The organism is Pedobacter sp. UC225_61 (genome assembly GCF_044452285.1).
Lineage (GTDB): Bacteria > Bacteroidota > Bacteroidia > Sphingobacteriales > Sphingobacteriaceae > Pedobacter.
In genome coordinates, this window is sequence record NZ_JBIOAL010000001.1 from 1,326,446 (window position 1) to 1,441,788 (window position 115,343).

The 115,343-nt window shown below is 33.0% G+C and carries 110 protein-coding genes (2 of these 110 running past the window's edge); 88 read left to right on the top strand and 22 right to left on the bottom strand.

Annotated elements, in window-relative coordinates:
* Window positions 1-17, top strand: the end of a protein-coding gene (locus tag ACHMWN_RS06410) for a thioredoxin family protein (RefSeq protein WP_397298682.1). The gene continues 556 nt to the left of window position 1, outside the view; only the last 17 of its 573 coding nucleotides appear in the window; its start codon lies beyond the left edge, outside the window; the stop codon is at window positions 15-17.
* A gap of 58 nt (window positions 18-75) precedes the next feature.
* Here ACHMWN_RS06410 and ACHMWN_RS06415 read toward each other — a convergent pair whose 3' ends face one another.
* The 3 genes from ACHMWN_RS06415 to ACHMWN_RS06425 all read right to left on the bottom strand — a co-directional run bounded on the left by ACHMWN_RS06415 (window position 76) and on the right by ACHMWN_RS06425 (window position 2,817).
* On the bottom strand, window positions 76-636 hold the full coding sequence (locus ACHMWN_RS06415; RefSeq protein ID WP_397298684.1) for a type 1 glutamine amidotransferase domain-containing protein: 561 nt from the start codon (window positions 634-636) through the stop codon (window positions 76-78).
* A 148-nt stretch (window positions 637-784) separates the two neighbouring features.
* The gene (locus ACHMWN_RS06420) at window positions 785-1,540 is read right to left on the bottom strand and encodes a glycosyltransferase family 2 protein (protein WP_397298687.1); all 756 of its coding nucleotides are present in this window, start codon (window positions 1,538-1,540) and stop codon (window positions 785-787) included.
* Window positions 1,537-2,817 (bottom strand): glycosyltransferase, encoded by a 1,281-nt coding sequence (locus ACHMWN_RS06425; protein WP_397298691.1) that lies wholly within the window; start codon window positions 2,815-2,817, stop codon window positions 1,537-1,539. Before ACHMWN_RS06425 ends, ACHMWN_RS06420 begins: the two co-directional genes overlap by 4 nt.
* A gap of 136 nt (window positions 2,818-2,953) precedes the next feature.
* Here ACHMWN_RS06425 and ACHMWN_RS06430 point away from each other — a divergent pair, with 136 nt between their 5' ends.
* Complete coding sequence (locus ACHMWN_RS06430; RefSeq protein WP_397298694.1) at window positions 2,954-3,703, top strand: class I SAM-dependent methyltransferase; 750 nt, start codon at window positions 2,954-2,956, stop codon at window positions 3,701-3,703.
* On the opposite strand, the gene ACHMWN_RS06435 is transcribed toward ACHMWN_RS06430, so the two are convergent.
* From ACHMWN_RS06435 to ACHMWN_RS06470, 8 genes are all read right to left on the bottom strand, one after another.
* Entirely contained in the window at window positions 3,700-4,599 is a 900-nt protein-coding gene (locus tag ACHMWN_RS06435; RefSeq protein WP_397298697.1) for a glycosyltransferase, read from the bottom strand. The two genes, ACHMWN_RS06430 and ACHMWN_RS06435, sit on opposite strands and share 4 nt — an antisense overlap.
* Window positions 4,600-4,616: 17 nt before the next feature.
* Window positions 4,617-5,264 carry an FkbM family methyltransferase gene (locus ACHMWN_RS06440; RefSeq protein ID WP_397298699.1) on the bottom strand — a complete coding sequence of 216 codons (648 nt, stop codon included), beginning with the start codon at window positions 5,262-5,264 and terminating at the stop codon, window positions 4,617-4,619.
* Entirely contained in the window at window positions 5,261-6,580 is a 1,320-nt protein-coding gene (locus ACHMWN_RS06445) for a flippase (protein WP_397298701.1), read from the bottom strand. Before ACHMWN_RS06445 ends, ACHMWN_RS06440 begins: the two co-directional genes overlap by 4 nt.
* Window positions 6,581-6,600: 20 nt before the next feature.
* Window positions 6,601-7,125, bottom strand: a complete 525-nt coding sequence (locus ACHMWN_RS06450; protein WP_397298703.1) for a DinB family protein — start codon at window positions 7,123-7,125, stop codon at window positions 6,601-6,603.
* A gap of 14 nt (window positions 7,126-7,139) precedes the next feature.
* The gene (locus tag ACHMWN_RS06455; protein ID WP_397298706.1) at window positions 7,140-8,126 is read right to left on the bottom strand and encodes a DUF4476 domain-containing protein; all 987 of its coding nucleotides are present in this window, start codon (window positions 8,124-8,126) and stop codon (window positions 7,140-7,142) included.
* A 63-nt stretch (window positions 8,127-8,189) separates the two neighbouring features.
* Complete coding sequence (locus ACHMWN_RS06460; protein WP_397298708.1) at window positions 8,190-8,879, bottom strand: YjjG family noncanonical pyrimidine nucleotidase; 690 nt, start codon at window positions 8,877-8,879, stop codon at window positions 8,190-8,192.
* A 146-nt stretch (window positions 8,880-9,025) separates the two neighbouring features.
* Entirely contained in the window at window positions 9,026-9,670 is a 645-nt protein-coding gene (gene upp, locus ACHMWN_RS06465) for a uracil phosphoribosyltransferase (protein ID WP_397298711.1), read from the bottom strand.
* Between the two features lie 92 nt (window positions 9,671-9,762).
* Window positions 9,763-11,070 carry a polysaccharide deacetylase family protein gene (locus ACHMWN_RS06470; RefSeq protein WP_397298714.1) on the bottom strand — a complete coding sequence of 436 codons (1,308 nt, stop codon included), beginning with the start codon at window positions 11,068-11,070 and terminating at the stop codon, window positions 9,763-9,765.
* Between the two features lie 302 nt (window positions 11,071-11,372).
* On the opposite strand from ACHMWN_RS06470, the gene uvrB reads away from it, so the two are divergent.
* From uvrB to ACHMWN_RS06715, 49 genes are all read left to right on the top strand, one after another.
* The gene (gene uvrB / locus ACHMWN_RS06475) at window positions 11,373-13,409 is read left to right on the top strand and encodes an excinuclease ABC subunit UvrB (protein ID WP_397298717.1); all 2,037 of its coding nucleotides are present in this window, start codon (window positions 11,373-11,375) and stop codon (window positions 13,407-13,409) included.
* Between the two features lie 59 nt (window positions 13,410-13,468).
* A complete protein-coding gene (locus tag ACHMWN_RS06480; RefSeq protein WP_397298720.1) occupies window positions 13,469-13,669 on the top strand; it encodes a YwbE family protein in 201 nt (66 codons plus the stop codon).
* Window positions 13,670-13,779: 110 nt separating this feature from the next.
* Complete coding sequence (locus ACHMWN_RS06485; RefSeq protein WP_397298723.1) at window positions 13,780-14,031, top strand: DUF4834 family protein; 252 nt, start codon at window positions 13,780-13,782, stop codon at window positions 14,029-14,031.
* Between the two features lie 151 nt (window positions 14,032-14,182).
* Window positions 14,183-15,190, top strand: a complete 1,008-nt coding sequence (locus ACHMWN_RS06490) for a hypothetical protein (protein ID WP_397298726.1) — start codon at window positions 14,183-14,185, stop codon at window positions 15,188-15,190.
* Window positions 15,191-15,193: 3 nt separating this feature from the next.
* Window positions 15,194-16,672 (top strand): YfhO family protein, encoded by a 1,479-nt coding sequence (locus ACHMWN_RS06495; RefSeq protein ID WP_397298729.1) that lies wholly within the window; start codon window positions 15,194-15,196, stop codon window positions 16,670-16,672.
* Window positions 16,673-17,252: 580 nt separating this feature from the next.
* The gene (locus tag ACHMWN_RS06500; protein WP_397298732.1) at window positions 17,253-18,104 is read left to right on the top strand and encodes a UDP-2,3-diacylglucosamine diphosphatase; all 852 of its coding nucleotides are present in this window, start codon (window positions 17,253-17,255) and stop codon (window positions 18,102-18,104) included.
* Between the two features lie 72 nt (window positions 18,105-18,176).
* Complete coding sequence (locus ACHMWN_RS06505) at window positions 18,177-19,163, top strand: glycosyltransferase family protein (RefSeq protein WP_397298735.1); 987 nt, start codon at window positions 18,177-18,179, stop codon at window positions 19,161-19,163.
* 30 nt (window positions 19,164-19,193) lie between these two features.
* Window positions 19,194-20,183 carry a DUF6427 family protein gene (locus ACHMWN_RS06510; RefSeq protein ID WP_397298736.1) on the top strand — a complete coding sequence of 330 codons (990 nt, stop codon included), beginning with the start codon at window positions 19,194-19,196 and terminating at the stop codon, window positions 20,181-20,183.
* A 70-nt stretch (window positions 20,184-20,253) separates the two neighbouring features.
* Window positions 20,254-20,991 carry a type III pantothenate kinase gene (locus ACHMWN_RS06515; protein ID WP_397298739.1) on the top strand — a complete coding sequence of 246 codons (738 nt, stop codon included), beginning with the start codon at window positions 20,254-20,256 and terminating at the stop codon, window positions 20,989-20,991.
* Window positions 20,972-22,303 (top strand): hypothetical protein, encoded by a 1,332-nt coding sequence (locus ACHMWN_RS06520; RefSeq protein WP_397298741.1) that lies wholly within the window; start codon window positions 20,972-20,974, stop codon window positions 22,301-22,303. Before ACHMWN_RS06515 ends, ACHMWN_RS06520 begins: the two co-directional genes overlap by 20 nt.
* The gene (locus ACHMWN_RS06525) at window positions 22,303-22,881 is read left to right on the top strand and encodes a hypothetical protein (RefSeq protein ID WP_397298743.1); all 579 of its coding nucleotides are present in this window, start codon (window positions 22,303-22,305) and stop codon (window positions 22,879-22,881) included. Before ACHMWN_RS06520 ends, ACHMWN_RS06525 begins: the two co-directional genes overlap by 1 nt.
* 140 nt (window positions 22,882-23,021) lie before the next feature.
* Window positions 23,022-25,115: a SurA N-terminal domain-containing protein gene (locus tag ACHMWN_RS06530; RefSeq protein WP_397298745.1), complete on the top strand. Its 2,094-nt coding sequence runs from the start codon at window positions 23,022-23,024 to the stop codon at window positions 25,113-25,115.
* A 66-nt stretch (window positions 25,116-25,181) separates the two neighbouring features.
* Window positions 25,182-25,697 carry a DUF2480 family protein gene (locus ACHMWN_RS06535; RefSeq protein ID WP_397298748.1) on the top strand — a complete coding sequence of 172 codons (516 nt, stop codon included), beginning with the start codon at window positions 25,182-25,184 and terminating at the stop codon, window positions 25,695-25,697.
* A 33-nt stretch (window positions 25,698-25,730) separates the two neighbouring features.
* Complete coding sequence (locus tag ACHMWN_RS06540; protein ID WP_397298751.1) at window positions 25,731-26,504, top strand: DUF3108 domain-containing protein; 774 nt, start codon at window positions 25,731-25,733, stop codon at window positions 26,502-26,504.
* Between the two features lie 7 nt (window positions 26,505-26,511).
* Window positions 26,512-27,078, top strand: a complete 567-nt coding sequence (locus ACHMWN_RS06545) for a DUF3109 family protein (protein ID WP_397298753.1) — start codon at window positions 26,512-26,514, stop codon at window positions 27,076-27,078.
* A 70-nt stretch (window positions 27,079-27,148) separates the two neighbouring features.
* Window positions 27,149-28,201, top strand: coding sequence for a dTDP-glucose 4,6-dehydratase (rfbB, locus tag ACHMWN_RS06550; RefSeq protein ID WP_397298755.1), 1,053 nt, complete (start codon window positions 27,149-27,151; stop codon window positions 28,199-28,201).
* The gene (gene rfbC, locus ACHMWN_RS06555) at window positions 28,201-28,749 is read left to right on the top strand and encodes a dTDP-4-dehydrorhamnose 3,5-epimerase (protein ID WP_397298757.1); all 549 of its coding nucleotides are present in this window, start codon (window positions 28,201-28,203) and stop codon (window positions 28,747-28,749) included. The genes rfbB and rfbC overlap by 1 nt, the downstream gene beginning before the upstream one ends.
* A complete protein-coding gene (rfbD, locus tag ACHMWN_RS06560; protein WP_397298758.1) occupies window positions 28,742-29,611 on the top strand; it encodes a dTDP-4-dehydrorhamnose reductase in 870 nt (289 codons plus the stop codon). Before rfbC ends, rfbD begins: the two co-directional genes overlap by 8 nt.
* Window positions 29,612-29,615: 4 nt before the next feature.
* A complete protein-coding gene (gene rfbA / locus ACHMWN_RS06565; protein WP_397298761.1) occupies window positions 29,616-30,476 on the top strand; it encodes a glucose-1-phosphate thymidylyltransferase RfbA in 861 nt (286 codons plus the stop codon).
* A gap of 63 nt (window positions 30,477-30,539) precedes the next feature.
* On the top strand, window positions 30,540-31,676 hold the full coding sequence (gene gmd / locus ACHMWN_RS06570; RefSeq protein ID WP_397298763.1) for a GDP-mannose 4,6-dehydratase: 1,137 nt from the start codon (window positions 30,540-30,542) through the stop codon (window positions 31,674-31,676).
* A gap of 19 nt (window positions 31,677-31,695) precedes the next feature.
* Window positions 31,696-34,152: an SLBB domain-containing protein gene (locus ACHMWN_RS06575; protein ID WP_397298766.1), complete on the top strand. Its 2,457-nt coding sequence runs from the start codon at window positions 31,696-31,698 to the stop codon at window positions 34,150-34,152.
* A 79-nt stretch (window positions 34,153-34,231) separates the two neighbouring features.
* Window positions 34,232-35,305, top strand: a complete 1,074-nt coding sequence (locus tag ACHMWN_RS06580) for a lipopolysaccharide biosynthesis protein (protein ID WP_397298769.1) — start codon at window positions 34,232-34,234, stop codon at window positions 35,303-35,305.
* Window positions 35,306-35,308: 3 nt separating this feature from the next.
* Complete coding sequence (locus tag ACHMWN_RS06585; RefSeq protein WP_397298771.1) at window positions 35,309-36,307, top strand: NAD-dependent 4,6-dehydratase LegB; 999 nt, start codon at window positions 35,309-35,311, stop codon at window positions 36,305-36,307.
* A gap of 23 nt (window positions 36,308-36,330) precedes the next feature.
* The gene (locus tag ACHMWN_RS06590) at window positions 36,331-37,044 is read left to right on the top strand and encodes a cytidylyltransferase domain-containing protein (protein ID WP_397298773.1); all 714 of its coding nucleotides are present in this window, start codon (window positions 36,331-36,333) and stop codon (window positions 37,042-37,044) included.
* On the top strand, window positions 37,041-38,090 hold the full coding sequence (locus tag ACHMWN_RS06595) for an N-acetylneuraminate synthase family protein (protein ID WP_397298776.1): 1,050 nt from the start codon (window positions 37,041-37,043) through the stop codon (window positions 38,088-38,090). Before ACHMWN_RS06590 ends, ACHMWN_RS06595 begins: the two co-directional genes overlap by 4 nt.
* Before the next feature lie 40 nt (window positions 38,091-38,130).
* The gene (locus tag ACHMWN_RS06600; RefSeq protein WP_397298778.1) at window positions 38,131-39,168 is read left to right on the top strand and encodes a nucleotidyltransferase family protein; all 1,038 of its coding nucleotides are present in this window, start codon (window positions 38,131-38,133) and stop codon (window positions 39,166-39,168) included.
* A 12-nt stretch (window positions 39,169-39,180) separates the two neighbouring features.
* The gene (gene neuC / locus ACHMWN_RS06605; protein WP_397298780.1) at window positions 39,181-40,317 is read left to right on the top strand and encodes a UDP-N-acetylglucosamine 2-epimerase; all 1,137 of its coding nucleotides are present in this window, start codon (window positions 39,181-39,183) and stop codon (window positions 40,315-40,317) included.
* Window positions 40,310-41,161 carry an NAD-dependent epimerase/dehydratase family protein gene (locus ACHMWN_RS06610; protein ID WP_397298783.1) on the top strand — a complete coding sequence of 284 codons (852 nt, stop codon included), beginning with the start codon at window positions 40,310-40,312 and terminating at the stop codon, window positions 41,159-41,161. Before neuC ends, ACHMWN_RS06610 begins: the two co-directional genes overlap by 8 nt.
* A gap of 27 nt (window positions 41,162-41,188) precedes the next feature.
* Window positions 41,189-41,944 carry an imidazole glycerol phosphate synthase subunit HisF gene (hisF, locus tag ACHMWN_RS06615; RefSeq protein ID WP_397298785.1) on the top strand — a complete coding sequence of 252 codons (756 nt, stop codon included), beginning with the start codon at window positions 41,189-41,191 and terminating at the stop codon, window positions 41,942-41,944.
* Window positions 41,941-42,579, top strand: coding sequence for an imidazole glycerol phosphate synthase subunit HisH (hisH, locus tag ACHMWN_RS06620; RefSeq protein ID WP_397298788.1), 639 nt, complete (start codon window positions 41,941-41,943; stop codon window positions 42,577-42,579). Before hisF ends, hisH begins: the two co-directional genes overlap by 4 nt.
* A gap of 5 nt (window positions 42,580-42,584) precedes the next feature.
* Window positions 42,585-43,820, top strand: a complete 1,236-nt coding sequence (locus ACHMWN_RS06625; RefSeq protein WP_397298791.1) for an N-acetyl sugar amidotransferase — start codon at window positions 42,585-42,587, stop codon at window positions 43,818-43,820.
* Between the two features lie 6 nt (window positions 43,821-43,826).
* Entirely contained in the window at window positions 43,827-45,077 is a 1,251-nt protein-coding gene (locus ACHMWN_RS06630) for an oligosaccharide flippase family protein (protein ID WP_397298794.1), read from the top strand.
* 9 nt (window positions 45,078-45,086) lie between these two features.
* Complete coding sequence (locus tag ACHMWN_RS06635; protein ID WP_397298797.1) at window positions 45,087-45,596, top strand: acyltransferase; 510 nt, start codon at window positions 45,087-45,089, stop codon at window positions 45,594-45,596.
* A 12-nt stretch (window positions 45,597-45,608) separates the two neighbouring features.
* A complete protein-coding gene (locus ACHMWN_RS06640; RefSeq protein ID WP_397298800.1) occupies window positions 45,609-46,958 on the top strand; it encodes a hypothetical protein in 1,350 nt (449 codons plus the stop codon).
* A gap of 7 nt (window positions 46,959-46,965) precedes the next feature.
* Complete coding sequence (locus ACHMWN_RS06645; protein ID WP_397298803.1) at window positions 46,966-47,562, top strand: acyltransferase; 597 nt, start codon at window positions 46,966-46,968, stop codon at window positions 47,560-47,562.
* 10 nt (window positions 47,563-47,572) lie between these two features.
* Window positions 47,573-48,625: a hypothetical protein gene (locus tag ACHMWN_RS06650; RefSeq protein WP_397298806.1), complete on the top strand. Its 1,053-nt coding sequence runs from the start codon at window positions 47,573-47,575 to the stop codon at window positions 48,623-48,625.
* Between the two features lie 11 nt (window positions 48,626-48,636).
* Window positions 48,637-49,491, top strand: coding sequence for a glycosyltransferase (locus tag ACHMWN_RS06655; protein ID WP_397298808.1), 855 nt, complete (start codon window positions 48,637-48,639; stop codon window positions 49,489-49,491).
* A gap of 52 nt (window positions 49,492-49,543) precedes the next feature.
* Window positions 49,544-50,701: a hypothetical protein gene (locus ACHMWN_RS06660; RefSeq protein WP_397298810.1), complete on the top strand. Its 1,158-nt coding sequence runs from the start codon at window positions 49,544-49,546 to the stop codon at window positions 50,699-50,701.
* Window positions 50,673-51,383, top strand: coding sequence for a glycosyltransferase family 2 protein (locus ACHMWN_RS06665; RefSeq protein ID WP_397298811.1), 711 nt, complete (start codon window positions 50,673-50,675; stop codon window positions 51,381-51,383). Before ACHMWN_RS06660 ends, ACHMWN_RS06665 begins: the two co-directional genes overlap by 29 nt.
* 3 nt (window positions 51,384-51,386) lie before the next feature.
* Window positions 51,387-51,962 carry an acyltransferase gene (locus tag ACHMWN_RS06670; protein ID WP_397298812.1) on the top strand — a complete coding sequence of 192 codons (576 nt, stop codon included), beginning with the start codon at window positions 51,387-51,389 and terminating at the stop codon, window positions 51,960-51,962.
* 10 nt (window positions 51,963-51,972) lie between these two features.
* The gene (locus ACHMWN_RS06675) at window positions 51,973-53,109 is read left to right on the top strand and encodes an SDR family NAD(P)-dependent oxidoreductase (RefSeq protein WP_397298814.1); all 1,137 of its coding nucleotides are present in this window, start codon (window positions 51,973-51,975) and stop codon (window positions 53,107-53,109) included.
* A gap of 2 nt (window positions 53,110-53,111) precedes the next feature.
* Complete coding sequence (locus tag ACHMWN_RS06680) at window positions 53,112-54,101, top strand: hypothetical protein (protein ID WP_397298816.1); 990 nt, start codon at window positions 53,112-53,114, stop codon at window positions 54,099-54,101.
* A 160-nt stretch (window positions 54,102-54,261) separates the two neighbouring features.
* Window positions 54,262-55,161: a glycosyltransferase family 2 protein gene (locus tag ACHMWN_RS06685; protein WP_397298819.1), complete on the top strand. Its 900-nt coding sequence runs from the start codon at window positions 54,262-54,264 to the stop codon at window positions 55,159-55,161.
* A 138-nt stretch (window positions 55,162-55,299) separates the two neighbouring features.
* Window positions 55,300-56,352, top strand: coding sequence for a glycosyltransferase (locus tag ACHMWN_RS06690; RefSeq protein WP_397298821.1), 1,053 nt, complete (start codon window positions 55,300-55,302; stop codon window positions 56,350-56,352).
* Between the two features lie 206 nt (window positions 56,353-56,558).
* Window positions 56,559-57,545, top strand: a complete 987-nt coding sequence (locus ACHMWN_RS06695) for a glycosyltransferase family 4 protein (protein ID WP_397298823.1) — start codon at window positions 56,559-56,561, stop codon at window positions 57,543-57,545.
* A 134-nt stretch (window positions 57,546-57,679) separates the two neighbouring features.
* Entirely contained in the window at window positions 57,680-59,191 is a 1,512-nt protein-coding gene (locus tag ACHMWN_RS06700; protein WP_397298825.1) for a lipid II flippase MurJ, read from the top strand.
* The gene (locus ACHMWN_RS06705) at window positions 59,188-60,285 is read left to right on the top strand and encodes a glycosyltransferase (RefSeq protein WP_397298827.1); all 1,098 of its coding nucleotides are present in this window, start codon (window positions 59,188-59,190) and stop codon (window positions 60,283-60,285) included. Before ACHMWN_RS06700 ends, ACHMWN_RS06705 begins: the two co-directional genes overlap by 4 nt.
* Window positions 60,286-60,510: 225 nt before the next feature.
* Window positions 60,511-61,632 (top strand): non-hydrolyzing UDP-N-acetylglucosamine 2-epimerase, encoded by a 1,122-nt coding sequence (wecB, locus tag ACHMWN_RS06710; protein WP_397298830.1) that lies wholly within the window; start codon window positions 60,511-60,513, stop codon window positions 61,630-61,632.
* A 219-nt stretch (window positions 61,633-61,851) separates the two neighbouring features.
* Window positions 61,852-63,534 carry a capsule assembly Wzi family protein gene (locus ACHMWN_RS06715; protein WP_397298832.1) on the top strand — a complete coding sequence of 561 codons (1,683 nt, stop codon included), beginning with the start codon at window positions 61,852-61,854 and terminating at the stop codon, window positions 63,532-63,534.
* Window positions 63,535-63,679: 145 nt separating this feature from the next.
* On the opposite strand, the gene ACHMWN_RS06720 is transcribed toward ACHMWN_RS06715, so the two are convergent.
* Together ACHMWN_RS06720 and ACHMWN_RS06725 are read right to left on the bottom strand one after the other, a co-directional pair.
* The gene (locus ACHMWN_RS06720; protein WP_397298834.1) at window positions 63,680-64,411 is read right to left on the bottom strand and encodes a tyrosine-protein phosphatase; all 732 of its coding nucleotides are present in this window, start codon (window positions 64,409-64,411) and stop codon (window positions 63,680-63,682) included.
* Between the two features lie 155 nt (window positions 64,412-64,566).
* Window positions 64,567-65,205: a DUF6266 family protein gene (locus tag ACHMWN_RS06725; protein ID WP_397298837.1), complete on the bottom strand. Its 639-nt coding sequence runs from the start codon at window positions 65,203-65,205 to the stop codon at window positions 64,567-64,569.
* Window positions 65,206-65,589: 384 nt separating this feature from the next.
* Between ACHMWN_RS06725 and ACHMWN_RS06730 the strand changes: the two genes are divergently transcribed.
* The 25 genes from ACHMWN_RS06730 to ACHMWN_RS06850 all read left to right on the top strand — a co-directional run bounded on the left by ACHMWN_RS06730 (window position 65,590) and on the right by ACHMWN_RS06850 (window position 94,594).
* Window positions 65,590-66,357: a polysaccharide biosynthesis/export family protein gene (locus ACHMWN_RS06730; protein WP_397298839.1), complete on the top strand. Its 768-nt coding sequence runs from the start codon at window positions 65,590-65,592 to the stop codon at window positions 66,355-66,357.
* 18 nt (window positions 66,358-66,375) lie between these two features.
* Entirely contained in the window at window positions 66,376-68,787 is a 2,412-nt protein-coding gene (locus ACHMWN_RS06735) for a GumC family protein (protein WP_397298842.1), read from the top strand.
* Between the two features lie 6 nt (window positions 68,788-68,793).
* Window positions 68,794-70,095, top strand: coding sequence for a nucleotide sugar dehydrogenase (locus ACHMWN_RS06740; RefSeq protein WP_397298845.1), 1,302 nt, complete (start codon window positions 68,794-68,796; stop codon window positions 70,093-70,095).
* A gap of 2 nt (window positions 70,096-70,097) precedes the next feature.
* Window positions 70,098-71,087 (top strand): SDR family oxidoreductase, encoded by a 990-nt coding sequence (locus ACHMWN_RS06745; protein WP_397298846.1) that lies wholly within the window; start codon window positions 70,098-70,100, stop codon window positions 71,085-71,087.
* Window positions 71,088-71,141: 54 nt separating this feature from the next.
* Window positions 71,142-71,534 carry a sugar 3,4-ketoisomerase gene (locus ACHMWN_RS06750; RefSeq protein WP_397298848.1) on the top strand — a complete coding sequence of 131 codons (393 nt, stop codon included), beginning with the start codon at window positions 71,142-71,144 and terminating at the stop codon, window positions 71,532-71,534.
* A gap of 3 nt (window positions 71,535-71,537) precedes the next feature.
* Window positions 71,538-71,951, top strand: coding sequence for a sugar 3,4-ketoisomerase (locus ACHMWN_RS06755; RefSeq protein WP_397298850.1), 414 nt, complete (start codon window positions 71,538-71,540; stop codon window positions 71,949-71,951).
* 61 nt (window positions 71,952-72,012) lie between these two features.
* Window positions 72,013-72,945 (top strand): DegT/DnrJ/EryC1/StrS family aminotransferase, encoded by a 933-nt coding sequence (locus ACHMWN_RS06760; RefSeq protein WP_397298853.1) that lies wholly within the window; start codon window positions 72,013-72,015, stop codon window positions 72,943-72,945.
* Entirely contained in the window at window positions 72,932-73,408 is a 477-nt protein-coding gene (locus ACHMWN_RS06765; RefSeq protein WP_397298856.1) for an acyltransferase, read from the top strand. The genes ACHMWN_RS06760 and ACHMWN_RS06765 overlap by 14 nt, the downstream gene beginning before the upstream one ends.
* A gap of 1 nt (window position 73,409) precedes the next feature.
* Entirely contained in the window at window positions 73,410-74,342 is a 933-nt protein-coding gene (locus ACHMWN_RS06770; RefSeq protein WP_397298858.1) for a hypothetical protein, read from the top strand.
* Between the two features lie 32 nt (window positions 74,343-74,374).
* Window positions 74,375-75,478, top strand: a complete 1,104-nt coding sequence (locus ACHMWN_RS06775) for a DegT/DnrJ/EryC1/StrS family aminotransferase (RefSeq protein ID WP_397298860.1) — start codon at window positions 74,375-74,377, stop codon at window positions 75,476-75,478.
* Window positions 75,478-76,971: an O-antigen translocase gene (locus ACHMWN_RS06780; protein ID WP_397298863.1), complete on the top strand. Its 1,494-nt coding sequence runs from the start codon at window positions 75,478-75,480 to the stop codon at window positions 76,969-76,971. Before ACHMWN_RS06775 ends, ACHMWN_RS06780 begins: the two co-directional genes overlap by 1 nt.
* On the top strand, window positions 76,968-77,864 hold the full coding sequence (locus ACHMWN_RS06785) for a glycosyltransferase (RefSeq protein WP_397298866.1): 897 nt from the start codon (window positions 76,968-76,970) through the stop codon (window positions 77,862-77,864). Before ACHMWN_RS06780 ends, ACHMWN_RS06785 begins: the two co-directional genes overlap by 4 nt.
* Before the next feature lie 25 nt (window positions 77,865-77,889).
* The gene (locus tag ACHMWN_RS06790) at window positions 77,890-78,963 is read left to right on the top strand and encodes a polysaccharide pyruvyl transferase family protein (RefSeq protein ID WP_397298869.1); all 1,074 of its coding nucleotides are present in this window, start codon (window positions 77,890-77,892) and stop codon (window positions 78,961-78,963) included.
* Window positions 78,960-80,057 carry a glycosyltransferase gene (locus ACHMWN_RS06795; RefSeq protein WP_397298871.1) on the top strand — a complete coding sequence of 366 codons (1,098 nt, stop codon included), beginning with the start codon at window positions 78,960-78,962 and terminating at the stop codon, window positions 80,055-80,057. The genes ACHMWN_RS06790 and ACHMWN_RS06795 overlap by 4 nt, the downstream gene beginning before the upstream one ends.
* 2 nt (window positions 80,058-80,059) lie before the next feature.
* A complete protein-coding gene (locus ACHMWN_RS06800; protein ID WP_397298873.1) occupies window positions 80,060-81,271 on the top strand; it encodes a hypothetical protein in 1,212 nt (403 codons plus the stop codon).
* Window positions 81,272-81,290: 19 nt separating this feature from the next.
* Window positions 81,291-82,430: a glycosyltransferase gene (locus ACHMWN_RS06805; RefSeq protein WP_397298875.1), complete on the top strand. Its 1,140-nt coding sequence runs from the start codon at window positions 81,291-81,293 to the stop codon at window positions 82,428-82,430.
* Between the two features lie 13 nt (window positions 82,431-82,443).
* Entirely contained in the window at window positions 82,444-83,826 is a 1,383-nt protein-coding gene (locus ACHMWN_RS06810; RefSeq protein ID WP_397298878.1) for a phenylacetate--CoA ligase family protein, read from the top strand.
* 18 nt (window positions 83,827-83,844) lie between these two features.
* The gene (locus tag ACHMWN_RS06815) at window positions 83,845-85,176 is read left to right on the top strand and encodes a glycosyl hydrolase family 28-related protein (RefSeq protein ID WP_397298880.1); all 1,332 of its coding nucleotides are present in this window, start codon (window positions 83,845-83,847) and stop codon (window positions 85,174-85,176) included.
* 1 nt (window position 85,177) lies between these two features.
* Window positions 85,178-86,359, top strand: a complete 1,182-nt coding sequence (locus tag ACHMWN_RS06820; RefSeq protein ID WP_397298882.1) for a glycosyltransferase family 4 protein — start codon at window positions 85,178-85,180, stop codon at window positions 86,357-86,359.
* 4 nt (window positions 86,360-86,363) lie between these two features.
* Entirely contained in the window at window positions 86,364-86,951 is a 588-nt protein-coding gene (locus ACHMWN_RS06825) for a sugar transferase (RefSeq protein WP_397298885.1), read from the top strand.
* Between the two features lie 2 nt (window positions 86,952-86,953).
* A complete protein-coding gene (locus ACHMWN_RS06830; protein WP_397298887.1) occupies window positions 86,954-87,559 on the top strand; it encodes an acetyltransferase in 606 nt (201 codons plus the stop codon).
* 190 nt (window positions 87,560-87,749) lie between these two features.
* The gene (locus ACHMWN_RS06835) at window positions 87,750-88,925 is read left to right on the top strand and encodes a DegT/DnrJ/EryC1/StrS family aminotransferase (RefSeq protein ID WP_397298890.1); all 1,176 of its coding nucleotides are present in this window, start codon (window positions 87,750-87,752) and stop codon (window positions 88,923-88,925) included.
* Window positions 88,926-88,990: 65 nt separating this feature from the next.
* Entirely contained in the window at window positions 88,991-90,925 is a 1,935-nt protein-coding gene (locus ACHMWN_RS06840; RefSeq protein WP_397298893.1) for a polysaccharide biosynthesis protein, read from the top strand.
* A 103-nt stretch (window positions 90,926-91,028) separates the two neighbouring features.
* Window positions 91,029-92,963, top strand: a complete 1,935-nt coding sequence (locus ACHMWN_RS06845) for a polysaccharide biosynthesis protein (RefSeq protein ID WP_397298895.1) — start codon at window positions 91,029-91,031, stop codon at window positions 92,961-92,963.
* A gap of 29 nt (window positions 92,964-92,992) precedes the next feature.
* Window positions 92,993-94,594 carry a gliding motility protein RemB gene (locus tag ACHMWN_RS06850; RefSeq protein ID WP_397298897.1) on the top strand — a complete coding sequence of 534 codons (1,602 nt, stop codon included), beginning with the start codon at window positions 92,993-92,995 and terminating at the stop codon, window positions 94,592-94,594.
* 318 nt (window positions 94,595-94,912) lie between these two features.
* On the opposite strand, the gene ACHMWN_RS06855 is transcribed toward ACHMWN_RS06850, so the two are convergent.
* Together ACHMWN_RS06855 and dxs are read right to left on the bottom strand one after the other, a co-directional pair.
* Window positions 94,913-95,842 (bottom strand): GDP-L-fucose synthase family protein, encoded by a 930-nt coding sequence (locus tag ACHMWN_RS06855; RefSeq protein WP_397298898.1) that lies wholly within the window; start codon window positions 95,840-95,842, stop codon window positions 94,913-94,915.
* 50 nt (window positions 95,843-95,892) lie between these two features.
* Entirely contained in the window at window positions 95,893-97,821 is a 1,929-nt protein-coding gene (gene dxs / locus ACHMWN_RS06860) for a 1-deoxy-D-xylulose-5-phosphate synthase (protein WP_397298900.1), read from the bottom strand.
* Window positions 97,822-97,981: 160 nt separating this feature from the next.
* On the opposite strand from dxs, the gene glyA reads away from it, so the two are divergent.
* Both glyA and ACHMWN_RS06870 read left to right on the top strand, forming a co-directional pair.
* Window positions 97,982-99,253 carry a serine hydroxymethyltransferase gene (gene glyA, locus ACHMWN_RS06865; RefSeq protein WP_397298903.1) on the top strand — a complete coding sequence of 424 codons (1,272 nt, stop codon included), beginning with the start codon at window positions 97,982-97,984 and terminating at the stop codon, window positions 99,251-99,253.
* 16 nt (window positions 99,254-99,269) lie between these two features.
* Window positions 99,270-102,038 carry a PAS domain S-box protein gene (locus ACHMWN_RS06870; RefSeq protein WP_397298906.1) on the top strand — a complete coding sequence of 923 codons (2,769 nt, stop codon included), beginning with the start codon at window positions 99,270-99,272 and terminating at the stop codon, window positions 102,036-102,038.
* 108 nt (window positions 102,039-102,146) lie between these two features.
* Here ACHMWN_RS06870 and ACHMWN_RS06875 read toward each other — a convergent pair whose 3' ends face one another.
* From ACHMWN_RS06875 to ACHMWN_RS06885, 3 genes are all read right to left on the bottom strand, one after another.
* The gene (locus ACHMWN_RS06875) at window positions 102,147-103,532 is read right to left on the bottom strand and encodes a hypothetical protein (protein ID WP_397298908.1); all 1,386 of its coding nucleotides are present in this window, start codon (window positions 103,530-103,532) and stop codon (window positions 102,147-102,149) included.
* A 2-nt stretch (window positions 103,533-103,534) separates the two neighbouring features.
* The gene (locus tag ACHMWN_RS06880; RefSeq protein ID WP_397298910.1) at window positions 103,535-104,233 is read right to left on the bottom strand and encodes a ComF family protein; all 699 of its coding nucleotides are present in this window, start codon (window positions 104,231-104,233) and stop codon (window positions 103,535-103,537) included.
* A gap of 131 nt (window positions 104,234-104,364) precedes the next feature.
* Window positions 104,365-104,721, bottom strand: a complete 357-nt coding sequence (locus ACHMWN_RS06885) for a helix-turn-helix domain-containing protein (RefSeq protein WP_397298912.1) — start codon at window positions 104,719-104,721, stop codon at window positions 104,365-104,367.
* Between the two features lie 112 nt (window positions 104,722-104,833).
* On the opposite strand from ACHMWN_RS06885, the gene ACHMWN_RS06890 reads away from it, so the two are divergent.
* Entirely contained in the window at window positions 104,834-105,049 is a 216-nt protein-coding gene (locus ACHMWN_RS06890) for a hypothetical protein (RefSeq protein WP_397298913.1), read from the top strand.
* Window positions 105,050-105,166: 117 nt separating this feature from the next.
* Window positions 105,167-105,784 (top strand): hypothetical protein, encoded by a 618-nt coding sequence (locus ACHMWN_RS06895; RefSeq protein WP_397298916.1) that lies wholly within the window; start codon window positions 105,167-105,169, stop codon window positions 105,782-105,784.
* A gap of 9 nt (window positions 105,785-105,793) precedes the next feature.
* Here the strand turns inward: ACHMWN_RS06895 and rlmN are convergent, their stop codons facing one another.
* The 4 genes from rlmN to ACHMWN_RS06915 form a co-directional block, all read right to left on the bottom strand.
* Window positions 105,794-106,849: a 23S rRNA (adenine(2503)-C(2))-methyltransferase RlmN gene (rlmN, locus tag ACHMWN_RS06900; RefSeq protein WP_397298918.1), complete on the bottom strand. Its 1,056-nt coding sequence runs from the start codon at window positions 106,847-106,849 to the stop codon at window positions 105,794-105,796.
* A 119-nt stretch (window positions 106,850-106,968) separates the two neighbouring features.
* Window positions 106,969-107,949 carry a 23S rRNA pseudouridine(2604) synthase RluF gene (gene rluF, locus ACHMWN_RS06905; protein ID WP_397298921.1) on the bottom strand — a complete coding sequence of 327 codons (981 nt, stop codon included), beginning with the start codon at window positions 107,947-107,949 and terminating at the stop codon, window positions 106,969-106,971.
* A 115-nt stretch (window positions 107,950-108,064) separates the two neighbouring features.
* Window positions 108,065-108,562: a DinB family protein gene (locus tag ACHMWN_RS06910; RefSeq protein ID WP_397298923.1), complete on the bottom strand. Its 498-nt coding sequence runs from the start codon at window positions 108,560-108,562 to the stop codon at window positions 108,065-108,067.
* Window positions 108,563-108,904: 342 nt separating this feature from the next.
* Window positions 108,905-109,594, bottom strand: coding sequence for a helix-turn-helix transcriptional regulator (locus ACHMWN_RS06915; protein WP_397298925.1), 690 nt, complete (start codon window positions 109,592-109,594; stop codon window positions 108,905-108,907).
* Between the two features lie 6 nt (window positions 109,595-109,600).
* On the opposite strand from ACHMWN_RS06915, the gene ACHMWN_RS06920 reads away from it, so the two are divergent.
* The 8 genes in view from ACHMWN_RS06920 to ACHMWN_RS06955 are tightly spaced (at most 44 nt apart) and all read left to right on the top strand, a layout consistent with a single transcriptional unit that may run on beyond the window.
* Window positions 109,601-110,809: an amidohydrolase family protein gene (locus ACHMWN_RS06920; protein WP_397298928.1), complete on the top strand. Its 1,209-nt coding sequence runs from the start codon at window positions 109,601-109,603 to the stop codon at window positions 110,807-110,809.
* Between the two features lie 4 nt (window positions 110,810-110,813).
* Window positions 110,814-111,767 carry an NAD(P)H-dependent flavin oxidoreductase gene (locus ACHMWN_RS06925; RefSeq protein ID WP_397298931.1) on the top strand — a complete coding sequence of 318 codons (954 nt, stop codon included), beginning with the start codon at window positions 110,814-110,816 and terminating at the stop codon, window positions 111,765-111,767.
* A 4-nt stretch (window positions 111,768-111,771) separates the two neighbouring features.
* On the top strand, window positions 111,772-112,149 hold the full coding sequence (locus ACHMWN_RS06930; protein ID WP_397298934.1) for a hypothetical protein: 378 nt from the start codon (window positions 111,772-111,774) through the stop codon (window positions 112,147-112,149).
* 23 nt (window positions 112,150-112,172) lie between these two features.
* Window positions 112,173-112,301 (top strand): hypothetical protein, encoded by a 129-nt coding sequence (locus tag ACHMWN_RS06935; protein WP_397298936.1) that lies wholly within the window; start codon window positions 112,173-112,175, stop codon window positions 112,299-112,301.
* Between the two features lie 5 nt (window positions 112,302-112,306).
* A complete protein-coding gene (locus ACHMWN_RS06940) occupies window positions 112,307-112,591 on the top strand; it encodes an acylphosphatase (protein WP_397298939.1) in 285 nt (94 codons plus the stop codon).
* Window positions 112,592-112,635: 44 nt separating this feature from the next.
* On the top strand, window positions 112,636-114,123 hold the full coding sequence (locus ACHMWN_RS06945; protein WP_397298942.1) for a lipopolysaccharide biosynthesis protein: 1,488 nt from the start codon (window positions 112,636-112,638) through the stop codon (window positions 114,121-114,123).
* Window positions 114,123-114,554 (top strand): dUTP diphosphatase, encoded by a 432-nt coding sequence (gene dut, locus ACHMWN_RS06950; protein WP_397298944.1) that lies wholly within the window; start codon window positions 114,123-114,125, stop codon window positions 114,552-114,554. The genes ACHMWN_RS06945 and dut overlap by 1 nt, the downstream gene beginning before the upstream one ends.
* A gap of 13 nt (window positions 114,555-114,567) precedes the next feature.
* Window positions 114,568-115,343: the 5' portion of a tetratricopeptide repeat protein gene (locus tag ACHMWN_RS06955; RefSeq protein WP_397298946.1), read on the top strand. Its footprint extends 922 nt past the window's final position; only the first 776 of its 1,698 coding nucleotides appear in the window; its start codon is at window positions 114,568-114,570; its stop codon lies off the right edge, out of view.

Below are 115,343 nucleotides of genomic sequence, written 5' to 3' on the forward strand. Positions count from 1 at the left end.
CTTATAAAACAGAATAACAATAAAAAATTGAGCCACAGATTCGCAGTGAAGCCGTGGCTTTTAATGTATTAGTTTCTAAGCGTGTTGTCCTTCATGAACACCTTCCGCAAATTCTTCAACAATTTTATCGTTAAAAGCTGGTAAATCCTTTGGCGTTCTACTTGTTACTAAACCTTGATCAACAACAACTTCTTCATCAACCCAATTTGCACCTGCATTAATTAAATCTAGAGAGATATTTTTTACAGATGTTAATTTTCTGCCTTCTACAACACCAGCATTAATTAATGTTTGAGGTCCGTGGCAAATTGCTGCAACAGGTTTTCCTGCTTCAAAAAATGCTTTCACAAAAGCAATGGCATCATCATTTACACGTAGTTGATCTGGATTAATTACCCCACCTGGTAAGACCAATCCATCATATTCATTAGCATTTACTTCGCTTAGTGTTTTATCAATATCTACTTCTATAGACCAATGATCGTGATTCCAAGCTTTTAATTTACCACTTTTTGAAGAGATGATATGAACAGTAGCGCCTTCTTCTTTTAATCTTTTTACTGGCTCAGTTAATTCAACTTCCTCAAAACCGCTTTCCGAAAGCACTGCAATTGTGCGATTATTTAATTGTCCCATAATTTATGTTTTTAATAGAATGATATATTAAATACAGTTAGGGAAATAATTTGTTTAGAATAGATAAAAATACACGCTTGAGTTATGGCTGTGGTTACAAGATTTTATTCTGAAGGATAATTCGAAATGAAGAAACAATTGCACTTTATTAATCGTTCGTTCTTCTATGCCTTAAGAAATATTGCGCTAAGTTTAACGCGATAAAAATGTGATTTAACACATTAGGAATAAATCCATAATAATGACTTAGTATTTTAAAACGCTCTTTTAAACTGGCTAAATGTTTTTGCTTACTCATGCCGCCAACTAAATATTTAGCAACGTATAGGTGTGTATTTACAATATTAGATGATTTTTTAGCGGCTTTGATAATCCAGTCAATATCTGAGCTGTATTTGTACTGTAAATCATAAGGCTCGGTTAAGCTACGCTTGATATAAATTGCTTGGTGACTAACATTCATGCCGAACTTAAAACTATGCCAATCAAAATGCTCTGGCGCACGGTGACGTCGTTGTCCTAAACTTTTCCAATTCGCATCATACATTTCAGTTTCTCCATAATAAATATCACCCGATGGTGCCGAAGCAAAAACATCTGTAACCGTTTCTGGTGCATAAATTTCATCCCCAGAGTTCATAAAAAGTACGTAATCGCCTGTGGCCAATGCCAAACCTTTATTCATGGCATCGTAAATACCTCTATCTTGCTCTGAAACAAAAATAGCTAGTCTATTTTTGTATTTAGTAATAATATCTATTGTCCCATCGTTCGAAGCACCATCAATTACAATATATTCAATATTGGAGTAGGTTTGGTTTAACACAGAAAGCATGGTTCGCTCAATAGCCACCACGTTGTTATATACTATCGTAATTACGCTAAGTTTCGGATTTATGGTCATTTAGGCAAAGCGTTTAATAAACTTTGATATAATTCTTCGTGTTCATCTGCAATTAGTGATGGTGCAAAATGGTTTAAAATAGTTCTTCTAGCTTCCTTTTGAACCGCTTCTTTATCTTGATGTAAAAAAAGCCATTCAATTCCATCAGCTAAATCTATAGCTGATTCGTAATTTGCCAAATATCCATTCTTTAAATGCATGACCATATCTGGAATTCCGCCAGTTTTAAAAGCAATTACAGGCGTTGCACAAGCCAAGCTTTCCATTACGGTATTGGGTAGGTTATCTTCTAATGATGGCGTGATAAAAGCATCTGCTGCTGCGTAACATTTTGCTAAATGCTCATCTTTAGAAATGGTGCCTAAAAACGTTGTTTTAAAAGGAAACTCTGGAACAGCTTTCTCATCCTTATTGCCAAAAATAACTAGTTCTATTTGCTCATTAGGTATTTCAGGACGGGCTGCTAATTCATTTAATGCATCTATCAAATATTGAGTTCCTTTATGTTTATCATTTTTTGAAGGCATAAATCCGCTCATCAACACAAAATGATGTGCAGGTATCTTAAGAATTTGTTTGGCCTCCGCTTTTACGTAAGGTTTAAAAACATCAATTTCTAACGTATTCGGAATTACTGAAATTTTCCTAACGCCCAATAAACTACTTTGTTTGACTGAATTTGCCATCCAATTGCTTGGTGCTACAATATGAAAATTTAATTCTGAATATGCTTTTTGTTTGCGGAGCCAATTTTTATGAGAGATATCATTTGGCCCATCAAATTTTAGTAAAGGACAATTACCACATTGTTTATGAAAATGTTCACAGCTGTAACGCACATGACAACCCCCTGTAAATGCATTGCTATCATGGAAAGTCCAAACAATTGGCTTTTCCAATTCATCGAGCTCTGCTAAAAATTTAGGAGATAAAAACCCGTGATTAATCCAATGTAAATGAATAATATCTGCAGATTTTAATTCTGGATGATTGACAATTGATTTGCCAAACCATTGCAAAGAAAAAGGTGTTTTAACTGCTTTTACAAATAGTTTAGCTAAATAACGCTCTGCCATAATATTGAAAACGGCTTTAGCTTTAGCGAAAACATTTTTACTGAAAGTATCGATTTTAGGGTTCTGACCAAATTTGTAATAGACCAACACCTTCGAATCAATGCCATTTGATTTCAGGGCGTCACTTAAACGAAGGCAAGCTCTGCCAGCGCCTCCATTTCCATCGTAAGTATTTAAGTGTACAACTTTCAAATCAATCAAAAATACATTTATTCGAGTAAACCAAATTGTTAATAGTGTTAAATTGTTAAACAAAACAATAAAACAATTGAACAGTTCAGCAATATAATATAGACATTTTAATATTCATTATACTTTGTGTTTCTTTGTCAAACATATGACGAACCTTTTAACCGACAGAGATTTTTGGGTAAACTATTGGGAAAGTAAAACGGATTTATCGGTTGCTATACCTTCCACTTATTTATTTCATCGCCAACTGGCGGATATTGTGGCAACAAACAACATAAAAACTGCAATTGAATTAGGTGGTTTCCCAGGGTATTATGCTGTTTTTTTAAAGAAATATTTAAACCTCGATGTTACGCTACTGGATTATTTTGTTCATCCTCCAATTACCGAACAATTGCTAAAAACGAATGGTTTAGCCACCAACGATATTCATATTATTGAAACAGATTTATTTAAGTATACACCAGAAAATCAATATGATTTAGTGCTTAGCTGCGGGTTAATTGAACATTTTAACGATACTGCAGATATTATAAATCGTCATATTGCTTTTGTAAAATCTGGAGGAACTTTATTTATAACGCTACCAAATTTTAAAGCGTTAAATGGTTGGTTTCAAAAGAATTTCGATAAAGAAAATTACGATAAGCACAATATTAATTGCATGGATCCCGCGTTACTAGCTAAAATTTGCAAGGATGCAGGATTAGAAGTAATTCAATCTCGTTATTTCGGTAAATTTAGTGTGTGGTTAGAAAATGAAAAACAAAAATCTTTACCCGCTAGATTACTTAAAAAAACAATGTGGTTAGGTGGTAAGTTATTTACAAAAGTTTTCGCTTTTGATTCGAAACAATTATCGCCATATATAATTTTGGAAGCTAGAAAGCCTTAAGCTAATTTTTCTTTTAAATATCTTTTTATTCTTGCCCACAAACTTCCTTTTCTATTAGCTAAAAAGTGTTTAATAGCTTGGTACGCTTTTTTATTTTCCTCAACAACAGTTGGAAATTCTTTAATAGGCTGCGGATTGATAATTACATTATAAATATCACTCATTCCAGAGTGTATACCCGTACCATCGTGACCAATATTATTGACTAAAGATTGTGAAGGATTTAGCGTTAAGCCTCCTTTTAGAAAGATAGATGCATACCAACGTATAGCCCACGAATTATTTTTTCCATTCTTAAAATCTTGCATCTGTTTCCAAAAGTTCATGGTGTTTTCTATAGAAAAATCATGTTTCTTTTTGCTGTCGAACTGTTGGAGTAACGTATCAATGTTGGGTTCGAAGTTTTGCCAAGCTCTTGCCCATGTTGCCCATCCCCAACTGGTTGCAGCTCTATAAAAGAAACTTTGTGGTAAAGTCTCATCTTTTAGCGTATACATGTAAGCGCCAATATGCATCACCTTTTCTTCATTGCGGTATCGATTTAAGGCTTCATTAAAATAAGTTAAAGTATAAGGTGAAGAAATCAAATCATCTTCAAAAACAATAACTTGTCCATAAGTTGTTGTTAAACGATTCACGCCTGCAATTACCGAATTTGCTAAACCCAGATTGGTTTTACTCTCAATAATTTCTACTGATTTAAAACCATCAATTTTTTTAATAAAGTCTCTAACTTCTTTTACTTTATCTTCATCTGCGGTTGTTTTTGCTCCATCAGAAAAAATAAATAAACGACTTTCTGATGCCAATTCGTTTTGTTGCAAGAATTTAATGGTACGTTCGGTATGTTTCGGACGGTTGTAAACAAATAGAGCTATTGGTGCAAAATTCTGCATGATAAAGGGTTATAAATTTAAATACCCAAACAGTTATCGGCTTTATAAAAAACAGAGGTAGCTTTGTTATAGAACAATCCAGGTGAAATTCCAGTAAACGGCAACTCTTTAAACCCATTTGAGGTTAAAAAAGTTCTAGCTTCTTCATAAATTTCTCTTTCAGAATCATCCAAAACTAAAACGCCATTTGGAGTTAATGCAGCAACACTGTTTTTACAACAATTTACACGGTCTCTGCCATCAACAATAATTACATCGAATTTTTCACCCAATAAAGCAGCTTTCTTACTGTATTCACCGCCTTTTTCTAAATGCGTAAAAATCATTTCAGCGTTTTCTGCTTTCTCTTTTACAATTTTATTGAACCAAGCTTCATCGTGTTCTACAGAAACTACTCGGCGAACTCTTTTCGCATAAAATAAAGTAGAATTACCAGAGCCATATTCAAAAATAGAAAGTTCTTTAGTTAAACGAGTTTTAATAAAATCGATGAAAGAATAGGTTACCCAGGGAAGTGGCAAGCCATTATTATCTACAGCTTGGTGGGTATCAAATGCGGTAAACCAACCAATTGTGGCTAAATAGCCCTTATGTCCATAAGATAATAATGCATTTAGCCTTTTGGGCTTGCTGATTAGGGTTGCTAGTGCTTTAAATTTGCTCAACGTTTAACTATTTTTTGGAATACAGAAACCAAAAATAATGATTTTAACATCATTATTCCTTGCTGACGAGTTTTAGGAATGAATAAAAGATAAAAGGTGGATGCCATGCAAGCAATTAAAGTAGCAATTGATGCCCCTACACCTGCATATTTTGGGATTAGCCAAAGGTTTAAAAGAATATTTAGTATTGCACCAGCCGCAGTTCTGTAAAACGATATTCTAGTATATCCCTCTGCTAATAAATATTGAGAACTTGCTACACCGAGAAAAACAAATAGACCTGACCAAATATGGATGGAAAGCATTGTTCCAGCGCCTTCAAATTTATTATCGAAAATAATATGTATAATTTGATTGGCAAAAAAGCTGATAAAAATAGCCACAGGTAGGCTTATGTAAATTAACAAGTCATATAAATTTTTTAACCGTTTTTGGTAACGTGCTAAATCCGTTTTATGAGCATTAATAATTGCTGGAAATACAGAGGTAATAATTGCAGTTGGAATAAAATACCATGCTTCGCTTAAACTTGCCGCTGCACTATATATACCAACAGCGGCACTTCCCACTTGTTTTAGCATTACCTGATCTATTTTCATGTAAATAGAAACCATTATTGCCGATAATATTAAAGGAAATGATTGTTTTAAAAGGGAAATGCCTCTGGCTTTGCTAAAACTCCAACTTAAAATACTTAAGCCTCTGTTTTGGTATACAATAACTAATCCGACAGCTAAAATAAAAGCATCTACTACTAAAACGAGAACTAAATAAAGTAAAGGTAAACCTAGCCATACCACTACAATTTTTAATATTGCAGTTACGATTAAGCAAATATTTTGAACATAAACTACATATTTTGACTTTACCTGAGATTGAAAGTAGGCATCAATTACATTGAATGATTTAAACACTGAAGTTAGTGCCAGTAACGCGACAAATAAAGTTAAACTATCACCAGGAGTTGCAGATAAACGATGAAATATGAGATAAACAAATAAGGTGATAGGGATTAATAGAATATTTGTTCCTAAACGTAGCCACAAAGCTGTACCTAAAATTTCATCTCTTTTTGTTGGCTCATTTATAATTTCCCTAATAATAAAAGTATCCAAACCTAAAGCACCAACTGCTGCGGTAATGGCGACAAGAGCGAGTGCGAAACTTAAATCGCCAAATAATGCTGGACCTAAATAACGAGTAACTAAAAACCCCACCATTAAGCTTAATAGTTTGCCAGACATTAGCCAACCCGTATTTTTTAAATACTTGTTAAATGCTTCTTCATCAAAACCTTTTATGGCGGGTAATTTCATTAACGCAAAGATGTAAAAATTTATGCGCTCTGCTGAAAACTCTTTTCTATTCTGCCCAATTGCTTTAAATGATGGTTCAAGTGAATTTCAATAAACCTTAACCATTGTTTTGCATTTAAGTAACCTAACCTTGGATGTTTGGTCTTTATTTTTGAACTGGCTTTTTCTATTAAGGGATAATTTTTTGCCAATTGCAATTCGAAATCTAATATAAATTGCTCTGCTGCCATTAGATTAATTTTTTTAACCCTTTCAGCTAATCTTTTGGGAACATTATACCTCTTTCCCGGCGGGAAGGAGCCAAAAAATAAAACCATTTTTACTGCCCAATGCGTTGGCTTAATTTCTCCTTCGCCTTTTACACAATTATTTAATGCTAATAAGGAAAGTAAACTCGAATCGAAAATATGAGAATAGACTTCACTATAACTCCAACCGCCAATTGGTGGAATATGTATAAAATTTTCTTCATTCATATTAGCCAATTTAGCTTTATAAGCAGCAACTTTTTTTATGACGGATTGATATACTTTGCCTGTATTCATTTTATAAAGTTAGGTTATTTCTGTCCTAAAAATTCTAACAATGAATCTTGATTGCTTCTAAATTTGAAAACATCTTTTAAGGTAAAATAGCGTTGTTGATCAGATACAAAATTATACGCCATTTTTGCGCAAACCAACGCTTTATCTTCAAAACTATACAGTCTTAATAATTCGCCTATTTGTACGGTTGATGGTGCCGAATTTTGAATACTTGCTTGAATGACTTTTGTTTTATCATCATCAAAAGCTTCTCGTTTTACACTCAATCTTAATTGTTCAAAGGTTGTTGCACTCATGCCTCTTTTTCTGCCTGATGATTTACTGTCATTTAAGAAATTCAGAAACTCATCCTTGCTACTTAAAAAGGTAAATTCCTCTTTTAATGTATAGTAATTTTGCAAATCTGAAATTACAGGAGCAAGACTTTTAGCGAGAAATAATTTCTTATCATCTTGACTAAAGTTTTTCAATAAAATGGCAGCTTGAGCAGTTGATAAATAAGAATTTACAGTATAAGCTTGGATAACTTTAATTTTTCCATCATCAAATGGCTCTCTTTTTACCATCGCCAATAAATTGTTAAATTGATTCGTTGGATTACGATTTGGAACTGTTGGAGGAACTACTCCAGTGTTATATGAACCCGTATAATTATCAAAATCATCTAAGGCATATTGTCCATTCCTGTAGATTTTTAATTCATTTATTGTCTTTAATCCACTACGTAGCGTAAAGGTTAAAACCAATCTTTGTTCCGGACGAACACTAATTCTACTATTAAAAATGCGTCTATTCCCTTGTAGAATAGTTAATGATGGAGATGTATGATCAACATCGTAAAATCTAAATCTACCTTTTGAAGAACCAACTAATTCATTATCAAGATAAACCGTAAAGTTACCTCGATCTTCAATTTGTAAAAATACTTCTGCGTTGTTGTTTTGAGCGAAGCTTAGGTGCGCACTTAACAGTGCCATACCTAAAAGGATGTAAGTTTTCATACTAGTTCATTTGTGTGTGTTTGAGCATAATTCAAACATCAAACCTAAATGTGTTAAGAAATGTTAAAAGTGATGAAGCAGCTCTTCTAGACTAGAAATCTGCCATTCAACATCTGCTGGTTTTTCAATATTTAGCGGATTAAAAAAGATAGCCTTTAGCCCAAAACCTTGTGCACCTCGAATATCCGCTTCCAAACTATCGCCAATCATAATGCTTTCTTCTTTTTGTGCGGATGCTTTTGCTAAAGCATGTTCAAATATAATCCGGTTAGGTTTATTTACGCCAACATCTTCAGAAATAATTACATGCGTGAAATAAGGATTTAAACCCGAAAGCTCCATTTTTGTTAATGTAGTTTCTTTAAATCCATTAGAAATAATGTGTAATTGATATTTCTTTTGGAGATAAGTTAAAACTTTCTCTGCGCCAGCAAATAAATTGGTTTTTGTTGGACTGATTTTTACATAATCATCTTCAAATTGATGCGGAACATGCTCAGGTTTTACACCTAATTCTAAAAAAGTACTTCTAAACCGTTCTTCTCGAAGTGTTTCTTTGGTAATTTCTCCTAAATGATATTTTGCCCAAAGGCGATGATTATTTTCGGTATATCGATCAATAAATTCTTGTGCAGAATGTAAACCTAATGATTTAAGCGCATACACTTCATAAAGCTCTATTAAAGTTTCTTGTGCATTACGGTCAAAATCCCAAATGGTGTGGTCAAGGTCGAAGAAGATATGTTTGATCATTAAGAAAATTGTAATGTTGAAGGCTGTAAAGTTAAGACATTGATGGTCTATTCAATCGTCATGCTGAATTTATTTCAGCATCTGCCTGTAGACCAACTTATAGAAGACCCTGAAATAAATTCAGGGTGACGACAGCTTTAAATAAATTAAGCCTTGGTTCCATAAGCCAAATCTCCGGCGTCACCCAAACCTGGGACGATATAAGATTTGCTGGTCATTTCATCATCAATTGCGCCTAGCCATAAATCTGCCTTTGGCAAATTTGCACGCACATGTTTTACACCTTCAGTACTCGCAATGGCGGCAACTATATGTAATTTTTTTATTTTGTATCGATTAATTAACTCTTTTGCACACAAAACCATACTTAATCCTGTCGCTAACATCGGATCGGCAAGAATAACAACTTTCCCTTCTAAATCTGGTGAAGAAATATGTTCCATTTGAATTACAAAATCACCGTTCTTTTTTGTTTTGCGATATGCGGTAATAAAAGCACAATCAGCACGATCAAAAATACTTAACATGCCTTCTTGCATCGGTAAACCAGCTCTCAAAATAGTAGTTAAAACAGGTTGATTTGCTAATACTTTACTCTTAGCAATACCTAGTGGTGTTTGTGTATCAATCTCAACAAAAGTTAATGATTTACTAATTTCTAAAGCGAAAAATGCACCCAAACGTTCCATGTTTTTACGAAATCTCATGGAATCTTTCTGTATGGTTTCATCTCGAAGTTCTGCGATGAACGTATTGGCAATAGAATTAGTTTTGCTTAGGTCGAAGATCATAACCTAAAGATAACAAAAAAGATGTCATCTTAGTCTTTTAAAAGGATAGTGTTTGTTATTAAATGCTCAATAACTTAGATTGATAACGTAAGCTAATTTAATGAATTCTTCAACATTTCATCGTAAACAGTTTTCCATCCTTTCCATTTACCAGTTTCAGAAAGTGATTCATTGTGCCACAAACTGCAAAAAGTTCCGTCGACTAATTTCACACTCAATATCAATTCTTCTATTTTGGAAATAGCTTCTAGCGGATTTAATTTTAAATATTGTTGTAAGGTTACATCCATTACGGCAAAAGGATGAATTTTTAAGTGCGTTTGCTTTTCCAATTGTAAATCGTACCAAAAAAATGAAGTACAAGTCCCTGCTCTAAAACCAATTTGAGAAGCATAGCCCATAGAATAATCGTGGTTAATGCCTGCTTTAATAAGTTGTAAATAAGTTTGTGGGAAACTCAATTTTAAAAAATGCTGCCGTGAAGTATCAATCCTTTTTTGAGCAATTTCTTGTAACCTTACCAATTCTTCACTTATCTTTTTTGTTTCAGTAGTGGAAGCATAAGAGGGATGAAGTCCAATTTGTGCTATTTGAGATACATTGCTAATTAAATTTTTAAAAACTTCATCTTCTGGATCAATATTTTGATCAAATTCTTCATGCCCTTGTTTCGCTAATAAAAAAAAGAAAATAGCTCGTAAGTTATATTGAGCATGAATATCCGCTAGGTATTCGTAGGTGTCAAAAGGATCATCTTGACCTAACCCAGTGCTAATTAGATTTGCAATTTTTTCGGTATTCAGTTTCAAGGCAGCTTTAAAAAAGCGAACGGTGTTTTTTAAAATCCCGCTAGAGCGGAAATGATAAGCTCGATCTACATCAATCGTTGGAATAAATTCGAATTTCCTTTTCCTAAAAGTTAGTGTCGGGAATTTTTTAAGCAAAATATTTTTTAAAAGTAGCGCCCAACTATCAATTACAGGAATTTTCAATACATCTAATTTATATTGAAGGCTTTGCGTAGCAGGATAACGCTGATGTTCATCAGCCTCAAATGGCAAATATTCTTCATATCTACTTAAAAAGTAAAAAGAAGCTGCAAAAATATCAAACGGTAATGCACCATTCTCTACGGGGAAAGGCACTTTTTGATCGCCAAAGAGAGTTTCCTTTATCGTAATTGGTTCAATGTTATGTTTTGTTAAAAAAGATGAACAGGTAAAAAATAGCTCATCCCTCAATGGGATATCAGTGTAACTGATTTTAGGCAAATGACTAGTGCTAAAATCAGCCGCGACACTGGTAAATTCGAAATCGCAATGTAAAATCTCTCTAAAAATAAAGTTAAACGTATACTTTATTCGAGGTGTAACTTTAGGAGTGTAAATTAACAACTGCATAATTGCTTAAAGATATTTCTTATTAGTTAAATAATTTCATAAGAATTTGTAATAATTTAAAGAGGTTAATTATTTGTTCAACTTTAATTCGGATTTTATTCGAACATTGGTCGGATTCAATTGTCACAAGTCCGACCAAACCCCGAACCAACCCCGACCAAACCCCGTTTTAAGGACTGTGTTTTTATTCTCAAAACGAAGTAAAAATGGCAGATTAAATTCTTTTACACTTTTCACTAAACAACCAAACCAAACCCTTAATAACTTGTTCTTCCCGAGCCAACTTATTATCTTTACCTAACATGAAGTTCAAAATCATTTCGGATTATAAACCGACTGGCGATCAGCCAAATGCGATAAAACAGTTAGTAGAAGGGGTTAAAAATGAGGAGCACTACCAAACTTTGCTCGGCGTTACAGGCTCAGGGAAAACATTTACAGTAGCAAACGTAATTGAGCAAACGCAAAAGCCGACCTTAATTTTAAGTCATAATAAAACGTTGGCTGCTCAGTTGTATGGAGAATTTAAACAGTTTTTCCCTGAAAATGCGGTAAACTACTTTGTTTCGTATTACGATTATTATCAGCCTGAGGCTTACATGCCTACTACCAATACTTACATTGAAAAGGATTTACAAATAAACGAAGAGATTGAAAAACTACGTTTGCGTACTACATCCGCATTAATGTCGGGCAGACGCGATGTAATCGTAGTTTCGTCTATTTCCTGCATTTACGGTATGGGAAATCCCGAAGATTTTTCAAGATCAGTTTTCCGCTTTGCAGTAGGAACTAGAATAAGCAGAAACTCTTTTTTACATAGCTTGGTAGAGATTTTATATGCTCGTACCATTAACGATTTTAAACGTGGAACTTTTCGTGTGAAAGGTGATACTGTTGATATTTATCCAGCTTATTTGGATAATGCGTATCGCGTTTCTTTTTTTGGAGATGATATTGAAGAATTATCAGTTATTGATCCAGTTACTGGAAAAACGATTGAAAAATTAGAGGATATGGCAATTTATCCAGCCAATCTGTTTGTTACGCCAAAAGATAGGTTTAATTCTTCCATTTGGGGAATACAAGAAGAATTGGAATTGCGGAAAAACCAATTGTTAGGAGATAGGCAATTGCTCGAAGCTAAGCGTTTGGAAGAAAGAGTGAATTTTGATATCGAAATGATGAAAGAGTTGGGTTATTGCTCTGGAATTGAAAATTATTCACGTTTTTTTGATGGACGTTCGCCAGGGATGCGCCCATTCTGCTTGCTAGACTATTTTCCAGATGATTACTTAATGATTATTGATGAAAGTCATGTTACCGTTCCACAAATTAGAGCAATGTACGGCGGTGACCGTTCGCGTAAAATGTCGTTGGTAGAATATGGGTTCCGCTTGCCGTCGGCTTTAGATAATCGTCCATTGAACTTTGACGAATTTGAACGTTTGGCCCCACAAACCATTTATGTAAGTGCAACTCCTGCCGATTACGAATTAGAAAAATCTGAAGGGATTGTAATTGAGCAAGTAATTAGGCCGACAGGTTTACTAGATCCAGTTATTGAGGTCAGACCGGCAATTAATCAAGTAGATGATTTGTTGGATGAAATTGATAAAACCATTAAAATGGGCGATCGCGTTTTAGTAACCACATTAACAAAGCGCATGGCGGAAGAACTGACTAAATATATGGATCGATTAAATATTAAATGTCGTTATATCCACTCAGAGGTAAAAACCTTAGAACGAGTAGAAATTTTGCGAGGTTTACGTTTGGGCGAATTTGATGTATTGGTAGGAATTAACTTGTTGCGTGAAGGATTGGATTTGCCAGAAGTAAGCTTAGTAGCCATTTTAGATGCAGATAAAGAAGGTTTTTTACGCTCAGATAGAGCTTTAATACAAACGATTGGTCGTGCGGCGAGAAATGATAGGGGTAGAGTAATTATGTATGCCGATAATATAACTCAATCAATGGAAAGAACGATTGATGAAACGAATAGGCGTAGAGAAAAACAAATTGCGTATAATTTAGAGCATGGCATCACACCAAAAACAGTTGGAAAAACAAGAGAAGAGATTATTGAGCAAGGGTCAATCTTAGATTTTTCTGAAGGTAAAGCTCGTGCAAAAGCATATGTAGAGGTTGATGAAGTTAGCATTGCTGCAGATCCGGTTATCCAGTACATGACCAAACCAGAAATGCAAAAAGCAATTGATAAAACACGAAAAGACATGCAGAAAGCGGCTAAAGATATGGACTTTTTAATGGCTGCTCGCTTACGAGATGAAATGTTTGCCCTAGAAAAAGTATTCGAAGAAAGGTTTGGGAAGTAAATTATCCTAACCATCGCGTCATTGCGAGGTACGAAGCAATGACGATAACTTAAAAAATTATGCAAGGACAAAATAGAAAAGACGTTTACCCAGGTTTAGAAGTTGGAATTATCTTGAAAAAAGACCAACGCAATGGAAATGTAACTTATGGTGTGGTTAAAGATTTATTAACTTCATCTACTTTTCATTCTAGAGGGATAAAAGTGCGGTTAGAAGATGGACAAGTAGGAAGAGTTTGCGAAATCATTGAAGAAGATTGATGTATTGAGGAAACAATTCAAACTAGAAATTGTAATTATAGTGCAATTATCTTTTAAAAAAGTAACAATAAATTAACCACCACGTCTATATTTGCGTTAATACTTATATTATGGTGCTTATTAAATTTCTTCTTATAACAATAATAGTGCTTTGGATTATTCGAGTTTTAATTCGAATGATATTTCCTGTGATGCTAAAAAATGTTTTTAGCAATATGCAAAACCAGACAACTAATCAACAACAACAAAACTATTCTAGAAAACCAGAAGGTTCTATTTCAATAGATTACATGCCTAAAAAAGAAAAAAAGGGCAATGCCGATAAACTTGGTGATTTTGTAGATTACGAAGAAGTTAAATAGTTTTCACTTGGCATTTGACAGCTTTTAGTTGTCATTTTTGGGAGACTAAAATCTCGATACTTGATTCTCGCTTCTTGATCCTAAAAAAAATACTTCCTAATCTGTATCAATTTTCTATTTTTGGGATTACGTTAATCTTAAAATAACCTTAATGAACAATTGGTTTAAACAGAATGGCACACATGTAGCCATCATTGCATTATTTGTAGTTCTCTGTTTTGTGTATTTCAGTCCTGTTTTACAGGGAAAAGCTCCCGCTCAAAGTGATGTATTGCAAAGTAAAGCAATGCAAAAAGAAATTATGGAGTATAAGGACAAAGATGGTAAAGGCCCACTTTGGACTAATCAGATGTTTGGCGGTATGCCAGCCTATCAAATCTGGGTACAATATGCATATAATGGTGCTACCTATGGTATTGCGTTAATTACTAAAGCATTACCAAATCCAGTAGGAACTGTTTTATTGTTGCTAATAGGCGCTTACTTTTTATTTATTACGCTAAAGGTAAACCCTTGGTTAGCTGCTGCGGGTGCCATAGCATTCGCATTTACCACGTATAATTTTGTTTTAATTGCAACTGGGCATAGTAATAAAGCATTAGCAATTGGTTTTTTTGCGCCAATTATAGCAGGGCTGATATTAACGTTACGAGGTAAGTATTGGGTTGGCGCTAGCTTAACAGCTTTATTTTTAGCACTAGAAATTAGGGCGAATCACGTTCAAATGACATATTACCTATTTCTATCCATTCTTATTTTTGTTGGGATTGAAATTTATCAGGCGTATAAAAACAAAACATTACCGGCTTTAGGTAAGGCATTAGGTTTTTTAGGTGCTGCGGTAGTTTTAGCGGTGATGATTAATGCTAGTTTATTGTGGACAACATCAGAATATGCTAAAGAAACCAATCGTGGAAAATCTAATCTAACCACTGCTTCTGCAGAAAAAAATGCTGGCATGAGTAAAGAATATGCCTATGGTTGGAGCCAAGGTGTGGGCGAAAGTTTTACTTTCCTTATTCCTAATTTATATGGCGGTGCAACAAGTATTGATGAATTGATTAAGCCAGAAAGCCACATGTACAAAGCAGTTGCAGAAGTTACTGGAGGCGATCCTAATCAAACCCCACAAGCTATTCAGCAACTAGCTTCTCAATAGAATATGCAACAATATTGGGGAGAAAAGCCTAGTACTTCTGGTGGTTATTATTTCGGATCTATTGTTTGTTTCTTATTTGTATTTGGTTTATTTATTGTTCGTAGCCGTTTAAAATGGTGGATATTAGCAACAACGGTATTATTTATTCTTTTATCCTTTGGTAGAAACTTCCCATTGGTTTCAGATTTATTCTTTGATTATTTCCCTTTATACAATAAGTTTAGAGCAGTCGAATCGATCTTAGCAGTAGTAGGATTAATGGTTCCAATACTTGCATTTTTAGCGATTAAAGAAACACAAGAAGGTCAAATCGATCAAAAGATTTTAGTTAAAAAATTAACATGGTCTGCAGGTATAACTGGTGGATTTGCTTTAATCGTTGCTCTGATACCAACATTATTTTTCAGCTTTAAAACAGAAAATCATGCGCAAATTGTACAGGCTTTAACCCAAGCAGTACAAAATAATGCCGGTGTGGCACAAAAAATTGCTAATGCATTAATTGAAGATCGTATTTCAATCGCTAGAGCAGATGCACTTCGTTCATTCTTATTTATCGTTGTTGGTTTTGGTATTGTATGGGCATTTATCACTAAAAAAATGAACATGCAATTGGCATTTGGTCTACTGGCACTAGCAGTGTTAATTGATATGTGGCAAGTAGATCGCCGGTATTTAAACAACAAAAATTTCGAGAGTAAATCTGCATTGGCAAACTATTTCCAACCTCGTGATGTAGATAATTTCATCATGGCAGATAAAGATCCAAACTTTAGAGTGTACGATCAATCGATAAATACGTTTCAAGACGCAAGCACTTCATCATTTCATAAAACAATTGGTGGTTACCATGCCGCAAAGCTGAAAAGATATGATGAATTGATCCAAAATCAATTTTCTAAAAGCGTAAATCAAGATGTTTTAGATATGCTAAATGCAAAGTATTTCATTACACAAGATCCTCAAAATGGTTCTTACAAAATGTCGAGAAATACAACAGCATTAGGTAACGCTTGGATAGTAAAAGGCGTTCAGTTTGTAAAAAATTCTGATGAGGAGATGAAAGCAATTAATAGTTTCGATCCGAAAAATGAGGCTATTGTTGATGAGCAATATAAAAAACTGATAGATACTACACGTTTGGGTGCTGATCCAACGGCGTTTATCAAAATGGAAAATTATCATCCAGACCATATTGAATATTCGTATAGCGCACCAAGAGATGCAATTGCTGTATTCTCTGAGATTTATTACGATAAAGGATGGAATATGTATGTTGACGGGAAGGAAAAACCATATTTTAGAGCAGATTACGTATTACGTGCAGCACAATTAGAAGCTGGTAATCATAAAGTGGAATTTAAATTCGAACCTAAATCCTATTACTTAGGAGAGAAAATTTCATTAACTGGATCGATATTATTGTTAGGCTTTTTAGGTTTCGCCTTTTACACAGAGAATAAGAAAAAGAAAGCAGCTTAATAATTTTTCTGATAAGATATAGCCGCAGATTCGCAGATTAAACAAATCTGTAAATCTGCGGCTTTTTTACACTCGTCATTCCCGTGAAAACGGGGATCGTAATGCGTAAAAAAACTTACTATCGTATTAGGATTTAATGTAATCTGCGCATCTGCGGCCTTTTATCGCATTACGATGCCCAGTCAAGCTGGGCATGACAGCTAATAAATAGGAGATTTCCACGTCGCTTCGCTCCTCGCAAAAACGACTAGGGAGCAAACTAGCCAACTTCATGATTTCAATTTGCATGAACATGACGAGCTTATATTCTAATTAATCTGCGAATCTGCGGCTTTAATCTTTAATCCAATTAATAATCTTCCCTTAACATCTTATTAACCTGTGCTTTGCATTTTTGTAAAATAAAATGAATCAAATGCCGGAGTTATTTTTAATCATTTGCTTAGTTGTACTAGTTGCATTCTTCTTTAGTCCTTATGATCTGACTATTGATGAAGAAGAAGACTAGAGCAAATTGTTTTATCCCACCGAATGAAGCTAGTTTAATAGGCAAGGCATTTTATCCCCAAAAAATTAGGTTATGGAAAAGAGAGAAGTAGAAATTGCTGTAATTTCTGATGTTCACTTAGGTACCTATGGTTGCCATGCAAAAGAGCTGCTGAAATATCTTAAAAGTATCAAGCCAAAAATGATTATTCTAAATGGTGATATCATTGATATTTGGCAGTTTAGTAAAAGATACTGGCCTGAAACACATATGAAAATTATTAGAAAACTCATGAAATTTGTGGTTGAAGGAGTTCCTGTATATTATTTAACAGGTAATCACGATGAGCTTTTACGCAAGTTTGCAGATATGCACATGGGCGCATTTCATTTGCAAAATAAATTAGTTTTAGAGCTAGATGGTAAAAAAGCATGGTTTTTTCATGGCGATATTTTTGATGTAACCATGCAACATTCTAAATGGTTAGCGAAATTGGGTGCAGTTGGCTACGATAGCTTAATCTTACTTAACAGTATGGTAAATTGGTGTTTGGCTGTATTTGGAAGAGAGAAAATGAGTTTTTCACAAAAAGTAAAAGCAAAGTTTAAGGATGCAGTAAAATTCATCAATAGTTTTGAGCAAACTGCTGCGGATTTAGCCATAGAAAAAGGATATGAATATGTAGTTTGTGGTCATATTCATCAACCAGAAATGCGTGAAATTATTACTGAAAATGGAAAAGTAATGTACTTGAACAGTGGCGATTGGGTAGAGAGTTTAACTGCTTTAGAATACACTAATAAGGAGTGGAAGGTGTTTAATTATGAAGCTAAGGATTTTGAAAAAGATGAAGTTGAACAAGGGGTATTATCTGATAGCGAAGATCTACATAGCAAGCTAGATATTAATACGTTATTGCAAAAGATTAAATTGGAAATTGTCTAAAGCATAAAATCTTGATAGCTTCATTCCCATTAAACTATAAATATTGCTGAAAAATACAGATATTAGGAGCTGATGAAGATACTTTATGCAATTCAAGGTACTGGTAACGGACATATTAGTAGGGCAAGGGAAATTATTCCATTGTTGCAACAATATGGCGACTTAGATATTCTAATTTCTGGCACTCAAGCTGATGTTAAATTAACACAAGAAGTAAAATATCAATTGCATGGTTTTAGCTTTATTTTTGGAAAAAAAGGGGGCGTACATCATTATAAGACATGGCGTAACATGAATTTGCCGCGTTTTATAAAAGACATGAAAGCTGTTCCTTTAAAAGAGTATAACCTAATTATTAATGATTTTGAACCAGTTACAGCGTGGGCCTGCAAAAAACAAGGATTGGAAAGTGTTTCTTTAAGTCACCAAGCCGCTTTCAAATCTAAAAAAGTACCCAGACCTAAAACTGTCGATTGGGGTAAAATCATTTTAAGTCATTATGCTCCAACCACTCATCACATTGGTTTTCACTTCGAAAAATACGATAATTTCATTTATACACCAGTTATTAGAAGTGAAATTAGAAACTTACAATCAACTAATTTAGGCCACTATACAGTTTATCTTCCTGCAATTGATGATAAACATTTAGTTAAAATATTGAAGCAAATTCCAGCAACTAGATGGGAAGTTTTTTCTAAACATACAAAAACAGCTTACACCGATGGAAATGTGTTTGTGGAGCCTGTAAATAATGAAAAGTTTAATAAAAGTATGGCAAGCTGTGAAGGCTTATTTACTGGCGGAGGATTTGAAGGCCCAGCTGAAGCATTATTTTTAGGAAAAAAATTATTAGTTGCGCCAATGAGATTTCAGTACGAACAGCAATGTAATGCTTATGCCTTAAAGCAATTAGGATTGCCTGTAATTTGGGGAAGCAACAAAAATTGGTTGCCTATTTTGAAAGAGTTTGTACGTAATCCACAAGAACATCAGTTTAATTTCCCAGATGAAACGGCTTCAATTATTGACAACATGGTGAAGTCTTTTGCCAGATAAATTTCTTTACTTTGCCTTTAGCAAACAGGCATGATCAATCAATTTAGAAATTTAAACCCTATTAATCTATTAATATTAGCTGCATACGCCATATTTATGCGATTGGCTATTTTTTTAAATCTGCCCGATCAGTTAAATTTTGAGTTTTTAGAGTCATACACGAAATTTTTCATCCAAATTCCATTAACAAGCTCTTTTTCACCTGCTGTAAATATATTTTTCGCAACTTGTATTACCTTTATTCAAGCTGTATTATTTAATAGAATAATTAATAACCATGGCTTGTTAGCCAAACCAAGTTACTTGCCAGCTTTGCTTTATATTACTGCATCAAGCCTATTCTTGCAATTTTTAATTCTAAGTCCACCACTAATCTGTAATTTTCTATTGATTTGGATCATGGATAAATTTTTGAAAATTGGTAAAACACCAAACGCCATGATGAGCTTGTTTGATGTAGGGATGATCATTGCGCTTGGCACTTTAATTTATTTCCCGTTTATTGTGCTATTAGTTATGCTTTGGCTTAGCTTATTGCTCTATCGCTCTTTTAATTGGAGAGAATGGGTTGCTGGATTTATTGGTTTTTTAACCTTGTTTTTCTTCGTTGCTGTATTTTATTATTGGAATGATAACATAACTCAGTTTTACAAAATTTGGCGACCATTAGTGAACAAATTTCCATCGACACTTAAGATCAATTTCAACGATTATTTAGTACTCATTCCTATAAGTGTGATTATGATATTGGCTTCATTCCAACTACGCGAAAACTTTTTTAGGAGTTTTATTAGTACCAGGAAAGCATTTCAGATGCTATTTTTCATGTTTATCATCGCAATTATTAGTTTTTACACCAAACCAGATTTCAGGGTTTATCATTTTCTATTGAGTGTTCCTCCAGGGGCAGTACTATTGGCGTATTATTTTCGAACGCTAAAAAGCGTTGGTTTTACGAATCGTTGTTTGCAGTATTGGTACTTTGCATCCAGTATTTTTTGTTTGTTTAACCTTTTTTAACAATTTGACAGCTTGAAACTTGCTAAAGATTAATAGCTTTGTGCCATGAAGTCTATCCTTGGTAGCACTAATGCATAATCTGGTAATAGATATAGGGAATACAAATAGTAAGCTGGCTATTTTTAATCAGAAAGAGCTAGTGCACTATGAGCGATTAAAAGAACTAGATGAAACTAGTTTAAAAGTCTTAATTGAAAAGTATCAGATAAAAAATGCTACAGTTTCAAGTGTAAATAAAGAGATAAAAGAGCTGAGCGATTATTTAAAACAACTCGTAAACTATATCCCTTTCACTACTGAAATAAAAGGTAAAATAAAGAATAACTATCAAACATTAAGTACTTTAGGGTTAGATAGATGGGCAAAAGTAATTGCAGCATATTGTTTGTACCCTGGTAACAATTGTTTGATGATTGATGCAGGAACTTGCATTACTTACGATGTGTTAACTGCTACAAATGAATACTTTGGAGGAAGTATAAGCCTGGGAATAAAAATGAGATTTGAAGCATTAAATCATTATACAGGAAGATTACCGCTTGTGAATTGGAAGAATGAAGAAAATAATATTCCAGAAGGTACGAATACCATTAATGCCATTAAAAATGGTGTTTTACAAGGAATTTTGAATGAAGTAGAGGGTTTTATATCCTTAGAAAATAAAAAGAATAAAGACCTTAAAGTAATTATTACAGGAGGTGATGCCGATTTTTTGAACATGCAATTAAAAAATAGCATCTTTGCCACCCAAATTATACATGAACCATATTTGGTTTTAAAAGGATTAAATGAAGTTATTACATTATAATATGTACCATAAATTAAAATATACACTTGCTGTTTGCCTATTGTTAATGAGTATAGTTGCGAATGCACAAGTTACTGTACAATCACCATATTCTAAATTTGGTGTTGGTAATATAAAAGGTTCGATGTTGCCACAATTTAGAGCAATGGGAGGCATTTCTACAGCAGTTTATAAACCAAGCTTCTTTAACAATATAAATATACAAAACCCTGCTTCTTATGCAGGTATTAATGCGACCACGTTAGATATTGGCATGAGTGGAAACATTACGGAGTTAAAAAACAGTACTCAGACAGAGAATAGCTTCAATGCTACATTGAGCCATGTTGCTCTAGCATTTCCAGTAAGTAAAAAGTCGGCATTGAGTTTTGGGATATTACCATATTCTGAATTGGGCTATAATTTTAAAAACACGTTGAAAGTAGGAACGACAACAGCTAATACTAAAACAGTAGATTATAAATACAATGGCGAAGGCGGTTTAACCAAAGCTTATTTAGGTTATGGTATTCAATTTGAAGATCATTTTAGAGTAGGTGCTAATGCAGAATATTTGTTTGGTAATTTATCAGAAAATAGATCTACAGAATATGTAAATGATCCTGGAAGCATTAATTCGCGTATGCAAACTAAAAATAGTGTAGGTGGTGTTAGTTTTTCTTATGGAGCACAATATGATTTTAGATTAGATAACAAAACATCGTTAGTATTAGGTTATTCAGGTTCTTCTTCGTCAAAAATCAATTTAAAAAACAGTCAAGTAGTTACTCAATATTTTAATGACGCATCAGGTAACGAGCAAACAGCGTTAGATACACTGTTATTAGTAGAAAATAGCCCGACGAATTTAAAATTACCTTTGATACATAATTTTGGTATCAGTATACAAAAAGATAATAAATGGATGGTTGGGGCAGATTACCGCATGGGCAAATGGTCTAATCTTTCTATCGATAATGTAAATCAAGGCTTACAAGATACTTACGGATTTTCTGTAGGTGGACAATTTACACCAGATGTTAGTGCAATTAATGGCTATTTTAAAAGAGTGGATTATAGATTGGGTTTCCAATACGATAAAACCTATATCCAAATGAACAACCAAGATATTAAACAAATGGCTGTTACTTTCGGATTTGGGTTGCCATTAGCATCTTATAGTAGAGGGACTTTCTATAAAATGAATTTAACTGCCGAATTAGGTAAAAGAGGTACAGTGAGCAATGGTTTGTTGCAAGAAAAATATATCAATATTCATTTAGGATTTGTACTGAATGATAGCAGTTGGTTCCAAAGGTTTAGATTTGACTAATGAAAACGTCGGGTATTAAATCTGGCATTTTAATTCTCTTTTTAGTGCAATTAATAGTCTTATCATCTTGTAATGATGATGACTTGAAAAATGCAACTTCTATTTCTGCCAAAAAAATAACGTTAAGTACAGATCGTTCCTATGGAGTTGAAATCATTTATAGTGATTCTGCGAAGGTAAAGGCTAAAGGTTATGCTCCAATTTTAGATAAAGTTACTCCATCTGAAGGGGCTATGTATAATGAAATGCCAAAAGGAGTTAAAATAGAATTCTTTAACGAGTTTCTTAAACCTACCGGAACCATTACATCTGGCTATGCGATTAATAAGCAAACGGATAAAATCACCATTTTCAGAAAAAATGTAGTCGTAGTAAATGATCAAATCACTTTTACGACAGAAGAATTAATATGGGATGAAAATAAAAAGATGTATTCGTCGCCCTATGGCACAGTAACTTCAAAAAAAGATGGAAGCGTAGCAACTGGGACAGAATTTACAGCACCACAAGATTTTAGTACCTATAAGATAATTCAAGCATCTGGAACAACCTACGTAAAAGGCGATTTAAGACCTTAAAACGATAATTAATCTAGCTTTGTAATCGCTTAGTTCTATGCAAGTTTCGCTATAAAGATCAAATAAAATTTAATGTTTTCTAATTAGTTGCAAATTTGTATCTTGCGCCCTCTTAAAAAAAAATATAAAATAAGAATAATATGGGATTAATGACTTTCATGCGTACCAAGATGGGGTATTTTCTAGTTGGAGGTATTGCAGTGGTATTGGCGTTATTTGTTTTAGAACCTTTGCTTCAGCACAGTTCTTCACTTTTTGGTTCATCTAGAAACACCGTTGGCTCAATAGATGGTGAGGAAATCAAATACGAAGAGTTTAACCCTAAAGTAGAGCAAAGTGTTGCACAATTTAAGCAACAATATGGTGGTAGTGTAAATGCGCAAATGCAAGCTATGGCTGTAGATAATGCGTGGCAAGCTGAAGTTGCAAGCAAACTTTTAACTAAAGAATATGCACGATTAGGTTTAAGTATTTCTGGTGATGAATTATTTGATTTGTTACAAGGTAAAAACCCAAGCCCATTAATTGTACAATATTTTGGTAATCAACAAACTGGTCAAGTAGATCGCTCAGCAGTTTTAAGCTCATTAAAAGCACAACAAAAAGATCCAAAATTGAAACAACAATGGGACATGTTGCAAGCAGAAATAGAAAAGCAAGCTTTGCAACAAAAATATGTTAATCTTGTTCGTAACTCTGTTTATGTAACTTCTTTAGAGGCCAACGACGAATACATTAACCGTAATAAATTGGTTAACTTCAAATATGTTAATTTAGATTACAGTTCTATTTTAGATGCTGCGGTAAAACTTACAGATGCTGATTATCAAGCATATTATGATGCTAATAAAAAACGTTTTGATAACCCGAATGAAACTCGTGGTTTTGAATATGTGCATTTCAGCATTAAACCAACCGCTGCAGATAGTGCAGTTGTAAAAACTCAAGTAGAAAAATTAGCAGCAGATTTTAAAACTACGCCAAACGATTCGTTGTTTGCAGCAAATAATTCTGATGTGAAAGTTCCTTATGCTTATATCGCTAAAGGAAAATTAGACCCTGCTGTAGATTCAGTAATTTTCAATTACTCAGCAGGCAGTTACTACGGTCCTATTTTATCGGGCAATTCTTATAAATTAATTAAAGTAATTGATACTCGTTTCTCACCTGATTCAGTAAAAGCAAGCCATATATTAATCGATCCGAGTAAAATTGGAGAATCAGCGGCATTTAAATTAGCAGATTCTTTAAAATCATTAGCTCAAGGTGGAAGCAATTTCGGAGAATTGGCTAAAAAATACAGTGTGGATGGATCTAAAGATAAAGGCGGCGATTTAGGTACATTTGCTCGTAATACAATGGTTGCAGAATTCGAAAATGCTGCATTTAATGGTAAGCCTGGTGATATTAAAGTGGTTAAATCTCAATTTGGAATTCATGTAATTAAAATTGAGAAGCAAATTGGTTCTTCAAGGGTAGCTAAATTAGCTTACATCGAGAAAAGTTTAACTCCAAGTTCTAAAACTAGAGATGCAGCTTATAAAAAAGCAATCAATTTCTTAAATGAAGTGAAACCAGCTAATTTTAGTTCTTTAGCACAACAAAAAGGATATACAGTTGCAGTAGCAGATAAAATCACACCTACTCAAGGTTATGCTCCAGGGTTAGATAGTCCTCGTCCATTAATTAGAGATGCTTATGAAGCAGAAAAAGGTGATGTATTACCTCAGGTATATACAATGGAAGACGGTTTTGTAGTAGCGCATTTAACAGATGTGAAGCCAAAAGGTCAGTTGTCATTAGAAGATGTTAAAAAACAAATTCAACCAATGGTAATGAATGCTGTAAAAGCTAAATTGTTAACCGATAAAATTAATAAAGCTTTAGCAGGTACAAGTTCAATAGATCAAGTAGCTTCAAAACTAGGAAAAGCTGCAACACCTGTTCAAAATATGGTATTTGCTAACCCAATTATTCCAGGGTTAGCTCAAGAGAACAAAGTTGTAGGAGCTGTGTTCGGATCTCAAGTAGGTAAATTATCTAAGCCAGTTGAGGGAGAAAAAGGTGTATATGTATTTGTGGTGGATGGATTTGCTAATCCTGCACCAATAGATAACATGTTCAAACAAAAAGAAACAATGCTATTAGGAATTACGCAACGCTCTTTAGGTGCGGCTTTTCAAGCATTACAAGATAAAAGTGAGATAAAAGACAATAGAGTGAAATTCTATTAATCTTATTTACGTAATTTTGTAACCGTTCTAACATTAGTTAGAACGGTTTTTTATTTTTTAAGAGCCATGGATATTCAAGAAAACATCGTTAATAAAGTAGCTTCAAGTGGTTTAGTTACCTTAAATTTAGAGGAGTATTTCCACAAAGGAGAACGATTGGTGTATGATATTAAAGACAATCTATTTCATGGATTGATCTTAAAAGAGCAAGACTTTAGAGCATTTATAAAAGAACATAACTGGGAACAATACCAAGATCAAAACATTGCAATAATTTGCAGTGCTGATGCAATTGTGCCTACTTGGGCATATATGTTATTAGCAAATAGAATGAAGCCTTTTGCGAATGAAGTGGTTTTTGGCAATCTAGAAACCCTTGAAACAGTACTCTATACAAAGGCATTGGCTAAAATCGATATTAATGAATTCGCTGGAGAGCGTGTGGTAATTAAGGGATGTGCAGATTTAGAGGTGCCAATTTCTGCTTATGTGGAAATTACTGCTTTATTAACCCCAGTAGTAAAAAGTATAATGTATGGAGAGCCGTGCTCTACTGTTCCAATTTACAAACGGAAGGACTAACAATTTTGGAGTGCTTTTTGTTTGCATAGCTGTATGAGAAAACTAATTTTATTTCTTGCTCTTGGTTTAATTGGATTTAATAGTTCAGCACAAGAGGAATTGCCTTTAAAGAAGGACCCCATCTTTAAAGAGGGAGAAGTACTGAGTTATAAACTAAAGTATGGCTTTCTTACAGCTGCAGAAGCGACTATAAAAGTAATGGCTTCTGATGTGAAATTTGATAATAAACCTGTTTATAGACTTGTAGTTGACGCACAAACATCAGGTACCTTTGATATATTCTACAAAGTAAGAGATCACTACGATTCGTATATCGATAAAACGGATTTAACACCTTATTTTTATCAAGAAAATATTCGTGAAGCAAGCTACCGTAGACAGGATAAAGCTAGATTTTATCAGGACTTTAAGAAAGTAGTTGCCAATAAAGGAACTTTTGCCACACCAACTACACAAACTTTCGATTTAGTTTCTGCTTATTATTTTTCTCGTAGCCTTGATATTGCTAAATTAAAAGTGGGAGATAAATTTAAACTTAATTACTTTTTGAGTGATGAAATATCTCAGTTAGAAATTCAATATGTAGGTAAAGAAACCATTAAAAGTAAATTAGGTACAATACGATGCTTAAAATTTAGTCCATCTATTAAACCTGGTCGTATCTTTAAAAAGGATAGTAAACTATATCTTTGGATTACAGATGATGGCAATAGAGTGCCTGTAAAAGCGCAAGTAGAAATTTTAGTTGGTTCAGTAACCTTAGAAATTAAATCCGCCGAAGGATTAAAATATCCAATAGGTAAATAATTATTAAATGATAGAAGTACAGGGTGCTTTAGTGCATGAAGATGTAATTAGTGAAAACTTTGTGTGTAATTTAAGCAAGTGCAAAGGAATTTGTTGTGTAGAAGGTGATGCAGGTGCTCCATTAGAAGTAGCCGAGACGGCTATTTTAGCTGAGATTTATCCTAAAATAAAACATTTATTAGCGCCTAAAGGTATAAAGGCCATAGAAGAACAGGGAACATCAGTAGTGGATGCTGACGGAGATTTGACTACCCCATGTGTAGATGGCCATAAAGAATGTGCTTATGTAACTTTCGAAAATGGAATTACAAAATGTGCAATTGAAAAAGCATATGAACAGGGTTTAGTGGATTGGAAAAAACCTATATCTTGCCATTTGTATCCGATACGAATCACAAGATACGCAGAATTTGATGTGCTAAATTACGATAGATGGCACATTTGCCATGATGCTTGTACTTTTGGTAGAGAGCTTAAAGTGCCTGTTTATCAGTTTCTAAAAGAGCCATTAATTAGAAAATATGGTTTGGAATGGTATACAGAACTTGAAACTAGTGTAAATTTAAAAGAATAAGGATGGTAATTGTTTGTAATTTATACTTAATGTTGGCAATTTAACTACTTAAAACTAATTGATAAATACCTTGAAGAAAATTTTAATTACCGGCGGTGCTGGTTTTATTGGCTCACACGTAGTCCGCAGATTTGTAAACAACTATCCGCAGTACGAAATAATTAACCTCGATGCGCTAACCTATGCGGGAAATCTGGCAAATCTAACAGATATCGAAAACAGGAACAATTATAGGTTTGTAAAAGCCGATATTACCAATGCGGCAGAGATAAACAATCTTTTTAAATCAGAGAACTTTGATGCTGTGATCCATTTGGCAGCAGAATCTCACGTAGACCGTTCCATTGCAGACCCAAGTGCTTTTGTAATGACTAACGTGATTGGGACTGTGAACCTGTTAAACGCGGCCAGGGAATATTGGAAAGGTGATTATGCGGATAAACGTTTTTACCATGTATCCACTGATGAAGTTTACGGAGCGCTTGGAGAAACTGGAATGTTTACAGAAAGTACAAGCTATGATCCCCATAGTCCATATTCTGCATCAAAAGCAAGTTCCGACCATTTTGTACGAGCTTACCACGATACGTATGGTTTAGACATTGTTATTTCCAACTGTTCAAACAATTATGGATCGCATCATTTCCCTGAAAAACTGATCCCGTTAGCGATCAACAACATTAAAAATAATAAGCCAGTACCAGTTTATGGCAAAGGAGAAAATGTACGCGATTGGTTATGGGTTGAAGATCATGCAAGGGCAATAGATGTAATTTTCCATAACGCTAAAACAGGGCAGACATATAATATTGGCGGTCATAACGAATGGAAGAATATTGACCTAATCCATTTGTTGTGCCGGATAATGGATCAGAAACTAGGGAGAGCTGAAGGAGCATCTGCAAAACTAATCACTTTTGTAACCGATAGGGCCGGGCATGATTTACGTTATGCGATAGATTCTACCAAACTGCAAAATGAGTTGGATTGGGTGCCGAGTTTGCAGTTTGAGGAGGGATTAGCAAAAACAGTAGATTGGTATTTACAGAATGAGGATTGGTTAAATAATGTAACTTCGGGTAATTATCAAGCCTATTATACTAAACAATATCATACTAATTAATGGAAATTCAAGAAACCGGCTTAAAAGATTGTTTAATTATTAAGCCTAGATTATTTGATGACTCGAGAGGTTATTTTTTTGAGAGTTTTAATCAAACCACGTTTGAAAGTAAAACAGGTCTTTCAGGCAATTTCGTTCAAGACAATCAGTCATTCTCATCTTATGGAGTAATTAGGGCATTACATGCTCAGAAAGGAGAATATGCACAAGCTAAATTAGTGCGTGTGTTAAGCGGAAAAGTCCTTGATGTAGCTGTTGACGCAAGAAAAGGGTCTCCTACTTATAGTCAACATGTTGCTGTAGAATTAAGCGCTGAAAATAAATTGCAATTATATGTTCCTCGAGGGTTTTTACATGGTTTTGCCGTTTTAAGCGAAACAGCGGAATTCTTTTATAAATGTGATAATTATTATAACAAAGAATCTGAGCAGGGAGTAATGTATAATGATCCAACTTTAAATATTAATTGGGTGATTCCACAAGAAAAACAGCTAATTTCTGATAAAGATTTAATTTTAAATTCTTTTGCATCCTTGTCTAATGAGTAGAATAATTGTTATTGGAGCTGGAGGCCAGCTGGGGCAATGCCTTAAAGTTGTTGCTCATAAAAGAGAAATTAGCTCAATTGCGTTTCCTTTGGAGCAAGAGGCTAATATTTTAAATCCCTCACTTTTAAATTCATTATTTGAGCTTGAAAAGCCTGATTATGTGATCAATTGTGCCGCTTATACTGCTGTAGATAAAGCAGAAGATGAACAAGAATTGGCAAAAGCTGTCAATGAAATAGGCGCATTTAATTTAGCCAATGCTTGTAAAACATATGGATCAGTTTTAATTCATGTTTCTACAGATTTTGTTTTTGAAGGTAATGATGTAAAATTATTAACAGAAGAAGATATTGCTAAACCGATTAATATATATGGACAAACAAAATTAGATGGTGAACTAGCTATTGCTGAATGCTTAAATGCTTATTTTATACTTCGTACGAGTTGGCTGTACTCGGAGTATGCAAATAATTTTGTTAAAACAATGCTTAAATTAGGATCAGAAAGAGAAGAATTAAGTGTGATAGCAGACCAAGTTGGTACTCCTACGTATGCCATAGATTTAGCCAATGCTATTTTCGATATAATTGATTCTAAAAGTGAAAACTATGGGTTATATCATTATAGTAATGAGGGTGTAACTTCTTGGTTTGATTTTGCTAAAGCGATATTTGATATTAGTAAAATGCAATTAAAGCTAAATCCTATACCAGGGTCAGCTTATCCAACTAGGGCTAAACGACCATTGTTTTCGGTAATGGATAAAAACAAAATAAAGAACACTTTTAACCTAAATATCCCTTATTGGAGGCATAGTTTAGAGTTGTGTATTAAACAAATAGAAATCTTATCTAAAATTTAATTAAATGAAAGGCATAATTTTAGCCGGGGGTAGCGGAACTCGTTTACACCCATTAACACTTGCATGTAGTAAACAAATGATGCCAGTTTACGATAAGCCGATGATTTATTATCCATTATCAACTTTAATGTTGGCTGGGATAAAGGAAGTTTTGATTATTTCTACACCTCATGATTTGCCAAATTTTGAGAAATTACTAGGCGATGGTACTGATTTAGGTTGTAAATTCAGTTATGCAGTACAACATGAACCAAATGGTTTGGCTCAAGCTTTTGTAATTGGCGAAGAATTTATTGGAGAAGATAAAGTTGCCTTAGTGCTTGGTGATAATATTTTTCATGGTGATGGTATGGCAAAGTTGCTTCAAGCTAGCGCAGATCCTGATGGGGGGGTGGTATTCGCCTATCAAGTTTCTGATCCGGAGCGGTATGGTGTAGTAGAATTTGATGCAGATAAAAATGCAATTTCTATAGAAGAAAAACCAATTCAACCTAAGTCTGATTATGCAGTACCAGGCTTATATTTTTATGATAATTCAGTAGTTGATATTGCTAAAAATATTAAACCATCACCTCGTGGAGAATATGAAATTACAGATGTGAATAGAGTATATTTAGAAAAAGGTAAATTAAAAGTAGGTGTGTTAAGTCGGGGAACTGCTTGGCTAGATACAGGAACTTTTACCTCGTTAATGCAAGCAGGCCAATTTGTTCAAATCATTGAGGAACGTCAGGGTTTAAAAATTGGATGCATTGAAGAAATAGCTTATCGAATGGGATTTATTAATGATGAACAATTGAGAAAGATTGCTACGCCATTAGTAAAGAGTGGTTATGGTGAGTATTTACTGAGAATCATTAAATGATAATTTTCTATCAGATGAAATTAATCTGTATGTTTGCAATTGTGAGAACCGCTTAATCAATCTATGAAAGTTGCACTTATTACAGGCGTTACAGGTCAAGATGGGGCCTATTTAGCAGAGTTTTTGTTAAAAAAAGGATATTTTGTACACGGTATCAAAAGACGCTCGTCTTTGTTCAATACAGACAGAATAGATCATTTATACCAAGATCAGCACGACAATAATGTACATTTTAAATTGCATTATGGCGATTTAACAGATTCTACAAATCTTATCCGAATTATTCAAGAAACGCAGCCGGATGAAATTTATAATTTGGCGGCGATGAGTCATGTTCAAGTAAGTTTTGAAATGCCAGAATATACAGCTAACGCAGATGGTATTGGAACTTTACGTTTATTGGAAGCTGTAAGGATATTAGGCCTGGCTCAGAAAACAAAAATTTATCAAGCTTCTACATCAGAATTATATGGCTTAGTTCAGGCTGTACCTCAAAGTGAAACTACACCATTTTATCCACGTTCTCCATATGCAGTAGCTAAAATTTATGGCTACTGGATTACAGTAAACTATCGTGAAGCTTATGGTATGTTCGCTTGCAATGGCATTCTATTTAATCATGAAAGCCCATTAAGAGGAGAAACTTTTGTAACACGTAAAATTACAAGGGCAGCTTGTAAAATTGCCTTGGGGTTACAAAATTGTTTATACTTAGGCAATCTTTCCGCTCAACGTGATTGGGGGCATGCTAAAGATTATATCGAAGCGATGTGGTTAATTTTGCAACAAGAAAAGGCAGAAGATTTTGTAATTGCTACGGGGGTTACGACTACGGTTCGTGATTTTGTGCGCATGAGTTTTGCGGAGTTGGGTATTGAAATTGAGTTTAGCGGAAAGGATGTAAATGAACAAGGTGTAATCATTGATATCGATCAATTAAAAGTTGAAAGTTTAGGTTTAAATGGAGACAATTTAAAATTGGGCATGACTGTTGTTAAGGTAGATCCAAAATACTTTAGGCCGACTGAAGTTGATTTATTATTAGGAGATCCGACTAAATCAAAAACTCAGTTAGGATGGAAACCTAAATATGATTTGCCAGCATTGGTAAAAGATATGATGCAGGCTGATTTGCACTTGATGAAAAAGGATGAATATTTAAAACAAGGGGAGTTTAAAACTCTAAATTATTTTGAGTAGATTAATCTTACAGACACTTATGAAAAAAAACATACTTCAATTATTCGCGATTTTGCTGATTATCTTAAGCTTTAACAGCACTGTTTTAGCACAAAATAATTATACAAATATCAAAGTAGATGAGCTTTCTGATACGCGAATTTTAGAGATCATGAAACAAGCTGAGTCAATTGGTTTTACAAGTGAAGCTCAATTGGAACAAATGGCTTTAGCTCGTGGAATGAAAGCTGAAGAGGTAAGAAAATTTAAACTTCGTGTAGAGAAACTTCGCAATCAAAATAATACTGATCAAACTTCCTCAACTAATAGAACCTATAATGATGCGAATCTCAATGTAGATACTGCTGGAAAAGATAAGAAAGAGGAAAGCTTTGCCACTAAGATTTTTGGTTCAGATTTATTTCGCAATGGGAATATTACTTTTGAACCAAATTTGCGTATTGCTACACCAAAAGGATATATTATTGGACCGGATGATAAACTAATAATTGATTTAACTGGAGATAATGAAAAAACATATACTTTACAGGTGAGTCCAGAAGGTGTTATTAATTTAGAATTTGTAGGAAGAATTGCTGTTGGTGGATTAAGTATTGAACAAGCTACTTCGAAAATTCGTTCGCTAATGTCTTCGACATATCCAGCACTACGTTCTGGCCGTACAAGTGTAGCGGTTAATTTAGGAAATATTAGAAGTATAAAAGTAACCATTACCGGTCAAGTTGTTAAAGCTGGGACTTATACGATATCTTCATTATCTACTGTTTATAATGCTTTAGGTGCTTCTGGCGGCCCATCTAAAAATGGGTCGTACCGTAATATTCAAGTCATAAGAAATAATAAAGTTGTTTCTACCATAGATGTATATGATTTCCTACTTGGCGGAATTCAAAAAGATAACATTCGTTTACAAGATCAGGATGTAATTTACATCCCAGTATTTGAAAAAAGAGTTGAAATACAGGGAGAGGTTGTTCAACCTGCTTTATTTGAAGTTAAAAATGGAGAAAGCTTGCAAGATCTGATAAATTTTGCAAGTGGTTTCACGACAAAAGCCTATACGGCCCAAATTAAAAGTTTTCAGAATACAGATAAAGAACGTCGCATTAGTGATATTTCCTCAACAGCGTTTGCTACATATATTCCAAAAAATGGAGATACTTATTTAGTAGAACCTATTTTAGATCGTTTTGAGAATCGAGTGGAAATTGCAGGAGCAGTTTTTAGACCTGGACAATATGAGTTAGAAAAAGGGTTAACTTTAAAAGCATTAATTGCTAAAGCGGCAGGTTTAACTGAAGATGCTTTTTTAAATCGCGGATATATTAATCGTTTAAATGCTGATAATACTCCTAGCTTACTTTCATTTGATGTAGCTAAGCTTATGGCAGGGACGAATTCTGATATTCCTTTACAGCGTGAAGATAAGGTGACAATTTCGTCAATTTTTGATTTGCGTGATGAATATAAGATTACCATTCAAGGAGAAGTAAGAGCGCCAGGTATATTCAATTACGCAGATAGCATGAGTTTAGAATCGGTTATTCAAATGGCTGGAGGTTTTAAAGAAGGTGCTACAGCTAAGCGAATTGAGATTTCTAGAAGAATAAAAAATAGTGATGTTAGCTCAGTATCTGCTCGTACTGCTCAGGTTATTACTGTAAATGTAGATCAAAATTTGAAAATTTTGGAGAATAATGTCATTTTAAAACCTTTTGATGTAATCTCTGTACGTAGTTCTTCTGGTTATCAAGTGCAAAAGCAAGTAATAATAGAAGGCGAAGTATTATACCCAGGTCCTTATACGATTATAAAAAAGAATGAACGAATATCTGACTTAATTAAAAGGGCAGGAGGATTAACACCTTCAGCTTACACAGAAGGAGCTTCATTGAAAAGACCAGGTGCTGAAAAAGTTAATCCAGCGGATAAAAATGCAATTAATAATAAAGAGGAAGAAGAGAAAAAACTGTTAAGTTTAAAAAGAATACAAGAGACAGGCGTTAAAGATACACTTGCAGCAGAAGTAGAACAAAAACTTATTCAATCTGATTTGGTAGGGATTAATTTGACAGCAATTCTAGATAAGCCTCTTTCTAAACAAGATCTTATAATAGAAGATGGCGATATAATTCGTATCCCACGTCAATTACAAGTTGTTAAAGTTACAGGAGAAGTGCTTAGTCCTAATAGTATTGTTTATTTGACTGGTAAAAGTTTTAGAGACTACGTAAACGGTGCAGGAGGCTTTACAGATAAAGCACTTAAAAATAAAGCTTATGTTAAATATGCTAATGGAACTGCAGCTGGCGCTAAAAAATTCTTGTTCTTTAATAATTATCCTAGAATTAAACCTGGGGCAGAGATTTTTGTTCCAAAAAGAGCAGAAAAAGAGCGATTAAATGCACAAGCATGGATTGGAATTGGAACTGCAATTGCCTCTTTGGGTGCTATTTTGGTAAGTTTACTGAAATAAACTGTGATAGAAATTTATACAGCGAAATATTCCTCAAAAGATAGTATCCATTATATTTATAAACTAACTTGTTAAGTAAATGACAGCTGATAATCAGAGTAAAACTTCAGATGAAATAACTTTAAAGGAACTTCTACTTAAGTTAGGGAGAGGGTTTCGTTTTATTCTATCTAAGGGGTTTATTATTTTATTTTTTGGCATTGTAGGAGGCGTTTTTGGTTATTATTATGCCGCTAAAAAAAAACCAATTTATACCGCCACAACTAATTTTGTATTAGAAGATGGGTCATCTCAAGGAGGACTAGGGAATATTGGAAGTTTAGCATCCATTGCAGGGATTAATTTAGGAAGTGGTGGTGGTGATCTTTTTCATGGGGACAATATTATTAAACTTTACAAATCAAGAAAGATGGTTGAAGAAACCTTGTTAAGTGAGGTAGATTTTAATGGTAAGAAAAAATTATTGATTGATGCTTATATTGAATTTAACGATCTAAAATCAATTTGGAAAGATAACCCAAACTTAAAGGATATTAATTTTAAAGAAGCCGCAGCTCATAAAAATCGTGTTAGAGATAGTATCATCACTAGTATTGTAATTGATATTAATAAAAATTATCTCTTTGTTGATAAGCCAGATCCTGAATTAAGTATCATTAAAGTTGATGTAAAATCGCAAAATGAATTCTTTGCAAAAGAGTTCAACGATCAAATTGTAAAAAATGTAAATGATTTTTATGTGCGGACCAAAACAAAGAAATCAATCGATAACGTAAATATTTTACAGCATAAAACAGATTCTGTTAGGCTGGTAATGAATGGAGCTATATTTACAGCTGCAAAAGTTACTGATGCAACACCTAATTTAAACCCTACAAGACTTTCACAACGGGTGGCACCAGTACAAAGAGCACAGTTTTCTGCCGAAACAAATAAGGTCATTCTAGCTGAATTCTTAAAGAATTTAGAATTGTCGAAAATTACGCTCCTTAAAGAAACACCCCTAATCCAGGTAATTGATGAGCCAATATTTCCGTTACAAGTAGAAAGATTTGGTAAACTAAAAGGTGCATTGCTAGGGGGAATACTATTTGGATTTTTAACAATTTTAACTTTAACACTAAAAAGGATATTTAAAGATATTTTAAATTAATTAATGGAACTTACAGGTAAGAATATTTTAGTAACAGGAGCTGATGGATTTATTGGCTCTCATTTGGTAGAAGAACTATTAGCTATTGATTGCAATATAAGAGCATTTTGTTATTATAATTCATTTAACAGTTGGGGATGGTTAGATACTTTACCAAAGGATAAACTCGCAAAAATTGAAGTTTTTACAGGTGATATTAGGGATACAAATGGTGTTAGAACTGCAATGGAGGGAATTGATGTAGTTTTTCATTTAGCTGCACTGATAGCCATACCATTTTCTTACCATTCTCCAGAATCATATATTGATACCAATGTAAAAGGTACACTAAATATTGTTCAAGCTGCTAAAGATTTAGGTATTGAAAGAGTGTTGGTAACTTCTACTTCAGAGGTTTACGGTACGGCACAGTATATTCCTATAGACGAGAAACATCCACGCCAACCTCAATCTCCATATTCTGCATCGAAAATTGGAGCTGATAGTATCGCAGATTCTTTTTATAGAAGTTTCGATTTGCCATTAACTATTGTAAGGCCATTTAATACTTATGGACCTAGACAATCAGCTAGAGCAGTAATACCAACCATAATAACACAATTGTTAAATGGTATGGAAGAAATTAAACTGGGCGATTTAACTCCAACCAGAGATATTGTTTATGTTAAAGATACTGCTAACGGATTTATTGAAATTGCTAAATCAAACGCTTTAATTGGACATGATTGTAATATTGCTACCCAAACCGAGATTTCCGTTGCAGATTTAGCTCAAGAGTTGATTAATCAAATTAACCCTAATGCAAAAATCATTTCTGATAGCCAACGCTTAAGGCCAGAAAAATCGGAAGTTTTTAGACTTTATGGATCAAAAGAAAAATTACAAAAAAATACATCTTGGGAACCGAAATATGACTTAAAAAATGGATTAGCAGAAACTATCGAATGGTTTAAAAATCCAGATAATCTAAGTCGTTATAAAGCTGATATATATAATATTTAATAAAAGAGATCAATTTTGAACTCATGTGTAAAGATGAAATGATTAATCCTTTTAAAATTGTATGTATTATACCTGCAAGGGGGAAATCAAAGAGATTACCAAGAAAAAATGTAATTGATTTTTTAGGCAAACCATTACTTGCTCATTCTATCTTAGCTGCGAAACAATCTATCTATATTGATGATATTTTTGTAACTACTGATGATAATGATATAGCAGAAGTCGCAATTTTATATGGAGCAAAAGTTATAAAAAGACCAGAGGAATTATCATCAGACTTTGCAACAACAGCTGCTGCGATTAGACATGCATTAAACAATGAGCAGGTTAGTTACTTAAATCCAACTGCTGTTTTAACATTACAGCCAACAAATCCATTGCGGCCAGAAAATTTAATTGACCAATGTGTAGAGGCTTTCTTAAACAGTGAAAGTGATATAGATTCTTTAATTTCAGTATCAATTAATCGGCATAAAATTGGGAAAATTAAGGAAAATGTTTTTGAACCTTTAACCTATAAATTAGGTGAAAGATCTCAAGACATGATTCCAAGCTATTATGAGAATGGATTAATTTATATCACCAAAACAGCTGTTATTTTAAATAAGAACGATTTGTTTGGTAAAAAAATTAGGCCTATTATAGTTGATAGCCCATTTTCAGATATTGACATAGATACAAAAGATGATCTGGATTGGGCCGAGTTTATTGGTAAAAAGTATAACAGTAAATTATGAAAAATAATGATATAGAATTCGAGATTGGCGGAAGAAAAATTGGATATAACCACAATCCGTTAATTATAGCAGAGATAGGTATTAATCATGGAGGTTCTTTGGCATTGGCGAAAGAAATTGTTGATGCCGCTCATAGTGGTGGTGCTGAAGTTATTAAACATCAAACTCATATTGTTGAAGATGAGATGACAAGCGAAGCGAAGAATGTAATACCAGGACATACCAAAACATCCATATATGAAATTATGGAAAGGTGTGCATTGAATGAAGAAGATGAGATTGAGCTAAAGAAGTATGTTGAAAGTAAAGGTATGATCTTTATGAGTAGTCCATTTTCTCGTGCAGCTGCAGATAGACTTAGAAGAATGGATGTTCAGGCATATAAAGTAGGTTCTGGAGAGTGTAATAATTATCCCTTATTGGAGCATATTGCAAGCTTTGGAAAACCTATCATTTTAAGTACAGGAATGAATAGTATTGAAAGTGTTAAGAAAGCAGTTGCAATATTTAAAAAACACAATATTCCTTATGCGTTGTTACATTGTACGAATATCTACCCAACACCTCCAAATTTGGTCCGTCTTGGAGCAATGAGTCAATTACAAGAAGAGTTTCCTGATGCCGTAATTGGGCTATCTGATCATACTACAGATAATTTAGCATGTTTAGGTGCGGTAGCGTTAGGTGCATCAATTTTGGAAAGACATTTTACCGATAGTATGTCTAGGATTGGCCCAGATATAGTTTGCTCTATGGACCCAAAGGCGTTGACCGAACTTATAAATGGAGCAAATATCCTGAAATTAGAACGAGGAGGAGAAAAGGGTGCGCTTAAAGAAGAGCAAGCTACTATTGATTTTGCTTATGCATCGGTTGTTACCATTGATAATATTAAAAAAGGCGATACGTTTACCAAAGATAATTTATGGGTTAAAAGGCCAGGAACTGGACAGATTTTAGCTGAAGAATTTAATACTATTCTTGGTAAAACAGCCGCTAAAGATATAGCTAATGATACCCAGTTAAAATGGGAATACGTGCTGTAACTGATAATTAATTAAGATAAGCACAAAAAAATCGATAAAAATGAATCTCATTCCTATTTCTGCTACTATAAAAGATGCTTTAAAAACCTTAAATCAACTGGAGAGCGGATTTACATTATTTGTGAAAGATAGTGATGATAAAATAGTAGGGACACTAACTGATGGTGATATTAGAAGAGGATTAATAAATGGTCATGAATTAACAGCTCTCGTGGAGTTGATTATGAACAAAAAGTTCGAATTTCTGACACTTCAAACTATTAATTCTAACAAGATATATCAATTAAGGAATAAGAAAATTTTTCAGGTTCCATTACTTAATGATGAATTTAAAATTATAAAGATTTTAGACCTTGAAAATATAAAGGGATATATATCTGTTGATGTACTGATTATGGCTGGAGGTGAAGGAACACGACTTCGCCCATTAACATTAGAGGTTCCAAAACCACTCTTAAAAGTTGGTGAAAAACCTATTATTGAGCATAACATAGACAGGTTAATGGGGTATGGGGTTAATAACTTTTGTATCTCTACTAAATACTTGGCAGAAAAAATAGAAACTTATTTTGGAAACGGAGAAGCTAAAAAAATAAACATTTGCTATGTATTAGAAGATACACCTATGGGAACCATTGGGGCATTGAAACTCATGAATAATGTGACTAATGATGATGTATTGGTTATGAATTCTGATTTATTGACAAATATCGACTTTGAAGATTTTTATAATTTCTTTAAAAGTAGCAATGCAGATATGGCAGTAGCAACCACTGCGTACAATGTGAACGTTCCATATGCAGTTCTAGAATTAGGGACAGACAATTCAATAACTTCCCTAAAGGAAAAACCAACCTACACCTATTATTCTAATGCGGGAATCTATCTCATAAAAAAAGAAATGATAGACCTTATACCAGAATCTACGTTTTTTAATGCAACAGACCTAATGGAATTGATTATTGGAAAAAATTTAAAACTCGTAAATTACCCCATTCTTGGTTATTGGTTAGATATTGGAAATCATACAGATTTTGCTAAGGCACAAGAGGATATTAAACATATCCAATTATATTAAATTAAGATAAATATGAAAAAAGTTTTTGTAGTAGTAGAAAGAAGAGCAGATTATAGCAGATATAAACCTATCCTTGAAAAGATGGTCAAAGATCCTTTCTTTGAAATATATTTAGTAGTAACTGGAATTTGCTTATTGGAAGAGCACGGTAGTGATATCAACTATATAGAAGAGGATGGATTTGTAATCTCTGCAAGAGTTCCGATGTTTAATGAGAAAAGACCAGATACAGGTGCTGAAATGGTAAGGTCTATGGCAAGAGTACTTACTGGACTTACAGACGAGTTGGAAAAATCTAAACCAGATTTAGTGCTATCAGGATTTGACATTGGTGGAAATTTTGCCGTAACTATTGCCGCAGCGCACATGAATATTCCTGTGTTACATATTCAAGGTGGAGAAGTTACAGGAAGTATAGATGAAAGTATTCGTCATGCTATGAGCAAATTCTCGCATATTCATTTGCCTGCTACAGAGGATGCTAAGGATAGATTAATAAGAATGGGAGAAGACCCTGCTAATATTTTTGTAGTTGGTTGCCCATCAATTGATGTACTAGTAAGTACTCCTGTTATTCCTAAAGAAGAATTAGAAAAAGAATTTGATCTTGATTTTTCAAAACCATTTGTTATCATGATTCAGCATCCTGTAACTACAGAGGCTGCAACATCTTTAGATCAAATTAAAGAAACAATCAATGCTATTAAAGAATTAGGTATACAATGCATCGTTTTATTACCTAATAATGATGCTGGTTTCTCTAATATAATTAATGAAATTAAAAATTCTGGGCTTAAATGGTACCCTAGTTTGCCAACAAACAAGTTTATAAATTTATATAGAAATGCTTGGGCACTTGTAGGAAATTCAAGTTCGGGCATCCATGAAACACCTACTTATAAAATTCCTGCTGTTAATATTGGGAATAGACAAATGGGTAGAGAGAGAGCAGAAAATGTAATTGATGTTCCAAACAATAAAGAAGCGATTAAAAAAGGGATAGAAAGGGCTATTTATGATGAGGAATTTAGATCTTTTGTGAAAACAATTGTAAATCCATACGGGGAAGGTAATTCGGCTGATCAAATCATTGAGGTCATGAAAAATGTTTCTTTAGATGGCATAATTCAAAAACGTTTTTATGAATAAAAATGTTATAATCTTAGCTGGTGGTGGATTTTTAGGGAAAACATTAATTAATTCCTTGAAATTAAATGGGTATAATCAAATTGGATGTATAGACCTTATAAACCCGAATATTGTGGGAGTTGAGTTTTATGCACTAGATTTACTTAAATCCAGTACCGAAGATTTAATAACCATTATTAAAAATTACGATATTGTAATAAATTGTTTGGGTCAAATTACTAATCCAATTAACATTTGTTTTAGATTAAATACTGAGGGTATAAATCGAATCACAGATGCTGTTGTACAGACAAATAAATTTTTATTCCATTTTTCAACAGTTACTGTTTACGGGTCTGCTAAAAGCGCCAATGAAGAAACAGACCTAAATCCTGAAACACCATATTCTTGTTCGAAGGCATTTGCAGAATATTTAATCGAAAGTAAATTGGATAATAATAAATATTGCATAGTAAGGTTATCTAATTTGTATGGTGATGAGCAACCAAAAGGAGTATTTAGCTACTTGAAAAGGTCATACAATTCGGATAGGATACTTGAGTTTAATAACAATGGAGAAATGGTACGCTATTATTTGCATGTAAAAGATTGTGCATCTATTGCTGTTGAATTGTTATCGCAGTCTATTAGTGGAAAATATAACCTTATTGGCCCTGATAAGTTTACACTAAAAGAATTGATCAGTGCTGCAGAGCAAGTACTACATATTAAATTTAAAGGATTTTTTGATGATGTAGTTGCTCCAGACAATACGTTATATATAACTGATGAAAAGTTGAAAAAGCAAATTGGTGTTAAGTATAATTACTCAATACAAGAAAGTTTTAAAGTAATATTTAAATAAGACGATACAAAAAATTAAACATAATTCATGAGTAAGAAAAGGCTAATCGCTAGGATAGATGTAAAAAATGAATTTGTAATTAAGGGCATTCATTTAGAAGGTTTGAGAAAAGTGGGCGATCCATTTGAACTTGCCAGAAAATATTACCATGATGGAATTGATGAAATTATATTTATGGATGCCGTAGCAAGTTTATATGGAAGAAATAATTTATTTCATATTATTGAACAAGCTTGTAAGGAGGTTTTTGTTCCCATTACAATTGGAGGTGGGATAAGGTCTATCAATGATATTGAAATGGCATTAAAATCTGGTGCAGATAAAATCTCTCTAAATACTCAAGCCATAAAAACTCCAAATATCATTACGGAATCATCGAGAATTTACGGTTCTCAATGTATTGTTGGATCTATTGAAGCAAAAAGAAAAGGGGATTCTTGGGAAGCATATGTGGATAATGGTAGAGAAGAGACAGGAATAGATGCGATAGAATGGGCATGTAGACTTGAACAACTTGGTGCTGGCGAATTAATGGTTACTTCTATAGATCAGGAAGGTACTAAAAGAGGGTTTGAAATTCCTTTAATTGAGAAGATAGCTGCAAAGGTCTCTATACCAGTAATAGCAAGTGGAGGCGCTGGAAACCCTAGTCACATTGCTAATCTTTGTAAACAGACAAAAGTCAGTGCTGTAGCAATAGCTGCCGTACTGCATTATAATTTATTTACTGTAGGAGATGTTAAAAAAGCAATGAATGCAGATGGTATTAAGGTAAGGACATGAAGAAGATAGTTGTAATAGATTACGGTATTGGCAATGTAAAAAGCATGGTAAATGCTTTGGAAAATTTAGGTGTAGAAGCAGTTTTAACAGGTGATGAACAAGAAATCATGGCTGCAGATGCCGTTATTCTTCCTGGTGTTGGTGCATTTAAGCATGGGATGGATAATCTTATCGAAAGAAATCTTGTGCCTGTTATTCATAATTATGTTGCTACTGGCAAACCTTTTTTAGGAGTATGTTTGGGCATGCAAATGTTGATGGAAGAAAGTGAAGAATTCGGAAGGTCAAAGGGCTTGGGCTTAATTGAAGGGAGTGTAAAAATTATTCCTTTATTATCTGATACTACAGAGAAATTACCTCATGTAAGTTGGAATGAATTAATTGAGCCTACAAAAGGTCGATGGAATGATACCATTTTGAGCACTACTAAGGATGGAACGGATATGTACTTTGTTCATAGTTTTGCTGCAATTCCAAATCATCAAACCGATGTTTTAGCAAGCTGCAACTATGGTAACCTAAATTTTTGTGCAGCAGTACATAAAAAAAATATATATGGAACCCAGTTTCACCCAGAAAAAAGTGGGATATTTGGACTTAGAATATTAGAGGAATTCATTAAACTTATAAATTAAAATATATGTCATCAGATCAAACTTATTACGGATTGCCTGCAGAAGTAAAATTTTGCAAACGTTGCGTGATATCGAATCAACGACCAAGTTCTACCGTTGAATTTAAAAGTAGTATTAAAGATAAGAAGGAAACGATAGATTTTGATGAACACGGAATATGCTCGGCTTGTAGATACCATGATGAGAAAGAAGTAAACATTGATTGGAAGCAACGTGAAGATACGTTGATGAAATTATGTGATAAATTTAGGAAGGATGATGGTACTTATGACATGATTATTCCAGGAAGTGGAGGAAAGGACAGTGCATTTACATCACATATCATGAAATATAAATATGGAATGAATCCACTGACAGTAACTTGGGCTCCGCATTTATATACGGATATTGGTTGGAAAAATTTTAACAACTGGATGCATGAGGGTGGATTAGATAATATTTTATACACACCTAATGGTAAATTACATAGACTATTAACAAAATTTGCATTTCATAACCTATTACACCCATTTCAACCTTTTATCATCGGTCAGCGCATTATTGGCCCCGCAATGGCAGCACGTTATGGTGTAAAATTGGTTATGTATGGTGAAAATCAAGCAGAATATGGTAACAAGGTTGATGCTAATAATATTCCAACCATGAATACTGAGTTTTTTTCTGTGGATGATCCATTAGAAATGAGCTTAGGTGGTGTGAAAATGAAGGATATTATGAAGGATTATGGGTATAAAAAAGCAGACTTTGCACCATATATTCCAGTAAGCCCTGAAGAATTACATGCCAAAGGTGTAGAAGTACATTATTTAGGCTATTATTTGAAATGGGACCCTCAAGAGTGTTATTATTATGCAGTAGAAAATACTGGCTTTGCATCAAACACTGAACGTACTGAAGGAAGTTACTCTAAATACAGTAGCATTGACGATAAAATTGATCCATTTCATTACTTTACTACATTGGCCAAATTTGGAATAGGTAGAGCAACGTATGATGCTGCCCAAGAAATACGCAATGGTAAAATTACCAGAGAAGAAGGACAATTTTTAGTTAAGAAATTTGATCAAGAGTTTCCTCATAAATTTTTCACTGAGTTTTTAGAATATATTGATACTTCAGAAGAGGAATTCAATCGTACTGTTGATAAATTCCGATCACCACACCTATGGGGAAAAAATGAGCAAGGAGAATGGAAATTAAGACATAATGTAAATGGTGATGGATTGGATGATGTTAAGTAAGGAGTAGTGAATTTACTCAAATCTTTTTCTACTTATACATTAGCCTCTTTTATTGAAAGAGGCATTGCTTTTTTTTTGCTGCCAGTATTTACATTTTATTTAACGCCAAAAGATTATGGGACACTGTCATTACTTCAGTCTATATTTGGCTTTTTAGCTCCTTTGATATCTTTGGGAAGTTTAGGTGCTATATCTGTAGCTTATTATAATGAAGGGAGGGAGAATTATCCTAGCTACTTCACGTCTTGTTTGGTAATGCCTGGAGCCATAACTTTAGTACTTACAGTTTTGCTACTAATAGGGCAAAATTTTATCGGGAATTATTTTGAAATCCCTTCTATTTGGATTATAGTAATACCGATGTTTTGTTTTCTTTCAGTATTTAATTCGATGTTACTAATAGATTATCAAATTAAGAACGAACCATTTAACTATGCAAAATTTAGTCTAAGTAATTCTACAATTGGTGTTTTGCTTTCCCTCTTTTTTGTAATTATACTAGGTTTTAATTATTCTGGCAGATTATTTGGTCAGTATAGTGGCTTAATAGTTTTTGCATTAATTGCTTTTTTCATTCTTCATAATAGAAAAGTTTTGGTGAAAACAGTAAAACTCGATTATATAAAAGATTCCTTAAAATTTGGACTTCCCTTAGTTCCGCACACTTTAGGTTGTATGGTTATTGAAATATCTGATCGTTTATTTATAGATAAAATTCTAGGTAAAGAAATTCTAGGGATTTATAATACGGGTTATATTATCGGAAGTACGGTGGCTATGCTTTGTGCGGCATTTGCCAATGCAATCATCCCCTTTAGCTATAATTTGTTTAAAATAGATACATTAGAGGCAAAGAAAAAGTTAGTTAAAGTTTATTGGATTTTTGTTTTAATTTTGGCGACAGTGCTCTTCTTTCTTTGGTTATTAGCACCATATATATTTAAGTATTTTATAGATTCAAAATTTAATAATGGACAGATATATGTTTTTTGGGTAGGTCTAGGATACTTTTTTCAAGGACTATATCTACTTTTTGCTAATATAATCTTCTACTTCAAAAAAACTAAAATATTATTTTATTGGTCGTTTGTTAATGTTGCAGTAAACCTTACACTTAATTATATTTTCATCCATAAGCTGGGTGCAATAGGTGCTGCTTATGCAACATGCATTAGTTACTTTCTATTTTTCATTGCCATGGCAATTATAACTAATAGATATTACTCGTTGCCGTGGTTTAGTTTTTTAAAAAAATGAGGAAAGCTTATGATTCGAATCATTAAAAGAATATTTTCAAAAATCTTCTTTGTTTTAAAAAACAATCATCAAAACTACTTATATAATAGTTTTAGAGATATATATAACATTCCGTCTTCTTTTAGGTTTAATGGTGATGGTATTAGAATATATGGGCAGGGTAAACTTTTGATCGGAGAGAATTCTTATATTGGACAGTATTCTATTTTACAAATTGCAGATGGCGAGAAAATCTCTATCGGAAAAAACTGTAGCATTGGACCATTTTTAAAAATATGGACACAATCCTCCATAGTAGATTATGACTATAATTTAGTTTCCAGTATTCCACAAAAACTTGGAAGTGTTATTATAAAAGATGCCGTTTGGATTGGAGCAAATGTAATTATTTCGCCAGGTGTAACTATTGGAGAAAATAGCATTATCGGAGCTAATTCTGTTGTAACAAAAGATGTTCCTGATTTTGCAATCGTAGGAGGCATTCCAGCAAAAATTATAAGATATAAGACAATCTCTTAATTATAGTTTGTTATGGATATAGTAGAATTCACAAAAAAAATACATGAGTTAGAAGTTAAACATAATTTTTTTGGTTTTAAAGATAAAAATGACCTAGCTTATTGGGATGTAGTGCGGCATGATGTTTTTTATACAATATACTTTGAGCTTGCAGAAATAAATGGAGTTGGAAAGGCATTACATATTAATGGCGTATCAAAGCTAATATCAATTTACAACAATATATGGCATGCCTTAAAACTAAATTTCAAGTTAAAAAAGTATTCGAACTTATGTTTTGTAGCCTCTAGGTATAAAAATGAAAAAAATGAGAATATTGATTATGCAATAAAAGATATTATTGACATAATTAAAGAAGATCAAACTTTAATCCTAGAAACCAATATTAGATTTAATCAACCCTATTATTACAAGTCTGTATTTAATGTGGGGTTAACTATGGCTAGCTATTTAGAAAGATTGATAAAGAAAACTAAGGTTGATAATACTTATAGGGTTTCTGAAATATTAGAAAATCATTTTGGTTTAAAACTTGATTTAAACCCATTCATAAAATCTTTAATAATAAAATACAATATTGAATATAGGTACTATAAAAATCTACTTGGGCAAGTTAAACCTGAAAAGATTTTTGTTGTTCAAAATGGGATACAAAAGGCCTTATTTAAAGTGGCTCATGATGTAAATATACCACTGTTTGAAGTTCAACATGGATTGGTAAGTTTTATCCATCCTGCGTATGATTATCCAAAATCCTTAAATCTAAGTCATCTAGGTTCATTCCCTAAATATTTTTTAAGCTTTTCAAATTTTTGGAAAAATAATATTAATTATCCCGTTCAAGAGAAAATTGTTATTGGGAATAATTTTTTTGCAAAAAAATTATCGAAACAAATTAAGCAGTTTGAACTAACCATTATAACGGCTGATATATACTCAAAAGATATAAATGCATCATTACATGTGTTATTAGAAAATGGTTATGAAGGTAACATCGCCTTAAAACTACATCCTAATCAATATGTTGAAAAAGAAATAATTAAAGATGAGTTTGCTAAGTATAAAAATGTAAAGGTTTTATATAATGAAATTACTATTAAAGAACTTTTACAAATCTCTAAAGCTATATTAGCTGTACAATCAACATGCGTATATGAAGCCTTGGATATGAACATTAAGGTGCTTTTATATAAAATTAAAGATTATAAAACACATGAAGATATCTTCGATAATGCAAATGTTTATCAGATTTCGAATTTTAATGAAATAAAACAGTATTTAAAAAGAAACTATATATTTGAACAAGATGCGTGTTTTTTTGAGCCATTTAATCAAAGTGTATTTTTAAGTCTTTTCAAATAATAATCGGATGAGAAGGATCAAAAGAGCATTCCAGTTATTTAACACTGTTTTTATATATAAATTAATATTTAAAAAAATCGGGACTAAATCTATCGTATTATCCCCTTTAAAAATAGATTGTGGCAAAAATATTTCAATTGGAAACTACTCGTTAATAGGATATAAAACTTGGCTTGCTGCTAATCCAGTAACTGGGTTTAATGATTGTAAACTAGAGATTCATGATGGTTGCTTTATTGGCAATTTTAACCATATATATGCAACAAGAAGTATTATTATCGAAAAAAATGTGTTAACTGCTGATAAGGTTTATATTTCCGATAACTTACATGATTATAGAAATCCTAATTTGCCAATTATTAAGCAACCCGTTATCCAAAACAATATTGTAATAATTGGAGAGGGTAGCTGGATTGGAGAAAATGCTTGTATAATGGGTGTAACAATTGGAAAAAATTGTGTAATAGGTGCCAATTCTGTAGTTACTAAAAATATTCCATCATATTGTATAGTAGTTGGAGCTCCAGCAAAAATTATAAAGAAATATAATTTTGAATCCGCTACATGGGAAAAAACAGATGCAAAGGGAGATTTCTTAAGTTGAGCGTAAAGCAATGAAAAATAATATCACGCTAAATGGGAAAAAAATTCTTTTTCTTGGGCAAGAATTTTATGATTATCATGAGAAAATAATACGTCAGTTAAAGGAATTTGAAGCTGAGGTTTTTTTCTATGAAAATAAGATCTTTAATCACGATAAAGCTATCTCTACTAGTTTGGCAGCTATATTTAGAAGATATACCAATCCACACACAAAAGAAAAATATGTTGAAAAGATATTAAATGAAACTAAGGATATAAAATTTGACTATTTATTTTGTTTAGGTGGATTTTCTGTAACGGAGAAGTTGATTAACGAAATTAGAGCAAGTAATCAAAAAATCAAATGCATATTATATTTATGGGATTCATTTAAAGTTTGGAACTACACTAACTTATTGCCTTTATTTGATACTAAGTTTTCTTTTGATGCTGTAGATTGTGCTATTCATCATGATTTGCAATATTTACCCTTATTTTATACTGATGAATATGAAGAACCTACTAAAATAGAACAAGATATTGATCTATTATATATAGGATCTGTTGGTGCACAAACTATTGATAGGTGCCTAATTCTTAGTCAAATACAAAAAAATGCTCTTCAAAAAAAAATAAATATATTTTTTTGGGTGTACTATCCGCATACAAAAGGATTGATTAAAAAATTATTGAATAGGCTTAGAAGATTTATTTCATCGCCAAATCACTACTTAAATATTATTGAGAATTATATAAAACATGAAGATTCTTTTATTAAGCATAATACTTTAAGCAGAGCTGAAATAGTTCAATTAATGAAAAGATCTAAATGTGTTGTTGATATTCCTGTTCAAAATCAAGCAGGTCTTACTATCAGAACAATTGAAACCTTAGCAACGGGCAAAAAAATAATGACTACAAATCAATATATTTTGCAGGAAAAATTTTTCAATAAACATATGATTAACGTATTAGATAGAAATTTTAATTTAGATGACAATTTTATTAATGGGCAGCATGAAGTTTTAAAATTAAGTCATCTATGGATTGGCAATTGGATTAAAACTATATTTGATACCAACTAACAGTAACTAATATGAAAATAAAAGAACTATTTTTAGTTATTGTTCTCTATAAAACTAAGCTTGAGGAGTCAAGGGCGATAAGATCTTTAGGTGAAGCAATTAATAAAAAAGTAAATCTATTAGTTTTTGATAATAGCCCTTATAAACAATATGAAGATGAATTTTTTGTTAGAGATAGGTTCAATATTCAATATCATCATGATGTTAATAACTCAGGCTTAAGTAAAGCCTATAATTTGGCACTTCAATATGCCTCAACAGCAAATGCTAAATGGTTATTATTATTAGATCAGGATACCATTTTTACAAAAGCCTATTTTGAGGAAATCGAAGCATTAAACGATGATCAAATTGAAGATGATGTTGTGGCAATTATTCCTAAAGTTGTTGCAAATGGAAAAAATGACATTATTTCTCCAGCTACTATTTCTCTAGGTGGAGTTTCAAAACCAATTCATTTAGAAAGTGGGGTTTGTAAATTGAAAATAAGTGGAATTAATTCAGGAACCTTACTGAAGGTGTCTTTTATGAACTCAATAAATGGATTTAATGAAAAATATTCTTTGGATATGTTAGATCATTGGTATTTCAATGAAATTTTTATAAAACATAAACATATTTATTTAATGGAAAGCATCATTTATCAGGACTTGTCAGTTTTTGGGAGTTTTGAAGAAAATGTATCAATAGCAAGATATAAACAAATGATTAATGCAGAACATCAATTAAACAAAGATATGGGCTTGTTAAATTTGCTGGCATTTAAAGCTCGATTATGTTTTAGATTATGGAAACAATTTAGTTATAATGAAAAACAATATGCTAAACTTACAGTAAAGTATATTTTTGGAGTGTTTAATCCTTAATATTAACAAAATGATTAAAAGGCGGAATTATACACTTCTATTTTTTTTAAAATTGCTGCTAGTACCCATCCTATATGAACTTGTTATTGGTGGCGGCGGTCATTATCTTGAACTAGGGCCTATAACTTTTAGGATGTTATCTTTTCTTGTGGTAATGTCTATTTCAACTGTTATTGTTTTTTATAATAAAAAGATAAGGTTAGATGTAGTATTGTTAATTTTTACATTAACATTAGTTCTTTTTTTAGGGGCAATTGTTGGCTTAACAAACAATGCCAAACTTGGCTCTGTACTTGAAGATATTAAGCCACTTACTTTTTTTTACATGCTTTTATTTTTTTCACTTGCCATTAGAGATGTTAAAGATGTTCAAAATGTAATTAAAATTATTAAACGAGGATCTGTTTTAATGGCCGTTATATACATAGGGGTACTTATATTATTACTGCTTGGAAAAATTAATTATATTCAATTTTACAATCAGCAAAATGCGATAGGTGAAATTATGTTTAGAAGTAACCTATTGTTTTTTTATAAAGGATTTATTTACCTGTGTATAGGGTTTTTCTTTTTTTTGCTTATAGAAGGTAAGTATAACAAGATAGCCATGATACTCTTGTTTCTAAGTATTGCGTTAACCCTTACAAGGGGTTTTATTTTATTTACTATACTGATTACTTTGTATTATGTATTTTTTATCAATAAGAAAAAATACATTAAATATTTAGTTTTTACAGGGATGGTTGCAGTTATTTCGGTGCTCCCACTAGTTATGTCATCATTTGGAGATAGAAAAAATTCCGATTCTGTTAGATATATTCAAGTCGAGCAAGTAATCTCAAAGATAGACCCAATTAGTTTTTTTATAGGGCATGGTTTCGGTATTGGTATCCCTATTAGACCAGGTGGTATGGAAATTTCCTTTTTAGAAATATTTCATAAGCAAGGCCTAATTGGTGTTGGTTTTTGGATAAGTATGTTTTTTTATATATTTTTTATGTATTATAATATAAAGGATAAAGCATATAAAAAATTAGCATTGCCTTTTTTGTTAAGTGTTGTCTTTGTAATTTTACAATCAACTACAAATCCTTACATGAACAATCCCATAGGTCTATCCATAATATTAATTACTATAGTGGTCTTTTCTAGACTTCTGGAAATACAAAAAAAGAACAGAGATGATTTCAGTGTGCCTAGCAACCTTTAATGGCGAAAAGTATATTCAAGAGCAGCTTGATTCAATTTTAAACCAGCTTGGATTAGGTGATGAAATTATTGTTTCTGACGATGGCTCATCTGATCAGACTTTAGAAATAATTAGTGCTTACGAAGACCCAAGAATACATGTTTTTAAGAATCATGAAAGAAAAGGAATAGTTGGTAATTTTGAAAATGCAATGAAAAATTGTAAAGGAGATTATATTTTCCTCTCCGATCAAGATGATGTATGGTTGCCTCAGAAAGTAGAAATTAGTTTAGAAGCTTTAATTGAAAATGATTTGGTTGTAACTAATTGTAGTGTTGTAGATGAGAATTTAGCAATTATTTTTCCTTCATATTTCGAAATTGCAAATTCAAGAAAAGGGTTTTTAAAAAATTTTTATCGTAGTTCTTATCTTGGCTGTTGCCTAGCATTTAATAGAAAGCTACTGAATATAGTGCTTCCAATACCAGCATCTTTAAATTTATTTCATGATTGGTGGATTGGATTTTTAGCTGATACTAGTTTTAAGACAATATTTATTGAAACATCATGTTTACTTTACAGAAGGCACAACTTGAATGTATCAACAACTACTGAAAAATCTAACCAAAAAATAAATAAAAGAATTTTTGATAGATTTCAGTTATTATATTTGGGGCTTTATCGATTGCTGAAAAGAAATTAATTTATGATTTATAGAGTTTATTGGTCAATTATAACATTACTTTATTCTCCTTTTTTCGGCAAAATCAAATTTCCGTCATACATAGGAAAACCCTTATTACTTAGGGGTATTAATAAAATATTTTTAGGAAAAAACGTAAGAATATTTCCTCAAGTGAGAATGGAGGTCCATGGTGAAAATTCAAGAATTCAAATTGAGGATGATGTTGCCATAGCTCAAAATGTACATATCACTTCTGCATCTAATCTTATTATTGGTAGAGCCACAACTATATTGGCTAATGTGTTTATAACTAATATAGATCACGATTATCAAGAGATAGGTAAGCATATTTTAAAACAGAAATATTTAATTAAAGAAACGAGCATCGGAGAAAACTGCTACATAGGGGCAGGAGCATGTATTCAAGCTGGTACGATATTAGGTAAGCAGTGCATTGTTGGAGCTAATGCTGTTGTAAGGGGCAGATTTCCGGATTATTGTGTTATAGTCGGTATTCCAGCTAAAATTATTAAAAGATATAATCCTATTACTCAAGTTTGGGAAAAAACGACTCCAGATGGGGCGTTTAAAAATTAAAATATAAATAATGAAGAATATATTAATAACCGGTGGCGCAGGTTTTATTGGAAGCAATTTAGCATTAAAATTGATTGAAAAGGGTTATAGAATAACTGTATTAGATTCACTATCTACCCAAATTCATGGCGATAATGCTGAAGAAACTTCACCATTATATAAGAGCATAAAGAATAAAGTTACCTTTATTAAAGGTACAGTTACCTCAAAGCATGATTGGGAAAAAGCTATCAATGGACAAGATGTTATTGTACACTATGCCGCTGAAACAGGTACTGGACAATCCATGTATGAAATTCAGAAATATGTAGATGTAAATATCAATGGTACAGCTATTTTGCTAGATTTATTGGCAAATCAGCCTCATCAAGTGAAAAAAGTTGTTATCGCTTCTTCTCGCTCTATTTATGGGGAAGGTAAATATAAAAGTGCCGAGAAAGGCATAGTTTATCCTAAACACAGAGTATCTGAACTGATGGATAAAGGAGATTTTGAGGTTAAATACCCAGGTTGTGAAACTGTATTAGAACTGATGGCTACGGATGAAGAATCTAAAATACATCCATCGTCAGTATATGGCATTACGAAACAAAATCAAGAGCAAATGATTATGACTGTTTGTCCGACACTAGGTATTGCACCCGTAGCATTTCGTTACCAAAATGTTTATGGGCCAGGGCAGTCTTTAAAAAATCCGTATACAGGCATCCTATCCATATTTTCGACCCAGATTAAAAACGGAAATGGAATCAATATATTTGAAGATGGGAAAGAAACACGTGATTTTGTTTACATAGATGATGTTGTAGATGCCACCATTTTAGGTATAGAGAACGATAAAGCAAATGGAGAAGTCTTTAATGTAGGCACAGGTGTGGCTACTGATGTAATGAAAGTTGCAAAAACGCTGATCAAAAATTATGGTGTTGAAGTGCCCATTAAAATTAGCGGAAATTATAGGTTAGGAGATATCCGTCATAATTATGCTGATTTGACGAAAATAAAAAGCAAGTTGGGGTTTCAACCTAAATTTAGCTTCGAGCAAGGAATTAATGAATTTACTAAATGGGTAAATGATCAGGAAATTGAAACAGATAATTATGCTAAATCAATTGATGAAATGAAGGCTAGAGGCCTATATAAATAAATATGGCATCATTAGATAAGAAGAATATTTTATTTTTATCACCAAGTTTTTTTTCATACGAAGTAGAAATTCAGGATGCACTAAAACACATGGGAGCTCATGTGACTTGGTGTGATGAACGTCCATCCAATACGTTTTTAACTAAAGTGCTCATCCGATTGAATAAAAAAGTTGTTAAAAGAAAAATTATCAACTATTATTCAGTCATCCTCAATCAATTAATCAAGGAAAAAAAGGAGTTTGATTATATTTTTATCATAAGTCCAGAAACCTTGACATTGCCAATTTTAACTAACTTTAAAAGTTCTTTTCCTAAGGCAGAAGTTATACTTTATATGTGGGATTCTTTTAAGAATAAAGGAGCATTAGAATTGTTGCCTGAAGTTGATCGTGCGATTACCTTTGATCCAATTGATGCTGAAAAATATGATTTAAAGTTTAGACCTTTATTCTATATTGATAAGTATAAGGCAAAAGAAGCCAAAATTCTTTATGACCTACTTTTTATTGCTACAGCACATAGCGACAGATATATCTTTGTGAAAAACTTGATGCGCAAATTGCCAGATAAGCTCCGATTTAAATCCTATTTTTTTCTTAGTAGTCAAAAACTTTATTGGGCAAAAAAGATAGTTGAAAAGAATTTTAAGAATGTAAAATTAGAAGATATATCGTTTACTTCACTTTCTCATAATGAAACTGCAGAAATGGTTCACCATACTAAGGTTGTACTAGACATTAATCATCCGGAGCAAGTTGGTTTAACAATGAGAACTTTAGAAACATTAGGAGCTCAAAAAAAACTCATTACAACTAATAAAGACATCGTTCGATATGATTTTTATAACCCAACTAATTTTTTAATTCTAGACAGGAATGATCCCAATGTGCCAATTGCTTTTTTTAACACAGCGTTTAAACCCGTTGGTGCCGATATATTAAAAAAATATAGTGTAAATGGTTGGATTGAAGAAATATTTGAAGTGGATTAATTTATATATAATAAACTAGTTAGGAGGCAAATGCATTTTGTTTATTGGTAAAAAAATTACCCTTAAGTGTATTAATTTATTAAAAAATCTTATGTTAGGGTCATATGCTTCATTTTCAATGTGTTTTTAGAATTTGTAAGCAGATCTCAATTATAACGTAATGGGTAATCAACTTATACAAGTAAGTATCATTATAGTTAATTATAACAGTACTCAGTTATTAATCCAGTGTTTAGAATCAATAACTAAACATACAACCTGTTGTTATGAAATTATTGTAATCGATAATAATTCAACTGTTAATAAACCAATTAACTTAAATGAGGTTTATCCTCACATTCACTTCATTTTTAATTCGGATAATCTTGGTTTTGCTCGTGCTAATAACCAGGGTATTTCTATGGCAAAAGGAGATTATTTTTTTATTTTAAATCCAGATACGTATTTAAAAAGCGATGCAATCGATGCTTTTTTAAGTTTTATGGAGTGTAAAGAAAATGTTAAAGTTGCTTGTTGCGGTGCAAGTCTTTGCCTGCCAGATGGAAAACTACAAGTAGCTTATGGTAATTTCCCTACGTTAAAAGAAGCATTTTCTTCTTTGGGTTTCTATCGTCTATATCCATCTTATTATTACAAACGCCTGCATTCTGCACTAAAAGCTAGCACGAAAAAAACAATAACAGTAGATTATATAGCTGGAGCAGACTTGTTTTTAAGAAGAGCCGCTTTGATGGAAACTGGATTATTTGACGAAGATTTTTTTCTTTATTTCGAAGAAACAGAACTATGTTTTCGTTTTAAGAAACACGAATATAAATGTGTTTTATTACCTTTGGTAGAAATCGTTCATCTCGAAGGTGGAAGTCAGCAATCAAAATCTAATTATTTACTTAAGTATCAGTTTTTTGCAAAAGGTAGGAGTTTATTCTTTCGTAAATGTTATGGCCTTATTTCTTATATGATAATGAAAGTATTATGGACAGCCCATTATTTAATGATATACGCAATTATGAGAAGAAAGTATGCATTACCATTAGCAAAAATTACTTGGAAAATATGAAGAAAGTATTTATCACTTTTGGAGCTACCAGAAGCTATGTTAATTAATTAATAATCCTATATATTATTTATCAATAATGGATGCAGAAACCCTAATGTAAAAGGTGGTATGTGCTAAAATTCTAAAAACTCTTTGCGCTTGAAACAAATTATATTCCTTACTGCTTATCCAACCACAAATACTTTAAAAGACGGAATGGTTCAACGTGTTAAAAATATCGATAATCTTTTTATCCAAACCCCCAGAGTTTTTTTAGATGTTAATATAAGATGCTACTTTAATAAGCAAGTTTGCGAGCCAACCGATAATGTTAAAGAATACAAACTGAATGCTTTGCTTCATTTTTTTGTTATTTGGAAATTGATTAAAGCAGCTGATATTATTTTTCTTCATTCTGTTTACGGTGCTGTTTGTACATTTATACAATTGTGCCTTTTTAAGAAGAAAATTTGCCTAGATTTTCATGGTGTTGTGCCAGAAGAAAACCTAGTTATAAATAATAGATTTTATTTCTATTATTTCAAATTTATAGAATGGGTTTCTGTTCGCCTTGCTACCCATGTGATATATGTCTCCAAGGTTATGGAACAAAATTTTGTGCAAAAGTATCCTTTTATTACTAAAAGGAGAATGATTTATCCAAATTATACTAATATTAAGCAAGATCGTATTCCTATTAAATTTAATAACGCAAACACAGGAAATAAAACGGTGTTTATTTATAGTGGCAATTTGCAAAATTGGCAAAATATAGACGATCTCTTAAAAGTTATTCATCAGTATCAAACTGTTCCCAATTATCATTTTATCATTCTAACTGGTCAAGTAGAACAATTCAAAAAGAAGATTGTAAAACATCATATCCAACTAGATCGAATTGAAATAAATTCTGTTAATTCAGATGAAATAGACGCATATTATGCTAGGGCACACTATGGGTTTATTTTAAGATCAGATCATTTGTTAAATAGGGTGGCTAACCCTACTAAAATGATGGAATATCTTTTATTTGGTATTACACCTATTGTAAAGTCTGTAGCCATTGGCGACTTTAATGATTACCAATATGAGTATATTAATATAAACGAATTCAATGAGTACCTTCTGCCAAAAAAGAGTACAATCAATCAAAACATTGCCCTTAAAATTTTAAATGAAAAAGAAGATTTAGTTGAGTTTGTAATGTTGTAGCCATATATCTCAAACAGTATAACATAGATAAGTTGTTGCAATGTTCCTTTGTTATATATGCTTAGAAAGCATAAACTATTTGTGGCGGAAGGAAGATCTCTGCAATTATTCTATTCTTTTGATTTGCTTGATATCAAATTTCTATATCTTGATTAAATAACTATCTTTGGTATGTTTAGGCATAATAATTGGTGCAACGATAATTAATGAACAAGATCTACATCTACCTCCTATTTTTTGTTTTTTTGTTTTTGATGATGGCGGTTTATTTTAAGATAGCTACCAAATATAATATCATTGATAAACCAAATGCAAGAAGCTCACACACTTTAGTTACTGTAAGGGGCGGAGGCATTATCTTTCCTATCGCAGCATTTCTTCATTATTTTTGCTTCGGGTCAATTCATCCGTGGTTTTTGGGAGGCCTATTGCTCATTAGCATAGTAAGTTTTATTGATGATATCACGGAACTTAATGGAAAGATCAGATTAGTGTTTCAATTTATAGCAATGACCATGTTGCTGATGGATTTTTCATTGTTCGATTTTCCACTCTATATATATTTACCACTACTGATTCTGGGAGTTGCTACTATTAATGCTTGGAATTTTATGGATGGGATAAATGGAATAACTGGCGGGTATAGTTTACTCACATTGGCTACTATCATTTTCCTAAAAGACCAAATTCTTGGTTTTGCCTCAACTGGTTTTACAGTAGCAATTGCACTAGCACTATTAGTGTTTATCTTTTATAATTTTAGAACACAGGCACGTTGTTTTGCAGGCGATGTTGGAAGTGTAAGTATAGCATTCATTATTGTGGCACTAATGATTAAATTAGTAAAAACGACTGAAAACCCAAACTACATTCTATTTATCTTAATATATGGACTTGATTCGGCTACTACAGTGTTTTTCAGAATACTTAGGAAAGAATCTATATTAGAACCGCATCGTAGTCATTTGTATCAATATTTGGCTAATGAAAAAGGAATGCCACATAATACCGTCGCAATGATTTATATATTAATACAGTTAGCCATAAATATTTTAGTTATTTCATTGGCTTTCCATTCAACTAATATCTTTATAATAAGTTTAATTGTTGCTGTTGTTGCTTTTGTTGGGGTTAGGTTTGCACTAGAGGGCTCTAACCGATTGCTCGGTCGAACTCCACTTAACCAAAACTAAAAAATATCTATCATAAAGGCATTTGCGAAAAGCTGAAACCAACTTTTGGTTATTAACCAATCTGCAATCAAGTATTTCATAAATGAGATGCTTAAGAAACTGAAATCAGATTTTAAAAGTATAGCTCGAATAAATTGAGAAGAAAAGCAGTTATATTATTAATTCTTAAAGGATGCCGACTTGGCATATCTGTTTCAAGTCTTTATTTTTCTGCTAAATATTTTGGCGTAACCATTGAAAGAGATGTGTGGCTTCTTGCTATAAATGTGTTCCTTATTTTTGATATGGCTATCTGGGGTCCAATCAATGAAACATTTCGGGCTAAATTTATTTTCATAAAAGAAGAGCAGGGCGAAAAAGAAGCACTACACAAAACAAGTTCCTTATTACTCTTTACTAACGTGATTACACTGATTTTAGTTAGTGTAATTTTATGGAAACCAGAACTTATTTCTGCAATTATAGCGCCTACTTATAAAGGTGATCAACTAACATTATTGTTATTTATGATTAGGATTATGGCGCCGAGCTTTCTTTTTAATCAAGTTAATCAGCTTTTGATTAGTGTACTAAATTCCTATCGTTCTATTAATATTCCTGAAATTGCAGGATTTATTTCAGGAATAATCAATCTAATGCTCATTGTTATACTTGCTCCAAAAATTGGTATATTATCATTAGTATACGGTTACTATTTAGCGTTAATTTTTCTACTCATTCTGCTCATTATTCAAATTAGACTTAAGAAGATTAGACTTTTCAGTGATATAAAAGGACTTAAGCTTTCTGATACAAAACCGTTTATCTTATTTTCTTTACCATTTTTCATCCCCTATTTTATTGGTCAAGTAGCCTTAGTTATAGAAAAAACAATTTCTACTCTATTGGGCTCTGGTGTTGTTTCAATGCTTGATTATTCTAGGAAATTTTCAGATATATTAACCAACATCTTATTAAGTATTCTAGTTACGATGTTTGTACCAGTATTATCTTCTCATTTTATGAAAAATAATATAAAAAGCTTTGTGTTTGAATTAAAACAAATTTATCAGTTTGGCTTTTTAATCCTAATTTTTGTAGTTGCTATACTTACTGTATGTTCATATCCTTTAGTTAGTATAATATACCAAAGTGGCAATATTTCAACTGCATCTCTTCATCAAATAAGTAAACTTACAATGTACTATAGTTGGTCTACAGTTGCCATATTTTTTTATTACATTTTTGGCATTGGTTTACTGTCATCAAAAAAAGAGAAATACTATGCGTTATACGGTTCAATTGCACAAATAATCATGATACTATTAAATCTGTTATTCTATAAAAGATTAAATGCCTATATTTTTCCATGCTCATTATTCATATCCCACTTTATTGCAGCCTGTTTAATGTTAACAAAATTGCCTTACGGCAAAAAGGAGCTTGTAAAAATTGCATTAAAATATATTTCAATTTTATTGAGCGTTATTATACTGCTATATTTCATTAATCGTTACTTTATCTTAATGAGTTCTCCATTCATGGTGCTGTTTACCAATATATGTGTGCTTACTGGTATTTTATTGGCCGCGTTGTTTTTATTTAGGCTAGAAGAACGGAAAACATTAATTAACATATATCAAAAGGTTTTTAAAAAGCATAAATGAAAAGATTTTTAACAATCTTTCCTATTGCCATGAATGTTCATCTAATTAAAGATGTGGGTATGATTCCGTATATCATGCATAAGGAATTAGACTACGAATCGACATTGTTGTGCTATAAAAATGATGATTATTCTTATTTAGAAAAGGAAGTAAAGGGACTCAAAATTGTGTATCTCAAAAAGATATTTCATAATCAATTGTTCGATGTATTGCTTTTTCTCCTTTTTAATCTTAGAAAATATGATGTATTACAAGTATACCAATTAAGCCGAGTAAACTTGCTGCTATGTTTTTTTTGCAAAATATATTCTTTTAATAAAAGAAAAACTTACCTCAAGCTTGATGCAGATGATCAGGTGCTATACTATTTACCATCAAAAATTACAAAGTTTCTATTAAAGAAAATTAATGTAGTATCAGTAGAAAATCAGACCTATTTTGATCACCTCAATCTAACTATGCAGCTAGGCAGAAAAATTGATTATGTTCCTAATGGGTTTTATGATGATGGTGTTCAAAAATCACTTAAGTTTAATAAAAAAGAAAATAAGATAGTAACAGTTGGCCGTATTGGTACAAAACAAAAGGCAACAGAAATACTTTGTAAAGCTTTTAAAAAGTTTTCAGTTCATAATCAGGATTGGAAGTTGGAAATTATCGGACCCATTGAAAATGAATTTAAACCCTTTATTGCCAATTATTTTAAGCAAAACCCTAATTTAAGAGAGAGGGTTACATTTACTGGGCCAATTAATAATAGAGAATTGCTTGAAGATTATTATGCTACATCAAAGGTTTTTGCGCTTACCTCACGTTATGAAGGATTTCCATTAGTTTTAACAGAAGCCGCAAAATTCGGGTGTTTTATTGTTTCAACAGATTTGCCTGCGGTAAAAGATTTAATTGATAATAATCATTACGGTAAGGTTTTTCCAATAGATGATGATAACTATTTAGCTGACCTTTTTAAAGAGATCAGCAATGATTCCTATCAATTAGAAAAATTATCTTCAGAATTTCAATCCTTTGCTTACACGTACTTTTATTGGCCGGAAATCTGTAAAACTATCGATAAATTATTATGGAGTAAATGATATTATGGCCATTACTATCTCTAATTATATGAATAACATTACCACAACTCCTACTCGAACTTATATAGAATCTTTAATAAGTTACAAACATCGGGGCTTACATTTATGACATGCAATACAGGATAATTATTCTTTATTTTGCCAGATGTACAAATTATACCACATTTCTCTGTATTTTTTGCGAAAATTAACCAAGCAAACTTAATCTAGAACTAAAGCATAAAAGTGAAGAAAATACTAATCGTTTTTGGTACCAGACCTGAGGCCATCAAAATGGCTCCTTTAATTAACGAATTCAAGCTTCATAAAGATAAGTACGAGGTTAAAATTTGTGTTACAGGTCAACACCGAGAGTTACTAGACCAAGTCTTGGATTTTTTTGAGATTGTACCCGACTATGATCTGAAATTAATGAAAAGCAAACAGGATTTAAGTCAATTAACTGCAGCAGTAATTGAAGGGATGAAAGTTATATTTGATGCCTTTCATGCTGATTTTTTGTTTGTGCATGGTGACACCACAACGTCTACATTTGCTGCATTGGCAGGCTATTATGCTGGTGTAAAGATATGCCATGTTGAAGCAGGTTTGCGCACGTATAACTTAGATTTCCCTTTTCCAGAAGAAGGTAATCGTCAATTGACTTCCAGATTAGCTTATTTACACTTTACACCCACTGTTGTAGCTTCTTCTAATTTGTTAAAAGAAGGAATAGAACCAAAATACATCAGCTTAACTGGAAATACCATTATAGATGCATTGCTATTTGCCAGTAAGAAGATAAAAAAGAATAAGTACCCCCAAATAGAAGCATTAAAGAGTACCATTAATAGTGAAAAACCTTTAATATTAGTAACCTGTCATAGAAGGGAGAACTTTGGACAGAACTTTGAAAACATCTGTAGTGCCTTGAAACATATTGCAGAAACCAATGATGTTCAACTCATTTATCCAGTACATTTGAACCCAAGTATTCATGATGTAGCCTACCAAGTGATTGGAGATGTCAAAAATATTACTCTAATCGAGCCTTTAGATTATCCCACTTTTGTATGGTTAATGAAAACAGTCAATTTTATAATAACAGATAGCGGAGGTATACAAGAAGAAGGAGCTGCTTTAGGAAAATCAATTATATTGATGCGTGACTGCACTGAACGACCAGAATTAGTTGCTTCTGGGTTGGTAAAGCTTGTTGGTTCGAATCCAAAAAGAATTATTGATGAGGCTACTACACTTTTGAAAAACCAGAATAGCTTACAATCTGATGCCATTCAATCAAGCCCATATGGGAAGGGAGATTCTGCAAAACAGATACTAACGGTATTGAATGAACATATGCTTTAACTGCTATATAAAGATCCTACGTATTAGCATTACAAAACTATTGTTTTCTAACTCCTATTTGACTAGGATTACTATTCTTTTAGCATAATGCACTTAATAAAATGCATAAATAACCGTTAGTTGGTAGACACAAATGGTTTAATGGATTCTATCGCTTATATTTAAAAAATAAAATATAGTAATTATAAATAGTATTGAGACTAAAGAAAACAGCTGATTATGAAGAACAAAAAAATCTTAATAGTAGTATGGTTATTATCAATTTTCGCTTTACCAACCATTGCTCAGACCTTACCCGTAGGCCAACTACAAAATATTGAGGATGCCTACCGCAGGCAACAGCTCTTGGGAAATGATACCTCAAAGAGTTCATTTATGATACGTCCTATGTTTATGAGCAATGTAAATCAATTTGATCTTTCGGAGGATGAGGGAGCATTTTCAACGCATGATTTTCGTAAACTAATATATGGTTCATCAACTGGGGGTGCAGCTTTGTATGCCTTACCGGTTGTTTGGCAACAGCAGTACAACACACATCACCCATATGGTTGGAATGATGGAGCAATGGTGCCTGCAAAAGGTTACCAAACATTAGTTAGTGCAGGCTTTTATGCAAAATTGGGGCCTTTAAGTATTCAATTGAAGCCAGAGTTTGTTTTTGCCCAAAACAAGGATTTTGTAGAAATTTCAGAACCTGCCCCTTTTAAACCAAATGTAATAGGATCGATGTATAATAATATCGATTTGCCAGAAAAATTTGGCAACGGCACGTATAGTAAATTTAACTGGGGGCAAAGTAGTATCCGACTGAATGTAGGTCCAATGTCATTAGGTTTATCTAATGAGAATTTATGGTGGGGTCCAGGCGTTCGGAATTCTTTATTGATGAGTAATAATGCTAGCGGATTCAAGCACTTGACATTAAATACTACTAGACCAGTAAACACGCCGATAGGGTCTTTTGAGGTACAACTCATATCTGGTAAGTTAGAAAAATCGGGTTACCCAGGTTCTCAGTACATTACCTCTAAAGCCAAACCAGATGATTGGCGCTACCTTTCTGGCTTAGCATTCGTGTTTAATCCTAAATGGGTGCCTGGTTTATACCTTGGTTTCGATCGTTCTTATGCCCTATATAGTAAGGATCTTGGGACTGGGTTTTTTGATTATTTTCCAGTGTTCTCTGCATTAGAGAAAGTCGCCTATGATGATCCAAATAATCCAAATTACGATTTTGAAGATGCGAAGAATAGAGATCAATATTTTTCATTATTTGCTAGATGGGTTATGCCAGAGTCTCATGCAGAAGTATATGCTCAATACGGTAAAACAGATCACAATAAAAATTTAAGAGATATTTTGTTAGAGCCTGAATCTTCTAGAGCCTATATTTTAGGTTTTAGGAAATTAGTACCCTTAGCAAAGAGTGATGAATATATCCAAGTGGGTTTAGAAGTAACTCAAATGGAAAAGAGTGCAACTAAAGAAATTAGGACAGGAGGTATTTGGTATACACATAGCCAAGTTTTAGATGGGTATACCAATAGAGGGCAAGTTTTAGGTGCAGGCATAGGCCCTGGAAGTAATTTACAATCGTTAGATATCAATTGGGTAAAAGGCTTAAAAAAGATTGGTCTACAATTGGAACGTTTGGTCAATAACAACGATTGGCTGTACAGAGCTGCTCCAAGTATTAGAAGACATTGGGTAGATTTATCGGCAACTGGAAAATTTGATTGGACGTATAAGAATTTCATTTTTAATTCTCAGTTAACTTATATTCGGTCGTTAAATTATCAATATGTGGTAAAAGAGTCGGTGCCAGCCGATTTTTGGAATTATGATTTCCAAGATGCAAATAATGTGCAGTTGAGGATTGGGTTAATGTATAGATGGTAGTATCAGGCAGAATAGAATGAAGTTTGAGAAATATATTAAACTGGCAGTACTCAACTCCTGATCGTCTTTGAGAAGTTGATTTTTCATCAACTGCTGCAATCTCATTGCCACAGCTTAGCTCTTGGGTCAAAGGCCAATGTATAGATTACGAGTTTAGTAAGCTTTGGTTTTTCAACAATCCACTCTCTATTAAGCGTGTGAAATGTTTACTTAATGGTACTCGCTTTAATACTTCTAAATGTTTAACATGATGAATGTCGGTACCGATAAAATCAATCATGTCTTTTTCAATTAATTTTTCGGCCACTACTTTAATGTGTTTTCCATAATGCTCAGTTAAAGAAAGTGCATTCACTTGCAATTCGACACCCATTTCTTTAAGACGATTGTAATAATTAAAGTTATTATGGAAAAATAGATATCGTTCTGGGTGAGCTAGTATAACTTCATAACCTTTTATCCCCAAATCAAAAATTACTTCTTCTAAATCATGAGGTTTGGAGATTTGGCTAAATTCTACTAACAATTTATTCCCTACTAATGGAAGTAAACCATTAGCATTTAGTTGGTTCTGAAATTGTTCATCTAAATAGTATTCAGATGATAAATTCATTGTTATTCCATCAGGAACCTTACCCTCTAATAATTTAAAAGCCTCTTTTAGAATAACAGATGTGTTTGGATGTATATCTTGTAAGGTATGTGGAGTGGAAATTAGATGATGAAAACCTAATTCTTTTAAACCAGAAATTAAGTCTATACTATCTTGAACATCTTTTGCTCCGTCATCTACGCCAGGTATGAGATGAGAATGCATATCTACACCAACAGAGCCAAAATCAAAACGAGCTGTAGCAGAGCGATTAAAAAAAAACATTTGTTAGTAAAGTTATTTGTTGCTAAGCTAATAAAAATACTTATTCATTAAAAATTATTCTTCTTGTTGAGGTAAGTATTCTTACCGCTCTTTAATGCTGAAATTCTTTTAGTTAACAGTAATTTTAACTTTTCATATAACCAATTTCAGCATACTCAAAAAATAAAGCTTCCAATATAATTGCTCATCGAAATTTGTGCTCTGTCATCTGCTATAAATGAAGTCCAAATGTGAAATTCATTTCCTTTTTCCTGTAAGGGGATTTCTAATGTCTCTTTCACTTCATTTCTTCGGGCACCACTTAATTTGTAATAACATCGTTGATGTTCCATGGTATACGCCATTACCATTACTTGGTCAGTTTCCCTAATCCAATTGTTTCCAGCATTGTTGGCCCAACTGAAATGGAAGCCCGTATCATCAATTGCAATAGTGGCATTTTCTACACCAATTAGGTTTCCATAGGTTAGATGAATTTTAGCGCAATCAATTTCTCCATTTGCATCTTGTGCGTTGAGCATGTTGTAAGATTTGGCTACATTATGCGCACTCATTTGCCTCAATTTAGATTCGAGATTGAACCCCACCCTAATAAAGGCAATTACTGGACTAAGAAAATGCTGCATTTTGGTAAAGCCTGATCTACATGCCTTCTGATTGGTGCTTCCTTTTTTGTTTTTTGGACTGAATTTAGGTAAACCTCTCATTACCCATTTGCCATTTAGCTGATAGCCTACTGCGCTACCTACTTTTCCGTTGAAACCCCCGTTGATTCCGTTGTTGAATGTTGCCATATTTTTTTTTAAACATAAACGGGATGATTAGTACTAAGATACTAAAACAATTGTAAATAATAGTGATGGGAGTAATTAAATTCGCACTTCAGTCGCACTTTGTTCGGATTCAATTGTCACAAGTCCGACCAAACCCCGACCAAACCCCGACCAAAGTGCGTTTTAACAGCTACATAGCAAACTTATTTTTATAATGCATTCTTATCCTAAAAAAGAGAATAGCTGATCGATTTAATGCGGACACTAGAAAAAAATAAACTTTTAAAGCAATCAGATTTCCTTAAAAGAAAAAAATATATGCAAGTTTAATTATTACAATAAATTCATACTAATGGAGTAAGGCATAAATTGTATATTTGAAGAATTAAATAGGATCATTTGCCAATGAAAAGAATATTTTATCTACTCTTAGCCATCGCTGTATTTAGCTCATGTAGTTCTACTAAACAGTTGCGCTATTTTAATGACCTCCCTGATAGTAGTGTAGTAGATTTGCCGCCAATGGCGCAAGAAGAAAGATATATTCAAGATGGCGATCGATTGATTATTACGATTGGAGCGCAGGATCCTGTTGCTGCAGGCATGTTCAATTCGTATGGTGGAGTTTCAAATGCAGGGGGTAGTACTGGAGTAGCTAGGGAAAGTGAAGTATCTGGTTTATTAGTAGAATCAGATGGAACAATTGAATTTCCATACTTAGGCAAGGTACTTGCTAGAGGTTTAACCGCAGCTCAATATAAAGAGAAATTAACCAATTTATTAGCTAAATACTTAAAAGAACCTTTGGTGAGTGTTCGGTTTTTTCAAATAAAATTTACTGTTTTAGGTGAGGTAAGAGCGCCAGGAACCTATACTTTGCCCTTACAGCGCACTACCTTTTTAGATGCATTAGGTGCTGCAGGAGATTTACCAATTTCCGCTAAGCGATATGATATTCAAATATATCGAGACTATAATGGTAAAAGAACAATTTTTAAAGTAGATTTAAGAAGTAAGGAAATTTTGTACAATGCCAACCTTTTTCAAATTAAACATAATGACGTAATCTACGTTCAGCCTCGAGATAGTAGAAGGTTTAGTGAGGAAGCGCGATTCTATGCTTCTTTAGTTACTGTAGCCGTAGGGATTATTGCTATTTTTTCTAAATTTTAATTTAACAAACACCTTTGAATGGAAGACTTTTTTGAGGAAGACAAAAAACAAATTGCTAGTAATTCATTTGACCTTAAACAATATTTATTTAAGCTCATCAATAATTATCTTTGGATAATTCTGAGTTTAACAATAGCATTAATAGGTGCCAAAATATATTTAAGATATACGGTTCCTCAATATCAATTGTCTAGCTATATCTTGATTGGTGGGGGAGATTTAGAGAGTGGTACAAATTCGATTTTAACAAATGCAGGCTTAGCTAACGCAGCAGCAGATAATAACATATCGGCACTCAATAATGAGATATTCATCTTAAAATCACATACACTGATTGGTCAGGTGGTAGACTCTTTAAAATTAAATCAGGTATTTACTTCTTTAGGCAATATTAGAAAGCAACCCGTTTTCCAGCATAATTTGCCGATAATTATGACTGCGAAGAGAAAGTTTAAAGATATAGCTAGTTCAAATTATCAATTGATTGTAAATCCATCTTCCTTTACAATTAAAGATGCCTCAAAAACCTATTCTGGTAACTATGGTGAACCCATAATTGTACGTCAGGACACGATAATTATTAAAAGAAATCCAAATATCCCGCTGGTAAGAGAGCGTGAGTTTGGTTTTCAATTTTTGGGTAGATTAGGCGCTGTAAAAAAGTACATTTCTCGATTAAACGTTGCTCAAGCAAAAAACGGGGGAATTGGTTTGCTTCAACTTTCTGTAGTTGATGAAGTACCTGAAAGAGCAGAGGCATTTATTAATGTGTTAATTAATAAATATAATATAACTTCCCAAAACTTCAAAAACCAAGCTATTCATAGTGCGATAGATTTTTTAGGCAAAAGATTAACGACAGTAAGCGCTGAGTTGGAAGAGGAAGAGAATAAGGTTAGAGATTTTAAAGCCAACAATAAAATTTACGATGTATCAGCCTCTGCTACAGAATTACTGGGGAATCTCCAATCCATCGATGCAAAGAAAACAGAAAATAGCTATCAACAGCAATTGCTGGAACTAGTAGAGCAAACGATTAAAAAATATTCAGGTAAAGAAGAAATTATTGCTACGGCTAGTGGCTTAGAAGACCCAGTTTTGACTTCTCAAATTGTAAAATACAATGAAATGGTGATGCAAAAGCAGGCTGTTTTAAGTACTGGTACAGAAGCAGATGTAAGGTTGGATGGTATTAACACGCAATTAACAGAATTGAGAAAAAATATTCTGGCAAACATTGGGAATATTAAGCAACAATTTAAAAAGACAGATAATTATTATTCTGGACAAGAGAACAGGTTTTCTGGCAAATTCGAAGCCTTGCCAGAAAAAGAAAAGCAATTTATAGAACTGACAAGAAGGCAAAATATTAAACAAACCTTATATTTATTCTTACTTCAAAAAAGAGAAGAAACAGAAATACAATTAGTTTCTTCAGGTGTAGTCAAATCAAGAACAGTTGATGATGTACTAAACGAAGGCATTGTTTCTCCATCTACTAAAATAATTTATTCTTTAGCAGGTTTAGTAGGGTTATTATTACCCGCTTTAATTATCCTTGCTCGTCTTTTCTTTAATCAAACTATTCAAACTAAAAAAGAAGTAGAAAACGGAACTAATGTGCCTATTCTTGGCGAATTAAGTTTTAGTCCTTCAGAAGATCCAATTGCAATTACAACGCTAAATAGATCGGCAATTGCCGAACAGATTAGGGCTATTCGAACGAACTTGTCTTATATTGGAGGGAGTAAAGATCATAAGGTGCTCATTGTAACTTCATCTATGAGTGGTGAAGGGAAGAGTTTTGTGAGTTTGAATTTGGCCAATAGTATCGCTATCGGGAATAAGAAAGTGGCCATTTTAGAATTAGATCTTCGGAAACCAATGCTTTCGAAAAAATTAGGTCTGAAGAATAAAAAGGGAATTACCAATTATTTGATTGATGATCAAATGCGTCCTGAAGAAATTATCCAGCCATTGGCTAATTACCCAAATCTAAATATTCTAAGTTCGGGTCCAATTCCACCAAACCCAGGCGAATTGATTATTAATAATAGAATGGCTATGCTGATTAGCTATTTGAGAGAAAATTTTGATTTTGTCATCTTAGATTCTCCGCCCGTTGGTTTAGTTGCCGATGCATTAAGTTTAGGTAAGTTATCTGATTTATCATTATTTGTAATTAGACATAAGTACTCGTATAAATCTTCTTTGAATTTATTAAATGATCTCTATACAGATAAAAAATTACCTAACCTGTCTGTAATTATTAATGGTATTCAATATGAAAAAGGTGGATATGGTGGCACGTATGGCTATGGGTACGGCTATGGGTATGGCTACGGTTATGGTTACTATTCTGATGACAGTAAACATGAAAAAAACCGAGGTATCATAAAAGTTTTTAAAAAATTATTTAAACGTTCCTAATTAGATATGACATTAAATTGTACGGATACAAAAATTGCAGTCATTGGACTTGGTTATGTTGGTTTACCCTTAGCAGTTGCTTTTGCAAAAAAATATAATGTAATAGGTTTTGATATCAATCAGAACAGGATAGATGCGCTAAGAAAAGGATTAGATCATACTTTAGAAATTGAAGAGGAAGAATTAAAAGCTGTTACCTTATCAAATCCTAATGGCACAGGGTTATATACAACTAATTTGATTGATGATTTAAAAGATTGCTCTGTATATATCATCACAGTTCCTACTCCAACAGATAAACACAATAGACCAGATTTAACTCCTTTGTACAAAGCAAGTGAAACTGTAGGGAAAGTATTAAAACCAGGTGATGTAGTAGTTTATGAATCGACCGTTTATCCTGGTGTTACTGAAGATGAATGTGTGCCGGTTTTAGAAAAAATATCTGGTTTAAGCTACAATGTCGATTTTTATGCAGGCTATTCTCCAGAACGGATTAATCCGGGAGACAAAGAACATACCGTTACTAAAATTTTAAAAGTAACTTCTGGTAGTACACCAGAAATAGCTGAGTTTGTAGATCAATTGTATTGTTCGGTCATTACGGCGGGTACACATAAGGCTAGTAGTATAAAAGTTGCCGAAGCAGCAAAAGTAATTGAAAACTCACAACGTGATATTAACATTGCTTTTGTAAATGAGTTGAGCAAAATATTTAATCGAATGGGGATAGATACCCATGAAGTACTAGAAGCAGCGGGTACAAAGTGGAATTTCTTGAAATTTAAACCAGGTTTGGTTGGTGGGCATTGCATTGGCGTTGATCCCTATTATTTAGCACAAAAAGCACAAGAATTAGGCTATCATCCAGAGATTATTTTAGCAGGTAGAAGGCTTAACGATGATATGGGGGCGTATGTAGCGCAAGAAGTGATTAAGCTCATGATTAGAAAAGATATTGCAGTTAAAAACGCAAATATTTTAGTGTTAGGCTTCACCTTTAAAGAGAACTGTCCAGATGTAAGGAATACTAAGGTAATTGATATCATTAAAGAATTGGATACCTATAATACGAATGTTATGGTATATGATCCATGGGCAAAACCAGCTGAAGTTTTACATGAATACGGAATAAGCACAGCTAATAGTTTTGAAGATGTTAAATCAACAAAATACGACGCCATCATATTAACAGTAAGTCATGATGAGTTTAAAGTCCTTAATTTGAATGAATTAAAGGCTACAAATGCTGTGGTTTATGATGTTAAAGGTTTTCTGAATAAAGAAGTTGTAGATTCAAGATTATAAAAATGTACGAATTAAAATACCATAGTGAAGAGTTGACAGATAAATCTTTTTTAGTGACCGGTGGAGCTGGCTTTATCGGATCTAATTTAGTGGAATATCTGCTTAAATATGGCGCTAAAAAAGTAAGAGTTTTAGATAATCTATCCAATGGTTATTATGAAAATATAGAGCCTTACATCGGCTTAGAAAATTTTGAATTTATTAAAGGTGACATCAGAGATTTAGAAACATGTAAAGCTGCACTCATAGATATAGACTATGTTAGTCATCAAGCGGCTTTGGGTTCTGTACCACGATCTATCGCAGATCCTATTACCTCTAATGAAGTTAATATTTCTGGCTTTTTAAATATGCTTACTGCAGTTAAGGATGCTCAACATGTAAAAAAGATGGTATATGCAGCATCTTCGTCTACCTATGGTGATAGCCCTATGTTGCCAAAAGTAGAAGGTAACGAAGGTAATCCATTATCTCCTTATGCCGTTACTAAGTTAGTAAATGAGCTGTATGCCGATGTTTTTAGCAAAGTATATGGCTTAAATACAATAGGCTTACGGTATTTTAATGTATTTGGCCCAAGGCAAAATGCCAATAATCCGTATGCTGCGGTTATCCCTATATTTTGTAAAGCCTTTATAGAAGGTGTACAACCTTTAATAAATGGAGATGGTATCACAAGCCGTGACTTTACTTTTGTAGAGAATGCTGTGCAAGCAAATATAAAAGCAATGCTTGTTCATGATTTAGGAAAGCACGAAGTATTTAACATGGCCTGCGGAGACCAGATTAGTTTAAATGAGATGGTTAACCTATTAAAAGAAATTAGTGGGAAAGACATTCAAGCAAATTATGGCCCTGAAAGAAAAGGAGACGTGAAACATTCTAAAGCAAGTATTGATAAAATAACTAAAACATTGGACTATTCGCCTAAAGTAAAATTTAAGGAAGGTTTAGATTTAGTGTATGCCTATTATACAAGCAATAACAGTTAAATTTATTAGAAATTATCTCACAGTGATTTTTGGAGATTAAATTTAATTTAAAACATGAACAATCAGCCTTATCTAATCAATTTACCCAAAATATTGGATGAACGAGGGAATTTATCCTTTTTTGAGCATGATGGACAATTGCCATTTAAAATTGCACGTACCTATTGGATTTATGATGTACCTGGAGGAGAAGTAAGAGGCGGGCATGCGTTTAAAGAACAACAAGAGTTTATTGTGGCCCTATCTGGTGCTTTTGATGTGGTATTGCACGATGGAGAAAAAGAGATTAAATTTAATTTGAACCGGTCTTATTACGGTTTATATGTGCCTAATAGAATTTGGCGTAGCCTAGAAAACTTTTCTACTAATTCTTTAGCGTTAATCGTTTCTGATAAGCAATATTCAGAAGATGATTATATACGTGATTTTGATAATTTTAAAAAATAGGTGATGGCGAATGTTTTTAATTGTTCGGTATTGGAATTACCCAAAATTCATAATAGAGCTGGAAATATCACTGTTTTAGATCACGCAGACTCTATTATTCCATTCGAGATAAAGCGTATTTATTATTTATTCGATGTGCCTGGTGGTGAGAGTAGAGGTGGGCATGCACATAAGAATTTACATCAAATTATTATTGCTGCTAGTGGAAGTTTTGATGTTATACTAGATGATGGGAAAATTAAAAGATCAATTGTATTAAATAGACCTAATTATGGGTTATATGTTCCTCCTGGAATATGGAGAGACTTAGAAAATTTCTCATCTGGATCAGTATTGCTAGTAATGGCCTCTGAAAATTATGATGAGAATGACTATATAAGAGATTACGAAGACTATAAAATATTTAAATCAAGGTAAAAGGGTATAAAAGTTTATTATTCTATTAACTAGTAAAGTTTAATTATATCTCATTTATGTAATGATCTATTATAATCAATTTAATATAAGTCCAGAAAGGTTTCGTATTCCACAATACAATATAAGCCCATTTTCAACTGAATACGTAAAAAAGAATCATTTAATTGTTACTGAGAATGTAGAGGTCAACACTCGTATTTTAAATACATTTTTTGGAGATGAGCATTATTTTTTTGATAGTGGAAAAGCTGCCTTATTAACTGCGTTAAAACAATATGATTTGAAGCAAGATGATGAGGTTTATATTGTTACGACTAGTGGAAACAAATATGTCAGTAGTTGTGTGACAGATCAAATAAAAAAGATTTGTAACTGGAACAGAATTGTAAGTGTTAAAACAAAACTAGTATTAGTAATTCATGAGTTCGGAATGATTTATGATAAAATGAAAGAGATACTAGAATTAGGATTGCCTATTATAGAAGATATGGCAATGAGTATGCTTTCAAATGATTCATATAATAAGGTTGGTAAATACGGTGATTATACTGTTTTTAGCTTGCCGAAGTTTTTTCCAATCCAATTCGGAGGTGTACTTAAAGTTAATAAGCAAGGGTTTGTATCACCTTATGATACTAATGAAAGGATTCAACAGGACTTAAAAAAATTAAGTTCATATTATCTTGAAAACATCCAAGATATAAAAGATAGGAGAGAGAAGAATTATTCTTCTTTCAAGAAAGAATTAGCGGCCATTGGAGTTGAGGAAAGATTTCAGTTGAAGGAAAATGAAGTTCCTACTGTATTTATGTTTAAAGTACCAACAATAGTTGATAAAGATGGCTTAAAAATATTTCTACAAGAAAATGGGGTTGAAGCAAGTGTGTTTTATGGAGAAGAAACTTTTTTCATTCCCGTTAACCAAACCCAAGATGAGATAGACATCAAATTCATAGTTTCACTTATTAAATACTTTATTTATGCAGATAAGTAATATTCAGCTTGGCAAAGAGGTAGTAGTAGATACTACATCCTCAATTAATAATGTGATATTGGGTGATAGAGTTAAGGTTGCAAAGTACTGCAGCATATATGGTTCTCCAAATTGCATTCTTGAGATTGGTGAAGGATCATATGTTGGAATGTTCACCATAATTAATGGATATGCAGCTAAAATTACAATCGGAAAAAAGGTATCCATTGCTCAAAATGTAAATATTATGGCAGATTCTGGACCCAATGCAAGTGAGCAAATGCAAGCGAAATTTCCGTTAATTACTGGACCAGTAAAAATAGGAGATCATTCATGGATTGGTGCAAATGCGATAATTATGCCCGGTGTAGAATTGGGAGAATTTTGTGTGGTTGCTGCAAACTCTTTTGTCAATAGAAGTTTTCCCGCAAATTGTGTTATTGGTGGTAGTCCAGCAAAAGTTATCAAAAAATTAATCAAATAGTATGTTTCAAGTAGAAAGATATCAAAATGTAAATAAGACTGAATGGGATAACTTTATTAAAAGTTCTAAAAATGGACTTTTTCTATTTTATAGAGATTATATGGATTATCACAGTGAGCGTTTTGTAGATCATTCATTAATTATATATAAAAAAGGAAAAATAGCCGCATTATTTCCTGCAAACGAAGTAGGCTCAGAAATTCAATCTCATGGTGGATTAACATTCGGCGGGTTAATTATGAATTTGGATGTTAAGGCAGACGAGGTTCTTCAGATTTTTGAAAAATTTCTAGCATACTATAAATCAATTCGGTTTACCACGATTATCTATAAAGCAATTCCTCAAATATTTCATTCTTATTTAGCTCAGGAGGATTTATATGCTCTTTTTCGTTCTAATGCGTTACTGTTTAGAAGAGACATTTCTTCTGTCGTGGCATTAGATTCTCCTATTAAATTTTCTGAAAGTAAAAAACAATCGGTTACAAAATGTAAGAATAAAGACCTTGTCATCAATGAGTCGAATAGTTTTCAGGAGTATTGGCAGTTGTTAACAAGAGTTTTAGAAAAATTTAACGTAAAACCTGTACATAGCCTACAAGAGATAGAATTATTGAAAACTCGTTTTCCTAGCCAAATAAGATTATTTGAGGCAAGATTAGATGGAGAACTATTAGCTGGGATAGTTATATATGAATTCGATAAAGTAGTTCATACCCAATATATGGCTAACTCTGAGTTAGGTCGAAACATGGGGGCGCTGGATTTTATAAATCACGAGCTAATTAATAATAAATATACTGATAGAAATTACTTCAGTTTTGGTATTTCAACTACTAACAATGGACAAGTTCTAAATACGGGCTTAATCCAGCAAAAAGAAATGATGGGAGCAAGAGCTGTTACCATAGATTTTTATAGAATTAATTTATAATAAGCTCTAGAACAAATATTAATATTATTACAATGAAAATACCTTTTGTTTCTTTTTCAGAAGTTAATCAAAAAATAAAGCCAGAAATTCTTACTGCTTTTGAATCCTTCTTTGATTCGGGTTGGTACATATTAGGAGATAGAGTTAAAAACTTTGAAAAGGAATATGCTACCTTTAATCAAGTTAGTTGCTGTGTAGGTATAAGTAATGGGCTTGATGCCTTGCATATTGCTTTAAAAGTATTGGATATTGGTGCTGGAGACGAGGTGATCATACCATCAAATACTTACATTGCTACTGCATTAGCTGTTTCTTATGTAGGTGCAACACCAATATTCGTTGAGCCAAACTTGGATACCTATAATATTGATCCTAGTAAAATTGAAGCTGCTATCACTTCAAAGACAAGAGCCATAATGCCAGTACATTTGTGTGGCCAGGCTTGTGAAATGGAGGCGATTATGGAAATAGCTGAAAAGCATAACCTAAAAGTAATTGAAGACAATGCACAAGCACAGGGAGCAACCTATAAAGGCAAATTAACAGGTAGTTGGGGGGATATAAATGGAACTAGTTTTTACCCTGGAAAAAATTTAGGTGCCCTAGGAGATGCTGGTGCTGTAACAACTAATAACGAAGAATTAGCTGAAAAAGCTGCTATTTTAAGGAATTATGGATCAGAAAAGAAATACCATAATGAAGTAATAGGCCATAATATGCGTTTGGATGAATGCCAAGCTGCATTTTTAAGTGTTAAGCTAAAATCTTTAAAGGAATGGACTTTACAACGTCAAGAAATTGCAGATTGGTATTTTGAAGTGTTAAAGGATATAGTGCATATAATTTTGCCTACTACAGCAAAAGATGCAACACATGTGTATCATACATTTGTGATAAGAACAGAGAACAGAGACAAATTACAAGCATATTTAACTAACAATGGGATTGGTACTTTAATTCATTACCCAATACCACCTCATTTACAAAAAGCGTATCAAAACTTAGGATATAAAAAAGGTGATTTTCCAATAGCCGAAAAAATAGCAGATACTTGTTTAAGCTTACCAATGTGGCCAGGCATGACACAAGAAATGGTTATTGAAATTGGAACTTTGATCCAAGATTTTCAACGATAATGTCTGAAGAAAAAAATTCTTATAAACAGATATTTAAAGCCACTTCTATTTTTGGAGGAGTACAGGTATTTAATATACTTATTGCCATAGTAAGAAGTAAATTTGTTGCTATTTTATTAGGCCCTACTGGAATGGGGATTGTTGGTATACTAATGTCTAATACTGCTTTTATTACCAGTTTAACTAGTTTTGGGTTAAGTACTTCTGCTGTAAAAAATATAGCCGCTGCACATTCTTCTGGGGATGATGAAAAATTAGGTAAAGTAGTAGCTACTTTCCAGAAGTTGGTATGGGCTACCGGTTTATTAGGGTTTGTTGTAACACTCATATTGGCTCCGTGGTTAAGTAAATTAGCTTTTGGGAATAGTAACTATACCATTGCCTTTATGCTTATTTCCGTAACGTTATTTTTTGGACAACTAAGTGCTGGTCAAACAGTTATTTTACGAGGCATGCGGAAAATCCAGTACATGGCTAAATCTAGCATGTTTGGAGCGCTAATTGGCTTATTTACTTCTATCCCTTTATATTACTTTTTTGGAGAAAAAGGAATAGTACCTGCAATTATTATTACTTCTATAACTGCCCTATTACTGACCTGGTATTTTTCGAATAAAATACACATACCAAAATATAAACCAGACAAGGAGTTAATTCTTACTGAGGGTAAAGAGATGTTAAAAATGGGCTTTTTAATCAGCCTGAGTGGTTTGGTGTCAACTGGAACCACTTTTTTAGAGCGTATCTTTATCAACAATTATGGGAGCGTTGGTGATGTTGGGTTATATGTAGCTGGTTTCTCTTTAATTGGTACGTATGTAGGTATGGTGTTTACAGCAATGAGTACAGATTATTATCCAAGGTTGGTTGCTGTAGCAAATGATAACGATAAATGTGCAAAAGAAGTAAATCAACAAGCAGAAATTGCTCTATTAATATTGGCGCCAATTTTAGTGTTCTTCTTGATTTTTGTTAAGTGGGCAATCGTTCTTTTATACTCACATGAGTTTGTATTAGTTACAAGTATGGTGCAATGGGCGGCTTTGGGTATATTTTTTAAAGCAGCTAGCTGGGCTATGAGCATCATATTTTTAGCTAAAAGTGAAAGTAAAGCTTATTTTTGGAATGAAGTTACCGCAAATATTTACCTTTTAGTGCTTAACATTACTGGCTATTATTTTTGGGGCTTAACTGGCTTGGGTGTTTCATTTCTGGTAGCTTATTTTTTATATTTTGCCCAAGTATTCTTAAGTGTTAATAGGCTCTATTCATTTAAATTCTCTAAAGCTTTTATTAAGATCTTTTTAATACAGTTTACATTGGCTATTTTATGTTTTATTATTGTTAACCAATTATCTGGAATTATTACTTATTTAATTGGTTCGATTATTATAGCAATCTCCGTGATCTTGTCATGGAGAGAAATGAATAAGCGTATTCATCTTAACGCTACACTTAAAAATTTATATCTAAAACGAGTAAAGAAATTATGATTGAGAATAATAAAAAAATTTCTTTCTGTTTATTTACTTACAATCAGGAGGAATATATTCAAGAAGCTTTTGAAAGTGTATTGAAGCAGCACTATAGTCCACTGGAAATAATTATTTCAGATGATTGTTCTACTGATTCTACCTGTGCTATTATTGAGGATATTATAGCAAATTATAAAGGCCCTAACAAAATCATTTTTAATAGAAATGAAAAGAATATGGGTGTGAGTGCGCATTTTTCGAAGGTTTGTGAGCTAGCAACTGGCGATTATTTTATTCTGTTGGCTTGTGATGATGTTTCCAAAGAAAATCACATCCAAACTGCGGTATCCTACATAGAAAAGTACCCAGATGTATTAATGGTTGATTTTAATGGTCGTATCATTAATGGCAAAGGAGAAGATAAAGGAGTTTATCAAGATTTAAAATTTAAGGAGAAGAAATATACATTGAATGACTATCTGAATCTAGAACCTATTTCTACATTTGCACCTGGCCGTATCATGAGCAAGGAATTGATGTCTAACTTTGGTCCTATTTCTAAAAATTGCCCTACAGAAGATTCTGTATTGGTATTGCGTACGTTAATGCTAGGTAGTTTGCTTAGAGTAAATGAGGATTTAATCTTGTATAGAAGGCATGATAACAATGTGTCGAGTGCAGGTAATTTGCGTAAAATATCTAACCTATCTATTGTAGCGCAATACTATAGAGATTTATTAAAGTTTTACGACGACAAGAAAATAGATGATAAAGGTTTTGAACGTTTGTTTAAAAGAATAGGTCTTGAATATAAATTAAGAAAGTTAAAGTTTGATGGTAAAAAGAGCAAGCTTAATACTTTATCTAAGGTGATTCGTATAAAATTCCTAAATATAGCCTACAAACGTTAATAATTAAAAATTAGAAGAGGCATACATGCAGAAGGTTTTAGTCATAAATGAAGGATACAGCCATAACTTAGGAGACCAAGCTATTTTAGAAGCAGCTACCCGGTTTTATGAGGATAAAGGCTATGCGGTTGATTTTTTATATTTATCTAAGCCAAACATTCAGGCATTACCTAAGTACAACTATAAATCTTTGTCTTTAACGAAAGTAAAAAAAAACAATCTAGTTCTTAAACTGAAAGCATCTCTTAGTTTTTTCCACTGGTTTTTAACTAATCGTAAAGTCATCCTTAATACCTTAAACGGAAATAACTATGCAATTGTAAGCATAGGGGGTGGTCAATTGATAAATACCTCGGGAACGAATTTTCCAAGTGCTTTTGCTATTGCTTTGTTTTGGTTTACCCATTTAATAAAAAAACAGGCTAAACAAGCCAAATTGTATTTTGTTGCCATTGGAGCAGCAACACAATTTAATAAAGTAGAACGTTACCTATATCAAAGCGCTTTAAACAAAGCTGATCATATTTGGGTTAGAGATGAGTTTTCTCAACACATACTACGTAAAATTTACACCAAGAAAGCTGATTTGATTCCTGATATTGCCTTTTATAAGAGTAAGCATACAGAAGTTCCGATAAAAACAGATGTGGCATTGGTTGGTATTGCCAGTTATGAAGAGGTGGTGTTAAAATATAATAAAGCAGTAACCAAGGATACTTACTTTGCGTCGGTTTTTTTAGAAATTGAGGGGATACAAAAAATGGGGTTAACGGTTAAGCTTTTTTATACCACTCTTTTAGATGTAACAGCCATTAACGAATATAATGAATACTTAGTAGCAGAAAATAAAACGCCACATGAAATTTGCGCTATTCAAAACTTAACTGATTTAATTGAAGAGCTAAAAAAAGCAAAATTGGTTTATTCTGGAAGAATGCATGCGTTAATTTTAGGCTTAAAATATGGATGTGAGGTAATGCCATACCTGTTGTCTCAAAAATTAAGGTCTTTTAATGAGGCTTATATTGCTATTCATAAAGATGTAAGCGAGATTAGTAAAGAAGTAGAATTAGGCTTAGCTCCAATTTTTAATTCATGATAAAAAAAGATATTACATTTTTAATACCTTCTATGAATGGTGGTGGAGCAGAGAAAGTAACCATGCTCATTGCAAATGAATTATGTGCAAGAGGGTGGGCGGTTACTTTATTAATGTCTAAACTAGAGGGCCCTTATTTAGAGAGATTAGATAAGAATATTAAAATTGAGCTACTTAAAAAACGGAATATCTCAAAAAACCTGTTAGAAATCACAGCATATCTAAGAAAGAATACCCCAAGTATATTCTATTCCTCTATGATGTATGTGAATGTTATAGCAGGTTTAGCAGCTAAATTAGCTAGATATAAGGGCAAACTCTATTTTTCTGAACATAGTCATGTATCTAATAGCATTGCAACCACTAAAGGGCTTACTTTTAAAGTCATATTTAAATTGGCTAAATTACTGTATCAGGATGCAAATGCAGTCATTTGTGTGTCGGAAGGCGTAAAAGATGATTTGATATCGATTATTAAAAAGATAAAAAGAACAATTGTTATTAATAATCCGGTTGAAGATCTTTTTATGCCAATTGAAAGAAGGAGCGATGATAAATACCGTTTAATTTCTATTGGGAGGTTAGATAGAGATAAAAACTTTAAATTATTGATTGAAGCTTTTGGGGAAGTTTTACAAGAGGTAGAAGATAGGGATACTTATGAGCTTTATATTTTAGGAGAAGGTTACGAACGTAAAAACTTAGAAGACTTAACTTCAAGTTTAAATTTGAACAAGAAAGTGTTTTTACCTGGATTTGTAAATTCTCCAAGAGAAATGCTTAACTCATCAGATTTATTTGTTTTTCCATCAGTACGAGAAGGGTTTGGCAATGTATTGGTTGAGGCTTTAAGCTGTGGTTTACCTGTAATTGCTGCAGATTGCAAAAGTGGTCCAGCGGAAATATTGTTAAATGGAGAAGTTGGTGTATTGGTGCCCATACATAATAAAGAAAAATTAAAGCTGGCCATTATTGATGAAATTAGAAATCCTAATCAAACTTCTTCAAAAAAAGCAAGAATGGAGCGGGCAAATGATTTTTCGATACACGCTATTGTCAATAGGTATGAAGAGTTATTTTTAAATAAAAAATAGTAATGTTTCTACTGAACATATTCTTTTGTGTTATATTATTTATAGCAGGTTTATATCTTAAAAAGATATACTCTGGTTATAGTAAGTACGATCATAAGATTTTAAATTGGTTGTATATTTATCATGTTGCTATAGGTATCGTATTCTATTTTTATGTGATGGCCTATGGTGGTGATGCAACAGTATATTGGGATAAAGCAATGCAGTTTAGCTTTAGTGATATCATTACTATGATTTCAAATGGAAGTGCAACGGGCTTTATATTGTTGGTAAACTATGTGCCTGCACAAGTTTTAAAATTGTCTTTTTTCTCAGGATCCTTCCTTTATATTGTTTTAGGGTATTGGGGGGTATTGTTGTTTTATAACATCATTAAAGAAATTCTGCCGCATTATACGTATATCAGTAAGTATAAACTGTTATTCATCCCAATATTTCCTGGCTTGTTATTTTTGCCCAACTTACACTTCTGGACTTCCGGATTAGGAAAAGATACCATCCTTTTCTTTTGTGTAGCCTTATTTATGCATAGTATTATAAATATGAAAAAGAGGTTTATTGGTTTAATTGCCAGTATGGCTTTTGGTTTCTTTATTAGACCTCATATTGTTTTATTTTTAATGATCTCATTTGGTATCGCAACACTATTTGATGTTAAGATGAAAACCTATCAAAAAATTCTGATTGTTGCAGTATTTGCATCCTTAGCATTTTATTTATTTAGTTACGTAATGAATTTTGTAAAGCTAGAAAGTTTGGATACTCAAACTATTGAGGCTTATTCAGCAAATAAAACGCGAGTTTTAAGTAGTTCATCTGGTTCTGGAATAGATTTAAGTAGTTATTCTTACCCAGCTAAAGTCTTTACCTTCCTTTATCGTCCCTTGTTTTTTGACATCAATGGAGTTTTAGCAGTTGTGTCTTCTTTTGAGAATTTGATCTTATTGATTTTCACTATAAAAGTTATTTTCAATAATTCGATACCTACATTTAGGGTAAGTAACCGTGTAATAAAATCTTTGTTATTTTTCTTCTTAATTGGTGCTTTAACGTTTTCTTTAATATTGGGTAATTTGGGTATTATGTTGCGGCAAAAGGTTCCTTTTATCTTTGCATTAATTGTTTTTGGGTATACTACGTTTTCTTACGAATTAAGTCTGAAAAGAATGGCGTTTCTAAAGCGCAAAAGAATTCAAGAAGGACTTAGTAAATAATTTGTTTTGGCTTAATTAAATGGAGAAGAAAAATATATATATCTTGACGTTGAGTATGGGAAGCGGTGGTGCAGAAAAGGTAATCAGTTTAATCCTCCCATTTTTAATTCAAAAATATAGGATTACACTAGTTTTATTTAGTAATAATATCCATTTTGATATTCCAAGGGATGTGAATTTGATTATTTTAAACAACGAGAAAAAACAATCTTTTTTCGCTAAAATATTCTCATTTCCAATTGCTATAAGGAAATATATGCAACTGTTAAAGAAGAACAAAGCAGCTGTTTCGCTCTCCTTTTTAACACGACCAAACCTAATAAATGGGTTTGTTAAAATTTTTAACCCGAATATAAAAGTAATTATAAGCGAAAGATGTTATCCGTCAATCGCTTATAAATCAACAAAGTCTAGGTATCTGTTCTATAAAATCCTTATTCCATTATTTTATAATAGAGCCGATCTTCTTTTTTCAAACTCTATTCATATCAATACTGATTTGATGGAGAACTTTAAAGTGTCTATCCCCTGTAAGGTGATTTATAATCCAATTCATATTTCAAATAATTCAAATCCTACTCCTGCTAATCAAATAGATAGTGGTATTTTTAAACTAATAAATGTAGGCTCTATTTATCCAATCAAAAACCAAGGTCTTATTTTAAGGGCTTTACAAAACGCAAATTTTAAGTATCAACTAGATTTTGTGGGTGATGGAGTGATGGAAAATGATATGATTGAAATGGCAGCTGAGTTTAAAATTGATCAGCATGTTAATTTTTTGGGAAGAAGAACAAACGTGAATGATTATTTAAAGCAAAGTGACTGTTTTATATTATCTTCTAATTCTGAAGGATTTCCAAATGTAGTTCTTGAAGCTATGGCTGTTGGTCTCCCTATCATATCGACCAATTGCATGTCTGGCCCATTAGAAATTTTAAATGAAAATAGTGAAGTACCAATACATACTGGTAGTTTTTTTGTAGCTAAATATGGAATATTGATTAATGTTGATGATCATTTAGGGCTTAAAGCTGCAATTGAATATTTAATTCAAAATCCAGAAATAAGACATAAGCTGAGTAAGTTGAGTTTAGAAAGGGCTCAAGAGTATAGAACTGAGATTATTATGGAGAAATTGTATGAAATTTTAGATTAGTAAAAGAATAGCTATGAAATTGAAAGATAAATTATATGATTTCGCACCTAATTTTATTCAGAATAGTATGGTTAGTGCTTTTAATTTCTTAGCCTATAAAAAGCGCTATGGAGGATTTTATAAATCCTTTCTTGCTGGTTTTAAGAAAAACAGAGGTCTTTCTAAGCGTGAATTAGAAGAAGTTCAGGCTAATCGATATAAAAGTTTTATTTTACAAGCTTTGGCTAATTCAACTTACTATAAACATCTCTATGCTTCTATAAAAGACCCTGAAAATATACACAACATTAGTAAACTACCCATCCTAGATAAGGAACAACTTCGAAATAACATAAAAGACATTTTAACAATAGAAAAGGCTAAGGGTATTATTTCTAAAACAGGTGGTACAACAGGTAAATCATTAGAAGTACTGTTTACACCTAAGGATATGCAAGAGCGTTTTGCAATGCTTGATGATTTTCGATCTCGTTTTGGATATGCTTTAGGCAAAAAAACGGCTTGGTTTTCAGGTAAAAGTCTATTAACCCCCTCAGATATTACTAAAAATAGATTTTGGAAAACCGATTATCTTTATCATGTACGTTATTATTCTACGTTCCACATTAAGGAAGAATATTTAGAATATTATATAAAAAACCTAATTGAGTTTGCTCCAGAATTTATCGTTGGTTTTCCATCTTCTATAGTAGAAATTGCGAAATATGGAGTAAAGAAGGGATACAAATTTCCAACTAATGTGGTTAAGGCGATATTTCCAACTGCCGAAACAATTACAGATGAAATGAGACTATACATTGAAAAATTCTTTGGCGCACCCATGTATGACCAATATGCCTCATCCGAAGGAGCTCCTTTTATTTTTGAATGTCAGAATGGAAACCTTCACTTAGAGCTACAGAGTGGTGTATTTGAGGTTTTAGATCATCACAATAGACCAGCAAAATCGGGCAAACTGGTGATTACTTCATTTACAACAACAGGAACACCATTGATTAGGTATGATATAGGAGATTCGATTGAACTAACAGATGATACGTGTTCGTGCGAAAATAAAAACCCTTTAGTGAAGCAAATCTTAGGTAGAATTGATGATTATTTATACTCGCCCGAAAATGGTAAAATTAATTTGGGAAATGTATCTAATACGCTGAAAGATACCAAAGGAATTATAAAGTTTCAGGCTATTCAGGATGATCTTAATGTTATCCAAGTCAAAGTGGTAATAGATAAGAATGTTTACAATTCACAAATTGAACAAACTTTCATGAAAAATTGGACTGATAGGCTAGGTCATCAAATGAAAATAGATATTAATTATGTTGATGAGATTGATAATGAAAAAAGCGGGAAATATCGTATCATCAAAAATAATGTTAAACATCTTATAAATTAAAAACCAAGATAAATAAGTATGGGTTTTTTAAAAGAAGCTTTGTGTAGTTTATTCATAATATGTGCTATAAACACCTATGCACAACGAATAAATGTGCGAGATTATGGCGCAAAAGGAGATGGGGTAACAAATGACTACTTAGCGCTAAAAAAAGTAGTTAATGAAATTAACCGGAACAAAGGAGGCGAAGTTTACTTTCCATCAGGAACATATTTCATTGGCGAATACCATAATAGCGATAAAATAGCTGATTTAGAATACAAAGATTGTGATGGATTAAAAATATATGGTTCTAATGCAGTGATTTCTTTGAAGGGAGATTTTAATCGTGCTATTACGAAAAAGAGCACTAAGCATTCATTTAGTAATATCTCTACAGTAATTCCTTTTATGATTAACAATTGTAAAAACGTTACTATAGAAAACTTGGAAATTAATGGAAGTGTAGATAAGATGACCAGGGATAAGGGTGTAGTTGAAACAGGTGGATATCTTTTATACATTTCTGAATCTGAGAATGTAACTTTAAATAATTTATATCTACATCACGCCCAAACAGATGGTTTAGTAATAAGAGGGACGAAGAAGCCGTCATTCAATATAAAAGCGTCTAATGTTATTTCATCTTATAATGCAAGACAAGGTATGTCTATAGGGTATTTAACAAATGGTTATTTTACAAATTGTAAGTTTATAAATACTGGTTTTTCTAAAGGTAATTATGGTAATCATGCACCAAGTGCTGGCGTTGACATAGAGCCATCAACAGGAGATAGTTTAAAGGTTAAAGATGTCAAATTTGAGGGCTGCGAATTCAGCAACAATTTAGGGAGTCAATTTGTTGTTTCCAGACCTAAACTAACACAAGGTATTCAATTAAAAAGCTGTGTAATAGATTCTAGAAATAGTAAATCAATGTATACACTCATATTAGCGGCGAAAAACATTTTAATTGCAGATTGCGAAATAAAATGTGGTAGGGGCAATATTTATACTACTTGGAATGGCATGCCTGATGGCGATGTGAGAATAATTAATAGTATAATAGAAAGTTCGGCAAGAGGAATAGTTGCTGATGCTAATATTAAAAGTAATGGCATATCTATAGAAAATAACAACTTAAAATTTACTGGCGATTTTTTGACATCCTATTTCCCTTATCTGCAGAATTCTAATGTGAATTTTCTAAATAATAGAATTTTTATCCCGTCAAAAACTTGGGGGGCTAGGAAAATTCAATCTTTAGTGCAAGGCGTTAAACAATCTTCAGGTAATGTATTTTATTCAGAAGAAAATAACAAAAAACCGAAGGTGTCTTATCAAGGTGCTAAGCTTGTAAATGACCATTGAGATGTCGAATCATAAAACTAAATTAGTACGTATCACAACCGTTCCTCTTTCTTTGCAAAAGCTCATTGCTGGTCAAATGAAGTACATGAGTGAGCATGGGTTCAAAGTGACCATGATTTCATCTGATTTTGAAGGAAAGGATCAATTATCAGCTGATGAACAGGCCGAATTTATTCCGGTGAATATGACCAGGACGATATCGCCATTTGCAGATTTAAAATCTTTATATCAATTAATAAAAGTATTTAGAAAACTTAAGCCCCAAATTGTTCATACACATACCCCTAAAGCAGGCTTGTTAGGGATGTTAGCTAGTTTTATAACCGGAGTACCCATTCGTTTACATACAGTAGCTGGCTTACCTTTAATGGAAACTAAAGGGGCTAAACGAAAAATATTGGCATTAGTAGAGCAACTTACCTATACATGTGCAACTAAAGTTTATCCTAACTCTAGCAATTTAAAGGAATTTATCATCCAAGAAAAATTCACAAAAACAGATAAATTAAAGGTAATAGGGAATGGAAGTAGTAATGGAATTAACACAAAGGCATTTCAAAGAACTGATGAAGTGATGCAAAAGGCTACTGCCTTAGGCCAGCAGTATGGAATATTGCCAACTGATTTTACCTTCGTATTTGTGGGTAGATTGGTTAAAGATAAAGGCATAGAAGAATTAGTTCAGGCTTTTCATCTGCTCGCTGTAAAATATCCTGATTTGAAATTGTTATTGGTTGGACCAGAAGAGAAAGAATTGGATCCATTGTCTTCACAATGCCTGGAGATAATTAACACAAACAAAGCAATTATTGCTGTAGGTTATCAAAACGATGTAAAGCCCTATTTGGCACTCAGTAAAGCGCTGGTTTTTCCAAGTTATCGAGAAGGTTTTCCAAATGTACCTATGCAGGCAGGATGTTTTAACTTGCCAGCTATTGTAACCAATATTAATGGGTGCAATGAAATTATCATTGAGGGTGAGAACGGCTTAATTATTCCTGCAAAAGATAGTAATGCTTTAAGGAGTGCAATGGAGTCCTTATATTTGGATCGAAATAGCTACTATTATATGGCAGCACAAGCGAGAACAATGATTGTAGATCGTTATGAACAACAAAAGGTTTGGGATTTAATTCTAGCTGAATATCAATTACATTTAAAGGAAAAAAGCATTGTATACTAGAATTGTGAAACGTCTTATTGACTTTGTGCTAAGTAGCCTTGCTTTTGTCGTACTACTTCCAGTCTTTTTGGTTATTTTAATGCTATTGTTTTTTGTGAATAAAGGTAGCCCACTCTTCTTTCAGCTACGGCCAGGTAAGGATGGTAAAATCTTTAAAATCTTTAAATTTAAAACCATGACTGACCAACGAGATATAAATGGTAATTTATTGCCAGATGCAGCTCGTTTAACATCGATTGGTAAATTTGTAAGGAAGACCTCAATAGACGAAATTCCTCAATTACTGAATGTAATGAAAGGCGAGATGAGTTTAATTGGCCCTAGACCTTTATTACCAGAATATTTACCACTTTATTCAGCTGAGCAATACCGCAGGCATGAAGTTAGACCTGGTATTACAGGTTGGGCACAAGTAAATGGAAGAAATACAATAGGTTGGCAACAAAAATTTGAATACGATGTATGGTATGTTGACCATGTTAATTTTTGGTTAGATTTGAAAATAGTAGGATTAACCATAAAAAAAATTCTGATTAGAGAGGGAATATCTTCAGCTACATCACTAACCATGGAAAAATTTAAAGGAAACTAGTAATGCATATCATCGGCGCAGGCGGACAAGCCAAGGTAATTATAGACATACTTTTAACCTCTAATCAAGAGATAAATGGGGTATGGGATGAAAATCCATCTATTAAAGCTGTTTTAGATCAACCTATCTGTGGAAATTTTAATGATTTTAAAGCAAGTGGACATCAACCTGTTATTATAGCAATAGGTAATAATTTGACTCGTAAAAAAATTGCGGAGGATCTCAGCATCGGTTTTGGAAAAGCTATCCATCCAAAAAGTGCAATTTCACAATTAACTAGTATTGGAGAGGGTACAGTAGTAATGGCGAATGCTAGTGTGAATGTAGGTACAACTATAGGAAAACATGTGATTATTAATACGAATGCCTCAGTTGATCATGACTGTATTATTGGCGACTATGCCCATATTTCTCCACAAGTTGGCATAGGTGGTGGTGTACATGTTGGAGAGGGTTCACATATAGGCATTGGCGCATCTGTTAAGCATGGGGTGAAAATTGGAAAATGGGCAACTGTAGGTGCTGGGGCAGTGGTGATAAGAGATATTCCAGATTACGCAGTAGCTGTGGGTAATCCAACTAAGGTAATTAAATACAATTCAGTTTAAATCGAAGAAACTACTAAAGGCTTTACTGTAGTTTGTCAGATTTGTAACAAATAAGTTGTTTATTCTTTACTGCTCTATAATAGTTAAAAAATTAACTGTAAATTTACATTCATAATAAAATCCTGTTATTTAAGGTATAAGGATAATTTTGTGATCTACACTACGTTATTTAAAAATTGAATACGATTTAATGAGTTCAAAAATCTGGCTTTCCTCTCCACACATGGGTGGTGCCGAACAAAAGTATGTCAATGAAGCTTTTGAGACGAATTGGATAGCTCCTCTTGGTCCTCAAGTGAATGCTTTTGAACAGGATTTAGCTCAATATACCGATACTAAATATGCTGCAGCCCTAAGCTCAGGCACTGGAGCATTGCACTTGGCATTAATTATGCTTGGTGTGCAACGAGGGGATGAAGTGATTTGTCAAAGTATGACTTTTTCCGCAAGTGCAAACCCAATTGCTTATGTAGGTGCTTCCCCAATTTTTATCGATAGTGAAGAGGAAACCTGGAATATGTGTCCAGATTTGTTGCTTGAGGCAATAAAAGACCGTATTGCAAAAGGTAAAAAGCCAAAAGCGATTATTCCTGTTCATTTGTATGGCATGCCAGCTCAGATGGATAAAATCATGGCTATCGCAAACGAATACGATATTCCAGTAATAGAAGATGCGGCAGAGGCATTAGGTTCTACTATTAATGGGAAAGCAATGGGTAGTTTTGGATTAATGGGGGTGCTTTCTTTTAATGGCAATAAAATTATTACCACATCTGGAGGAGGAGCGTTATTATCTAATAACGAAGATTATATTCATAGAGCTAGGTTTTTAGCTACTCAAGCTAGAGAAAATACACCTCATTACGAACATAACGAAATTGGTTATAATTATAGGATGAGTAATGTGTGTGCCGCTATTGGTCGTGGACAAATGGAGGTTTTAGATGAACGAGTAGAACAAAGAAGAAAGAATTTTCAGTTCTATAATCGAGCATTATCGGTATTTGAAGGGGTGAGTTTAATGGAAGAACCAGCTGGCTATTATAGCAATCGTTGGTTAAGTACATTGTTAATTGATCCAAAAAAATGTAATGGAGTAACTAGAGAATTGGTAGCTGCCGAGCTAGCCATTGAGAATATAGAAAGTAGACCGTTGTGGAAACCAATGCACTTACAGCCCGTTTTTAAGGATACAGTATTTTATGGTAATGGTGTGTCAGAACAATTGTTTGAAAAAGGTCTTTGTTTGCCTTCAGGCTCTAACCTAAATACTGAAGATTTACAAAGGGTAGTTGACAATATTTCGAGAACACTTTCTCTTCAAGAAAAAAGCAATCAGATTACTGTTAAAGCAGATATCAGATAAATTTCAGTAATCACTACCACTTATTTTATTTATTCTTAACTTTAAGCATTAACTAACGCTAATTCATGTTTAAACTTGAGATTGTTTCTCGTTGGGTGATCTTTGCTATAGATTTTTTTCTATGCCTAATCGCATTGGTTTTAGCCAAATTAGTACGACATAACTTTGCTGTTGAAGAGCTAAATGCAATTGCATTGTATAAATCAATATTGATTTTTTCTGCAGTTAATATAGTGGTTTTTTGTAGTGTAAGAACATTTACTGGAATTGTTCGATATACCAGTATTCAGGATTCATTTAGAATATTCTTTGCTACTTTGCTTAGCTCCTTTCTCGTATTTATTATCCACTCCAGTTTTGTGTTATATGGGTTAACAAAATTCATTAGTGCAACGACCATAATTATCCAAGCCCTGTTTAGCTTTTTGTTTTTAATTATATATAGGGTATTGATTAAATACTTTTTTATGTACATTAAAAATGCTAGGCTTAATAAAACTCGAGTATTAATTTATGGGGCAGGAGAAGCTGGTGTGGCTACTAAACGTACCTTTGATCATGATGCAAAAGTGAATAAAAGTATAATTGCATTTGTAGATGATGATTTACGTAAAGTAGGCAAAACGATAGATGGGATTCAAATTTTGGATGCACGTAAATTGGCATACCTGATTACCAACCATGAGGTGGATGAGCTAATTTTCGCTGCACATGCAATTAGCGCTGAACAGAAAGATAAAGTAACCGATATTTGTTTAACCCACAAGGTAAATATTTTGAATATTCCATTGCCAGCAGTTTGGCAAAGAGGAGAACTTACATTAGCGCAATTACAACAAGTGCACATCGAAGACTTATTGGAAAAAACAGCGATTGAAATTAATACGGAGGAAATTAAGGGCCAGTTAAAAGAGAAAAGAATTTTGATTACTGGGGCGGCTGGCTCTATAGGAAGTGAACTAATAAAACAACTCTTAAAATTTGATACAGGTTTACTCATTTTGTGCGATCAAAACGAAACTGCACTGCATCATATTTATTTGGAGCTAGAAGAAACACATCCGAATCGGTCTTTCCATGCTTTCGTGGGAGATATAAAAGATGCTGCTAGAATGGAGCAGCTTTTTGAAACCTATAATCCTCACTTTATCTATCATGCCGCTGGATATAAACATATCTCATTGATGGAAGATAATCCTTCGGAAGCTATAAAGACGAATGTTTTGGGTGCTAAGGTGCTTGCGGATAAAGCGGTAAAGCATGGGGTTCAAAAGTTCATTATGATTTCTACCGACAAAGCAATAAACCCAACTAACATTATGGGAGCGTCTAAGCGCATTGCAGAGTTATATGTGCAGTCCTTAAATAGTTCTTTACATAGTGCAAACCATATTTTTAGTAATGGCTTAAGTTATATTAACGAACTAAAAGTAAGACCAATTACCAAATTTATAACAACACGATTTGGTAATGTATTGGGCTCAAATGGTTCTGTTATCCCTCGTTTTAAAGAGCAGATTGAAAAGGGTGGGCCAGTCACAGTAACACATCCAGAAATGACTCGCTATTTTATGCCGATACCAGAAGCATGTAAATTAGTTTTAGAGGCCGGTGCAAGTGGTAAAGGCGGTGAAATATTTATATTTGATATGGGCAAATCGATTAAAATACTTCATCTAGCAAAAAAGATGATTCGTATTGCTGGATTTGTGCCTAATGAAGATATTAAAATTCAATTTTCTGGATTAAGACCAGGAGAAAAGCTGTATGAAAAATCATTTATTGACGAGAGTACAGGACCAACTACGCATGAAAAGATTAAACTTGTTAATGCGGCGCCTATTTCTTTTAATGAGATAGAACAACAAATTTATAAATTGATAATGTATGCCACTGCAAATAATAATGCTCAACTGGTGTTGCAAATAAAGAAAATAGTACCAGAATTTAAGAGTAAAAACCCAGTGTATGAAAAATTGGTTAATCAATTTGTAAGTTAAACTGGCAGGATTCTTGTACATAAGGAGACTTGGTTAGGGCAATTAGTTGGTATAATATTTATATATTATACTTAACTTTACAAAAATTAAAGCTTATAGGATTTTGTTTACAAAAATTAATATAGTTCCTCGGTGGATTATTTTTTTACTTGATTTAATTATCTGTACTTTTTCTTTGGTATGTGCCTATAGTTTAAGACAGAATTTAGATGTAAGTGCTATTGGTTTTCCAGAATTATATAGAAATATTTTAATTTTAGGCTGTATTAATTGTGCTGTTTTTGTAAATGTAAAAACATATACAGGTATTGTAAGGTATACCAGTGCACAAGACTCTTTTAGGATTTTATTTTCTGTTCTTGTAGCAAATGGGACCTTTTTTGTTATCAATCTCTTCTTTATCTCTTTTTCACAAACTTCGCTTATTTCGAATGCTATTTTAGTAACTAATGGCTTAGCAAGTTTTCTCCTTTTGATTACCTATAGAGTAATGATTAAGTACTTTTTTCTATACATTAAAAACTTAAATTTAGATAAAAGGAAAGTTATTATTTATGGTGCAGGTGAGGCCGGATTAGCAACAAAACGTACATTTGACCATGATGGAAAGGTGAATAAAACCATTATGGCTTTTGTAGATGATGATGATCGTAAAGTAGGCAAGACAATAGATGGAATTAAAATTATTGCTGCTGGAAGATTAGAAGAATTAATCAAGGAACATGAATTAGATGAGTTAATTTTTGCTTCATATAGTATTCCAATCGAACGGAAAAATCAAATTGTAGATGTTTGCTTAGAAAACGAAGTTGTAGTACTAAATATACCTCCAGCTGATGTTTGGGCAGGTGGGAAACTACACACTACACAAATACAAAATATCAATATTGAAGACTTACTAAATAGAAAGCCCATTCAAATTGATATCGAATCTATTCAAAATCAATTACAAGATAAAAGAATATTAATTACAGGTGCTGCGGGCTCTATCGGTAGCGAGGTTGTTAGGCAGTTACTTAAGTTTGAAACAGGTTTAATCATTCTTTGTGATCAATCTGAAACAGCTTTACATCATATTTATTTAGAGTTAGAAGAAACGCATGCGAGTACAAATTTTCATGCTTTTGTTGGAGATGTAAGGGATGAGAAAAGAATGAACCATCTTTTTGAGACCTATAAGCCTCATTACGTGTATCATGCTGCAGCTTATAAGCATGTGCCTTTAATGGAAGATAATCCTTCTGAGGCTATAAAAACAAATGTGCTAGGGACAAAAACGATTGCAGATTTAGCCGTAAAACATGGGGTTCAAAAGTTCGTCATGATTTCAACGGATAAAGCCGTAAATCCTACTAACGTGATGGGTGCATCGAAACGTATTGCAGAAATTTATGTGCAGTCGCTTAATAATTCATTAAGTACTGATCAATTTATATTTAGCAACGGATTAAGTTACATTAATGAATTAAGCGTAAAACCTATTACTAAATTTATTACCACACGATTTGGAAATGTGTTGGGTTCAAATGGGTCTGTTATTCCTCGCTTTAAACAACAAATTGAAAAGGGCGGGCCTGTTACAGTTACTCATCCAGAGATTACTCGTTACTTTATGACTATCCCAGAGGCCTGTCGCTTGGTTTTGGAGGCAGGATGTATGGGTAAGGGCGGCGAGATATTCATATTTGATATGGGTAAATCTGTAAAAATAGTTGAGCTAGCTAAGAAAATGATTAGACTAGCGGGATTAGTGCCTAATCAAGATATTAGAATTCAATACTCTGGATTAAGACCTGGTGAAAAATTATTTGAAGAATTGTTGAATGATAACGAAAATACAATGCCTACACATCATGAAAAGATTATGATTGGCAAGGTACGCGAATATGTTTTTTCTGAAATTGAACAACAAATTTATAAGTTACTAGATCATGCTAAGAGAAATGATGATCGTCAAGTTGTTATGGCTATGAAGGATCTAGTAAGAGAATACAAAAGCAAGAACTCTATTTTCGAAGAATTAGACCAACAGGTCTAATCTCTCCCAGCTAAATCACATCTATTACTATGAAAAAATATATTTTTGGACTACTACTGGTCTTTTCAACTTTTTATGTCACTGCTCAACAAATTATCCCTTATAGTTATAATCAATACCAACGATTAAATCGTTCATTATACAGTCTAGATACTAGATTTCACACCTCTTTAAAACCAGTTATAGGTGATGATACAACTTTAACACGTCAATTAGATTCTCTTTTGATGAGTGAAGCCGATCAAACTCGTAGTTCATGGGTTGCACGTAAATTATTCAATGAACATTTAGTAGAAATAAATCGTGAAGATTACACGGTTTATATTGATTTTCTTCCAGATTTTCAAATTGGTAGAGATTTTAGCCATGCCATTACAACATGGAATAATACACGTGGATATCAAATAGGCGGTACTATTGGTAAAAAGTTCTCATTCTATAGTAGCGGATTTGAAAATCAAGCTCAGTTTAATTATTATTTGAACAATTACATTAATACCAAGAATATAATTCCAGGAATGGTAAACGATAAGTTCTTCTATGAAAGCCCAAAAAGAACGGTTAAAGATTGGGCCTATGCTACAGCCGTTTTAAATTACACTGCAAATAAATATTTTACTTTTACGCTAGCACACGATAAAAATTTTATTGGCGATGGTTATCGTTCTACTTTATTGTCTGACGTTTCTGCTGCCTATCCATATTTTAAGATAACTACTACTCTTGGCAATGTAAAGTATATGGTAATGTGGGCTCAATTTCAAGATCCAACCAGCCCTCAACTTTCTCAGGACAATGGATTTAGGAAAAAATGGGGTGCATTTCATTATTTAGACTGGAATGTAACTAATAGGTTATCCTTCGGTTTTTTTGATTCGATTATTTGGCAGGATGCAGACGAGAAAGGCAAACGAGGATTTGATGTTTCTTATTTGAATCCTGTTATCTTTTTAAGAACTGTAGAAGGAATGAATAATTCACCCGACAACGCTTTATTGGGTTTAACGGCTAAGTATAAATTATTTAGTAATGGAACTGTTTATGGCCAGTTAGCTTTAGATGAGTTTACAGCTAAACAAGTATTTAAGGGTACGGGCTATTGGGCTAATAAATCCGCCTTTCAATTAGGTTTTAAAGGATTTGATGCTTTTAAAGTGACTAATTTAAACTACTTAGTTGAGTTTAATACTGCCAGACCATTTACATATTCTCAGCGTACTTCTATTTTAAATTATGGAAATTATGCAGAAGCACTAGCTCATCCAATGGGGGCTAATTTTAGAGAATTCTTGACGATTTGGAATTATCAATTAGGCCGTTGGGGATTTTATGGACAAGGAAATTATGCTCAATATGGCTTAAATCAAAATGGAGAAAACTTCGGTAAAGATATCAATGAATCATATCTTACCCGTAAGCAAGATGATGGATACCACACAACTGGTGGTTTAAAAACGAATTTTTATTACCTAGATGGTAGAGTTTCTTATTTGCTTAATCCTAAATATAATTTAAGATTTGAAGTTGGAGGGATTATAAGAACAGAAAAAAATAGTTTAGGTATGGAACGTACTGGTCAACTAACTTTTGGATTGAGGAGTACATTCAGAAATATTTATCAGGATTTTTAATAGTCGGTTTAGTTGGCTAACTTGCGCACGTATTAACATTTTCATCTACCTACTTACTTTTACCCGCCTTAATTATTTCTTTGGGAAAGTATTTGCGAAGTGTTAAACCGGAATAATTACTTTATGGGTTACCAAGATCACAAATGCAGAGTATGTGGTTCTGATTTTCATTATCAGATACCACGAGGGTTTTTATTAAAAAATGTTTTAGGCTTCTTACCAATTCGAATATATTGGTGTCCAAGATGTATTAAGGGTAGATATGTATGGGTTTACAAGACTGTAAATTCTAAAAAATAAAATTGCATTAATGTTTTGTTAAGCGTGTTTGCTTAAATAATCCTGATAAGCTAACATTAATCCGTCTTTTAGTTCGATTTGATGCTTCCAACCCAAAGCATGTAATTTAGAAACGTCCATTAATTTTCTAGGTGTTCCATCAGGTTTTGTGCTATCAAATGTTAAGCCTCCTTTAAAACCAATCACCTCTTTTATTAATAAGGCCAACTCGTTTATAGTTAAGTCTTCACCGGTACCTACATTAATAAGATTAGGCTCATTATAAGTTTGCATTAAAAAATAACAGGCATCTGCTAAATCATCTGCAAATAGAAATTCACGCATTGGTTTGCCGGATCCCCAAATAACAACTTCAGTGGCACCAGTTTTTTTAGCCTCATCAAATTTCCTAATTAACGCAGGTAGTACATGAGAGTTTTGGGGATGATAATTGTCATTATAGCCATACAAATTTGTTGGCATTACAGAAATGAAGTTACAACCATATTGAGCACGATAGGCATCGCACATCTTAATCCCTGCGATTTTAGCTATAGCATAGGGTTCATTCGTTTCTTCTAATAAGCCAGTTAACAAATATGCTTCTTTTAAGGGTTGATGAGCTAATTTTGGATAAATGCAACTTGAACCTAAAAACATTAATTTTTTAACACCGTTTACATAAGATTGATGGATAACATTATTTTGTATAGCCAAGTTCTCATATAAGAAATCTGCACGATAAGTATTGTTCGCTATGATGCCGCCAACTTTTGCTGCTGCTAAGTAAACATAATCTGGTTTTTCTAGTTTAAAAAAATCCGTGACTGCTTGTTGATTTCTTAAATCTAATTCATCTGAAGTTCTAGTGATAAGATTTACAAAACCTTCTTTTTGAAGTTTACGATAAATGGCTGAACCAACCATTCCTCTATGACCAGCAATGTATATTTTTGAATTCTTTTCCACTAATGTTGAGTTTATTACTGATATTCTTCGCTTTCAATGATAAACTTAGACTAAGAAGCCATAGTTTTAGTTGTACGACTTACTGCTATTTTTTTTACAGCAGTAATAATGGCGTTTTTATCATAGCCACATAATGTCCAAAGCTCAGGTTGTTCGCCATGTTCAATAAATTCATCTGGAATACCTAGGCGTACCACATTTGCTTTATAATTATTATCGGCCATAAATTCTAAAATGGCACTACCCATTCCACCCTGTACACAGCCATCTTCTATTGTGATGATATTCGTATACCTTTTAAACACATCATGCAGTAGAGCGGCGTCTAAAGGCTTCACAAAACGTAAATCATAATGAGCAGGATGGATGCCTTCAGTACTTAATTCTTGGCAAGCTTCAACCGCAAAATTACCTACATGTCCAATTGATAAAATGGCCACATCTTCACCGTCACAAATTTTACGTCCTTTTCCAATTTCTAATGCTTTAAAGGGGCGTTTCCAATCTGGCATCACTCCATTTCCACGTGGATAACGAATGGTGAATGGTCCCATGTTTTCTTGTTGTGCCGTAAACATCAAATTGCGTAATTCCTCTTCATTCATAGGAGAGGCAACAACCATATTTGGAATACAACGCATATAAGCTAAATCGTAAGCACCATGATGGGTTGCGCCATCAGATCCGGCTAAACCAGCTCTATCTAAACAAAATACTACATTTAAATTTTGTATCGCCACATCGTGGATAACCTGATCATAAGCTCTTTGCATAAAACTTGAGTATATATTGCAAAAAGGAACTAAACCTTGTGTAGCTAATCCGGCTGAAAAAGTAACAGCGTGTTGTTCGGCAATACCTACATCAAAAGCACGGTCTGGCATCGCTTTCATCATGATATTTAAAGATGAACCTGATGGCATAGCAGGAGTAATACCTACAATTTTTTTATTCGTTTCTGCCAACTCAACCATGGTATGGCCAAATACATCTTGGTATTTAGGTGCCTGAGGTTTGTCTGGAACTGATTTTTTAATTTCTCCTGTAATTTTATCAAAGAGACCTGGAGCATGCCATTTCGTTTGGTCTTTTTCCGCCAATGCGAAACCTTTGCCTTTTACTGTTACACAATGCAACAATTTTGGGCCAGGAATAGCAGATAAATCTTTTATAATAGATGCTAAACGCTTCACGTCATGACCATCTACAGGGCCAAAATATCTGAAATTTAACGCTTCAAATAAATTACTTTGTCTAAGTAAAGTGCCTTTAATGCTCTTTTCTATTTTCTTAACGTATTTATGTGCATTTGGACCAAGCTCAGACAGTTTGGTTAATACATTAGATACATCGTCGCGAAAACGATTATAGGATTTAGAGGTGGTAATGCTAGTTAAGTATTCTTTTAATGCACCAACATTTGGATCGATAGACATGCAGTTATCATTCAAAATCACTAACAGATTTGAATTTTCGATACCTGCATGATTTAACCCTTCAAAAGCTAAACCTGCCGTCATTGCACCGTCGCCAATTACAGCAACGTGTTGTCTATCTTTTTCACCTTTATAATGAGATGCAACGGCCATACCTAAAGCAGCGGAAATAGAAGTAGAGGAATGACCTACTCCAAATGTATCATATTCGCTTTCGCTGATTTTTGGAAAACCACTTATGCCATTTATAATACGGTTGGTATGGAACTGATTTCTTCTTCCTGTTAAGATCTTATGACCATACGCTTGATGACCAACATCCCAAACTAGTTTATCGTAAGGTGTGTTTAATGCATAATGTAAGGCAACCGTTAACTCTACTACACCTAAACTTGCACCAAAATGTCCTCCATTTACACTTACAACATCAATAATATATTGACGCAATTCTTGACAAATTTGCTCTAAGTCTTGCTCGCTATATTGCTTTAGGTCAGCAGGATAGTTGATCGTAGATAATAAAGCTCCGGTTTTGATTTCCATGCACTATTTTAAAAGTACAAATTACGGTATTTTGTTTAATACTTTTAGCTTGTTTTTTGGTTTTTTGGTTTTTTCAGCTAACCACTCACTTAACAAAAGACCTAACCAACTAACAATTAAGCAATAATTTATTATTTTTACCAAAAATACATTCCCATAAATGAAACGAGATACTTTAATTTTTGACTTAATTGATAAGGAATTAGATAGACAAGAGCATGGCCTTGAACTAATTGCATCAGAAAACTTTGTAAGCAAACAAGTAATGGAAGCTGCAGGTTCGGTGTTAACTAATAAATACGCAGAAGGCTTACCAGGTAAACGCTACTATGGTGGTTGTCAGGTAGTAGATGAAATAGAAAATCTAGCTATTGAAAGAGCAAAAAAATTATTTGGTGCAGCATGGGTAAATGTACAGCCTCATTCTGGTGCGCAAGCAAATGCTGCGGTTATGTTAGCCGTTATTCAGCCAGGAGATAAAATTTTAGGATTTGATCTTTCACATGGTGGACACTTAACTCATGGCTCTCCAGTAAATTTCTCTGGCAAGTTGTACCAACCACATTTTTATGGAGTTAAAAAAGAAGATGGTTTAATTGATTATGCAAAATTGGAGGAAGTTGCTTTAGCAGAGAAACCAAAACTGATTATTTGCGGTGCATCAGCTTATTCTAGAGAATGGGATTATGCGTTTATTCGTAAAGTAGCAGATAAAATTGGTGCGTTAGTTTTAGCAGATATTTCTCATCCAGCTGGGTTCATTGCAAAGGGATTATTGGCAAATCCACTTCCACATTGTCATATTGTAACCACTACAACACACAAAACGTTACGCGGTCCACGTGGTGGAATGATTATGATGGGTAAGGATTTTGAAAATCCATGGGGATTAAAAACTCCAAAAGGCGAAATAAAAATGATGTCAGCCTTGCTGGATATGGCTGTTTTTCCAGGTACGCAAGGCGGACCATTAGAGCATATCATTGCTGCTAAAGCAATTGCTTTTGGCGAAGCCTTATCTGATGAATATTTAACGTATATTAAACAGGTTGGTGCAAATGCACAAGCGATGGCGAAGGCTTTTGTAGCAAAAGGATACGGCATTATCTCTGGTGGTACAGATAATCATTTGATGTTAATTGATCTTCGTAATAAAAATATAACAGGTAAACTAGCTGAGAAGGCGTTGGAAAATGCTGATATTACAGTGAACAAAAACATGGTTCCTTTTGATGATAAATCTCCATTTGTAACTTCTGGTATGCGTGTAGGTACAGCAGCAATAACCAGTAGAGGATTTAAAGAAACAGAAATGGAGCAAATTGTAGATTTGATCGACCAAGTTTTAACTCAGCCGGAAGATGAAAATAATCTTCAACAAGTGAGAGAAAAAGTATTAGCTTTAGTTAATCGCTTTCCCCTGTATAAATAAAATTTCTCGTTAACACATGTTTACTAATCCTATTTCTCCTGAAGATGAGGAACAACGCTTAAAAGCTTTGTATTCTTATGATATTTTGGGAGATGGATTAGCTAATGAATTGGATAACCTGGTGAAATTAGCAGCACAAATTGCTAATGTACCTATGGCTTATGTTGCATTTGTAGATCGAGATCATATTATTCTTCGTTCTGCAATTGGTATTAGTCCTGAGTATAAAAAAATACCTAGGGAAATGGCAATTTGCCAGCATACAATGATGTACGATCATATCTTTGTAGTACCTGATGTGCAGTTGGAGCCAGAATTTGCAAACAATCCTAAATATGCTTATGTTGATAATATTCGTTTTTATGCAAGCGCTCCCTTAAAAGACGCAGAAGGTTTTGCATTGGGTTGTTTGTGTTTATTAGATTATGAGCCTAGAAATTTAAAAGAAAATCAGTTTGAAGCCTTAGAAACCTTAGCAGTTCAAGTTGTAGCACAACTCGCATTAAAAAGAAAAAATCTACAATTAGAAGCACAGACTAAGCGTTTTGATGAGTTTGTAGACATATTCACTGCCTCTCCAGAAATTCATTGTATTTTGGATAGGAGTGGTGCAATACTTTTTATAAATGACGCTGTTACTCCTATGCTCGGTTATACAGTAGATGAGGTGATTGGACATAGCATGTGGAGTTATTGTTACCGTGAAGATGTTGATAGAACTGTTTATGCTATTGAAAAGGGGTTAAAAAATAAAGATAAACAGTTTAACATCGATTTTAGATTAGTAAGTAAAACTGGACAGGTGAGATGGATTGGTTGGGGAATGGTGTTCAAAGACGATCGTTGGTATTCTTATGGAAGAGATATTACTGAGCGAAAAAAGGTTGAAAGTGAGTTAACCAAACTTTCATTTGTTGCTAGTAAAGTAAATAATGGTGTTGTTATTAATGATGCCGATAATAATGTGACTTGGGTTAATGAAGCTTTTGAAAAAATAACGGGTTTTAACCTCGAAGATTTAAAAGGCAAGCCATTAGGAGATTTAATAAGTGGCCCTGAAACTGATTGGTCGCTGATAGAAAATGCTAGAGCGCTTACTCAAAAAAAGCAATCTTTTACTGTAGATATCTTAGCTTATCGGAAGGATAAACAACCAATATGGTTATCAATATACAACACGGTTGTTTTAGATGAGGAAGGTAAAGTAGAAACTGAGGTTGAAATTATTATTGATATCACTGAAAAGAAAAAAGCCGAAGAGGAACTACAAATTTTATCGTTGGTTGCTAGTAAAACTAATACTGGTGTAACTATAGCTAATCAAAATGGAGAAATTACCTGGGTAAATGAAGCATTAGAACATTTGATAGGATATTCATTGCAGGAGCTCTCAGGAAAAATGTTAGGTGACGTCTTATCAACAGCAGATACTGATAAAGAACTCATCTCTAGTGCTAGAGAAAAAGCCGCCAACAAACAAGCTTATACAATTGAGGTCTTAGCACTTAAAAAGGATGGCACACCTATTTGGCTGTCTGTAGCTAATACACCAATTATTAATGCAATGGGTCAATTAGAACGACAAGTTGAGCTCATTTATGATATTACTCAGCGTAAGCAAGTAGAAAGAGAAATGGTGGAGGCTCGCGAACAAGCATTACAATTAAGCGAAGCAAAAGAAATGTTTCTTTCGGTAATGAGTCATGAAATTAGAACTCCTTTAAATGCTATAATAGGAATGACCCATTTATTATTGGATAATCATCCCAAGCCATCGCAAATTGATGATTTGAATATTCTGAAATTTTCAGGAGAGAATTTATTAAATATTATTAATGATATACTTGATTTTACAAAGATTGAAACAGGTAATCTGGAATTGGAATCTATTCCTTTTGATTTGCATACCTTATGCGTAGATATTACCAACTCTTTACAGGTTAATGCTGCCAAAAAGGGAAATTTACTCACTTTAATATATGACGATAGAGTTCCTGAGCAATTATTGGGAGATAAAACCAGATTGTATCAAGTGATTGTAAATCTGTTAGGTAATGCGATTAAATTTACAGACAAGGGTAAAATAGATTTTAAAGTAAAATTAAAACATAACACTATTGATTCTTGCTCGATTTGCTTTGAAATTAAGGATACTGGAATTGGCATTCCTAAAGATAAGCAATCGTATATTTTTGAAACTTTTACGCAAGCAGGTTCGGATATTTCTAGAAAATACGGAGGCACAGGTTTAGGTCTTGCCATTACTAAAAGATTATTAAAGCTTCATAATTCTGAAATTAAAGTAGAAAGTACAGAAGGTAAAGGAACCTTATTCTCTTTTATTATTGATTTCAAGAAAATATCAGATACTGTTTTAGCGCCCGCAGTTTTGGCTAAACAAAGTGCATTTACTGGGAAAAAGATACTTGTAGTTGATGATAATGAAGTAAACATCTTAATTGCAAAAAGATTCTTAAGTAAATGGGGATTGATTATAGACTTTGCAACTAATGGAGAAGAAGCGATCAATAAAATTGTAAATACTAATTACGATTTGGTATTTATGGACATACGGATGCCTGGTATTGACGGTTTTGACACCACTCGTATTATCCGCGAAATTTCTGGTGACTATTATAAAAAGTTACCGATTATCGCATTAACAGCTTCAACCTTGCATAACGAGAATATGAAGTTTAAAGAATCTGGGATGAATGGTCATATTTTAAAGCCATTTAATCCTGAAGAAATTAAAGAGGTTTTGGCAGTTTACTTAAAAAAGTAAAGGGCCGATATTCCATGAAGAAATATCGACCCTTACCATCTAAATTAACGCTCTCAAAATAATAAACGCCAGCAAATACCAATTGTTTTAAAAAAGGTTATAATTTTTTTAATTATTTTCATAACAACCTATTTCAGAGGGAAATATTCTTGCTTTATTAATTAAGTCTTTGTGCAAATAAGTATTAAAATATACATCTGAACTTAAATTAAACCCTTTATTATTAGCCGGACTAACTTTGTTCAATTTAAAATTTCCCATTTCAGGGTTCGTAAATGAAGGATCCATATTTAAAATGTTTCCATTAGTAGCATAGGTCATAGTAGAAACTTTTAATAAATTATTTTTTATAGTTGCTATAACAGTTGTCTTCGAATCTTTTTTATCAATTGTAAATTCATCAACTAAATTGCCCCAAATAATATTATTATAAAGTTCTGCTGTTAAATTAGCAGATTGAGTATTGCTAATATAATCTGATAAATAAACTGCTGCGGTCTTTCTAGGAAAATTTAGATTGTAGCCCACAAAAGTGTTTTGCTTTAAATTGTATACACCGCCACCTACACCATACAACAAGTACTGACCACAGTTAAAAAAGAGGTTATTAAAGGCTGTCAACTCTGTTTGATAACCTAAAAAGCCAACCACTTCCATGTTTTTAATAATGCTATTGGTTAATAAAAGCTTTGGCTTGTTATTTTCTGATAACGAATCTACGGTAATGCCAGCCACACCATTTTTTATAATCGCATAATTGATTTGAGAATTTTTACTTTCCGGATAAAAATGAAGCCCATTCCATTGACCAGTTTCATCCATATATAATTTTTCTAGTCGATCACCTGCAAATAAAATACTATCCGATTTAGTGCCTACTGCTGTTAGCGTTCCTTTAATACTCATGGTAGAATTGCCATGGAAGAGAATTTTTGTGCCAGGAGCTATTGTTAAGTTAGCGTCTTTAGCAACAGTTACTGATTTATAAATTAAATAAGGAAGTTTACTATTCCAAGTTGTATTGGTTTGGATTGTATTGCTATTTATAAAATTAGCGTTTTGTCCGTAAGCTACCAGAGGGATGCTTTGCTTTTTGCCATTAAAATAAAACAGAATTGAATCTTGTACAATAAATGGTAAGCTTTGATTCGTAGGATTAATATTGACTTTTATAAAGACGTTTATTGAGTCGTTACCATTTATCTTTAAATCGCTCGTTTCTGGGGCTGCCATACCATTAATATTTAAGCTAAACGCTGAAGCATTACCTCCGCTCAATTTTATGTTATTGATATTGATTGCTTTTGCATTCGGATTATAAACTTTTAAGCGTCTGGTGCTAGAACCAATGGAAGTAAAAACGGTATCGAATAAAACACTGTCGATAGAAAAATTAACCTTTGCATCTAAATCAAAAGTAACATCCTCATCCTTATTGCAAGCAGCAAAGAAGAAACTAAGAACAATACCTAGAAATAGTAATTTTAAACGCATAATTATTTTGCAAAAGCAATTGCTGCTATACTTAATTTTTTAATGCCTATGGTTAATAAAGCATTACCACAAGCTTCTAATGTTGCACCTGTTGTAATTACGTCATCCACTAGCAAAACGTGTAGGTTTTCTATTTGTTTTGCATGATAGATGTTAAAAACCGATCGCATATTCTCGTAACGTATATATCGTGATTTTTTAGTCTGACTATCTGTAGATTTATCACGTAATAAATGAGTTGTGCTAACTGGAACAGCTAGAATTTCGGCTATGCCCTTCGCTATAAATTCACTTTGATTATACCCTCGTATTTTTTCTTTTTTTGGATGAAGTGGAACAGGAATAATCAAGTCTATACCATCGTATTGGTTACTTAATTTTAATTTTTCACCCAACAGATTTCCCAATCTTACGCCAACATCAGTTTGCCCTTTGTATTTTAAACTGTGCATTAAGTTTTGAACTTTTGTGCCTTTTCTAAAATAAAGCATTGCCATTGCAGCATTGCAAGGTAATCGACCCCATAATTGCTTAGCAACTGGATTATCGGTGTACAAATGATAATCTGTATAAGGTAAGTCGTACAAACATTTGGTACAAATTTCCTTTTCTCCGTAATATAAATGCGTACCGCAAGCATTGCATAACTCTGGGAAAAGCAATCCGATTATATCTGTGGCTAAACGTTTTACAGTTATCATAATTCAATTTAGCAAATTTCTTATTAAAATGGAATTAAAGATGAAGATGGAAAATACAGAATGGGGAATGGGAATAGATAGACTGCAAATTGCCAATTGTGCCAAGGGTATCTGTTGGTAAAAACTGTAAACTAATTCTCGGCGGTTTCTTTTTGATTTAGAAGGTTTTTTAATCTTTCTATTTCGTTCGCTTGAATTGTTATAATTTCTTTTAAAGCTAAAATGTCTTCTTTTCCTAAATCTTTGAGACTTGGTCTTTCAAAGTCTATAATTTGTTTGCCTAAAATTTCTGCTATTTCTGCCAAACGTTCTCTACTAACTTTAACTGTACCAGTTTCTATTTTTTGGTACGTACTTTGGCTAATACCTAAGCGACTTGCCATATACTCTTGAGAAAGGCAAACTTCATCTCTATATTTCCGAATATATTCAGAACTTCCAAAAATGGTTTTCATTTCTCTTTTTGACAATATTTTATCATTAATCATAATTCAAAATAAAATTTAATAATTATAAATCCGTGAATAAACTTATTCATAAAAAATTACATAAGGTAAAATCTAGTATTTAGCTTTATTGCTAACTTAAAAAAAATAAACAATGAAAAATTTAAATCTAAATGGCTTCGATAGTGCTACTACACTTAGCAGAGACGAAATGAAAAATGTAATGGGAGGAATTATAAGTGCAGAAACATATCTTCAAATGTGTTATGATGGTAAAAATGGAGGTTCAGGAATTTATGGGAATAATGAAGCCCAAAATGAGATTAATAAAGCAATTTGTGACGCCCTTTATGAGGATATGACTCCTTAAGAATTATTTTAAGAGCATATAAATCTTTGAAAGCCATCTTGAATGGATGGCTTTCAAATTAGTATGAAATATACTAAAACCTAATAATTCAAAGCTTATGCATTACTTTAGTAAAAAATGAAAACGAAAAATATTTTTTTAACTGCTTTTGTGGTTATATTGTTAACAGTTAAAGGTTTTAGTCAAAAGTCCTTGATTTATGGTACAACTGCTTCTGATTGGGCATATAAATATGTTTATTTTTACGACCCTCAAACAAAAGTTTTACTAAGTTCACCAATAATTGATCATAAGTTTAATATTGAAATTGATAAACCCAACGGTTTTAAAATTTTGATGCTAAATTTTAATACTTATTTATTGAGTACATATAAGGAACTGTTGGAAAGTCCCGAATACGGTTATGTAAATGGAAGCAGAATCATTGCTTTGGAAGATACCGTACAAATTTCACTTATTGACAAAACGCAAAATGCAATAGTTAAAGGGAAGAGTTTAAATAAAGATATTGATGATATGTATGTTACAATAAAAACAAGAAAATATACAAATTTTTTTGAACAGCACTCGAATTCTCCAGTATCATTAATCTTTTTGAAGACATTAGTGCAAAACGTTATAGACGGTTCAAGCTTTTTCAATTATATAGAATGTAAATTATGGTTTAATAAATTATCTGAAAAAGTGAAAAGCTCAAATGAGGGGAAAGAAATATCGAAAATGTTGGGCGATTAAATTAGCGCTCTAAGCCTTTGCTTCTTCTTTAACCGCCAATTGTCCGCAAGCCGCATCAATATCTTTACCCCGACTGCGTCTGATATTTGTATTTACGCCATGATTACGCAAATAAGTTGCAAAAGCATCAATTTTATCGCCTTCTGCATTAATAAAATCTGCAAATTGAATTGGGTTATATTCAATTAAATTCACCTTGCAAGGCACATGTTTGCAGAATTTAACAAGGTCCATTGCATCTTCGATTTCATCATTAAAACCATTAAATACAATGTATTCGTACGTAACCGGATTTTTAGTTTTTTGGAAATAATATTTTAGTGCTTCAGCCAAAGCTTTTAATGAATTATGCTCAGTTATGGGCATAATTTCGTGGCGTTTTATATCGTTTGCCGCATGTAAAGAAAGTGCTAAGTTGAACTTTGCACTATCATCACCCAATTTTTTGATCATTTTTGCAATGCCAGCAGTAGAAACGGTAATCCGTTTGTAGCTCATATTTAAACCATCCGGAGCGGTAATTCGCTCAATTGATTTTAAAACATTGGCATAGTTCAATAAAGGCTCGCCCATGCCCATGTACACAATATTGGTAAGTGGAATATTGTAATTTTTCTTAGCCTGTTGATCTATTAAAACAACTTGGTCGTAAATTTCATCAGCGTTAAGATTGCGTTTGCGATCCATATAACCAGTTGCACAAAATTTACAGGTTAAACTGCAACCGACTTGTGAACTTACACAAGCTGTCATGCGTTCTTCGGTAGGAATTAAAACACCTTCAACAATGTTGCCATCGTATAAACGGAATGCGTTTTTAATGGTATGATCATTACTAAATTGAGCACTATTTATTTCAACAACGTTGATGGAATAGTTTTCATCTAACTTTTTACGAAGATCCTTAGATAGATTGCTCATTTCCTCAAAACTTCTGGCAGATTTCTCCCAAAGCCACTGATAGACTTGTTTTGCTCGGTACGCAGGTTCCTTCATTTCTGTGAAATGTTGTTGCAAACTTGGCAAATCCAACGAACGAATATCTATTTTCTTAGTGCTAACCATTAAGTGCAAAGGTAACTAAATTTTGTATTATGGTTTATGAGTTGATTGTTGCGATATTAATTTCAACTATAAAATGACTTTATATCTAGGCCTTTAGATAATAGCTTGTGCTTTTAACGTTATTTCTTTTTTGGGCTACGAGTTTTTGCACCTGGTGCACCTTGTTTGCCATTTGATGGGCGAGTTGGTCGTTTACTTGGTCCAGATTTAAACCAATCAGAACTAGGCGAACTTCCACCTCTTGATGAAGAACTTGAAGCTTTAGAATCATCTTTTGGTTTTGAACCACGAGTTTTATCTTTGGCAAAGCGTTGTGCAGGCCTTTCTTCTTTTTCTTGTGCTGATTTTTTAGTAACGCGTTTAGGTACAACTGGTTTTTCTGAACTAGACTTAGCAACCAATTTGAATATTTCAGTTTGTTCTTCTTCTGTTAATTCTCTCCAATCGCCTACGGCTAAACCTTTAAGCGTAATATTCATAATACGTGTTCTTTCTAACTTCGTTACTTCAAAGCCAAAATGCTCGCACATTCTACGTATTTGACGATTTAAACCCTGTATTAATGTAATTTTAAAAATAAAAGGACTTTCTTTAGTCACTTTACATTTTTTAGTCATTACGCCCAAAACAGGCACACCTTTACTCATCCCTTCAATAAATTGATCGGTTAAAGGTTTATTTACAGTTACAATATATTCTTTTTCGTGATTATTGCCAGCTCGCAAAATCTTATTCACTAAATCACCATTGTTGGTTAAGAAAATTAGCCCCTGTGAATCTTTATCTAATCTCCCAATGGGGAAAACACGTTCGCTATGATTTACATGATCTACAATATTTCCTTTTACATTAGCTTCCGTTGTGCTTGTAATACCAACAGGTTTATTATATGCTAAAAGAATAGAGTTTTCAGCCTGTTTGGGTTCAATGTTATTGCCATTTACACTTACTAAATCGCCAAAAAATACTTTATCGCCCACTTTAGCTTTACGGCCATTAATAAAAACCTGACCTTGCTCAATATATCTATCAGCAGCTCTTCTTGAGCATAAACCGCTTTCGCTAATGTATTTATTTAATCGTGTTGTAGAATCAGACATTGAGTAGAATTAGTAATTTAGCTACAAAGTTAACATTTTAACACATCTATAGAGTACAACTACGTAGAAACATAGGCCCATCGTTATAAATCTGATGTGCCTATGTGAAAAAGGTTTAAAAACTCTGATCGTCGGCGGTTGGCCCATAACTTGAAGGAACTGGAATATTTAATAAACGAAAGTAAACACCCAATTGAGCTCTGTGGTGAGTTGTTTGACTAAATGCAATGCGAATAATTCCATATTTATCCATGTCACTCAAAATTTGTTCACCATTACGTAAAACCCATCTTTTAGTTAATTCTTCTTCTTTTGCTTTCGCCAATTCTTCTTTTGCGCCTTCATAACTTTTTTCAAATAGTGCTAGTAATTCTTCATTATTATTTACTACAATAGGTTCATAAGGGGCAGTGGCAAAATCTAACTCATCAGTTGTTAAACCTAAGCTTATCCAGCTGGGTAACTCTGCAATATGAGTTGACAATGGCATCATTTTCATGCTTTTTTCATGTGGAGCCCATTCTGGTTTATCAAATGGAACCAATGCTAAAAATTTACGAGTAGTTTGCGCTTCGCTTTCTAATTCTTTTAATAATAATTCAATAATGTTCATAATTTCTCTGTTTTATAACACAAAGAAAAGTGAGCCGACTGACAACCCTATGGCAGCGTAAAAAAAGAAATAAAAAAGTTGAAATCATTTTTAAGGGCTATCATTTCCACCCAAATGGAGATGACATAAACCCTATAATATCATATAAGTAGTTCTATTTATGTCTTGACCTATACAACTACACTTACAATCCACCTCGAGTTCCGCTATTTCTCAATAATACGCGGACTAGATGCGGACTAGATGCGGACTTACTATAACGAAAGCCAAGCTTAAACTACTCAATAACCTTAGTGTTCAATTAATCAAACTACCTGCATTTCTATAAAATCGGACTTTAAGTTAATAGTTAACAGGAAGTAGTTTCATGTAGTCATTTAATGACATATGAGTTGTTTTTTTGAAAGGAATTTCAGAACATTTTATAGTGATGATGTTAGTTAACTTAAAGTCGCGGTACTCATTTCTTAAATGACACCATGCAATTAAATGCCAGCTAAATGCATAAAAAATCAGTCCGATTGGCTCTACCTCTCGCTTGCTAACTTCATCTTTATTATTTTTATACTCGATTTCGATGATGCATTTGACAGAAATGGCATTTTGTAGAACTGATAGATATTCGAAATCATTGATTAATCGTTCGGGCAATTGTAGTTTAATGTTATCATTTAAGAGCTCTAATTTTTCTTTTTGCGCAGTACGAAGTACAGTTTTAACTTTATTTAGTGCAGATGTGTAATGTTGAGCGATAGATTTATCTGCAAAACCACCTAAAAAACGTTCCATTAATAACAATGCATTTGCTTCATCAGAATTAAAAGAAATAGGTGGTAAAAAATAACCTTGTACAATAAAGTAACCTTTATGTTGCTCAAAACTCAGCGGAATGCCTTGTTCGCCAAGCGCTTTCATATCTCGGTAAACCGTACGCACACTAATGTCGAATTGATTAGCAATTTTTTCGGCAGTCACGTATTTTCTTGACTGCAAGAGTATTAAAATTCCAAAAAGTCTATCAATGCGGTTCATCAAATATTGGGTAATTTACTAATTGCCAAATTAGCTAATTATAGCGTAATTTGCTGCATGTATATCTCGGCAAATGTAGTTTATCCTGTCAGTAATGCGCCACTTAAAAATGGAGTACTTGAAATTAATGAAGATGGAAGTATCAATGCTGTTTTAACGCAAGATGAAGCACAGGGAATTGGAACTATTCAGTATTACGATGGCATCATAGTGCCAGGATTTGTCAATACACATTGCCATTTAGAGTTATCACATTTGCAGGGAAAGATTCCAGAAAAGACTGGACTAACAGGTTTTATTAAACAGATATTAGGTTTGCGGCAACAGCCGGAAGAGGAAATGATATTGGCTATGCAAAATGCTGATCAAGAAATGTACGAAAATGGAATTGCAGCTGTAGGCGATATTTCAAACCTATTAATTTCTAAATCAGTTAAATTAAATAGTAAACTCTATTATCACACTTTTGTGGAAGTCTTTGGATTTAACCATCCTTCTGAACCCATTCTTGAACAAGGGTTACAATTAAAAAAAGATTTTGCACCACTAAAAGCATCTGTTGTCCCACATGCTCCATATTCTGTTTCTAGCTCACTTTTTAATGAGATAAAAAAAGTAACAAATGACGATGATATTTTAACTATTCACAATCAAGAAACGATAGGAGAAAACGAACTTTTTGAAACTGGAACAGGAAAATTTGCAGAATTTTTTGCTGAGCTTGGAATAGCACAAAGTGATGCACATAATTCGAACAAAAATTCTTTAAACTATCACCTGCCACAACTTTCAAAAAAGGTAAATACCTTATTGGTTCATAATACATTTAGTAGTAAAGCTGATATAGATTTCACCAAAAAAGAACATCAAAAACTGTATTGGTGTTTATGTCCAAATGCTAATTTATATATTGAAAACTCATTGCCTGATGTAGATGTATTAAAGGCCGAACACTTAAAAATTACTTTAGGGACCGATAGTTTGGCAAGCAATCATCAATTAAATATTTTAAAAGAAATGCAAACTTTGCAAGAACATAAAAGTATTTCTTTTGAAGAATTGTTGAGATGGGCAACATTAAACGGAGCAGAATTTTTGGGAATTGAATCGCAATATGGAAGTTTAGAAACAGGTAAAAAGCCTGGTATAGTTTTAATCAGCAATGCTGAAAACGGAATTATTACTAAAGAAACCACTATAAAACGTTTATTTTAGCAAAATGGCTAATCGCATTACTACACTTTTCACTATTAAATATCCTATTATTCAAGCAGGAATGGTTTGGTGCAGCGGTTGGAAATTGGCGTCGGCAGTTTCTAATGCTGGTGGTTTGGGAATAATTGGTGCAGGTTCTATGTATCCAGAAGTGTTGCGAACGCACATTCGTAAATGCAAACTTGCAACATCAAATCCTTTCGCTGTAAATGTGCCATTGCTCTATCCAAATGTTCAGGAGATTATGAATATTTTGGTCGAGGAAAACGTGAAAATTGTATTTACATCTGCTGGTAATCCAGCAACTTGGACTCCCTTGCTAAAAGAAAAAAACATGACTGTAGTTCATGTAATTGCCAATACTAAATTCGCGTTAAAAGCTCAGGAATGTGGAGTAGATGCTGTCGTAGCTGAAGGTTTTGAAGCTGGTGGACATAATGGAAGAGAGGAAACGACAACGTTGTGTTTAATTCCGATGATTAAAGCTGCGGTTAAAATTCCTGTAATTGCGGCTGGTGGAATTGGTAGTGGTAAAGCAATGCTAGCTGCATTCGCATTAGGCGCAGATGCCGTTCAAATAGGCTCGGCTTTTGCCGTTGCTGAAGAATCGTCAGCACATCCAAATTTTAAAGAGAAAATTATTTCTTCTGCTGAAGGCGATACTAAATTGCGAATGAAAAAATTAGTGCCAGTACGCTTACTTAAAAATGAATTTGCAGATGCTGTTGCACAAGCCGAAGCGCAAGGTGCAACTACTGAAAAACTTATGGAACTTTTAGGTAGGGCAAGAGCAAAATTGGGTATGTTTGAAGGTGACATGGAACAAGGGGAATTGGAAATTGGACAGGTATCGGCTATGCTGGATAAAATTAAACCTGCCACTGATATTTTACACGAAATTTGGGATGAGTTTTTGAAGGAACAACAAATGTTGTCTAACCTTAAATTTGAAAATTAATATAATGAACACAAAAATATTAATGACTTTTAGTGCCCTTACCATGTTGGCTGTTGGTGTATTATGCTCATTTCTTCCCAATGAGATTTTGCAATTTATGGGAGTTAGTGAAACAAGTGTTCTTCCTCTAATCATTCAAATTCTTGGTGCGATTTATTTTGGATTTGGTTTTCTTAATTGGACAGCAAAAGCTAATTTAATTGGAGGAATTTATAGCCGACCAGTCGCTATAGGCAACTTAATTCATTATGTGGTTAGTAGTTTAGCGTTGATTAAATTTTTTACGGCACACACAGATATTAAAATACTATTGGTACCAGTAATTATCTACAGCATTCTTGCCATTTTATTCGGGAAAGTTGTTTTTGGAAGTCCAGTTTAACCTAAACATTTTAATATTTACAAATGATTTTAAAAAGAATATTAGCGCTAATAACAGTCATTTTACTTGTGGTAGCCATCATTTTGGTAAAGAAGAAAGCTAAAAATATGCAGCAAGAAAAATTGAAAACAGAGATAAAAAGCACTAAATAATTATAATGAAGCACATCAACATAAAAGTAATAGGGAAAGTTCAAGGTGTTTTTTTTAGGGCAAGCACTAAGGCTGTGGCAGATCAAATGGGAGTAAAGGGTTTGGTGAAAAATGAAAAAGATGGATCAGTTTACATTGAAGCAGAGGCGGACAAAACTACATTAGAAATGTTTTTGGATTGGTGTAAAGAAGGGCCAGATAAGGCTAAAGTAGAAAATGTAGAAGTTGTAGATGGAGAACTTAAAAATTATCGCAACTTTGAAGTTGTAAAAAAGAACTTGCTTTGGTAAATCTGATATACAATTATATCTAACCTCTAAAATGTAAAATAAAATTGTCTGTATATAAAAAATTTGCTGGTCAAACAATGATTTATGGTATAAGTACCATATTTTCAAGGCTATTCAACTTTATTTTAACCCCCATTTATACCAGAGTTTATGCAGAAGGTGTATATGGTATTTTCACTAAAATGTTTAGTTATGCTTCCATTATCAACGCAGTTTTGGCTTTTGGCATGGAGACTACCTTTTTTCGTTACCTAAATAAACATGAAGAAAAAAAGCAAGAGGTTTACAACAATAGCTTTTTAGTTATTGCCTTTATTTCTATTCTATTTCTAATTACTGGGTTAGTTTTTACAGACTATTTTACAAGATTTACTTCTAGCAGTGATGGTCTTGCAAATTATGACGAACAACGGAAATATGTTCAATATCTAATTTGGATATTATTTACAGATGCAATTTGTGTAATCCCATTTGCAAAATTACGAGCAGATGGAAAACCACTTAAATATAGCATTGTTAAATTTTTAAACATTGGTGTTTTTGTAGGATTAAACTTGATATTTATTTATGTTATTCCTGCAATTATTAAACAAAATTTAGTGGGCGCAACATGGTTGGCTACTTGGTTTAAACCTAGTTGGATTGGCTATGTTTTTGTTGCTAATTTGGTTGCAAGTATATCCACCTTCATTTTATTAATTCCAGAATTTAAACAAATCCAATTTAAGTTTGATAAAGAACTTTTCTATAAAATGCTCGCTTACAGCTGGCCAATTTTAGTAGCTAATTTGTCGTTTATTATTAATGAAAACCTTGATAAAATATTGTTAAGTAAATACCTTCCAGCTACTATTGCAGATCATGAAACAGGTATTTATGGCGCAGTTTGTAAGCTAGCAATTTTCATCAGCATATTTAATACAGCGTTCAGACTTGGAGCAGAACCTTTCTTTTTCAGCCATTCCAAAAATGAGAATGCAAAGACTACGTACGCCAATATTCTCAATTATTTTGTGTTGGCTTTGGCGATTTTATTTGTGGGTTTAATTGCAAATATTGACTTGTTAAAACATTTCATTGCCGCAAAATATTGGGTTGGTTTACCAGCAGTTCCTTTCTTGCTTTTTGGCTATGTTTGTTTGGGTATTTATATGAATTTGGCAGTTTGGTATCGTTTATCAGATCAAACGCGATATGGTTTATATATCTCTTTAGTTGGCGCAATTTTTACTATTGTGATGAATATTATACTTATTCCAAAATACAGCTATATGGCATCGGCTTGGGTAAGTATGATGGCTTATTTCATCATCATGATTATCTCTTACATTTTAGGACAGAAATTTTATCCAATACCATATAATTTAAAAAGAATGATAGCTTATTTAAGCGCTTCTTTGGGTTTGGTATATTTATCATTTTATGTGTTTAAACAAAATATTTATATTGGAAATGGTCTTTTAGCGCTGTTTTTGGTAGGGATATATTTTATGGAAAAAGATAACATTAAAAGAATACTGACGACAAAATAATGAAGATAAAAATCATCAATAACTCTACACACCCTTTACCTGCTTACGAAACTGCTCATGCTGCGGGTATGGATTTAAGAGCATTTACACCAGAGCAAATTACAATTAAACCTTTGCAACGTCTTTTAATTCCAACAGGTTTGCATATAGAATTACCGATTGGTTACGAAGCACAAATTAGACCACGTAGTGGATTAGCATTTAAGCATGGGATTGGAATTGTAAATTCTCCAGGAACTATAGATGCAGATTATCGTGGTGAAATTAAGGTGTTATTGGTAAATTTATCAGATACAGATTTTGTGATAAATGATGGCGATAGAATTGCGCAAATGGTAATTGCAAAACACGAAACCATTAGTTGGGAAAGTGTCGAAGAATTAAATGATACTGCTCGTGGCGCAGGAGGGTATGGGCACACAGGTAAATAGAGTTTTATAGAAAATGAGGTTTAAGTTGCTGTTTCTTTTCTTGCTTTTTGTAAATGGTGTACTATTTGCACAAGAAACTTCAGTTCAAGAAGGTAGAGAGGGAAATGCAATAAAAGAACTTTTTTTTGCGGGTTTGAAAGAAAAAATGGCAGAGAATTATGCGAATGCAAGCTTAAATTTCTCTAAAATTTTAACAATTGATCCAAAAAATGATGCAGTATATTTCGAACTAGCTTCACTTAATTATCGACAAAATAAATTATTAGACGCTGAAACTGCAATTAAACAAGCAATTAGCTTGAACCCTAAAAATAGTTGGTATTTAAAACTCCAGGCAGAAATATATAAGCGCAATGGCAATATGGAATCATTGGTTAGTGTATTTAATCAGCTTATTCAATTATCGCCAGAAACTGATACTTATTATTTTGATAGAGCAAATGCACTTTTTATTGCAGGAAAAACAGAAGATTCGAAAAAAGCTTACGATGAAATTGAGCAAAAATTTGGAAGTTCTAAAGAATTAACATTTGCCAAACAGCGTTTTGTCATTCAAGGCAATGAAACACCAAATGATGATGCAATAAGCAAGTTACTAGCTGAAAATCCTACTGATGTAAAAAGCTATCTCTATTTGAGCGGAGTTTTATTAGATAAAGATAAAAAAGAAGAAGCGTTAGCACTTTTACAAAAAGCCAAGGTTTTAGAACCTGATAATTATGAGGTTGATTTGGCAATGGCTGATATCTATAATTCGCAGAAAAAGAATGAATTAGCAATTGTTCCATT

Excerpts from the sequence above, each read along its gene's own strand:
- ACHMWN_RS06585 (WP_397298771.1), top strand. The coding sequence starts at position 35,309 with ATGGAACTTACAGGTAAGAATATTTTAGTAACAGGAGCTGATGGATTT.
- ACHMWN_RS06890 (WP_397298913.1), top strand. The coding sequence starts at position 104,834 with ATGAAAAATTTAAATCTAAATGGCTTCGATAGTGCTACTACACTTAGC.
- ACHMWN_RS06530 (WP_397298745.1), top strand. The coding sequence starts at position 23,022 with ATGGGATTAATGACTTTCATGCGTACCAAGATGGGGTATTTTCTAGTT.
- ACHMWN_RS06815 (WP_397298880.1), top strand. The coding sequence starts at position 83,845 with ATGGGTTTTTTAAAAGAAGCTTTGTGTAGTTTATTCATAATATGTGCT.
- ACHMWN_RS06490 (WP_397298726.1), top strand. The coding sequence starts at position 14,183 with ATGAACAATTGGTTTAAACAGAATGGCACACATGTAGCCATCATTGCA.
- ACHMWN_RS06445 (WP_397298701.1), bottom strand. The coding sequence starts at position 6,580 with ATGAAATTACCCGCCATAAAAGGTTTTGATGAAGAAGCATTTAACAAG.
- ACHMWN_RS06725 (WP_397298837.1), bottom strand. The coding sequence starts at position 65,205 with ATGGCAACATTCAACAACGGAATCAACGGGGGTTTCAACGGAAAAGTA.
- ACHMWN_RS06655 (WP_397298808.1), top strand. The coding sequence starts at position 48,637 with ATGAAAATAAAAGAACTATTTTTAGTTATTGTTCTCTATAAAACTAAG.
- ACHMWN_RS06460 (WP_397298708.1), bottom strand. The coding sequence starts at position 8,879 with ATGATCAAACATATCTTCTTCGACCTTGACCACACCATTTGGGATTTT.
- ACHMWN_RS06935 (WP_397298936.1), top strand. The coding sequence starts at position 112,173 with ATGATTTTAAAAAGAATATTAGCGCTAATAACAGTCATTTTACTTGTG.
- ACHMWN_RS06450 (WP_397298703.1), bottom strand. The coding sequence starts at position 7,125 with ATGAATACAGGCAAAGTATATCAATCCGTCATAAAAAAAGTTGCTGCT.
- dut (WP_397298944.1), top strand. The coding sequence starts at position 114,123 with ATGAAGATAAAAATCATCAATAACTCTACACACCCTTTACCTGCTTAC.
- rlmN (WP_397298918.1), bottom strand. The coding sequence starts at position 106,849 with ATGGTTAGCACTAAGAAAATAGATATTCGTTCGTTGGATTTGCCAAGT.
- ACHMWN_RS06600 (WP_397298778.1), top strand. The coding sequence starts at position 38,131 with ATGAATCTCATTCCTATTTCTGCTACTATAAAAGATGCTTTAAAAACC.
- ACHMWN_RS06745 (WP_397298846.1), top strand. The coding sequence starts at position 70,098 with ATGTACGAATTAAAATACCATAGTGAAGAGTTGACAGATAAATCTTTT.
- ACHMWN_RS06675 (WP_397298814.1), top strand. The coding sequence starts at position 51,973 with ATGAAGAATATATTAATAACCGGTGGCGCAGGTTTTATTGGAAGCAAT.
- ACHMWN_RS06735 (WP_397298842.1), top strand. The coding sequence starts at position 66,376 with ATGGAAGACTTTTTTGAGGAAGACAAAAAACAAATTGCTAGTAATTCA.
- ACHMWN_RS06930 (WP_397298934.1), top strand. The coding sequence starts at position 111,772 with ATGAACACAAAAATATTAATGACTTTTAGTGCCCTTACCATGTTGGCT.
- ACHMWN_RS06775 (WP_397298860.1), top strand. The coding sequence starts at position 74,375 with ATGAAAATACCTTTTGTTTCTTTTTCAGAAGTTAATCAAAAAATAAAG.
- neuC (WP_397298780.1), top strand. The coding sequence starts at position 39,181 with ATGAAAAAAGTTTTTGTAGTAGTAGAAAGAAGAGCAGATTATAGCAGA.
- ACHMWN_RS06790 (WP_397298869.1), top strand. The coding sequence starts at position 77,890 with ATGCAGAAGGTTTTAGTCATAAATGAAGGATACAGCCATAACTTAGGA.
- ACHMWN_RS06840 (WP_397298893.1), top strand. The coding sequence starts at position 88,991 with ATGTTTAAACTTGAGATTGTTTCTCGTTGGGTGATCTTTGCTATAGAT.
- ACHMWN_RS06640 (WP_397298800.1), top strand. The coding sequence starts at position 45,609 with ATGGATATAGTAGAATTCACAAAAAAAATACATGAGTTAGAAGTTAAA.
- ACHMWN_RS06645 (WP_397298803.1), top strand. The coding sequence starts at position 46,966 with ATGAGAAGGATCAAAAGAGCATTCCAGTTATTTAACACTGTTTTTATA.
- ACHMWN_RS06575 (WP_397298766.1), top strand. The coding sequence starts at position 31,696 with ATGAAAAAAAACATACTTCAATTATTCGCGATTTTGCTGATTATCTTA.
- ACHMWN_RS06715 (WP_397298832.1), top strand. The coding sequence starts at position 61,852 with ATGAAGAACAAAAAAATCTTAATAGTAGTATGGTTATTATCAATTTTC.
- ACHMWN_RS06435 (WP_397298697.1), bottom strand. The coding sequence starts at position 4,599 with ATGCAGAATTTTGCACCAATAGCTCTATTTGTTTACAACCGTCCGAAA.
- ACHMWN_RS06785 (WP_397298866.1), top strand. The coding sequence starts at position 76,968 with ATGATTGAGAATAATAAAAAAATTTCTTTCTGTTTATTTACTTACAAT.
- rluF (WP_397298921.1), bottom strand. The coding sequence starts at position 107,949 with ATGTCTGATTCTACAACACGATTAAATAAATACATTAGCGAAAGCGGT.
- ACHMWN_RS06810 (WP_397298878.1), top strand. The coding sequence starts at position 82,444 with ATGAAATTGAAAGATAAATTATATGATTTCGCACCTAATTTTATTCAG.
- ACHMWN_RS06830 (WP_397298887.1), top strand. The coding sequence starts at position 86,954 with ATGCATATCATCGGCGCAGGCGGACAAGCCAAGGTAATTATAGACATA.
- ACHMWN_RS06695 (WP_397298823.1), top strand. The coding sequence starts at position 56,559 with ATGAACAAGATCTACATCTACCTCCTATTTTTTGTTTTTTTGTTTTTG.
- ACHMWN_RS06470 (WP_397298714.1), bottom strand. The coding sequence starts at position 11,070 with ATGCAGTTGTTAATTTACACTCCTAAAGTTACACCTCGAATAAAGTAT.
- ACHMWN_RS06670 (WP_397298812.1), top strand. The coding sequence starts at position 51,387 with ATGATTTATAGAGTTTATTGGTCAATTATAACATTACTTTATTCTCCT.
- ACHMWN_RS06765 (WP_397298856.1), top strand. The coding sequence starts at position 72,932 with ATGCAGATAAGTAATATTCAGCTTGGCAAAGAGGTAGTAGTAGATACT.
- glyA (WP_397298903.1), top strand. The coding sequence starts at position 97,982 with ATGAAACGAGATACTTTAATTTTTGACTTAATTGATAAGGAATTAGAT.
- ACHMWN_RS06625 (WP_397298791.1), top strand. The coding sequence starts at position 42,585 with ATGTCATCAGATCAAACTTATTACGGATTGCCTGCAGAAGTAAAATTT.
- ACHMWN_RS06480 (WP_397298720.1), top strand. The coding sequence starts at position 13,469 with ATGCAAGGACAAAATAGAAAAGACGTTTACCCAGGTTTAGAAGTTGGA.
- ACHMWN_RS06880 (WP_397298910.1), bottom strand. The coding sequence starts at position 104,233 with ATGATAACTGTAAAACGTTTAGCCACAGATATAATCGGATTGCTTTTC.
- uvrB (WP_397298717.1), top strand. The coding sequence starts at position 11,373 with ATGAAGTTCAAAATCATTTCGGATTATAAACCGACTGGCGATCAGCCA.
- upp (WP_397298711.1), bottom strand. The coding sequence starts at position 9,670 with ATGATCTTCGACCTAAGCAAAACTAATTCTATTGCCAATACGTTCATC.
- ACHMWN_RS06580 (WP_397298769.1), top strand. The coding sequence starts at position 34,232 with ATGACAGCTGATAATCAGAGTAAAACTTCAGATGAAATAACTTTAAAG.
- ACHMWN_RS06455 (WP_397298706.1), bottom strand. The coding sequence starts at position 8,126 with ATGAAAACTTACATCCTTTTAGGTATGGCACTGTTAAGTGCGCACCTA.
- ACHMWN_RS06545 (WP_397298753.1), top strand. The coding sequence starts at position 26,512 with ATGATAGAAGTACAGGGTGCTTTAGTGCATGAAGATGTAATTAGTGAA.
- ACHMWN_RS06800 (WP_397298873.1), top strand. The coding sequence starts at position 80,060 with ATGTTTCTACTGAACATATTCTTTTGTGTTATATTATTTATAGCAGGT.
- ACHMWN_RS06485 (WP_397298723.1), top strand. The coding sequence starts at position 13,780 with ATGGTGCTTATTAAATTTCTTCTTATAACAATAATAGTGCTTTGGATT.
- rfbC (WP_397298757.1), top strand. The coding sequence starts at position 28,201 with ATGGAAATTCAAGAAACCGGCTTAAAAGATTGTTTAATTATTAAGCCT.
- ACHMWN_RS06770 (WP_397298858.1), top strand. The coding sequence starts at position 73,410 with ATGTTTCAAGTAGAAAGATATCAAAATGTAAATAAGACTGAATGGGAT.
- ACHMWN_RS06520 (WP_397298741.1), top strand. The coding sequence starts at position 20,972 with ATGAAGTTATTACATTATAATATGTACCATAAATTAAAATATACACTT.
- ACHMWN_RS06685 (WP_397298819.1), top strand. The coding sequence starts at position 54,262 with ATGGGTAATCAACTTATACAAGTAAGTATCATTATAGTTAATTATAAC.
- ACHMWN_RS06885 (WP_397298912.1), bottom strand. The coding sequence starts at position 104,721 with ATGATTAATGATAAAATATTGTCAAAAAGAGAAATGAAAACCATTTTT.
- ACHMWN_RS06705 (WP_397298827.1), top strand. The coding sequence starts at position 59,188 with ATGAAAAGATTTTTAACAATCTTTCCTATTGCCATGAATGTTCATCTA.
- ACHMWN_RS06730 (WP_397298839.1), top strand. The coding sequence starts at position 65,590 with ATGAAAAGAATATTTTATCTACTCTTAGCCATCGCTGTATTTAGCTCA.
- hisH (WP_397298788.1), top strand. The coding sequence starts at position 41,941 with ATGAAGAAGATAGTTGTAATAGATTACGGTATTGGCAATGTAAAAAGC.
- ACHMWN_RS06665 (WP_397298811.1), top strand. The coding sequence starts at position 50,673 with ATGATTTCAGTGTGCCTAGCAACCTTTAATGGCGAAAAGTATATTCAA.
- ACHMWN_RS06915 (WP_397298925.1), bottom strand. The coding sequence starts at position 109,594 with ATGAACCGCATTGATAGACTTTTTGGAATTTTAATACTCTTGCAGTCA.
- ACHMWN_RS06540 (WP_397298751.1), top strand. The coding sequence starts at position 25,731 with ATGAGAAAACTAATTTTATTTCTTGCTCTTGGTTTAATTGGATTTAAT.
- ACHMWN_RS06610 (WP_397298783.1), top strand. The coding sequence starts at position 40,310 with ATGAATAAAAATGTTATAATCTTAGCTGGTGGTGGATTTTTAGGGAAA.
- ACHMWN_RS06680 (WP_397298816.1), top strand. The coding sequence starts at position 53,112 with ATGGCATCATTAGATAAGAAGAATATTTTATTTTTATCACCAAGTTTT.
- ACHMWN_RS06515 (WP_397298739.1), top strand. The coding sequence starts at position 20,254 with ATGCATAATCTGGTAATAGATATAGGGAATACAAATAGTAAGCTGGCT.
- ACHMWN_RS06875 (WP_397298908.1), bottom strand. The coding sequence starts at position 103,532 with ATGCGTTTAAAATTACTATTTCTAGGTATTGTTCTTAGTTTCTTCTTT.
- ACHMWN_RS06720 (WP_397298834.1), bottom strand. The coding sequence starts at position 64,411 with ATGTTTTTTTTTAATCGCTCTGCTACAGCTCGTTTTGATTTTGGCTCT.
- ACHMWN_RS06740 (WP_397298845.1), top strand. The coding sequence starts at position 68,794 with ATGACATTAAATTGTACGGATACAAAAATTGCAGTCATTGGACTTGGT.
- ACHMWN_RS06895 (WP_397298916.1), top strand. The coding sequence starts at position 105,167 with ATGAAAACGAAAAATATTTTTTTAACTGCTTTTGTGGTTATATTGTTA.
- ACHMWN_RS06635 (WP_397298797.1), top strand. The coding sequence starts at position 45,087 with ATGATTCGAATCATTAAAAGAATATTTTCAAAAATCTTCTTTGTTTTA.
- rfbD (WP_397298758.1), top strand. The coding sequence starts at position 28,742 with ATGAGTAGAATAATTGTTATTGGAGCTGGAGGCCAGCTGGGGCAATGC.
- dxs (WP_397298900.1), bottom strand. The coding sequence starts at position 97,821 with ATGGAAATCAAAACCGGAGCTTTATTATCTACGATCAACTATCCTGCT.
- ACHMWN_RS06430 (WP_397298694.1), top strand. The coding sequence starts at position 2,954 with ATGACGAACCTTTTAACCGACAGAGATTTTTGGGTAAACTATTGGGAA.
- ACHMWN_RS06415 (WP_397298684.1), bottom strand. The coding sequence starts at position 636 with ATGGGACAATTAAATAATCGCACAATTGCAGTGCTTTCGGAAAGCGGT.
- ACHMWN_RS06760 (WP_397298853.1), top strand. The coding sequence starts at position 72,013 with ATGATCTATTATAATCAATTTAATATAAGTCCAGAAAGGTTTCGTATT.
- ACHMWN_RS06780 (WP_397298863.1), top strand. The coding sequence starts at position 75,478 with ATGTCTGAAGAAAAAAATTCTTATAAACAGATATTTAAAGCCACTTCT.
- ACHMWN_RS06495 (WP_397298729.1), top strand. The coding sequence starts at position 15,194 with ATGCAACAATATTGGGGAGAAAAGCCTAGTACTTCTGGTGGTTATTAT.
- rfbA (WP_397298761.1), top strand. The coding sequence starts at position 29,616 with ATGAAAGGCATAATTTTAGCCGGGGGTAGCGGAACTCGTTTACACCCA.
- ACHMWN_RS06870 (WP_397298906.1), top strand. The coding sequence starts at position 99,270 with ATGTTTACTAATCCTATTTCTCCTGAAGATGAGGAACAACGCTTAAAA.
- ACHMWN_RS06755 (WP_397298850.1), top strand. The coding sequence starts at position 71,538 with ATGGCGAATGTTTTTAATTGTTCGGTATTGGAATTACCCAAAATTCAT.
- ACHMWN_RS06820 (WP_397298882.1), top strand. The coding sequence starts at position 85,178 with ATGTCGAATCATAAAACTAAATTAGTACGTATCACAACCGTTCCTCTT.
- ACHMWN_RS06795 (WP_397298871.1), top strand. The coding sequence starts at position 78,960 with ATGATAAAAAAAGATATTACATTTTTAATACCTTCTATGAATGGTGGT.
- hisF (WP_397298785.1), top strand. The coding sequence starts at position 41,189 with ATGAGTAAGAAAAGGCTAATCGCTAGGATAGATGTAAAAAATGAATTT.
- ACHMWN_RS06925 (WP_397298931.1), top strand. The coding sequence starts at position 110,814 with ATGGCTAATCGCATTACTACACTTTTCACTATTAAATATCCTATTATT.
- ACHMWN_RS06510 (WP_397298736.1), top strand. The coding sequence starts at position 19,194 with ATGATCAATCAATTTAGAAATTTAAACCCTATTAATCTATTAATATTA.
- ACHMWN_RS06940 (WP_397298939.1), top strand. The coding sequence starts at position 112,307 with ATGAAGCACATCAACATAAAAGTAATAGGGAAAGTTCAAGGTGTTTTT.
- ACHMWN_RS06750 (WP_397298848.1), top strand. The coding sequence starts at position 71,142 with ATGAACAATCAGCCTTATCTAATCAATTTACCCAAAATATTGGATGAA.
- ACHMWN_RS06835 (WP_397298890.1), top strand. The coding sequence starts at position 87,750 with ATGAGTTCAAAAATCTGGCTTTCCTCTCCACACATGGGTGGTGCCGAA.
- ACHMWN_RS06850 (WP_397298897.1), top strand. The coding sequence starts at position 92,993 with ATGAAAAAATATATTTTTGGACTACTACTGGTCTTTTCAACTTTTTAT.
- ACHMWN_RS06595 (WP_397298776.1), top strand. The coding sequence starts at position 37,041 with ATGAAAAATAATGATATAGAATTCGAGATTGGCGGAAGAAAAATTGGA.
- ACHMWN_RS06420 (WP_397298687.1), bottom strand. The coding sequence starts at position 1,540 with ATGACCATAAATCCGAAACTTAGCGTAATTACGATAGTATATAACAAC.
- ACHMWN_RS06535 (WP_397298748.1), top strand. The coding sequence starts at position 25,182 with ATGGATATTCAAGAAAACATCGTTAATAAAGTAGCTTCAAGTGGTTTA.
- ACHMWN_RS06590 (WP_397298773.1), top strand. The coding sequence starts at position 36,331 with ATGTGTAAAGATGAAATGATTAATCCTTTTAAAATTGTATGTATTATA.
- ACHMWN_RS06525 (WP_397298743.1), top strand. The coding sequence starts at position 22,303 with ATGAAAACGTCGGGTATTAAATCTGGCATTTTAATTCTCTTTTTAGTG.
- ACHMWN_RS06505 (WP_397298735.1), top strand. The coding sequence starts at position 18,177 with ATGAAGATACTTTATGCAATTCAAGGTACTGGTAACGGACATATTAGT.
- ACHMWN_RS06500 (WP_397298732.1), top strand. The coding sequence starts at position 17,253 with ATGGAAAAGAGAGAAGTAGAAATTGCTGTAATTTCTGATGTTCACTTA.
- gmd (WP_397298763.1), top strand. The coding sequence starts at position 30,540 with ATGAAAGTTGCACTTATTACAGGCGTTACAGGTCAAGATGGGGCCTAT.
- ACHMWN_RS06910 (WP_397298923.1), bottom strand. The coding sequence starts at position 108,562 with ATGAACATTATTGAATTATTATTAAAAGAATTAGAAAGCGAAGCGCAA.
- ACHMWN_RS06650 (WP_397298806.1), top strand. The coding sequence starts at position 47,573 with ATGAAAAATAATATCACGCTAAATGGGAAAAAAATTCTTTTTCTTGGG.
- ACHMWN_RS06805 (WP_397298875.1), top strand. The coding sequence starts at position 81,291 with ATGGAGAAGAAAAATATATATATCTTGACGTTGAGTATGGGAAGCGGT.